Annotated in this window: 108 protein-coding genes, 1 tRNA gene, 1 other RNA gene and 1 pseudogene (2 of these 111 running past the window's edge); 68 read left to right on the top strand and 43 right to left on the bottom strand. The window is 63.5% G+C overall.

What is annotated here, in order from left to right; translation table 11 throughout:
- The 10 genes from ftsA to NKH03_RS10565 all read left to right on the top strand — a co-directional run.
- Positions 1 to 1,129, top strand: partial view of a cell division protein FtsA gene (ftsA, locus tag NKH03_RS10610; RefSeq protein WP_352865317.1) — the 3' portion only. Its footprint begins 179 nt before the window's first position; 1,129 of the gene's 1,308 nt are visible here — the last part of the coding sequence; its start codon lies beyond the left edge, outside the window; the stop codon is at positions 1,127 to 1,129.
- 66 nt (positions 1,130 to 1,195) lie between these two features.
- The gene (gene ftsZ / locus NKH03_RS10605; protein ID WP_352968325.1) at positions 1,196 to 2,872 is read left to right on the top strand and encodes a cell division protein FtsZ; all 1,677 of its coding nucleotides are present in this window, start codon (positions 1,196 to 1,198) and stop codon (positions 2,870 to 2,872) included.
- Positions 2,873 to 3,153: 281 nt separating this feature from the next.
- A complete protein-coding gene (lpxC, locus tag NKH03_RS10600) occupies positions 3,154 to 4,104 on the top strand; it encodes a UDP-3-O-acyl-N-acetylglucosamine deacetylase (RefSeq protein ID WP_352968324.1) in 951 nt (316 codons plus the stop codon).
- Positions 4,105 to 4,366: 262 nt separating this feature from the next.
- Positions 4,367 to 5,236, top strand: coding sequence for an outer membrane protein assembly factor BamD (locus tag NKH03_RS10595; protein ID WP_352968323.1), 870 nt, complete (start codon positions 4,367 to 4,369; stop codon positions 5,234 to 5,236).
- Positions 5,237 to 5,404: 168 nt separating this feature from the next.
- Complete coding sequence (gene recN, locus NKH03_RS10590; protein WP_352968322.1) at positions 5,405 to 7,078, top strand: DNA repair protein RecN; 1,674 nt, start codon at positions 5,405 to 5,407, stop codon at positions 7,076 to 7,078.
- Between the two features lie 168 nt (positions 7,079 to 7,246).
- On the top strand, positions 7,247 to 9,451 hold the full coding sequence (gene ligA, locus NKH03_RS10585) for an NAD-dependent DNA ligase LigA (RefSeq protein WP_352968321.1): 2,205 nt from the start codon (positions 7,247 to 7,249) through the stop codon (positions 9,449 to 9,451).
- Positions 9,448 to 10,152 carry a DUF2461 domain-containing protein gene (locus tag NKH03_RS10580; protein WP_352865306.1) on the top strand — a complete coding sequence of 235 codons (705 nt, stop codon included), beginning with the start codon at positions 9,448 to 9,450 and terminating at the stop codon, positions 10,150 to 10,152. The genes ligA and NKH03_RS10580 overlap by 4 nt, the downstream gene beginning before the upstream one ends.
- Positions 10,153 to 10,491: 339 nt before the next feature.
- Complete coding sequence (locus NKH03_RS10575) at positions 10,492 to 11,220, top strand: AzlC family ABC transporter permease (RefSeq protein ID WP_352865304.1); 729 nt, start codon at positions 10,492 to 10,494, stop codon at positions 11,218 to 11,220.
- Positions 11,217 to 11,513: an AzlD family protein gene (locus NKH03_RS10570; protein ID WP_352865302.1), complete on the top strand. Its 297-nt coding sequence runs from the start codon at positions 11,217 to 11,219 to the stop codon at positions 11,511 to 11,513. Before NKH03_RS10575 ends, NKH03_RS10570 begins: the two co-directional genes overlap by 4 nt.
- 350 nt (positions 11,514 to 11,863) lie before the next feature.
- A complete protein-coding gene (locus NKH03_RS10565) occupies positions 11,864 to 12,760 on the top strand; it encodes a LysR family transcriptional regulator (RefSeq protein WP_352865300.1) in 897 nt (298 codons plus the stop codon).
- On the opposite strand, the gene NKH03_RS10560 is transcribed toward NKH03_RS10565, so the two are convergent.
- The 3 genes from NKH03_RS10560 to NKH03_RS10550 form a co-directional block, all read right to left on the bottom strand.
- Positions 12,750 to 14,594, bottom strand: a complete 1,845-nt coding sequence (locus tag NKH03_RS10560) for an aminopeptidase P family protein (protein WP_352968320.1) — start codon at positions 14,592 to 14,594, stop codon at positions 12,750 to 12,752. The genes NKH03_RS10565 and NKH03_RS10560 overlap by 11 nt on opposite strands.
- Before the next feature lie 132 nt (positions 14,595 to 14,726).
- A complete protein-coding gene (locus NKH03_RS10555; RefSeq protein ID WP_352968319.1) occupies positions 14,727 to 15,599 on the bottom strand; it encodes a 50S ribosomal protein L11 methyltransferase in 873 nt (290 codons plus the stop codon).
- 89 nt (positions 15,600 to 15,688) lie between these two features.
- Positions 15,689 to 16,267 carry an SCO family protein gene (locus tag NKH03_RS10550; protein ID WP_352865294.1) on the bottom strand — a complete coding sequence of 193 codons (579 nt, stop codon included), beginning with the start codon at positions 16,265 to 16,267 and terminating at the stop codon, positions 15,689 to 15,691.
- 219 nt (positions 16,268 to 16,486) lie between these two features.
- Here NKH03_RS10550 and NKH03_RS10545 point away from each other — a divergent pair, with 219 nt between their 5' ends.
- The 3 genes from NKH03_RS10545 (at position 16,487) to NKH03_RS10535 (ending at position 18,428) form a co-directional block, all read left to right on the top strand.
- Entirely contained in the window at positions 16,487 to 17,005 is a 519-nt protein-coding gene (locus tag NKH03_RS10545; protein WP_352879957.1) for a CreA family protein, read from the top strand.
- An 85-nt stretch (positions 17,006 to 17,090) separates the two neighbouring features.
- A complete protein-coding gene (locus NKH03_RS10540) occupies positions 17,091 to 17,732 on the top strand; it encodes a transferase hexapeptide repeat family protein (RefSeq protein WP_352879959.1) in 642 nt (213 codons plus the stop codon).
- Positions 17,733 to 18,002: 270 nt separating this feature from the next.
- Positions 18,003 to 18,428, top strand: coding sequence for a low affinity iron permease family protein (locus NKH03_RS10535; RefSeq protein ID WP_352865287.1), 426 nt, complete (start codon positions 18,003 to 18,005; stop codon positions 18,426 to 18,428).
- A gap of 3 nt (positions 18,429 to 18,431) precedes the next feature.
- Here the strand turns inward: NKH03_RS10535 and NKH03_RS10530 are convergent, their stop codons facing one another.
- Positions 18,432 to 19,298, bottom strand: a complete 867-nt coding sequence (locus tag NKH03_RS10530) for an SDR family NAD(P)-dependent oxidoreductase (protein ID WP_352968318.1) — start codon at positions 19,296 to 19,298, stop codon at positions 18,432 to 18,434.
- A 201-nt stretch (positions 19,299 to 19,499) separates the two neighbouring features.
- On the opposite strand from NKH03_RS10530, the gene NKH03_RS10525 reads away from it, so the two are divergent.
- Positions 19,500 to 19,781, top strand: coding sequence for a hypothetical protein (locus tag NKH03_RS10525; RefSeq protein WP_352633593.1), 282 nt, complete (start codon positions 19,500 to 19,502; stop codon positions 19,779 to 19,781).
- A 76-nt stretch (positions 19,782 to 19,857) separates the two neighbouring features.
- On the opposite strand, the gene NKH03_RS10520 is transcribed toward NKH03_RS10525, so the two are convergent.
- A complete protein-coding gene (locus NKH03_RS10520; RefSeq protein WP_352968317.1) occupies positions 19,858 to 20,286 on the bottom strand; it encodes an SgcJ/EcaC family oxidoreductase in 429 nt (142 codons plus the stop codon).
- Positions 20,287 to 20,380: 94 nt separating this feature from the next.
- Complete coding sequence (locus NKH03_RS10515; protein ID WP_352968316.1) at positions 20,381 to 20,956, bottom strand: TMEM175 family protein; 576 nt, start codon at positions 20,954 to 20,956, stop codon at positions 20,381 to 20,383.
- 192 nt (positions 20,957 to 21,148) lie between these two features.
- Here NKH03_RS10515 and NKH03_RS10510 point away from each other — a divergent pair, with 192 nt between their 5' ends.
- Positions 21,149 to 22,357 carry an MFS transporter gene (locus tag NKH03_RS10510; protein ID WP_352968315.1) on the top strand — a complete coding sequence of 403 codons (1,209 nt, stop codon included), beginning with the start codon at positions 21,149 to 21,151 and terminating at the stop codon, positions 22,355 to 22,357.
- 19 nt (positions 22,358 to 22,376) lie between these two features.
- Here NKH03_RS10510 and NKH03_RS10505 read toward each other — a convergent pair whose 3' ends face one another.
- Positions 22,377 to 23,849: an MATE family efflux transporter gene (locus tag NKH03_RS10505; protein WP_352968314.1), complete on the bottom strand. Its 1,473-nt coding sequence runs from the start codon at positions 23,847 to 23,849 to the stop codon at positions 22,377 to 22,379.
- A 170-nt stretch (positions 23,850 to 24,019) separates the two neighbouring features.
- On the opposite strand from NKH03_RS10505, the gene NKH03_RS10500 reads away from it, so the two are divergent.
- Positions 24,020 to 24,808, top strand: a complete 789-nt coding sequence (locus NKH03_RS10500) for a L,D-transpeptidase (protein ID WP_352968313.1) — start codon at positions 24,020 to 24,022, stop codon at positions 24,806 to 24,808.
- 56 nt (positions 24,809 to 24,864) lie between these two features.
- Here NKH03_RS10500 and NKH03_RS10495 read toward each other — a convergent pair whose 3' ends face one another.
- Entirely contained in the window at positions 24,865 to 26,340 is a 1,476-nt protein-coding gene (locus NKH03_RS10495; protein ID WP_352968312.1) for an esterase-like activity of phytase family protein, read from the bottom strand.
- A gap of 161 nt (positions 26,341 to 26,501) precedes the next feature.
- Between NKH03_RS10495 and NKH03_RS10490 the strand changes: the two are divergent.
- Together NKH03_RS10490 and NKH03_RS10485 are read left to right on the top strand one after the other, a co-directional pair.
- Positions 26,502 to 26,868 (top strand): annotated as a pseudogene (locus NKH03_RS10490) (trimethylamine methyltransferase family protein); the annotation flags it as partial.
- A gap of 171 nt (positions 26,869 to 27,039) precedes the next feature.
- A complete protein-coding gene (locus NKH03_RS10485) occupies positions 27,040 to 27,354 on the top strand; it encodes a ferritin family protein (protein ID WP_352865271.1) in 315 nt (104 codons plus the stop codon).
- Between the two features lie 25 nt (positions 27,355 to 27,379).
- Here NKH03_RS10485 and NKH03_RS10480 read toward each other — a convergent pair whose 3' ends face one another.
- A complete protein-coding gene (locus NKH03_RS10480; RefSeq protein ID WP_352968311.1) occupies positions 27,380 to 28,405 on the bottom strand; it encodes a LacI family DNA-binding transcriptional regulator in 1,026 nt (341 codons plus the stop codon).
- 195 nt (positions 28,406 to 28,600) lie between these two features.
- On the opposite strand from NKH03_RS10480, the gene NKH03_RS10475 reads away from it, so the two are divergent.
- From NKH03_RS10475 to NKH03_RS10455, 5 genes are all read left to right on the top strand, one after another.
- Positions 28,601 to 29,632 carry a Gfo/Idh/MocA family protein gene (locus tag NKH03_RS10475; protein WP_352865267.1) on the top strand — a complete coding sequence of 344 codons (1,032 nt, stop codon included), beginning with the start codon at positions 28,601 to 28,603 and terminating at the stop codon, positions 29,630 to 29,632.
- A complete protein-coding gene (locus tag NKH03_RS10470; protein WP_352865264.1) occupies positions 29,629 to 30,537 on the top strand; it encodes a sugar phosphate isomerase/epimerase family protein in 909 nt (302 codons plus the stop codon). The genes NKH03_RS10475 and NKH03_RS10470 overlap by 4 nt, the downstream gene beginning before the upstream one ends.
- Before the next feature lie 100 nt (positions 30,538 to 30,637).
- Positions 30,638 to 31,651 (top strand): substrate-binding domain-containing protein, encoded by a 1,014-nt coding sequence (locus NKH03_RS10465; protein WP_023757039.1) that lies wholly within the window; start codon positions 30,638 to 30,640, stop codon positions 31,649 to 31,651.
- Positions 31,652 to 31,737: 86 nt separating this feature from the next.
- Positions 31,738 to 32,535, top strand: coding sequence for an ATP-binding cassette domain-containing protein (locus tag NKH03_RS10460; RefSeq protein WP_352968310.1), 798 nt, complete (start codon positions 31,738 to 31,740; stop codon positions 32,533 to 32,535).
- On the top strand, positions 32,532 to 33,581 hold the full coding sequence (locus NKH03_RS10455) for an ABC transporter permease (protein WP_352968309.1): 1,050 nt from the start codon (positions 32,532 to 32,534) through the stop codon (positions 33,579 to 33,581). Before NKH03_RS10460 ends, NKH03_RS10455 begins: the two co-directional genes overlap by 4 nt.
- Positions 33,582 to 33,873: 292 nt before the next feature.
- Here the strand turns inward: NKH03_RS10455 and NKH03_RS10450 are convergent, their stop codons facing one another.
- Positions 33,874 to 36,585 (bottom strand): ATP-dependent helicase, encoded by a 2,712-nt coding sequence (locus tag NKH03_RS10450; RefSeq protein ID WP_352968307.1) that lies wholly within the window; start codon positions 36,583 to 36,585, stop codon positions 33,874 to 33,876.
- A gap of 307 nt (positions 36,586 to 36,892) precedes the next feature.
- On the opposite strand from NKH03_RS10450, the gene NKH03_RS10445 reads away from it, so the two are divergent.
- Positions 36,893 to 39,208, top strand: a complete 2,316-nt coding sequence (locus NKH03_RS10445; protein WP_352968306.1) for a glucose/quinate/shikimate family membrane-bound PQQ-dependent dehydrogenase — start codon at positions 36,893 to 36,895, stop codon at positions 39,206 to 39,208.
- Positions 39,209 to 39,398: 190 nt separating this feature from the next.
- On the opposite strand, the gene NKH03_RS10440 is transcribed toward NKH03_RS10445, so the two are convergent.
- Positions 39,399 to 39,830, bottom strand: coding sequence for a hypothetical protein (locus NKH03_RS10440; protein ID WP_352968305.1), 432 nt, complete (start codon positions 39,828 to 39,830; stop codon positions 39,399 to 39,401).
- 9 nt (positions 39,831 to 39,839) lie between these two features.
- Positions 39,840 to 39,989 carry a hypothetical protein gene (locus NKH03_RS10435; RefSeq protein WP_352968304.1) on the bottom strand — a complete coding sequence of 50 codons (150 nt, stop codon included), beginning with the start codon at positions 39,987 to 39,989 and terminating at the stop codon, positions 39,840 to 39,842.
- Positions 39,990 to 40,221: 232 nt separating this feature from the next.
- On the opposite strand from NKH03_RS10435, the gene NKH03_RS10430 reads away from it, so the two are divergent.
- Positions 40,222 to 41,115 (top strand): dienelactone hydrolase family protein, encoded by an 894-nt coding sequence (locus tag NKH03_RS10430; RefSeq protein WP_352968303.1) that lies wholly within the window; start codon positions 40,222 to 40,224, stop codon positions 41,113 to 41,115.
- A 14-nt stretch (positions 41,116 to 41,129) separates the two neighbouring features.
- Here NKH03_RS10430 and NKH03_RS10425 read toward each other — a convergent pair whose 3' ends face one another.
- A complete protein-coding gene (locus NKH03_RS10425) occupies positions 41,130 to 42,032 on the bottom strand; it encodes an EamA family transporter (protein ID WP_352968302.1) in 903 nt (300 codons plus the stop codon).
- Between the two features lie 89 nt (positions 42,033 to 42,121).
- On the opposite strand from NKH03_RS10425, the gene NKH03_RS10420 reads away from it, so the two are divergent.
- Entirely contained in the window at positions 42,122 to 42,601 is a 480-nt protein-coding gene (locus tag NKH03_RS10420; protein ID WP_352968301.1) for an Lrp/AsnC family transcriptional regulator, read from the top strand.
- A 28-nt stretch (positions 42,602 to 42,629) separates the two neighbouring features.
- Here the strand turns inward: NKH03_RS10420 and NKH03_RS10415 are convergent, their stop codons facing one another.
- Both NKH03_RS10415 and NKH03_RS10410 read right to left on the bottom strand, forming a co-directional pair.
- A complete protein-coding gene (locus tag NKH03_RS10415) occupies positions 42,630 to 42,827 on the bottom strand; it encodes a hypothetical protein (RefSeq protein ID WP_284271956.1) in 198 nt (65 codons plus the stop codon).
- A gap of 240 nt (positions 42,828 to 43,067) precedes the next feature.
- On the bottom strand, positions 43,068 to 43,547 hold the full coding sequence (locus tag NKH03_RS10410; RefSeq protein WP_352879998.1) for a thioesterase family protein: 480 nt from the start codon (positions 43,545 to 43,547) through the stop codon (positions 43,068 to 43,070).
- A 102-nt stretch (positions 43,548 to 43,649) separates the two neighbouring features.
- On the opposite strand from NKH03_RS10410, the gene NKH03_RS10405 reads away from it, so the two are divergent.
- Positions 43,650 to 45,062: an FAD-binding oxidoreductase gene (locus tag NKH03_RS10405; protein WP_352968300.1), complete on the top strand. Its 1,413-nt coding sequence runs from the start codon at positions 43,650 to 43,652 to the stop codon at positions 45,060 to 45,062.
- 168 nt (positions 45,063 to 45,230) lie between these two features.
- Positions 45,231 to 45,599 carry an avidin/streptavidin family protein gene (locus NKH03_RS10400; RefSeq protein ID WP_352968299.1) on the top strand — a complete coding sequence of 123 codons (369 nt, stop codon included), beginning with the start codon at positions 45,231 to 45,233 and terminating at the stop codon, positions 45,597 to 45,599.
- A 143-nt stretch (positions 45,600 to 45,742) separates the two neighbouring features.
- On the opposite strand, the gene NKH03_RS10395 is transcribed toward NKH03_RS10400, so the two are convergent.
- Positions 45,743 to 46,705 (bottom strand): Dyp-type peroxidase, encoded by a 963-nt coding sequence (locus NKH03_RS10395; protein ID WP_352968298.1) that lies wholly within the window; start codon positions 46,703 to 46,705, stop codon positions 45,743 to 45,745.
- Positions 46,706 to 46,835: 130 nt separating this feature from the next.
- Between NKH03_RS10395 and NKH03_RS10390 the strand changes: the two genes are divergently transcribed.
- On the top strand, positions 46,836 to 50,795 hold the full coding sequence (locus NKH03_RS10390) for an AsmA family protein (RefSeq protein ID WP_352968297.1): 3,960 nt from the start codon (positions 46,836 to 46,838) through the stop codon (positions 50,793 to 50,795).
- Between the two features lie 55 nt (positions 50,796 to 50,850).
- Here NKH03_RS10390 and NKH03_RS10385 read toward each other — a convergent pair whose 3' ends face one another.
- From NKH03_RS10385 to NKH03_RS10360, 6 genes are all read right to left on the bottom strand, one after another.
- Positions 50,851 to 51,738, bottom strand: a complete 888-nt coding sequence (locus tag NKH03_RS10385; RefSeq protein ID WP_352968296.1) for a sigma-70 family RNA polymerase sigma factor — start codon at positions 51,736 to 51,738, stop codon at positions 50,851 to 50,853.
- Positions 51,739 to 51,765: 27 nt separating this feature from the next.
- Positions 51,766 to 52,071 carry a hypothetical protein gene (locus tag NKH03_RS10380; protein WP_352968295.1) on the bottom strand — a complete coding sequence of 102 codons (306 nt, stop codon included), beginning with the start codon at positions 52,069 to 52,071 and terminating at the stop codon, positions 51,766 to 51,768.
- A 131-nt stretch (positions 52,072 to 52,202) separates the two neighbouring features.
- The gene (locus tag NKH03_RS10375) at positions 52,203 to 52,427 is read right to left on the bottom strand and encodes a ribbon-helix-helix domain-containing protein (RefSeq protein ID WP_352968294.1); all 225 of its coding nucleotides are present in this window, start codon (positions 52,425 to 52,427) and stop codon (positions 52,203 to 52,205) included.
- Positions 52,428 to 52,437: 10 nt separating this feature from the next.
- Positions 52,438 to 52,635, bottom strand: a complete 198-nt coding sequence (locus NKH03_RS10370; protein WP_352968293.1) for a DUF4169 family protein — start codon at positions 52,633 to 52,635, stop codon at positions 52,438 to 52,440.
- 12 nt (positions 52,636 to 52,647) lie between these two features.
- Positions 52,648 to 53,184: an SspB family protein gene (locus NKH03_RS10365; protein WP_352865602.1), complete on the bottom strand. Its 537-nt coding sequence runs from the start codon at positions 53,182 to 53,184 to the stop codon at positions 52,648 to 52,650.
- Between the two features lie 118 nt (positions 53,185 to 53,302).
- Complete coding sequence (locus tag NKH03_RS10360; RefSeq protein WP_352968292.1) at positions 53,303 to 53,992, bottom strand: TetR/AcrR family transcriptional regulator; 690 nt, start codon at positions 53,990 to 53,992, stop codon at positions 53,303 to 53,305.
- Positions 53,993 to 54,178: 186 nt separating this feature from the next.
- Between NKH03_RS10360 and NKH03_RS10355 the strand changes: the two genes are divergently transcribed.
- Positions 54,179 to 55,384, top strand: coding sequence for a multidrug effflux MFS transporter (locus tag NKH03_RS10355; RefSeq protein WP_352865210.1), 1,206 nt, complete (start codon positions 54,179 to 54,181; stop codon positions 55,382 to 55,384).
- Between the two features lie 57 nt (positions 55,385 to 55,441).
- Here NKH03_RS10355 and NKH03_RS10350 read toward each other — a convergent pair whose 3' ends face one another.
- Together NKH03_RS10350 and ssrA are read right to left on the bottom strand one after the other, a co-directional pair.
- Complete coding sequence (locus NKH03_RS10350; RefSeq protein ID WP_352968291.1) at positions 55,442 to 55,969, bottom strand: AAA family ATPase; 528 nt, start codon at positions 55,967 to 55,969, stop codon at positions 55,442 to 55,444.
- A 146-nt stretch (positions 55,970 to 56,115) separates the two neighbouring features.
- Positions 56,116 to 56,473, bottom strand: a transfer-messenger RNA (tmRNA) gene (gene ssrA / locus NKH03_RS10345).
- A 166-nt stretch (positions 56,474 to 56,639) separates the two neighbouring features.
- Between ssrA and NKH03_RS10340 the strand changes: the two genes are divergently transcribed.
- The 6 genes from NKH03_RS10340 (at position 56,640) to NKH03_RS10315 (ending at position 61,248) form a co-directional block, all read left to right on the top strand.
- Positions 56,640 to 56,951: a DUF2853 family protein gene (locus tag NKH03_RS10340; protein WP_352968290.1), complete on the top strand. Its 312-nt coding sequence runs from the start codon at positions 56,640 to 56,642 to the stop codon at positions 56,949 to 56,951.
- Between the two features lie 245 nt (positions 56,952 to 57,196).
- Positions 57,197 to 57,991 (top strand): thymidylate synthase, encoded by a 795-nt coding sequence (locus tag NKH03_RS10335; protein ID WP_352968333.1) that lies wholly within the window; start codon positions 57,197 to 57,199, stop codon positions 57,989 to 57,991.
- Positions 57,992 to 58,191: 200 nt separating this feature from the next.
- Positions 58,192 to 58,986, top strand: coding sequence for a molybdate ABC transporter substrate-binding protein (gene modA / locus NKH03_RS10330; RefSeq protein WP_352968289.1), 795 nt, complete (start codon positions 58,192 to 58,194; stop codon positions 58,984 to 58,986).
- Between the two features lie 25 nt (positions 58,987 to 59,011).
- Complete coding sequence (gene modB, locus NKH03_RS10325; protein ID WP_352883638.1) at positions 59,012 to 59,716, top strand: molybdate ABC transporter permease subunit; 705 nt, start codon at positions 59,012 to 59,014, stop codon at positions 59,714 to 59,716.
- On the top strand, positions 59,713 to 60,825 hold the full coding sequence (modC, locus tag NKH03_RS10320) for a molybdenum ABC transporter ATP-binding protein (protein WP_352968288.1): 1,113 nt from the start codon (positions 59,713 to 59,715) through the stop codon (positions 60,823 to 60,825). Before modB ends, modC begins: the two co-directional genes overlap by 4 nt.
- Positions 60,826 to 60,906: 81 nt before the next feature.
- Positions 60,907 to 61,248, top strand: a complete 342-nt coding sequence (locus NKH03_RS10315; protein ID WP_352968287.1) for a winged helix-turn-helix domain-containing protein — start codon at positions 60,907 to 60,909, stop codon at positions 61,246 to 61,248.
- Positions 61,249 to 61,272: 24 nt separating this feature from the next.
- On the opposite strand, the gene cobF is transcribed toward NKH03_RS10315, so the two are convergent.
- Positions 61,273 to 62,058 (bottom strand): precorrin-6A synthase (deacetylating), encoded by a 786-nt coding sequence (gene cobF, locus NKH03_RS10310; protein ID WP_352865194.1) that lies wholly within the window; start codon positions 62,056 to 62,058, stop codon positions 61,273 to 61,275.
- Positions 62,059 to 62,209: 151 nt separating this feature from the next.
- Between cobF and NKH03_RS10305 the strand changes: the two genes are divergently transcribed.
- The 6 genes from NKH03_RS10305 to NKH03_RS10280 all read left to right on the top strand — a co-directional run bounded on the left by NKH03_RS10305 (position 62,210) and on the right by NKH03_RS10280 (position 67,886).
- Positions 62,210 to 63,202 carry a DUF4424 domain-containing protein gene (locus NKH03_RS10305; protein WP_352968285.1) on the top strand — a complete coding sequence of 331 codons (993 nt, stop codon included), beginning with the start codon at positions 62,210 to 62,212 and terminating at the stop codon, positions 63,200 to 63,202.
- Positions 63,202 to 63,717 carry a dihydrofolate reductase gene (locus NKH03_RS10300; RefSeq protein ID WP_352968284.1) on the top strand — a complete coding sequence of 172 codons (516 nt, stop codon included), beginning with the start codon at positions 63,202 to 63,204 and terminating at the stop codon, positions 63,715 to 63,717. Before NKH03_RS10305 ends, NKH03_RS10300 begins: the two co-directional genes overlap by 1 nt.
- Before the next feature lie 167 nt (positions 63,718 to 63,884).
- Positions 63,885 to 65,009 (top strand): FtsH protease activity modulator HflK, encoded by a 1,125-nt coding sequence (gene hflK, locus NKH03_RS10295; protein ID WP_352865187.1) that lies wholly within the window; start codon positions 63,885 to 63,887, stop codon positions 65,007 to 65,009.
- Positions 65,009 to 65,983 (top strand): protease modulator HflC, encoded by a 975-nt coding sequence (gene hflC, locus NKH03_RS10290; protein WP_352865185.1) that lies wholly within the window; start codon positions 65,009 to 65,011, stop codon positions 65,981 to 65,983. Before hflK ends, hflC begins: the two co-directional genes overlap by 1 nt.
- Before the next feature lie 6 nt (positions 65,984 to 65,989).
- Positions 65,990 to 66,178, top strand: coding sequence for a DUF2065 domain-containing protein (locus NKH03_RS10285; protein WP_352658533.1), 189 nt, complete (start codon positions 65,990 to 65,992; stop codon positions 66,176 to 66,178).
- Positions 66,179 to 66,368: 190 nt separating this feature from the next.
- The gene (locus tag NKH03_RS10280; protein WP_352968283.1) at positions 66,369 to 67,886 is read left to right on the top strand and encodes a DegQ family serine endoprotease; all 1,518 of its coding nucleotides are present in this window, start codon (positions 66,369 to 66,371) and stop codon (positions 67,884 to 67,886) included.
- Positions 67,887 to 67,932: 46 nt separating this feature from the next.
- On the opposite strand, the gene NKH03_RS10275 is transcribed toward NKH03_RS10280, so the two are convergent.
- Both NKH03_RS10275 and serB read right to left on the bottom strand, forming a co-directional pair.
- Complete coding sequence (locus NKH03_RS10275) at positions 67,933 to 68,505, bottom strand: GNAT family N-acetyltransferase (protein WP_352968282.1); 573 nt, start codon at positions 68,503 to 68,505, stop codon at positions 67,933 to 67,935.
- A complete protein-coding gene (gene serB, locus NKH03_RS10270) occupies positions 68,502 to 69,389 on the bottom strand; it encodes a phosphoserine phosphatase SerB (RefSeq protein WP_352968281.1) in 888 nt (295 codons plus the stop codon). Before serB ends, NKH03_RS10275 begins: the two co-directional genes overlap by 4 nt.
- Between serB and miaA the strand changes: the two genes are divergently transcribed.
- Complete coding sequence (gene miaA / locus NKH03_RS10265) at positions 69,379 to 70,323, top strand: tRNA (adenosine(37)-N6)-dimethylallyltransferase MiaA (protein ID WP_352968280.1); 945 nt, start codon at positions 69,379 to 69,381, stop codon at positions 70,321 to 70,323. The two genes, serB and miaA, sit on opposite strands and share 11 nt — an antisense overlap.
- Positions 70,324 to 70,452: 129 nt before the next feature.
- Entirely contained in the window at positions 70,453 to 71,244 is a 792-nt protein-coding gene (locus NKH03_RS10260; protein ID WP_352968279.1) for a GGDEF domain-containing protein, read from the top strand.
- Between the two features lie 217 nt (positions 71,245 to 71,461).
- On the opposite strand, the gene NKH03_RS10255 is transcribed toward NKH03_RS10260, so the two are convergent.
- Entirely contained in the window at positions 71,462 to 73,294 is a 1,833-nt protein-coding gene (locus NKH03_RS10255) for an ATP-binding protein (RefSeq protein WP_352968278.1), read from the bottom strand.
- Positions 73,295 to 73,449: 155 nt separating this feature from the next.
- Here NKH03_RS10255 and NKH03_RS10250 point away from each other — a divergent pair, with 155 nt between their 5' ends.
- The 3 genes from NKH03_RS10250 to NKH03_RS10240 are packed head-to-tail and all read left to right on the top strand — an operon-like array spanning position 73,450 to position 74,897.
- Positions 73,450 to 74,013 (top strand): helix-turn-helix domain-containing protein, encoded by a 564-nt coding sequence (locus tag NKH03_RS10250; RefSeq protein WP_352883624.1) that lies wholly within the window; start codon positions 73,450 to 73,452, stop codon positions 74,011 to 74,013.
- Positions 74,014 to 74,017: 4 nt separating this feature from the next.
- Positions 74,018 to 74,326: a hypothetical protein gene (locus NKH03_RS10245; protein WP_352968277.1), complete on the top strand. Its 309-nt coding sequence runs from the start codon at positions 74,018 to 74,020 to the stop codon at positions 74,324 to 74,326.
- Between the two features lie 43 nt (positions 74,327 to 74,369).
- On the top strand, positions 74,370 to 74,897 hold the full coding sequence (locus tag NKH03_RS10240) for a GNAT family N-acetyltransferase (protein ID WP_352968276.1): 528 nt from the start codon (positions 74,370 to 74,372) through the stop codon (positions 74,895 to 74,897).
- Between the two features lie 74 nt (positions 74,898 to 74,971).
- Here the strand turns inward: NKH03_RS10240 and NKH03_RS10235 are convergent, their stop codons facing one another.
- Positions 74,972 to 76,774 (bottom strand): NAD(P)-binding domain-containing protein, encoded by a 1,803-nt coding sequence (locus NKH03_RS10235; RefSeq protein ID WP_352968275.1) that lies wholly within the window; start codon positions 76,772 to 76,774, stop codon positions 74,972 to 74,974.
- A gap of 483 nt (positions 76,775 to 77,257) precedes the next feature.
- Here NKH03_RS10235 and NKH03_RS10230 point away from each other — a divergent pair, with 483 nt between their 5' ends.
- The 9 genes from NKH03_RS10230 (at position 77,258) to NKH03_RS10190 (ending at position 88,077) form a co-directional block, all read left to right on the top strand.
- The gene (locus NKH03_RS10230) at positions 77,258 to 79,039 is read left to right on the top strand and encodes an acetolactate synthase 3 large subunit (protein WP_352968274.1); all 1,782 of its coding nucleotides are present in this window, start codon (positions 77,258 to 77,260) and stop codon (positions 79,037 to 79,039) included.
- An 83-nt stretch (positions 79,040 to 79,122) separates the two neighbouring features.
- Complete coding sequence (gene ilvN / locus NKH03_RS10225; RefSeq protein ID WP_352881059.1) at positions 79,123 to 79,695, top strand: acetolactate synthase small subunit; 573 nt, start codon at positions 79,123 to 79,125, stop codon at positions 79,693 to 79,695.
- A gap of 115 nt (positions 79,696 to 79,810) precedes the next feature.
- Positions 79,811 to 80,407, top strand: coding sequence for a LysE family translocator (locus NKH03_RS10220; RefSeq protein ID WP_352968273.1), 597 nt, complete (start codon positions 79,811 to 79,813; stop codon positions 80,405 to 80,407).
- Between the two features lie 250 nt (positions 80,408 to 80,657).
- A complete protein-coding gene (locus NKH03_RS10215; protein ID WP_352968272.1) occupies positions 80,658 to 81,917 on the top strand; it encodes an efflux RND transporter periplasmic adaptor subunit in 1,260 nt (419 codons plus the stop codon).
- Positions 81,914 to 85,075: an efflux RND transporter permease subunit gene (locus NKH03_RS10210; RefSeq protein WP_352968270.1), complete on the top strand. Its 3,162-nt coding sequence runs from the start codon at positions 81,914 to 81,916 to the stop codon at positions 85,073 to 85,075. The genes NKH03_RS10215 and NKH03_RS10210 overlap by 4 nt, the downstream gene beginning before the upstream one ends.
- A gap of 80 nt (positions 85,076 to 85,155) precedes the next feature.
- Positions 85,156 to 85,761: a nitrile hydratase subunit alpha gene (gene nthA / locus NKH03_RS10205; protein WP_352865146.1), complete on the top strand. Its 606-nt coding sequence runs from the start codon at positions 85,156 to 85,158 to the stop codon at positions 85,759 to 85,761.
- The gene (nthB, locus tag NKH03_RS10200) at positions 85,758 to 86,417 is read left to right on the top strand and encodes a nitrile hydratase subunit beta (protein WP_352968269.1); all 660 of its coding nucleotides are present in this window, start codon (positions 85,758 to 85,760) and stop codon (positions 86,415 to 86,417) included. The genes nthA and nthB overlap by 4 nt, the downstream gene beginning before the upstream one ends.
- A complete protein-coding gene (locus tag NKH03_RS10195) occupies positions 86,404 to 86,787 on the top strand; it encodes a nitrile hydratase accessory protein (protein WP_352968268.1) in 384 nt (127 codons plus the stop codon). The genes nthB and NKH03_RS10195 overlap by 14 nt, the downstream gene beginning before the upstream one ends.
- Before the next feature lie 162 nt (positions 86,788 to 86,949).
- Entirely contained in the window at positions 86,950 to 88,077 is a 1,128-nt protein-coding gene (locus NKH03_RS10190; RefSeq protein ID WP_352870914.1) for an ATP-dependent DNA helicase, read from the top strand.
- 13 nt (positions 88,078 to 88,090) lie between these two features.
- On the opposite strand, the gene NKH03_RS10185 is transcribed toward NKH03_RS10190, so the two are convergent.
- Positions 88,091 to 88,495 carry a SpoIIAA family protein gene (locus NKH03_RS10185; RefSeq protein ID WP_352870915.1) on the bottom strand — a complete coding sequence of 135 codons (405 nt, stop codon included), beginning with the start codon at positions 88,493 to 88,495 and terminating at the stop codon, positions 88,091 to 88,093.
- A gap of 114 nt (positions 88,496 to 88,609) precedes the next feature.
- Here NKH03_RS10185 and NKH03_RS10180 point away from each other — a divergent pair, with 114 nt between their 5' ends.
- Positions 88,610 to 89,350 (top strand): pyridoxine 5'-phosphate synthase, encoded by a 741-nt coding sequence (locus NKH03_RS10180; protein ID WP_352968332.1) that lies wholly within the window; start codon positions 88,610 to 88,612, stop codon positions 89,348 to 89,350.
- Between the two features lie 103 nt (positions 89,351 to 89,453).
- Complete coding sequence (locus tag NKH03_RS10175; protein WP_352870917.1) at positions 89,454 to 91,373, top strand: potassium transporter Kup; 1,920 nt, start codon at positions 89,454 to 89,456, stop codon at positions 91,371 to 91,373.
- Positions 91,374 to 91,676: 303 nt separating this feature from the next.
- On the opposite strand, the gene NKH03_RS10170 is transcribed toward NKH03_RS10175, so the two are convergent.
- Complete coding sequence (locus tag NKH03_RS10170) at positions 91,677 to 92,570, bottom strand: SDR family oxidoreductase (RefSeq protein WP_352968267.1); 894 nt, start codon at positions 92,568 to 92,570, stop codon at positions 91,677 to 91,679.
- Between the two features lie 135 nt (positions 92,571 to 92,705).
- Here NKH03_RS10170 and NKH03_RS10165 point away from each other — a divergent pair, with 135 nt between their 5' ends.
- Positions 92,706 to 93,116: a winged helix-turn-helix transcriptional regulator gene (locus NKH03_RS10165; protein ID WP_352968266.1), complete on the top strand. Its 411-nt coding sequence runs from the start codon at positions 92,706 to 92,708 to the stop codon at positions 93,114 to 93,116.
- Positions 93,117 to 93,242: 126 nt separating this feature from the next.
- On the top strand, positions 93,243 to 94,424 hold the full coding sequence (locus tag NKH03_RS10160; RefSeq protein ID WP_352968265.1) for an FAD-dependent oxidoreductase: 1,182 nt from the start codon (positions 93,243 to 93,245) through the stop codon (positions 94,422 to 94,424).
- On the opposite strand, the gene NKH03_RS10155 is transcribed toward NKH03_RS10160, so the two are convergent.
- Complete coding sequence (locus tag NKH03_RS10155) at positions 94,372 to 95,097, bottom strand: glutathione S-transferase family protein (protein ID WP_352968331.1); 726 nt, start codon at positions 95,095 to 95,097, stop codon at positions 94,372 to 94,374. The two genes, NKH03_RS10160 and NKH03_RS10155, sit on opposite strands and share 53 nt — an antisense overlap.
- A gap of 145 nt (positions 95,098 to 95,242) precedes the next feature.
- Here NKH03_RS10155 and NKH03_RS10150 point away from each other — a divergent pair, with 145 nt between their 5' ends.
- A complete protein-coding gene (locus NKH03_RS10150; RefSeq protein ID WP_352870925.1) occupies positions 95,243 to 95,701 on the top strand; it encodes a MarR family winged helix-turn-helix transcriptional regulator in 459 nt (152 codons plus the stop codon).
- A 29-nt stretch (positions 95,702 to 95,730) separates the two neighbouring features.
- On the opposite strand, the gene NKH03_RS10145 is transcribed toward NKH03_RS10150, so the two are convergent.
- Complete coding sequence (locus NKH03_RS10145) at positions 95,731 to 96,165, bottom strand: anthrone oxygenase family protein (RefSeq protein WP_502913500.1); 435 nt, start codon at positions 96,163 to 96,165, stop codon at positions 95,731 to 95,733.
- A 145-nt stretch (positions 96,166 to 96,310) separates the two neighbouring features.
- Here NKH03_RS10145 and NKH03_RS10140 point away from each other — a divergent pair, with 145 nt between their 5' ends.
- Entirely contained in the window at positions 96,311 to 96,967 is a 657-nt protein-coding gene (locus NKH03_RS10140) for a TetR/AcrR family transcriptional regulator (protein ID WP_352968264.1), read from the top strand.
- Between the two features lie 18 nt (positions 96,968 to 96,985).
- Positions 96,986 to 98,005: a ketol-acid reductoisomerase gene (gene ilvC / locus NKH03_RS10135; protein ID WP_023757108.1), complete on the top strand. Its 1,020-nt coding sequence runs from the start codon at positions 96,986 to 96,988 to the stop codon at positions 98,003 to 98,005.
- 100 nt (positions 98,006 to 98,105) lie between these two features.
- On the opposite strand, the gene NKH03_RS10130 is transcribed toward ilvC, so the two are convergent.
- Entirely contained in the window at positions 98,106 to 98,666 is a 561-nt protein-coding gene (locus tag NKH03_RS10130; protein WP_352968263.1) for a BA14K family protein, read from the bottom strand.
- A gap of 190 nt (positions 98,667 to 98,856) precedes the next feature.
- Here NKH03_RS10130 and NKH03_RS10125 point away from each other — a divergent pair, with 190 nt between their 5' ends.
- Both NKH03_RS10125 and NKH03_RS10120 read left to right on the top strand, forming a co-directional pair.
- Positions 98,857 to 99,969, top strand: coding sequence for an endonuclease/exonuclease/phosphatase family protein (locus NKH03_RS10125; RefSeq protein WP_352968262.1), 1,113 nt, complete (start codon positions 98,857 to 98,859; stop codon positions 99,967 to 99,969).
- A 7-nt stretch (positions 99,970 to 99,976) separates the two neighbouring features.
- Positions 99,977 to 100,702: an NUDIX hydrolase gene (locus tag NKH03_RS10120; RefSeq protein ID WP_352968261.1), complete on the top strand. Its 726-nt coding sequence runs from the start codon at positions 99,977 to 99,979 to the stop codon at positions 100,700 to 100,702.
- Between the two features lie 46 nt (positions 100,703 to 100,748).
- Here the strand turns inward: NKH03_RS10120 and NKH03_RS10115 are convergent, their stop codons facing one another.
- The 4 genes from NKH03_RS10115 to NKH03_RS10100 form a co-directional block, all read right to left on the bottom strand.
- A complete protein-coding gene (locus tag NKH03_RS10115) occupies positions 100,749 to 100,991 on the bottom strand; it encodes a hypothetical protein (RefSeq protein WP_352968260.1) in 243 nt (80 codons plus the stop codon).
- A gap of 134 nt (positions 100,992 to 101,125) precedes the next feature.
- Positions 101,126 to 102,343: an ABC transporter permease gene (locus tag NKH03_RS10110; protein ID WP_352968258.1), complete on the bottom strand. Its 1,218-nt coding sequence runs from the start codon at positions 102,341 to 102,343 to the stop codon at positions 101,126 to 101,128.
- Positions 102,344 to 102,345: 2 nt separating this feature from the next.
- Positions 102,346 to 103,053 (bottom strand): ABC transporter ATP-binding protein, encoded by a 708-nt coding sequence (locus tag NKH03_RS10105; protein WP_352968256.1) that lies wholly within the window; start codon positions 103,051 to 103,053, stop codon positions 102,346 to 102,348.
- A gap of 4 nt (positions 103,054 to 103,057) precedes the next feature.
- A complete protein-coding gene (locus tag NKH03_RS10100; RefSeq protein WP_352968255.1) occupies positions 103,058 to 104,350 on the bottom strand; it encodes an efflux RND transporter periplasmic adaptor subunit in 1,293 nt (430 codons plus the stop codon).
- A 101-nt stretch (positions 104,351 to 104,451) separates the two neighbouring features.
- Here NKH03_RS10100 and NKH03_RS10095 point away from each other — a divergent pair, with 101 nt between their 5' ends.
- From NKH03_RS10095 to NKH03_RS10085, 3 genes are all read left to right on the top strand, one after another.
- Positions 104,452 to 105,360 (top strand): PhzF family phenazine biosynthesis protein, encoded by a 909-nt coding sequence (locus NKH03_RS10095; protein ID WP_352881030.1) that lies wholly within the window; start codon positions 104,452 to 104,454, stop codon positions 105,358 to 105,360.
- A gap of 107 nt (positions 105,361 to 105,467) precedes the next feature.
- Positions 105,468 to 105,543: transfer RNA gene (locus NKH03_RS10090), tRNA-Lys, on the top strand.
- Between the two features lie 342 nt (positions 105,544 to 105,885).
- Positions 105,886 to 106,563 (top strand): outer membrane protein, encoded by a 678-nt coding sequence (locus tag NKH03_RS10085; RefSeq protein WP_352968254.1) that lies wholly within the window; start codon positions 105,886 to 105,888, stop codon positions 106,561 to 106,563.
- 50 nt (positions 106,564 to 106,613) lie between these two features.
- On the opposite strand, the gene cobT is transcribed toward NKH03_RS10085, so the two are convergent.
- The 5 genes in view from cobT to cobM are tightly spaced (at most 40 nt apart) and all read right to left on the bottom strand, a layout consistent with a single transcriptional unit that may run on beyond the window.
- Complete coding sequence (gene cobT, locus NKH03_RS10080; RefSeq protein WP_352968253.1) at positions 106,614 to 107,624, bottom strand: nicotinate-nucleotide--dimethylbenzimidazole phosphoribosyltransferase; 1,011 nt, start codon at positions 107,622 to 107,624, stop codon at positions 106,614 to 106,616.
- A 40-nt stretch (positions 107,625 to 107,664) separates the two neighbouring features.
- Positions 107,665 to 108,441, bottom strand: coding sequence for an adenosylcobinamide-GDP ribazoletransferase (cobS, locus tag NKH03_RS10075; RefSeq protein ID WP_352968252.1), 777 nt, complete (start codon positions 108,439 to 108,441; stop codon positions 107,665 to 107,667).
- 3 nt (positions 108,442 to 108,444) lie between these two features.
- Complete coding sequence (locus NKH03_RS10070) at positions 108,445 to 109,758, bottom strand: cobyrinic acid a,c-diamide synthase CobB (RefSeq protein ID WP_352968250.1); 1,314 nt, start codon at positions 109,756 to 109,758, stop codon at positions 108,445 to 108,447.
- On the bottom strand, positions 109,755 to 110,573 hold the full coding sequence (gene cobA / locus NKH03_RS10065; protein WP_352968249.1) for a uroporphyrinogen-III C-methyltransferase: 819 nt from the start codon (positions 110,571 to 110,573) through the stop codon (positions 109,755 to 109,757). Before cobA ends, NKH03_RS10070 begins: the two co-directional genes overlap by 4 nt.
- Positions 110,570 to 110,906: the end of a precorrin-4 C(11)-methyltransferase gene (gene cobM, locus NKH03_RS10060; RefSeq protein ID WP_352881016.1), read on the bottom strand. The gene runs 428 nt beyond the window's last position; 337 of the gene's 765 nt are visible here — the last part of the coding sequence; its start codon lies beyond the right edge, outside the window — the gene reads right to left on this strand; it ends in the stop codon at positions 110,570 to 110,572. Before cobM ends, cobA begins: the two co-directional genes overlap by 4 nt.

Here is a 110,906-nt window from a genome sequence, read left to right as displayed (position 1 = left end):
ATCACAAGGCGTGAAGTCGGGCGTTGTCGTCGATCTCGACCGCGCCGAGCATGCCATCCGCCTTTCCGTCGACGCGGCCGAGCGCATGGCCGGGCTGACCGTCGATTCGCTGATCGTCAACATGACAGCCGGCCGGCTGAAGAGCGAAGCCTTCTCGGCAACCATCAACCTTGGCGGCCACGAGGCCGACGAGGCCGACATCAAGCGCGTTCTCGGCGCCGGCGCCAAGCAGGCGCTGAAGGCCGAGCGCGAGGTGATCCATTCGCTTCCGGTCGGCTTCTCGCTGGATGCCGAACGCGGCGTGCGCGATCCGCGCGGCATGGTCGGCGACGCACTCGGCGTCGACATGCATGTGCTGACCGGCGACGCCGCTCCGATGCGCAACCTGGAGCTTTCCATCAACCGTTCGCATCTGTCGGTCGAGCGCATGGTGGCGACGCCCTATGCCAGCGGGCTGGCGGCCCTGGTCGACGACGAACTGGAAATGGGCGCGGCCTGCATCGACATGGGCGGCGGCACGACGACGATCTCGGTGTTTTCGGAAGGCAAGTTCGTCCATGGCGATGCCATCGCCATCGGCGGCAATCACGTCACGCTTGACATGGCCAAGGGGCTTTCGACCTCGCTCGATGCCGCCGAGCGGCTGAAGGTGATGCATGGCTCGGCGCTGCCGGGCAGTGCCGACGACCGCGACCTGATCTCGATCCAGCCGATCGGCGACGATGGCGACGTGCCTTTGCAGATCCCGCGCTCGGTGATGACGCGTATCGTGCGCGCCCGTATCGACGAGACGCTGGAACTGCTGCGCGACCGGCTGAACAAGTCCGGCTACGGCAATGCGGTGGGCAAGCGTGTCGTTCTGACCGGCGGCGCCAGCCAGCTTGCCGGCCTGCCGGAGGCGGCGCGCCGCATTCTGGGACGCAATGTGCGCATCGGCCGTCCGCTCGGCGTGGCCGGCCTGCCGGAAGCGGCGAAGGGGCCGGCCTTCTCGGCCGCGGTGGGGCTTCTGATCTATCCGCAGATGGCGAGCTTCGAGAGCCATCCGGCGAAAGGAATTTCCGGTCTCAGAATGACCGGAACGGGCGGAAAACTGCATCGCATGAGTCAGTGGTTGAGAGACAGTTTCTAATTGACGGGGACAGCCCCATAGGCGGCCGCGGCGGCGAAGCGGCGTGAAAGGCAAAGGACGGAGACAATGACCATCAATCTGCAAAAGCCGGACATCACCGAGCTAAAGCCACGCATCACCGTGTTCGGTGTCGGCGGCGGCGGCGGCAATGCCGTCAACAACATGATCACCGCCGGTTTGCGCGGTGTCGAGTTCGTGGTGGCCAACACCGACGCGCAGGCGCTGACCATGTCGAAGGCAGGCCGCCTGATCCAGCTTGGCGCGCATGTCACCGAAGGCCTCGGCGCCGGCTCGCAGCCGGAAGTCGGCCGTGCGGCGGCGGAAGAGTGCATCGATGAAATCCTCGATCACTTGACCAACACCCATATGTGCTTCGTCACCGCCGGGATGGGCGGCGGCACCGGTACGGGTGCTGCTCCGGTCGTTGCCCGCGCCGCGCGCGAAAAGGGCATCCTCACCGTCGGCGTCGTCACCAAGCCGTTCCATTTCGAAGGCCAGCGCCGCATGAAGACCGCGGACTTCGGCATCGAGGAACTGCAGAAATGCGTCGATACGCTGATCGTCATCCCCAACCAGAACCTGTTCCGGCTGGCCAATGACAAGACCACCTTCGCCGACGCCTTCGCCATGGCCGACCAGGTGCTCTATTCCGGTGTTGCCTGCATCACCGACCTGATGGTCAAGGAAGGCCTGATCAATCTCGACTTCGCCGACGTCCGTTCCGTCATGCGCGAGATGGGCAAGGCGATGATGGGGACCGGCGAAGCTTCGGGCGAGGGCCGCGCGATGGCCGCCGCTGAGGCGGCGATTGCCAACCCGCTGCTCGACGAGACCTCTATGAAGGGCGCCAAGGGCCTGCTGATCTCGATCACCGGCGGCCGCGACCTGACGCTGTTCGAGGTCGACGAAGCGGCGACCCGTATCCGCGAGGAGGTCGATCAAGACGCCAACATCATCCTGGGCGCCACCTTCGACGAGGAACTCGAAGGCGTCATCCGCGTCTCGGTGGTTGCCACCGGTATCGACAAGTCGGCGGCGGAAATCGCCGCCGCGCCGATCTCGATCCGCACGGCGCCTCCGAAGCCGGCCAGCCGCCCGGCCGTTGCCGCGGTGGAAAGCCGCCCGGCGCCGGTCCAGCAGACCGCCTACGAACCGCGTGCCATCGACCCGGTCGCCGAAGCCATCCATCTGGCTGAAGCCAATGCCGCGGCCATGGCACAGGCGCGCCCGGCTCCGGCCCACGCTGAAGACTTCCGCCCGCAGAGCAAGATCTTCCAGGCGCCTCCAGCACAGCCGATGCCGCAGCCCGTGGTCCAGCAGATGCAGCCGGCTCCGCAGCCGCGCGAGATGCTGCGCGAAGCCCCGCAGCCGGTTGCCATGGCGCCGCAGCGTATGCCGCGCGTCGAGGACTTTCCGCCCGTCGTCAAGGCCGAGGTGGATGCCAAGAGCCGCCCGGCCGACCACGAGAACAACAGCGGACCGATGGGCCTGCTAAAGCGCCTGACCAACGGATTGACCCGCCGCGAAGAAGAGCCTGCGCGGCTGCAGCCGGCGCAGCCGCGCGAACCCAAGCTGCGCCAGGCCGCACCCGAAGTGCGCCGTCTTGCCAGCCAGGACGCGCAGCTCTACGCACCGCGCCGTGGCCAGCTCGACGACCACGGCCGTCTTACACCGCAGGTGAGGGCGACTCAGGAAGACGATCAGCTGGAGATTCCGGCGTTCCTGCGCCGCCAGGCCAACTGACTGGTAAACGGACTGTAACGATTGTTAACAGGCAAGCGAGGAATCGCTTGCCTGTTAACGTTTTAAGTTGTGTGATTTCAATCACTTACAAAGTCGTGCCTGCTTCAGTTCGCGGTTACACGGAGTAAGAAACCGTGATTTGGAGTCTCCCTGACGGGACATTATCTTCGCTGCCTACCATCGTCGGTTTGCCGGGATTTCGGGGGAAGTGACCCTGCCTGCCGATTCACACAAGAGCCGCGCCCTCGGGCTGGAGAAGCGGACCTAGGCATTACGGGCTTATGGGGATTGTCTTGCACGACTATCAGACGACATTGAAGACGCGCGCGTCGCTTACCGGCACCGGCGTCCACAGCGGCAAGGAAGTGTCCATCAGCTTCGTGCCGGCGGATGCCGACACCGGCGTCGTTTTCCAGCTTTTCGACGGTGCAGAGCAGGGCCGCGAGTTCCGCGCCCTGGTCTCGGAAGTCGGCGCCACCGACCTATGCACGATGCTTGGTGATCCCGCTGGCGAACACATCGCCACGGTCGAGCACATCATGGCGGCGCTGTTCGGGCTCGGCATCGACAATGTCGCCATCGAGATCGATGGTTCCGAGGTTCCGATCTTCGACGGCAGCGCCATGGCGTTTGTCGAAGCGATCGACCAGGCCGGCATCGAGACGCTGTCGGTCAAGCGCCGCTATATCAGGGTCATCAAGCCGGTCCGCATCGAGAACGGCGCCTCCTGGGCGGAATTCAGACCCTATGACGGCACTCGTTTCGAGATCGAGATCGACTTCGAAAGCCCGGCTATCGGCCGTCAGCTGTTCGCGTCCGACCTCAATGCCGATATCTTCCGCCGCGACATCGCGCGCGCCCGCACCTTCGGCTTCATGAAGGATGTCGAGCGGCTGTGGGCCGCCGGCTACGCGCTCGGCTCCTCGCTGGAGAATTCGCTGGTGATCGGTGACGACAACCGCGTCATCAACATGGGCGGCCTGCGCTATCCCAACGAATTCGTGCGCCACAAGACGCTGGACGCCATGGGCGACCTGGCGCTGGCCGGCGCACGCTTCATCGGCTGCTTCCGTTCCTATCGCGGCGGTCACAGGATGAATGCCGCGGCTCTGCGCCGGCTGCTGTCCGACCGCACCGCGTTCGAAATCGTCGAGACGACACGTCGCGAGCGCGGCCGCAGCGCCGAGATGAACGCCGTCAACGCACCGCTCTACGCGCCCTGGATGATCTGATTTTTTTCATTTCCAGGGTTCCATGGCGAGCGGCCGGTGTTGCACGAATGCACCACCTGTCGGTGAAATTGCACGGATATTCAAGCTGTGTCCGGCCGCCATAAAAATGCGCGATTGGCCGGAGATAGCGTTGCCGGGCAAGGCGGTAATGGTTTATGGCTGCTGCCGTCGATTAGTGCATGGCGCTCAAAAGTGGGGACCAGTTTTGAGACAACGGCGTGCAGCGGACATTAAAATAGCGCCGAAAGGGCGGAATCCAATCATGTTCTTCAAGCGAGTCGGTCAATTGCAAGCGCCGCGGAGGGCTGTTTTCCTGGCGCTTTCGGTGGTTGTTCCATCGCTCTTCCTGTCGGCCTGCATGTCGTCGGAGAAGGATATCGACCTGTCGACCTATGTCGACCAGACCGAACCGGCCGATGTTCTCTACAATCAGGGCCTTGCCAATCTCAACGCCGGACGCCTGCAAGAGGCGAGCCGCAAGTTCGACGCTGTCGACCGCCAGCATCCCTATTCGGAGTGGGCCCGCAAATCGATGGTGATGGGCGCTTTCGCCGACTATCGCCAGGGCAATTACGACGAGGCGATCGGCTCGGCCAAGCGCTATCTCACGCTCTATCCGTCGACCGATGACGCCGCTTACGCGCAGTACATCATCGGCTTGAGCTATTACCGCCAGATCAAGGACGTGACGCAGGACCAGAAAGAAGCGCGTCAGACCGTTCAGACGATGCAGGATCTGGTGACGCGCTGGCCGACATCGGAATATGTCGACGACGCCAAGGAAAAGATCCGCTTCGCCAATGATCAGCTGGCCGGCAAGGAAATGCAGATCGGCCGCTACTATCTCGAGCGCCGCGAATACATCGCCGCCGTCAAGCGCTTCCGCACCGTGGTGGAGACCTATTCCAACACGCGCCATGTCGAGGAGGCGCTCGCCCGCCTGACCGAAAGCTATTACGCGATGGGCCTGACCTCCGAGGCCCAGACCGCCGCCGCCGTGCTCGGCACCAATTATCCTGACAGCCAGTGGTACAAGGATTCCTACAAGCTCCTGCAGAGCAATGGGCTTGCGCCGCGCGAAAATGCCGGGTCGTGGATATCCAAGGCCGGGAAGATGATCACCGGCGCCTGACCCCAAGCAAACTCGCGGGCTTCGCCAACGCGCCGTCTGCCTGGTTTTCTTTGTTTGTCGGCCCGAAGCGCACGAAGCGCTTTTTCGGATTGATCCGATGCTCAAACAAAAAGATAGTGCGGCGCTGCGGCTGCAAATGGTCGCGTGCCGTTCTAGATTCGGGTTCTGATGCTTTCCAGACTGTCGATCCGCGATATCGTCCTGATCGAGAAGCTGGATATCGACTTCCAGCCGGGTCTTTCGGTGCTGACCGGCGAAACCGGTGCCGGCAAATCCATCCTGCTCGATGCCTTGTCGCTGGCGCTCGGCGCGCGCGGCGACGCATCGCTGGTGCGCCATGGGGCGGCGCAAGGCCAGGTCATCGCGGTCTTCGACGTGCCGCGCAACCATCCGGCACGCACGCTGCTTGCCGACAACGCCATCGAAGATGACGGCGACATCATCCTGCGCCGCTTGCAGACGGCGGACGGGCGCACCCGCGTCTTCGTCAACGATCAGCCTTCGAGCGTGACCTTGATGCGTGATGTCGGCCGTGCACTGGTCGAGATCCATGGCCAGCACGATGAACGCGCTTTGGTCGATCCCGGCGCGCACCGCGAGGTGCTCGACGCTTTCGGCGGTCATCTCGGCGCCGTCCGCTCGACGGCCGAGGCATGGCGGCGCTGGCGCGCCTGCGAGCAGGAGCTGTCGCGACACCGCGCCAAGGTGGCGGCGGCCGCGCGCGAGGCCGACTATTTGCGGGCTGCGGTGGCGGAACTGACGAAGCTCGATCCGCAGCCGGGTGAGGAGACGGACCTTGCCGAATTGCGCGCGTCGATGATGCGGGTGGAGAAGATCGCCTCGGAAATCCATGATGCGCAGGATGTGCTGTCCGGTCCGTCCTCGCCTTTGCCGCAACTGGCGAGCCTGCTGAGGCGGTTGCAGCGCAAGGTGACGGAGGCGCCGGGCTTGCTCGATGAAGTGGTCAAGTCACTGGACGAGGCGATGCTGTCGCTCGACGCGGCGCAATCGGGCGTCGAGGCCGCGCTGCGCGCCACCGAATATGATCCGCAGCGGCTTGAGAAGGCGGAAGAGCGGCTGTTTTCGCTGCGCGCCGCCTCGCGCAAGCATAGCGTCGCCGTCGACGACCTGGCGCAGCTGCGCGACACGATGGTTGCCGATCTTGCCGATCTCGACGCCGGCGAGGAGCGCCTGCACGGGTTGGAAAAGCAGGCCGGAGCGGCGCGCGAGACATACGACATCGCCGCCGCGCAGCTGTCCTCGCTTCGTCATGCGGCGGCGGTCGGCTTGACCAAGGCGGTTATGGCGGAATTGCCGGCACTGAAGCTCGAACGCGCCGCCTTTATCGTGGAAATGAAGAGCGAGGCCGAGAGCCGCATGGAAGAGGGCATCGACCAGATCGAGTTCTGGGTGCGCACCAACCCAGGCACGCGGCCGGGCCCGATGATGAAGGTCGCGTCCGGCGGCGAGCTGTCGCGCTTCCTGCTGGCGCTGAAGGTGGCGCTGGCCGATCGTGGCTCGGCGCCGACGCTGGTCTTCGATGAAATCGACACCGGCGTGGGCGGCGCCGTGGCGGATGCCATCGGCCAGCGGCTGGCGCGATTGTCGAAGCGCGTCCAGGTGCTGTCGGTGACGCACGCGCCACAGGTGGCAGCGCGCGCGGCGACGCATTTCCTGATCTCCAAATCCGGTACCACAGACCGTGTCGCCACCGGCATTGCCGAGATGGACCGGCCGGCGCGGCAGGAGGAGATCGCGCGCATGCTGGCCGGCGCCACCATCACCGACGAGGCCCGCGCCGCCGCCGAGCGGCTGCTGCGTGAGAACACCGGCGCTTCCTGACGGCGCTACTTCTCGATCGGGCTGCTTCTGGTCGGTGAAATTCGGCGTCCGAACAGAGTCAGCATATGGCTCCATCCCGCTGTTTCAGCGGGGTTTTGTCAGAATTCAGCTCCCTTCCATCCGAATCCTGATCTATTGTCCCGGGCCAACAGCAGCCAGGTGCAAATCATGTCCGAAAAACCAGTCGATGCCCTGACCGAAATCGAGGCCGAAGCCGAGCTGAAGCGCCTGGCGGAACAGATCGCCGAGCACGACCGGCGCTACCATACCGAAGACGCGCCTGTTATCACCGACGCCGAGTATGATGCGCTGGCGCGGCGCAATCTCGCCATCGAGGAGCGCTTTCCGGCGCTGGTGCGCGAGGATTCGCCGTCGCGCAGGGTCGGTGCGGCACCTGCGGAAGGCTTTACCAAGGTGCGCCATGCGGTGCCGATGCTCAGCCTTGCCAAGGCCTATACCGACCAGGATGTCATCGATTTCATCGAGCGCGGCCGGCGATTCTTCGACCGCGACAAGGATCTCGATATCGCCTTCACGGCCGAGCCGAAGATCGACGGGCTGTCGGCTTCGCTGCGCTACGAGAAGGGCGTGTTCGTGCAGGGTGCGACGCGCGGCGACGGTGCCGTCGGCGAGGATATCACCGCCAATTTGAGGACCATCGCCGACATTCCTTCGAAGCTGAGAGGCTCGGGCTGGCCCGAAATCATCGAGATCCGCGGCGAGGTCTACATGACCTATGCGGAATTCGAAGCGCTGAAGCAACGCTCGGCGGCGGTCGGCGGCCAGGACTACGTCAATCCCCGCAACACGGCGGCCGGGTCGCTGCGCCAGAAGGATCCGTCCGTCACCGCCAGCCGCAACCTCAAATTCTTCGCCTATGCCTGGGGCTACACGACAGCGGATCCGGCCCCGACCCAGTATGATTCGGTGCAGAAGTTCGCGGAGTGGGGATTCAAGGTCAGTCCTCTGATGGTACGGGCGAAATCGGCCGATGACCTGATCGCGCATTATCACCGGATCGAGGAGCAGCGCTCGGCGCTGGGCTACGACATCGACGGCGTCGTCTACAAGGTCGACCAGCTGGAGCTGCAGCGCAGATGGGGGTTCGTCACCGGCGAGCCGCGCTGGGCCGTCGCGCACAAGTTTCCGGCCGAACAGGCGATGACGACGGTGCTCAAGATCGATATCCAGGTCGGCCGCACGGGCACGCTGGCGCCGGTTGCGCGGCTGGCTCCGGTCACGGTCGGCGGTGTCGTGGTCGAGAACGTGACGCTGCACAATGAGGACTACATCAAGGGCCTGGACAGCACCGGCCAGCCGATCCGCGACGGCATCGACGTGCGCATCGGCGACACGGTCGTGATCCAGCGGGCAGGCGATGTCATTCCGCAGATCGTCAGCGTCGTCATCGACAAGCGGCCGCCCGATGCCGTGCCATACGAGTTCCCGCACACCTGTCCGATCTGCGGCTCGCCGGCGACGCGCGAGATCAACGAGAAGACCGGCAAGGAAGATTCCCGCCGGCGCTGTACCGGCGAACTGATCTGCCCTGCCCAGGCGGTGGAAGGATTGCGCCACTTCGTGTCACGCGGCGCCTTGGACATCGAAGGCCTGGGGGCGGAGAACATAGACACCTTCTTCAATGCGGGATTGATCAAGACCGCCGCCGATATCTTCACGCTCAGGGATCGCCGTCCGGCCGTCACCAGGGCACTGGCCGAGCGCCGCGAGGAGCAGGCGAGGCAGCGCGAGGCCGCATCGGGCAAGACCCGCAAGAATGTGCGCAGCGTCGAGGATCGCAATTACGAAGGGCTCGACAAGCTGTTCGCGGCCATCGATTCGCGCCGCGAACCGGAACTCGACCGTTTCATCTTCGCGCTCGGCATCCGCCATATCGGCGAAACGACGGCCGCGGTGCTCGCCCGGACGTTCTCGACCATCGAGGAGCTGATCCGCGTCGGCAAGGAGACGGCGGCCGCTGCCGATCCGCACTCGGTTTTCCCATCGGTCAACGGCATCGGCGACACGGTGATCGATGCGCTGCGCGATTTCTTCGGCAATCAACGCAATGACGACGTGCTCGACGCGCTGCTCAAGCAGGTCAAGCCGAAGCCCTATATCGTCAACGTCTCTGCCGACAGCGAGGTCGCCGGCAAGACGATCGTGTTCACAGGCTCGCTGGAGAAGATGACACGCTCCGAAGCCAAGGCGATGGCGGAGCGCCTCGGCGCCAAGGTCGCGGGCTCGGTTTCGGCGAAGACCGATCTTGTCGTGGCCGGGCCGGGTGCCGGCTCCAAGCTGAAGCTCGCCAGCGAACACGGCATCGAGGTGATCGACGAGGACGCCTGGCTGGCGCGGATCGGCAAGGCATGACTGGATCGTTCACCGGCTTCGGCGCCAAAGCCATTCCGTTTCTTAAGGCGCTGGATTTCCACCAGAGCCGCGAGTGGTTCCTGGAGAATCGCGACCTCTTCGAAAAGGATTTGCGCGATCCCTTCGGCGATCTCGTCGACACGCTGACGGAGCGCTTCGCGAAGGCAGGCCTCGGCCTGCGCGGCGACCGCAAGAAGTCGCTTTTCCGGATCAATCGCGACGTGCGCTTCGCCAAGGACAAGCGGCCCTACAACCGGCATCTGTCGGCCATCCTGTCGCCCGACGGCACCAAGATGGAGCAGGGGGTGTTCTACGTGCATATCGGGCTCGAGCGCTGCTTCGCCGACATTGCCTGGTGGCAGCCGGAGCCGGCACTGTTGCTGGCGATGCGCAATGCCATCGCGACCTGGCCGGACAGGTTTCGTGCCCTGGTGATGGCGTTGAAGAAGAACCGTCTTGAACTGCAGACGGAAGGCCGCATGAAGCGCACGCCACGCGGCTTCGAGCATATCAGCGATGCAGATCTGGTCGCCGCCATCCGCAACCGGCATTTTGTCGTCCAGCATGTCATCGATCCGGCGGGAATCCATACGGCTGATCTGGTCGACGAACTCGTCGATTTCACCTTGCGTGCCAAGCCGCTGCTCGATTGGGGCAGGGCGATCGAGGGCAAGGTTTCGGAGCATTCGGCCATCCCGTAGCCGTTTCGGATTTCAAGTCCAGGCGCGGGCCGATGCACGGCCTGGTTGCGTTATGAGGGCAGTTATGCTATCCATATAGCCATGGTGCTGATTTGCGCCAACGACCCGCCGCAGAGGCGGGTTTTGCGTTTCGGGCCCTGGCGTCATCCTGCGCAGCCGATGAAGTACAGGCATGTGCGCCTCCAGGGAGCCAACTGAATCAGGGGATCCCGAAGGGCGCGTATCGCGGCCTTGCTCGATCCAAGACATATCAGTTTCGCTGATTTGTTGGCTCAAGCGAATTCGTCTGACTTTTCAACCGCGCACCCCTAAATACCGGCGCGACGTTAGGAATGTGACATGTCGGCTGAGACTTTGACCGCGAATTCCGTGAGCAGCGATTTCTGGCAAGGCGTGCGGCTCTCGATGCCTGTCGTTGTGGCGTCGGCGCCGTTCGCGGTGCTGTTCGGCGCACTCGCCGTCGACAACGGCTTTTCGGTCCTGGAAGCTTTCCTGATGAGCGCGCTGGTCTATGGCGGCGCCAGCCAGATGGTCGGCATCCAGCTGTTCGGCCAGCATGTGGCGCCGTGGCTGGTCGTGCTGTCGATCTTCGCCGTCAATTTTCGTCATGTGCTTTATTCCGCCGGCATTGGCCGGCGCATCGCGCACTGGCCTGTCATCCAGCAGGCGCTCGGCTATTTCATCCTCACCGACCCGCAATTCGCGGTGGCCGAGGCGAGGGCGCAATCCGGCCAGACAGTTGGTTTCGCCTGGTATCTAGGGCTCGGCCTGCCGGTCTATCTGTTCTGGATCGTCGAAAGCGCGCTCGGCGCGGTGTTCGGCAAGCTTATCCCCGACACGCATGCGCTGGGCATCGATTTCCTGCTGCCGATCTATTTTCTTGGTCTTGTGCTGGGCTTCCGCAAGCGGCCGCTGTGGCTGCCGGTGGTCATTGCCAGCGGTGCCGCCTCGATCATCGCCTACAAGACGGTGGGCTCGCCCTGGCATGTCTCGATCGGCGCGATTGCCGGTGTGCTGCTGGCTGTTATCCTGCCACCCCACCACAGCGGCGTGAAGGCACGGCCATGAGCACGACATTCTGGATCATCATCGCCGGTGCGATCGCCACCTATCTCACCCGGGTCGGCGGGCATCTGGTCATCTCCCGTTTCGACACCATCCATCCGCGCGTCGAGGCAGGGCTCAATGCCGTGCCGGCGGCGGTGCTGACGACACTGGTGGCGCCCGAGCTGCTGAACGCCGGACCGGCGGAATGGGCGGCATTGGTCGTCACATCAGTCGTGTCACTGCGCGGAGGGCTGATGGCGATGTTCTTGGCCGGGGCGGCGGCGTTGATCGTTGCCAGGCAGTTCGCCGGCTGACTTTTTGTCCCAGTCAGTCCGCTTACTGACCCAGCGCCGACACGCGTAATGATCGAGGCAATAATTCCTGTCAGGCGCTTCTTGAAAATCGAAGCGATCCACACCGCGCTCAGCCGAATTGCCTCCGATCTCTCCTGATGGGCGCGACGCACAACGTCGGTGTAAAGGGCGTTGCGCTGCATCGGAGTCAATGCGCCAAGATCGATCGGCCGGCGGCCGACAGGTTCAGGTGACATTTCCATCTCCCGTGTTTGACCGCCCGAATCGGCGTCAATAACAGGCGGTTTACGCGCCGTTTATCATCAGATAAAATGAATTATTGAGATCATTTTATTCTCCGGGAGAGATGGATGGATTTGACCGACCTTCGCATCTTTCGCATGGTGGTGCGCGAGGGCGGTATCACCAAGGCGGCGGAAAAGCTGTTTCGCGTGCAGTCCAACGTGACCACTCGCATCCGGCAGCTTGAAGAGGATCTGGGCGTGCGGCTCTTTATCCGCGAAGGCAAGCGGCTGCAGGTTTCGGCCGCCGGCCAAAGGTTGATTGTCTACGCGGACCGGTTGCTGGCGCTTGCCGAGGAAGCGCGAACGGCGGTCCTCGATCCGCGCCCACGCGGTAAGCTGCGGCTTGGCGCTATGGAGAGCACCGCCGCGGCTCGGCTTCCTGGCCTGCTCGCCGAGTACCACGCTCGCTATCCCGAGGTGGAGATCCAACTGCGCACCGGCAACCCGCAGGTTCTCGCGGCCGCCATGCTCGCCGGCGAACTCGACGCCGCGCTCGCGGCCGAGCCGATCGCAGACGCTCCGTTCGAGAAGCAGGCTGCATTTCGCGAGGAGTTGGTCATTGTCTCGGCGGCATCGCGCGGTTCGATCGAGGACCGCAGCGACATGCCCAAAACCATGATAGCCTTCGAGCATGGCTGTCCACATCGCAGGCGGCTGGAAGAATGGTATGCGCGCCGAGGCTTCATGGCCGAGCAAATCGTCGAGCTTGGTTCATATCATGCGATGCTCGGTTGCGTGGCGGCCGGCATGGGCATAGCGCTGATGCCAAAAAGCGTGCTCAAGGGCTTCCCTGAAAGTGGCAGGCTGCAGGAGCATGAACTGCCTTCGGACGAGGACAGTGCCCTGACGGTATTGTTTTGGCGCAAGGGAGCAGGCTCTCCCAATGTCCAGGCTTTGCGGGAGCTGCTTGTGGAGCAAGGCTCCCCAATACCGAGCAAGGTTGCCGCCGCGACTATTGCTTGAGATCGTGCGGCAATGGCGCGGTGGCCTTTCCTAGCCAGGCCAGCGTTTCGCCATCGAGCATCGGCCCAATCTCGGCCAGCACGCGGGCATGGTATGTGTCGAGCCAGTGCAGTTCGTCACGCGTCAGGAGATCGGTGCGCACCAAGCGGGTGTCGATCGGCGCCAGCGTCAATGTCTCGAAGCCGTGCATGGCGATGTCGCCGCCCTCGATCTCCTCCGCCGGCGTCACCAGGATGAGGTTCTCGATGCGGATGCCGTAGGCGCCTTCCTTGTAGTAGCCGGGCTCGTTGGACAGCATCATGCCTTCCAGCAGCTTTTCGGTGCCGGTGCGGGCAATGCGCTGCGGCCCTTCATGCACCGCCAGATACGAGCCGACGCCATGGCCGGTGCCGTGGGCGAAGTCGCAGCCGTGCTTCCATAGCGCCATGCGGGCGACGGCATCGATTTCCGAACCGCGCGTGCCGGCGGGAAAGCGCAGCGTCGAAATGCCGATCATGCCTTTCAGCACCAGTGTGAAGCGCTCGCGCATCTCCTCGGTCGGCTGGCCGATCGGCACGGTGCGCGTGATGTCGGTGGTGCCATCCTGATACTGCGCGCCGGAATCGAGCAGGAACAGTTCGCCGGCCTGCAGCTTGCGGCTGGTGGCGCGCGACACGCGGTAATGCATCATGGCGCCGTTCGGGCCGGCGCCGGAAATGGTGTCGAAGGAGACGTCGCGCAGCGGCATCTGCGTTTCCTCGCCTGTCCGCCGGCGCGACTCCTCCAGCCTGGTGACGACTGATATCTCATCGAGCGAGCCGGGTTCTTGCCGCTCCAGCCAGCACAAGAGCTTCGCCACGGCGGCGCCGTCGCGGCGATGCGCGGCGCGCGAGCCGTTGATCTCGGCCTGGTTCTTGGTGGCGCGCGGGATGCGGGCGGGGTCGACTGCTGCAATCACCGTGCCGCCATTGCTCTCCACCAGCATGCGCAGTCTGTCGGCCGCCAGCACCGGGTCGAGCGCGATTTTCGAGCCGCCCTTGGCGAGGGCCACGATCGCGGCTTCGAATTCACCGGGCTCATGCGGTTCGGCGAGTTGGGTGAGATAAGCCGCGACCTGGCGCGAGAACTTGCGCCTGTCCATGAAAAGCTGGTGCGACCCGTCGGCGGCGAGGATGGCGAAGCCGAGCGCCAGCGGCGTGTGCGGCACGTCGCCGCCACGGATGTTGAAGGCCCAGGCGATGGAGGAGGGGTCGGTGAGCACCGCATGGGTGCCGCCGTCCTTGCCGATCGCGGCTGCCAGCCGCGCCAGCTTGTCCTTGGCGAGCTCGCCGGCAAAGCCGATTGGGTGAAGCTCGACAGGCGCCACCGGCGCGTCGGGCTGATCCTTCCAGATGATGTCGATCGGATTCCTGTCGAGCGGCACCAGCACCGCGCCCGACTTGTCGGCAGAGGCCTGCAGCGCCTTGACCTCGCTGATCGTGTGCAGCCATGGATCAAAGCCGAGCCGCGCGCCCTTGCCGATGTTGTCCTTGAGCCAGACGGCGGGCGGGTTGTCGACCAGGCTTTCGATCGAAAAGACGTCGAGATCGACCTCGCCCCGCACCTGCAGCGTGTAGCGCCCGTCGACAAAGACGAAGGCGCGGTCGCGCAGGACGATGGCGACGCCGGCCGAACCACTGAAGCCGGTCAGCCATTTCAGCCGCGCCGAACGGTCCGCGACATATTCACCCTGATGCTCGTCGGCGCGAGGCACGATGAAGCCATCCAGTTCGTTGGCAGCCAGCCATTGGCGCAGCAGCGCCACGCGGGGTTTGCCGACGGCCGGGTCGCCCGCGGAATCGAAGGTCTGGAACATGGTGGCCTCCTGCAGTCAGCACAACCGTAGCGTACGGTCGCGGAAACCGGAATCGATTTCCGGCAACGGCAAATTGCTACGGCATCAATTGACTGACAACCGCCGGGCCTTGGTCCAAGCTCGTTCTCGGCTTCAATGTTTGAGGTGGATCGTCACCCAGCCTTCGCGGTGCAAGGTCCTGACATGGCGGAAGTTCTGGCCGACATAGGCCGAGACGACGGCGTCGCGCTGGCGCTCGAGGATGCCTGACAGCACGATCGATCCCCCGAGGGCGATGTGATCGGCCATTTGCGGCGCCAGCCGCATGAGCGGCCGTGCCAGTATGTTGGCGACGATCAGATCGAAAGGCGCGCGCTTGCCGAAGATCGGGTGGTGAAAGCCCGGCGCGGTCACTGTTTCCACCAACGCCTTGACGTGGTTGAGCCGCGCATTGGCGGCGGCCACCCGCACCGCCACCGGATCGATATCGGTGGCCAACACGGGAATATGCGCCAGCTTGGCGACGGCAATTGCCAGCACGGCACTACCCGTGCCGAGGTCGAGCGCGTTGCGCGGGCGTTCGCGCCGCACCACTTTTTCCAGCATTTCCAGGCAGCCGGCCGTGGTGCCGTGATGGCCGGTGCCGAAGGCGAGGCCGGCCTCGATCTCGATGGCGAGTTCGCCGCTGTGGCGTTTTCTGCGGTCATGCGCGCCGTGGACGAAGAAACGGCCGGCGCGCACCGGCTTCAGCCCCTCCAGCGAGCGCGCCACCCAGTCGATGTCGGGCAGGCTCTCGCGCTCGATCGGCTTCGACAGGGAAAGCCCTGCAAGGATGTCCTTCAAGCGGGTCTCGACCGCATCGACGTCGTCATCGGCGTAGAGCGACACTTCGTGGATGTCCTTGTCCTCGTCGACCTCCAGCAGGGCGATCGGCAGGCCTTCATCCTCGAAAGCCGCTTCGAGCGCTGCGAAAATGCTGACGGATTCGGTCTTTCCGGTGGTGAAATAGAGGCGCGTCTGGGTCATGAAATGTGTTTCTTTTTGAGCATGATCTCAGGACAAACGGGGTTTCCGTTTGTCCGAGAAAACCGGGTCCCACTTTTCGGGATCAAGCTCTAGCTTTTCGCCGCCAGCCGCTTCAGTTTGGCGACGGCCGTTTCCGAACTTTCGCCATAGGCGATGGTGCCGGCAAAGTCACCCTTGGCGTTGAGCAGCAGCACCGAGGCGGTGTGATCCATCGTGTAGTCGCCGTCGCCGGTGTCGACCTTCTTCCAGTAGATGCCGAACGACTTGGCCATCGCATGGACCTTGTCCGGATCGCCTGTGATGCCGGTGATCCGGTCGGAGAAATTGCTGACATAGGCGTTCATGACATCGGGCGTGTCGCGCTCCGGATCGACCGAGACGAAATAGGCGTGCAGGTTCTTGCCGTCGTCGCCGAGGGTCTTCAGCCAACCGGCCAGCTCGAACAGCGTGGTCGGGCAGACCTCGGGGCAATGGGTGAAGCCGAAGAAGACGACGCTGGGCTGGCCCCTGAAGGCGGCTTCGGTGATCGGTGCGCCCTTCTGGTCGACCAGGGTGAAGGCGGCGCCGAAAGGTTCGCCGCCATAGTGGCCGCGGTACCAGTCGAAGGTCAGCCAGCCGATGCCGGCCGCCATCAGGACGAGAATGCCGACCAGAATAGAACGCATCATCAGTAAGGTCCGTCTTGCAATTTCTTCGGCGTGCCGGCCAAGGCCAGGCAAGCCTTTGGTTCGGCGAACAGTCTTAGCGGTTTGACCGGGTACACGCAAAGGTGCCGCGTTGACGCAACCGGCCATGGCGGATGCGGCGGTTTCATCCGGTGCCGCCGCTTGCAATGCCGTGCTCTTCGCCCCACCTGAGACCGGCAACTCGAACCGCAGGAGGCTAGTTTGCGACGACTGACTGGGCGACGACTGATTGGGCGAAAACTGATCGGCGGCGCGTTGGCCGCGTGCGTTGTCCTTGGCGCTGGTGCCGCCGTAGCCGAGGAAGTCGGCAAGGTCGGCGTCGACTGGCTCGGCAACGACATCATCGTCGAGGCGATCAAGGATCCGAAGGTGGAGGGCGTCACCTGCCACGTCTCCTATTTCGATCGCGGCATCATCGACCGCCTGCACAAGGGCAACTGGTTCGAGGACCCTTCCGATTCCTCGATCTCGTGCCGCCAGACCGGTCCGATCAGCATCGGCGACATCGACATGAGCGAGGGCGGCGAGGAAGTGTTCAAGCAAGGCATCAGCCTGATCTGGAAGAAGCAGGTGGTGAACCGCATCTACGACAAGGCCAACGAGACGCTGATCTATCTCTCGCATTCGCGCCAGGTGCAGAACGGCTCGGCCAAAATGTCGGTCACCACCGTGCCGCTCTACGGCCAGAACGTGGTGTGGAGCAACGGCAAGCCGAAATAGGCGGGTCGAACTCCTTCGCGGAACCGGTATGACGGACGATTGGTCCCGCTTGCGGGACCAATCGCTCTGACGTAAAGCCGCCGGCATGGACCGTTCCGAAGATCTCGTCCCGAAGGACTCCGAGCCCCGCATCCATCCGACCGCGGAACTGAAGGCGTGCAAGCTCGGCCGCTATGCCTCGATCGGTGAGCGGGCGGTGCTGCGCGAGGTCACTGTCGGCGACTTCTCCTATTTCGAACGCCACTGCGAAGCGATCTACACGACGATCGGGAAATTCTGCTCGATCGCCGCCAACAGCCGCATCAATGCACTGGAACATCCCATCGAGCGGCTGACCCAGCATAAGGTCAGCTACCGGCCGAACGAGTATTTTCGCTGGCTGGGCGTCGACGCCGAATTCCGCGCGCGGCGGCAGGCGAAAGCCGTGACCATCGGCCACGATGTCTGGATCGGCCACGGCGCGGTGATCATGCCCGGGATCACCATCGGCAATGGCGCGGTGGTCGGCGCCAATGCGGTGGTGACACAGGACGTGCCGTCCTACACGATTGTCGCAGGCGTGCCCGCCAGACCCCTCAGACCACGCTTCCCGGCCACTGTCGCGGCACGCATCGAGCGTCTCGCCTGGTGGGACTGGCCGGTCGAAAAGCTCGCCAGAGCGGTTCCCGACATGCAGGCAATGCCGATCGAAGCCTTCCTCGATCGCTGGGAAAACGACGTCAGCTGACCTGAAGCGGGCTGCGTTTCCGGACTGAAACCCCTTCCGCCATGCGGGGGTGGCGCAGCGGAAGGGGCTGGAGGTAAACCGCCGTGAAGCGGAAGGAACAGGCACTCTTGCCTGCACCGTTAATGTGACGGTAAACCCATAAAGCGTGTTTTTCGCTCTATTCTCCCCATGCGTGTATTCAATTGTAGCTGACGTATTTGTTTGCGCCGGGAACCTGGGGCGGTCGCCGGTTGTTTCTCATCGCGCCGCGGCATTGAGGAATTTGGATAGATGGAAAAGCTTTTCACCAAGATAGCCAACTGGGTCGCCCATGTAACCGGCCTGCCGCTGACATTTGCCGTCTGCTGCCTGATCGTCGTCGTCTGGGCAGTGACAGGTCCGTTCTTCGGCTTTTCGGATACCTGGCAACTGGTGATCAATACCGGCACAACCATCATCACCTTCCTGATGGTGTTTCTCATCCAGAACACCCAGAACCGCGACGGCGCGGCGATCCAGGCCAAGCTCGACGAACTGATCCGGGTCGGCAAGGGCCAAAACCACTTCATCGGCATCGAACACCTGACCGAATCCGAAGTCGAGGAGATCCGCGAAAAATGCGAGCGTGCGGCGAAGCGGCATGACGAGAATATCGCCGCCATGGCCGCCAAGAAGGCCGTGGCGCAGAAGCGCGGGCCGAAAAAGCACGCGGCCTGAAGATCAGCCTTTCATGAACGCCGCGAAAGGCTCCTTGTAGTCCGGATGCCAGCGCGACAAAGCAGGGCGGTTTTCGATGATGTCGCCGATCGCCCAGGCCATGCGCTTTTCATCCAACGGCCGCGCCGCCTCATTGTCCGGGCACAAGATGTAGAAATCGCCCCTGGTCAGGGATTCCAGCATGAAATCAACGACCTGTCCGCCGGTCCAGGCGCCGGCCGGTTTTTCCGTCGCGCCTTCGGTCAGGCCGGTAAAGGTGAAGCCGGGGATCAGCAGATGGGCTGCGACATGGGCGCCGGGTTCGTTGCGTAGTGCATGCGCCAGGCCTTCGGTGTAGGTCTTCACCGCGGCCTTGGAGACATTGTAGGCGAGGTTGCCGGGCGGCGTGGTGATGCCTTGCTTGGAGCCGGTGTTGACGATCAGGCCCGGCTTGGCCGAGGCCAGCATACGCGGCGCGAAGGCTTCGACGCCATGCACGATGCCCCAGAAATTGATGTCCAGCAGCCGTTTCCAGGCATCGCGGTTTTCCCAGGGCTTTCCGGGATTGTCGCCGACGCCGGCATTGTTCATCAGCAGCGACACATCGCCGAAGGCGCCGAACGCCCTTTCGGCGAGGCGGTCCACCTCATCCGCCTTCGAAACGTCGGCGGCAACGGCAAGCACGGCATCGTCGCCGGCGATCGCGGCGACGGCGCGCGAGGCGTCGTCAAGGCGCGCGCCGCCAATGTCGGCCAGCACGATCTTCATGCCCATCAACGCAAGCCGCTTGGCGGCCGCAAGACCGATGCCGCTGGCGGCGCCGGTGATGACGGCGGCGTTGCCCCGGCCAAGCGCGGGCAGGACGGTCTGGATCTCGGCGTCGGTGGTCATGGGCGATGGTTCCTTCTTTCGATGGCGCCGAACTTAGCGCCCGAACGGGCTTGCGCAAGCCTCTGCTCGCCTTGTCGGGTTGACCAGTCCGGTAGAGGCTGCGCATGTTGCCCTGGCAAAAGGAGACTTTTGCCAGGGCAAAGGGAGACTTTTGCCAGGGCAAAGGGAGACTTTTGCCGGGGCAAAATGGAGATTTCCTAATTGACGGACTGGGTCGCAATTCTGAAGGAACAGACCGCCATCGGCGATCAGATGGGTCGCGAGGTGCCGCAGATGCTGGCCAACCCCGACATCAGCGAAGCGCAGGTGAAGACGCTGTTTTCCGCTTTGGAGAAACAAGCAGAGTTCGTCGAGAAACTGCGCATGGCGCTGGAAAAGTTTGGCCATGATTTCTCGATTATCAAGGCGGCGGAACGGCTGGAGGAGCGCTATGCCGACCTTGCCGCGTCGGTGGCGGAAAAACTGAAAGCGATGCGAAAGTAGGGTGGTTTCTCAGTCCAGGCGCGCCGCTCTGGCGTCATGGCGGCGCGCTTCTTGCCTTTGGCTAGGTTGGCATGAGTTAGCTTTTCGAGCCGGCTGGGGCGATTGCGCCAGGAACAATATCAGTGTTCTGAGCCACCTTGATACGCCATCCCGACGGCCCTTCTTGGGCAATCAGAAGCAATATGCCTTTCCTGAGCCCTGCCGGGGACCCGTCCGGGGCAGATGCTCCCGTTAGGGTCCAAGTGTAATGAACGGAAGCAAGCCCCGGAGCCAATTCCACGACCGACGAGACATCGCCTTCCAATCGGCTATCCCGAAACATGGTGTCATGGGTGGCTCGGTGCGCCGCTTCGATTTCGGATCGGTTCTTCCACCAAACACCTACGACGTTGACGAAATTAGCATCAGGAGCGAACAGAGATGCAAACTCATCCATATCATGCCGGTTCCAAGCGTTCGCAAAAGCGGTAGCGACATGCTCAGGCTTGCTAGTCGTCATGTCCATGACCAACGTCTCCTAGATACTTTCCGCTAAGTCGGAGGCCGGATGCGACAGCGGCAAGGTCAATTTTCAAACCGAGACACTACCGCAATAGCGGCTATTTTTCGAGCACTCGCGCAAAACGCGTATCCGGCACGAGCCATACCGTTGCGACCAGCACATACAGCCCGACGCCGATCCACTGGCTGACGAAGGTCAGCGCGACGGCTGCGATGTAGATAGCCAGCGAGATCTTTCCCTTGCGATCGTTGCCCAGTGCCTTGGCAAAGGCGGTGTCCTTGCCGTGCAGGCGATGCAACGCGGCGGCCAGTATCGCATAGGCGATGGCGCATAGTGCGAGGTCGGCGCCATAGACGGCGACCGGCACTGGCGCAAAGTGGTTCTCGCCCATGAAGGCTGTCGTCACCGGCATCAGCGACAGCCAGAACAGCAGATTGAGGTTCGCCCACAGCACGCGGCCGTCGACGCGCTGCACGGTGTGGAACATGTTGTGCAGGTTGTTCCAGTAGATGCCGACATTGATGAAGGACAGCACGTAGCTAAAGAAGACCGGCCACAATGGCACCAAGGCGGAGACATCCTCGCCATGCGGCACTTTCAGCTCAAGCACCATGATGGTGATGATGATGGCCACGACGCCATCGGTGAACGCCTCGACCCGGTTTTTGCCCATAAATCCTCCCTTCTGCCGGCACAGGTTACGGTACGAAATCCAAAGACGCCATCTCTCGAATTGAGTGCTCAACAACGAGCTTGTCGCTCCGGCAACGCCCACCGTGCCGTCAGGAGGCCTGCCTGCCGGCCGGAACGTCGCGGATGAACGTGCGTTAAGTCGCGATCCCCGAAACCGGTAATGAGGTTGGCCATGGCCATTCGCGATTTGGCGCGTACGCCCAACGAAACTCGCGGCGATGCTCTTGCAATCACGGCCGTCGCCGCGATGATCGCGGTGCTGTTTGCCGGCAGCACCGTGCTGACGCCGCTCTACATCATCTACAAGCAGCAATTCGGCTTTTCACAAATCACGCTGACGCTGGTCTACGCGGTGTATGTCGTCGGCAATCTGGCGGCACTGCTGATGCTGGGCGGCATCTCGGACGTTGTCGGGCGCCGGCCCGCGAGCCTGGCGGCCATGCTTGTCGCCATCGTCAGCGCGCTTGTCTTCCTGTTTGCCGGAAACGTCGCCTCGCTCGACGTCGCCCGCATTCTGAGCGGGCTCGGCATCGGCGTTGGCGCGGGGACCGGAACCGCATGGATTGCCGAGCTTCTTCCCGGTGCGGACAAGTCGCGCGCCAGCGTCATCGCCACCAGCACCAATTTCCTCGGCCTCGGTTTTGGCGCCTTGATCTCAGGACTTCTGGCCGAGTACGAGCCCTGGCCGTTGCGGCTGGTCTTCATCGTCTACCTGGCGGCACTCGCGGTGGTGACGATCCTGGTCTGGCGCACCCGTGAAACGGTGGCGAAGCCACGTGGCCTCAAATATGTTTCCATCCGGCCGCAACTCTCCGTGCCGGAGGATATCCGCGCGCGTTTCGTCGCGCCGGCGGTCACCGGCTTTGGCGCGATGGCGCTGGTCGGCTTTTATGCCGCCGTGGCGCCGAGCATCCTTGCGCAGCAGCTGCATGAGGCCAACCACGCCGTCGCCGGCGCGCTGTTCTTCGAACTGGCGATCGTCACCGCGCTCAGCATCGTGGTTCTGATGCACATGAAGAGCAACAAAGCCATGCTGGCCGCGCTGGCATTGATGATCCCAAGCGTTTTGTTGGTGGTGGCGGCGCAAATGATGGCTTCGCTGGCGTTGATGATCGCGGCGACAGCCTGCTGCGGCGTGGTGGCGGCGCTCGGCTACCGTGGTGGCCTGCAGGTGGTGAACGAGATCGCGCCGCGGGATCGCCGCGCGGAGGTGGTGTCCAGCTTCTTCATCTGCTGCTTTGTCGGCAATGCCTTGCCCGTCATCGGCATCGGCATCGTTTCGACCTATGCCAATTCTATCGCCGCAAGCCTGGCCTTTGCGGGCATGATTATCATATTTGCGGTGGTGGCGCTGGCCTTCGGGCTGAAACACAGGCGTTGAGACGAGGCGCCGCTCGGGCTCAGCCGCTCGGCATTTCGGGCGCCATGTTGGCGCGCTGGCGCGGCACGCCAAGCCCGGTATCCGGTGGTTCGCCTGCGGCCGGCCTGTTCTCGATCATGTGCAAGGTCCGCCAGCCGCCGAAGCGGTAGTAGGCCGCCGCCAGAACCAGCGACGTGATCGAGCCGGCTGGAAAACTCCACCACAGCGCCTCCTCACCGAGCAGGCCGCGCATGAAATAGGCAAAGCCGGTGCGCACGACCAGCACCGAGATCACCAGGATGACCAGCGGCGGCATCACGGCGCCCGTGGCGCGCACCGTGGCAAACAGCACGATGGTGATACCGAACAGGATGAACGACCACGACGCGATGGTGTTGACGTGGATAGCGATGTCGATCGCAGCACTATCGCCGCTCAGGAACAGGCTCAGCACGGGGCGGTCGAAAACGGAAAGCACGGCAACCAGTGCGCCCGTCAGGACAATGTTGAATCCGACCCCGGACGCCGCGATGCGGCCGATCCGATCCCAGCGCCCGGCGCCGACATTCTGCGCCGCCATCGAGGAAACCGCGGCGCCGATGGCGAGCGCCGGCATCTGGATGTAGGTCCATAGCTGCGCGGCGATGCCGTAGGCGGCGGCGACTTGCGAACCGTAGGAATTGACCATGCCCATCACCGTCAGTGCTGCCGCCGAGATGACGATCATCTGCAACCCCATCGGCACGCCCTTGACGACGACGATGCGCAGCAAGGCGGGGTCGGGCCGCAGCAAAGCGAGATTGGCGCCGGCCAGACGCAGCGGATGCTCGCGCATATAGAGCACGATGAGGATGGCGATCACGCTCACCGTCTGGCCGATCAGCGTGGACGTAGCGGAGCCGGCGATGCCGAGTTCGGGAAACGGCCCGATGCCGCGGATGAGCAGCGGGTTGAGGACGATGTCGAGGACGACGGCCAGCGCCATGAAGAAGAAGGGCGTGCGTGAATCGCCGGCACCACGCAGGACGGTCATGACGAAGGACAGAAGGTTCATCATCGGCACGGCGATGAAGATGATGCGCAGGTAGGAGCGGGCCAGCGGCAGGGCGTCGGCCGGCGTGCCCAGCGCGCCCAGGATGGCGTCGACCCAGATCCAGCCGCAGACCGCGAACACCACCGAGACGAGGAAGAAGAAGGTGGCGCTGGTGCCGACTATGCGGCGCGCCTCCGGCAGGTCGCGGGCGCCGACCGACTGGGCCACCAGGATGGTCGCCGCCATGCCGATGCCGAACACCGTGCCGAGGATCAGGAACAGGACGAGGTTGGCGTTGGAGGTGGCGGTCAGCGCCGATTCGCCGAGGAAACGGCCGACCCAGACCGCGTTGATCGACCCGTTGAGCGACTGCAGCACGTTGGAGCCGAGCACCGGCAGTGCGAACAGCAGAAGCGTGCGCGGAATCGGCCCGCTGGTCAGGTCGCCGGTGCGGCGGCGCGAGGGCATTTTTTCGTCCATGGCTGGCAACTCGGCGAAGGTTTGTCTCAAGTCCGGTCCACGATGATCGCCGATTCCACGGGACAGGTCTGCCTTGATCTAATCATGTTCTCAAAACTTCAGGAATGGGATATTGATCCTTGATGCGTGGGGCCGCATTCCTACTAGATCTTGGATAGACCGGGGGGTTCATGTCCGATATTCCGCTGTTTTCCGAGCGCCTGAGCCGGCGCGCGTTTCTCGGTGCATCCGCCTTGGGCGCGGCCTCGATTGCGCTTTCGGCGTGCACCACGACGGACGTGGCGCCGCCGCCGGTGGCGGCACCCCCAAGCGATCCGGCTTTCGGCGATGCCGCAAGCATGTATGCGGCGCGCACCGACGAGGGCTATCAACTGCCTGCAATCCCGGTGGCCAAGCTCGATCCGAAGTTCGTGCGCCAGATCGTGTCCGACCCGACCGGAGAGAAACCCGGCACGATCGTCGTCGATACGTCCGAGCACTTCCTCTATCTGGTGGGCGATGGCGGCAAGGCTATCCGCTACGGCGTCAGCCTCGGCAAGGCCGGTTTCGGATGGACCGGCAGCGCGGTGGTTCAGGCGAGGAAGAAATGGCCGGTCTGGACGCCGCCACCGGAAATGATCCAGCGCCGGCCGGAACTGGCGAAATACAAGGACGGCATGCCGCCCGGCCCGCAGAGCCCGCTCGGCGCCCGCGCGCTGTATCTGTTCCGCGACGGCAAGGACACGATGTACCGGCTGCACGGCACGCCGGAGTGGGATTCCATCGGCAAGAACGCATCGTCGGGCTGTGTGCGCTTCATGAACCAGGACATCATCGACCTCTACAGCCGGGTCAACGGCGTCGCGCCGGTCTTCGTGCGCCCCAATCTGTCGGCCGCCGGCAAGATCACCGCCGTGTCGAACAGGACTGCCGAGCCGATCGATGCCGGCGTGCCAAGGGATGCGGAGATGCTGAACTAAGCCTTCACGATCTGCTCAGGCGGACGCGCTCGGCGCGCCCGCCTGGGCAGTGGTCGTTACTTCTTGGCCAGGCCCGGCAGCGTGATCTGGTAGACCAGGAACATGGTGTCGACATCGGCGCCGTCTTCCGCCTTGTAGGGCGCGCCGACTTGGAAGCCGTCCTGGGTGAGGAAGTCGTTATCGTTGGCGACGAACAGGAAATAGTCGTCGGGCAGCTTCGGATCGAGCACGCTGGCGAGCGACATCGCCTCCCACTTCTCCGACAAATTGTTCTTGTCGTTCGGCGCGCCATTGTGCAGGCCGAAGCGGCCGAGTTCGGCACTGTCGTTGATGTCGATGAACGGCGTCAGCTTGGCCGGCGTCACCGATGGGTCGAGCACGCCCTTGGGCGCCAGCGGCTTGTCGGCGGCATCGAAAGCGCCGCCGGCGATGTCGGTCGCGCTCGAGACGTCGACGACGAAGATCTGGCGGACCAGCGAGGTGTCGCCCTTCAGCCCCTGGCCGTTGCCGCTGTCGCGCGCCAGCATCAGGAAGGTCTTGTCGGAGAGCGCTACGATCTCGCTCTGCGCGGCGATCTTGGTCTTGCCCTTGGCATCCTTGAACACCGGCAGCGGCACGACGTACTCATGCGCCAGCTTGAGATGGCCGAGGTCGGATGCGTCGTAGACCAGCGCACGCGTGTTCTGGCGCGTCGCTGGCGAGTCGCCGCCATCCTGCCGGGGCGCCGATTGCAGCACCGCGATCAGCGACTTGCCGTCGGGCGTCAGCGCCATGCCTTCGAGGCCTTGGTTGTTCTGGCGGCCGGTATCGGGATCCTTCGGATCGGGTTCGGCGGCACCCGGGCCCGGATTGTCCGAGGCGAAGTTCGGCGCGCCGTGGCGCATCGGCACCAGCGCCGCCGGTGGCTGGGTCGCTGACAACAGATGTCCGTCGGCGGAGAACCGGTAGATGTTGGGGCCATATTCGTCGGAGATGAACATCGAGCCGTCGGGCAGCCGCACGATGGCTTCGTTGTCGAGCGCCAGCTTGCCGTTGGCTTCGGGCAGGATCGGCATGTCGCCGCTTGCCGCGCGCACGCCGTTGAGCGGATCGAGGCCGGTGGCATCGGCGCCCTTGTCGTCGGTGAGAAGCATGGTCTCGGCAAGCGTTGCCTTGACGCCCGCCTGCTCCTGGCCGGCGGCGGGTGCGGCACCTGGTTTGACCGGGGCAAACTCGATGCCGATCGTGTTGAGACGCGGCCGGTAGTCGGTGGTGCCGACGACATTGTAGCCTCGGTCCGGAAGCAGCCAGAGCGAACCGTTGTAGCCGCTCGCGTCATGCGTCCAGCCGGCAATGTCGATCGACATGCCTGAGCCCGAGCCGAACGTCTCGCCGAACTTGTCACGCAGAGCGGCCGGGATGCGGCCGACGCCGACCAGTCCCTTGTTGACGAGGCCGCCGATCGTCGCGGTGCTGTCGGCGAGCGCCGGCGTCAAGGCGGTGAACAAGGCCAGCGCGACGCCGAGCGACGCGGTTCGGTGCAGGTGTTTCATGTATAGTCCTCTTTGTGACAGATGTGCCAGAGCGGCCGCGGGACAAAAAGCTGAAAGAGGTGCGACAACGATGATGCCGCGCGCGCCTCCCGAAGCGGGGTCTACGGCGCGAACATGATGCTTGCGTGACAGCGCATGATGCATGCCAGGTTCGTGTTCGCGCGCGCGGCACACCGCAAATCGAGGACGGCTTCGAGATGCTGCGGCTGGCGCGCGGCCTGTCGCAGGAGGAGTTTCTGGCAGGCGCCCATTGTTACACCGTCATCAACACCAACTCGCCGCGCCGACATTCCGATGGCGCAAGGCATCATCGATTTTGCACATGCGGGCCAAGTCTCGGTGATCACTCCGTTCTGCCTGGCGGGCGCCATGGCGCCGATTACCGTTGCCGGGGCGCTGACACTGCAGCATGCCGAACCGCTGGCGGGGCTGACGCTGGCGCAGCTCGTGCGGCCCGGTGCGCCGGTCGTCTACGGCTCCTTCTCCTCCAATGTCGACATGAAGTCGGGTGCACCGGCCTTCGGCACGCGAACCGCGGAGGGCGGAGCGGCGCCGGTGTCGTGAGACAGCGCCGCTACGGGCGTTTGATTTCTTGCTCCTGCCGAATTGCGGCCACGCCGCGGAACCAGCGGCGTCCCAAGACATTCAGGGTTACGGCCGGTGCCTTGTCGCATTTGCCAGCCATTGTGGGAGGACGACATGGGATTCGACCAGTATCACGAACCGCCCGAAGAATTGACGCAGGAGGTGCGGACCTTTGCCCGCATGATCACCTCGCTGATCGAGGAGGCGGAAGCGATCAGCTGGTACGAACAGCGCATGTCGGTGGAAAAAGACGCGCAAGCGCGGGCCATCATGAAGAACGCGCAAGGCGAGGAGTTCAAGCATTTCGGCATGGATCTCGAATTCCTGCTGCGCCAGAAGGAGGACTGGCGGGCGGAACTGAAGGAAATCCTGTTCACCACCGGTGACATCGTCAAGGCCGGCGAGAAGGGCGAGGAGAAGGTGGATTGAGCGTCTTTGCCGGCCTCGCCCACGATCAATCGCTGTCGCGCGCGATCAGCTCCAGCGGCCAGACCTCGCGCATGACCCGCGGACCTTCCGGGCCGGCGAAGGCCGGCATTGACGCCAGCAGCATTTCGGCGAGTCGCTGTCCCATCGGTTCCAGCGCCGGGCGGAAGGCGGTCAGCGCCGGCGAGAAGTAGCGGCAGAGCGGCGTGTCGACGATGACGGTCACGGCCATGTCGTGACCCGGCCTGATGCCCATCTCGGCCAGCGCCTTGCAGCCGCCAAGCGCCATCGCGTCATTATTGAAGATGATGGCGGTTGGCGGGTCTTTCGAGCGCATCACCCGCGGCGTCACCTCGTAGCCGCCGGCCTCGTTGATGAAGCCGGACGCAATCAGCTCGGGGTCGACCTCGATGCCGTGCCGCCGCAGGGCCTTGCGGTAGCCGGCCAGGAACAGGTAGCCGAAGTTGAGATCGAGCGACGGGCGGACGGCGGCGATGCGGCGGTGGCCGCGCGCTACGAGGCGGTCGACCGCATCGGCTCCAGCTTTTTCGAAATCGAGGTCGAGGGAAGGGTAGGACTTGGCTCCGGAGCGGCTGCGCCCGAGCGTGGCGAATGGGAAACCGACCTGGGTGAGATAGTCGATGCGCTCGTCCTCGCGCCGGGTCCAGGCCAGCAGCACGGCATCGGCGCGGCGCGTCTCGACGACACGGCGCAGCCGCTCCTGCTGGTAGTCGCCGGGCGCACCCATGACCACGATCAGGTCGAGCCCGCTTTCGGCGAGCCTGGCCTGCAGCCCGATCAGGAACGGAATGAAGAACGGCTCGCCATATTGCTGGTCGCCTGGATGCGGCTGCAGCATGAAGGCGATCGAATGGGTGGCGCCTTGCCTGAGACTGCGGCCGGACTGGTTCGGCGAGTAGTTGAGCGTCCTGGCTGCCTCGAGCACGCGTTGGCGCGTGTCGGCATTGACGTCGGCGCGGCCGTTGAGCGCGCGCGACACCGTGCCGATCGAAATGTTCAGGTGACGGGCAAGGTCGTGAATGCTGGATGCCAAGTGACAGTTCTCCCCCTTGCTTGGCTAGCACCGGCAGCCGCCCAGGCCAAGGCGACAAGACGATTTTCGCGAGCGGCCAATTGACATTCTACGCCTTCGGGTGTGTTCTCGTAAACGTTTACGGAAAACCGTTTACGGCCTTGCCGTGAATGCCGTGACGATCGGTCTGGAGGGACCGAGAGGGAGGAGTGCTGGATGATCAATGTCGTCTTGGTCGGCTGCGGAGCGATGAGCAAAGCCTGGCTCGATGCCGTGCGGCAGATCAACGGGCTTGCCATTGTCGGCCTTGTCGACCTCGACGCCGACAGGGCGCGGGCGAGGGCGCGCGAATACGACCTCACCAATGCCGTCATCGGCAGCGACCTCGACGCCGTGCTCGGCCAGACCCGGCCTGACGCGGTCTTCGATGTGGTGGTTCCCGCCGCCCGGCGCGAAGTCGCGCTTTCCGCTTTTGCCCATCATTGCCATCTCTTGACGGAAAAACCGCTCGCCGACAGTCCGGAGAATGCGCGGGCCATCGTCGAGGCGGCCCGCCAGGCCGGGCGTGTCCATGCCGTCGTCCAGAACCGTCGCTATGTCGCCAATGTCAGGCGCATCCGGAGATTTCTGGACTCCGGCGCCATCGGCGCGCCGACCAGCATCCACGCCGACTTCTTCGTCGCGCCGCATTTCGGCGGCTTTCGCGAAGAGATGGCGCATGTGCTGCTGCTCGACATGGCGATCCACACATTCGACGCCGCCCGCTACATGGTCGCCGGCGAGCCGGCCGGCGTCTATTGCCAGGAATGGGAGCCGGCCAATTCGTGGTACCGGCAGGGATCGTCGGCCAGCGCCGTCTTCGATCTCGGTGGGGGCAAGGTCTTCACCTATGCCGGTTCCTGGTGCGCCGACGGCTTCCGCACCAGCTGGGAGGGCAGCTGGCGCATCGTCGCCGAGCGCGGCAGCCTGGTCTGGGACGGCCACGACGGGCTGAAGGCAGAAGTGGTGGTGCCGGGCCGCGACGGCCTGATTGACAAGACCCAGCCGATCGAAGTGCCACCGCTCGATCCGGCCGATCGCATCGATGGCCATCTCGGCATTATCAGGGATTTCATCCGCGCCATCGAGACCGGCACCGAGCCGGAGACGCACGGCGCTGATAACATCAAGAGCCTGGCCATGGTTTTTGGCGCGATCGAAAGCGCCGAGACCGGCCGCCGGGTGACGATCGCAGAGGACGCACAATGACGCCAAACCCGCTTCTCGACATCCGGATCGGCACCATGGTGCGGGCCAATCTCGACGACCCGGCGGCCTACATCAAGGCGATCCTGCCGCTCGGCTTCGAGAGCATCCAGCCCTTCTTCTGGCAGACGCTGGGCGGCAAGGACCTGCCGCGGCTCGCCGGCCAGATCCGTGAGGCGATCGGCGATGCCGATGTCGCGGTGTCTTCGCTCGGCGTGTTCGGCAACCCGCTGGAGAGCGGCGATGTCGACCGCGGCGTGCTCCAGGCCTGGGAAACGGTGATCGACAATGCGCATCTGTTCGGCACCTCGATGGTCAGCGGCTTCACTGGGCGCCTGCGTGGCAAGCCGCTGACCGACAGCCTGCCGCGCTTCAAGGAGGTCTGGGGGCCGCTGGCCAGGCGCGCCGCCGACAAGGGCGTGCGCATCGCCTTCGAGAATTGCGCCATGGACGGCAACTGGGCTCTAGGAGACTGGAACATCGCCCACAATCCGGACGCCTGGGAGCTGATGTTCAACGAAGTGCCCGACGACAATCTGGGTCTCGAATGGGAGCCCTGCCACCAGCTCGTCTATTTGATCGATCCGATGCCGCAGATCCGCAAATGGGCGCCGCGCATCTTCCACGTCCACGGCAAGGACGCGACGGTACGCTGGGACGTGATCCGCGAGCATGGCGTGTTCGGTCGGCTGCCTTTCGTGCAGATGCGCACGCCGGGCTTCGGCGACAGCGACTGGACGCGGGTGATCAGCGAATTGCGGCTGGCCGGCTACAAGGGCGCCATCGACATCGAGGGCTGGCACGATCCGGTCTATCGCGGCGATCTGGAAATCACAGGCCAGGCACGGGCCCTGGAATATCTGAAGCAATGCCGGGGAGGCGCCAGCTACCTGCCAAACCCGGTGTGAGAGCAGACCGGCGGGGGGAGCCAGCCGGAAGTCCGCGGCGCACTGCCGAAGCGAATGTTGAAAGCCCTCGGATTGCGAGGACAAAAGGGAGGATAAGTGCATGAGCATCGCGAAGAGAACGACACTTCTGCGCTCGACCGTCGTGGCCGCCGCCACGGCGCTCTGCGCCACAATTTCCACCTTGCCCGCGCAGGCGCTCGACGCCCAATGGTGCAAGGACGTCCATATCCGTTTTTTCGTCGGGGGCGCCGAGGGCGACGCTTTCGGTACCATCGTTTACAATGGCGCCAAGCAGGCGGCGGCCGATCTCGGACCGAAGGTCGACTACATCTTCTCCCAATGGGACGTTGAAAAGATGGTGCAGCAATTGCGAGAGGCGGTCGCGGTCAAGCCCAACGGCATCGCCATGATGGGCCATCCCGGCGACGGCGCGATCATGCCGCTGGCCGAGCAGGCGCACAAGGATGGCATCAAGATGATGTACCAGAACGTGCCGGTGCCGAAGGTGGTGGAAGCGTTCGGCGGCGGCTATGTCGGCGCCCAGCAGGAGCAGCAGGGCCGCGCGCTCGGTGCCGAGGCGTTCAAGCTCGGCAAGCTCAAGGCCGGCGACAAGGCGATCATGATCGGCCCGTTCGAGAACGAGGCCCGTGGCGCGCGCGAGCGCGGCACGGTGGCGGCGCTCAAGGAGGCCGGCGTCGAAGTCATCCAGCTGTCGTCGCCGCCAAGTGGCGAATGGGCGTCCGATCCCAATCTGGCGATTCCGGTGATCACCGCGGCACTGCTCAACAATCCCGACGTCAAGGCGGTCGGTTATCCCGGCGGGCAGATGCTCGGCAATGTTCCCACCTACATGCAGGCGGCGGGACGCAAGGCGGGCGAGATCTTCAACTTCGGCTTCGACACCAGCCCTCAGATCGTCGAGGGTTTCAAGGGCGGCTGGGTGCAGCTGACGGCCGACCAGCAGCCGTTCCTGCAAGGCTATCTGCCGATCCTCAGCCTCTGCCAGCAGGTGGTGCTCGGCCTGGCGCCGATGAATGTCGACACCGGCGCCGGTTTCGTCACGCCCGACAATTACGAGATCGTCGCCGAGCTTGCCAAGCAGGCGCTGCGCTGACCTCCCAAGCCGTCGGCCGGGGTTCAGGCCCGGCCGGCGGAACCGCCGGCGAGAAGCCGGCACGAGACAATCAAGCGAGGACCGCCATGGCCGAACGTCTCATCGAACTGCGCGATATCAGCAAGTCCTATGGCCACGTCTATGCACTGGGCGGGGTCAATCTCAGCGTCGACCGCGGCGAGGTGGTCGGCTTGATCGGCGACAATGGCGCCGGCAAGTCGACGCTGATCAAGATCCTGTCCGGCGTGGTCAAGCCGACCAGCGGCGAGATCCTGGTGCGCGGCAAGCCGGTTACCGGATGGAGCGCGGCACGCTCGCGCGACGCCGGCATCGAGACGGTGTTTCAGGATCGGGCGCTGGCCGTGCAGCAGACCATCGTGCGCAACATCTTCATGGGCCGCGAACTCACCGGCTTCATGGGCTTTCTGAGGGTCAACAAGGAGATCGAGGAGGCGAGCCGGCTGATGCGCGAGATCGGTTTCACCTCGAAAGTGTTCACGCCGCATTCGATCGTCGGCCAGCTGTCCGGCGGCGAGCGCCAGGGCGTGGCGATCGCGCGCGCCATCTACAAGCAGGCGGAGCTGATCGTCCTCGACGAACCGACGACCGCGCTGTCGCTGACCGAGACCGCCAAGGTCTTCCATTTCGTGCGCCAGGTGCGGGCGAGCGGCCGCTCGATCCTGTTCATCGGGCACAACATCCACCATGTCTTCGACATCGCCGATCGCTTCGTCGTGCTGGATCGCGGCAAGGTCGCACTGACGACCGACCGCAGCCAGGTGAAAACGGCGGAAGAACTCATCAATTTCATGGAAGAGGTCGCGCATCCGGGCGGATTGGCCGGACTGCACGATGCAGGCGACGCGGAGCAGAGAGCACGATGAGCAAGACCATGGAGCCCGATCTGCACGAGCCGTCCGCCGGCATCCCCAGCCCCAGTTCCCAGAAGGAGTGGAAGCATCCATCCGACCACTGGATGCGCGGCTTCATTCTCGACAACCGCGCTTCGCTCGGCACGCTCGGCGTGTTCATCGTCATGATGGCGGTGTTCATGATCGCCAACCCGACCGTCTTCACCACCTGGTATCTCTACCGCTCGGTGCTGACGACGCTGCCGGTGGCGCTGTTCGTGGTGGTGCCGCTGGTCTTCGTCGTCACCTGCGGCGAGATCGACCTGTCGTTTCCGGCAACGATGGGTTTTGCCTCCTGGGTCTTCGCGCTGGTCGTGCAGGCCGGCTACGATCCGTTCCTTGGCATCGTCGCGGCGCTGATCACCGGCATGCTGCTCGGCTTCCTGGTAGGCTCGCTGGTGGTCTATGGCGGACTGTCGTCGCTGATCGCGACGCTCGGCATGAATTTCCTGCTGCGCGGCCTGATCCAGATCATCAACGAAGGCAAGTCGATGGCGCTGACCGGCCTCAGCGACAGCTGGGCCTACACGATCTTCTCCAGCCAGCTCCTGGGTATTCCGGTGCAGGTCTTCTGGGCTATCGCCTTCGTCGTGCTGTCGGCGATGCTCTACAACCGCCATCGCTTCGGTGCGCAGGTGAGGGTGGTCGGCGATAACCCCGACAGCGCCCAGCAGATGGGTATCGACGTCAAGCGTGTGCGGGTGAAGGTGTTCGTTTTCGTCGGCATCGGGGCGGCGATCGCCGGCACCTTCTCGGTGATGATCAATTTCACCTGGTGGCCGACCGCCGGCGACGGCTATCTGTTGCCGGTGCTGGCATCGGTGTTCGTCGGCGGCACGCCGACCTGGGGCGGCATCGGCACCGTCGTCGGCGGCGCCATCGGCGCGGTCACCGTGTCGTTCATCCAGACCGGCGTCGTGGCGGCGGGCCTGAGCGGCTTCTATGTGCAGTTCTTCAACGGCCTGATCATCATCCTGTCGCTGCTCGGCCATAAGTGGAACCAGGCAAGGTATCGGTGAAGGGGCTGTTTCGTTGGCGGCCCGCATGCCTTGACGATCGGCGCAGACGCCTATCGCTTCGTCATCCACGGGCGGAGCAAGGAGCGTAGCGACGCAGCGCAGACCCGAGGATCCATGCCGCGACTTAAACGCGTCACCACGGTGCAGAATTCTGCTCCGCTGCACCCTTCGGCCAAGGTCACGGAATGGATCCTCGGGTCTCCGCGACGTCGCTTCGCTCCTGCTCCGCCCGTGGATGACGAAGGTAGGGGGCTTCCGCTAGAGAATGGTAGACAATGGGGCAACCATAAGCTCACACCGCCGCGACGAACCCGTCCAGCACGCGTTTCTGGCCGGCCTTGTCGAAGTCGATGGTGAGCTTGTTGCCTTCGATCGCGGAAATGTTGCCGTTGCCGAATTTCTGGTGGAAGACGCGGTCGCCGACGTTGAAGGCGGATGGCTTGTCGGCGACGGATTTGGCCACCAGTTCGCCATCGATGGTGCGGCCCTTGACCGAGGTGCGGCCGGCGCCGTAGCCGCTGTCCGTCTCGCCATAGCCGATGCGCTCGACCTGATGGCCGGAGCGCGAGCCCCAGTTGCGGTCGGTGGCCTCGGTGCGGTTGGCCTGCGCGCGCTGCCAGCCCGGCGTCGCATAGGTGTTGGAGAAGGCGCCGGATTTTTCGGTGTCGGCGCCGACATTGTCGAAGCGCGAGGCGCCATAGGGGTTCTGCCTTCCCGCGCCCTGACCGCCACGACCGGAAGCAAAAGAGCCGCCGCCGTAGGAATTGCCGTAGCCACCATAGGAGTTGCCGCTTTCGGCGACCTCGACATGGGCTTCCGGCAGTTCGTCGAGAAAGCGCGATGGGATCGTCGACTGCCACAGGCCGTGGATGCGGCGGTTGGAGACGAACCACAGATGCAGGTTCTTCTTGGCGCGGGTCAGGCCGACATAGGCGAGCCGGCGCTCCTCCTCCAGCCCGGAGCGGCCGCCTTCATCGAGCGCGCGCTGGTGAGGGAACAGGCCTTCCTCCCAGCCGGGCAGGAAGACGGTTTCGAATTCGAGGCCCTTGGCCGAATGCAGCGTCATGATGTTGACGGCGTCGAGTTCGGCATTCTGCTCGGCGTCCATGACCAGCGCGACATGCTCGAGGAAGGAGCGCAGCGATTCGTACTCCTCCATCGAACGGATCAGCTCTTTCAGGTTTTCCAGCCGGCCAGGCGCTTCGACCGAGCGGTCGTTCTTCCACATGTCGGTGTAGCCGCTCTCTTCGAGAATGGTCTCGGCGAGTTCGGTGTGCGGCGTGGTTTCCAGTGCCTTCTGCCAGCGCTCGAAGTTGGCCGCGACTTCGCGCAAGGCGGCGCGTGGCTTCGGCTTCAACTCGTCGCTTTCGGCGAGCTTGGCGGCGGCTTCCAGCATCGGCACGCGCAGCGCGCGGGCCGTGTCGTGGATCTGGCGGATGGTGGCTTCGCCCAGGCCGCGCTTGGGCACGTTGACGATGCGCTCGAAGGCGAGGTCGTCGGCGCCTTGTGCTGCGACGCGGAAGAAGGCCAACGCGTCACGGATCTCCATGCGCTCGTAGAAGCGCGGGCCGCCGATAACGCGGTAGTTGAGGCCGAGCGTGACGAAGCGGTCCTCGAACTCGCGCATCTGGAAGGAGGCGCGGACCAGGATCGCCATGTCGTTGAGATTGTGCTTCTGGCGCTGGTAGGTCTCGATGGTCTCGCCGACGGCGCGGGCTTCCTCCTCGGAATCCCAGGCGGCGTGGACATGCACCTTGCCGTCCTCCGGCTCGTTCCGGTCGGTGAACAGCGTCTTGCCGAAGCGGCCCTCATTGTGGGCGATGAGGTGGGAGGCGGCGCCAAGGATGTGCGCGGTCGAGCGGTAGTTGCGCTCCAGCCGGATGATGGTGGCGCCGGGGAAATCCTTGTCGAAGCGCAGGATGTTGTCGATCTCGGCGCCGCGCCAGCCATAGATCGACTGATCGTCGTCGCCGACGCAGCAAATATTAACGGTGGCGGTGCGCGAGTTTCCCTCCCCCTTGAGGGGAGGGTGGCCGGGCGAAGCCCGGTCGGGTGGGGTCCGCGCGGCAGTGCTCGACGCCAAGGTGTTTGATGACTGGGCGGTGCCTTCTGCGGCGACCCCCTCCGCCTGCTTCGCGGGCACCTCCCCCTCAAGGGGGGAGGACTGGGGCCGCTGCGCCAGGAGCCGCAGCCACATGTACTGGGCGGTGTTGGTGTCCTGATACTCGTCGACGAGGATGTATTTGAAGCGCTTGTGGTATTCCTTCAGCACATCCGGATTGGCGCGGAAGATGCGGATCGGGTGGCAGAGAAGATCGCCGAAGTCGCAGGCGTTCAGCGTCTGCAGCCGCGCCTGATAGGCCTTGTAGAGCTCCCGGCCCTTGCCGTTGGCGAAGGCGCGCGCGTCGCCCTCGGCGATGTCGGCCGGGCCTTGCCCCTTGTTCTTCCAGCCGTCGATCATCTGGGCGAACTGCTTGGCCGGCCAGCGCTTGTCGTCGAGTCCCTCGGCCTGGATCAGCTGCTTGATCAGCCGCACGACGTCGTCGGTGTCGAGGATGGTGAAATCGGATCTCAAGCCAGCGAGTTCGGCATGGCGGCGCAGCAGCTTGACGCCGATCGAGTGGAAGGTGCCGAGCCAGGGCATGCCCTCGACATTGCCTTCGCCGATCAGGACGCCGATGCGGATCTTCATCTCGCGGGCGGCTTTGTTGGTGAAGGTCACCGCAAGGATCTGCGACGGGAAGGCTTTGCCGGTGGCGAGGATGTGAGCGATGCGGGTGGTAAGGACACGCGTCTTGCCGGTGCCGGCGCCGGCCAGCACGAGAACCGGGCCTTCGGTGGTTTCCACCGCCAGCCGCTGTTCCGGGTTGAGGCCCTTCAGATAGTCTGGTGCATTGTTGTGGCCGCTGCGGGCAGCCATGGCGCGCGCGGCAATGCCCGACGGGGCCGAGGGCCGCGCATTGGGTTCGTCGAAAAAGGGCATGTCTTCGGAAAAGCCGGACATCGCCCCGAATGTAGTGATTCGGGGGCGAAAGACCAGAAGTGTCTACGTTTTGTTCCGGTAAAGTGCCTGATATCGCCGTTCAGGCCTTGCGGTAACCGAGAGCGACGAAAACCGAACGAGCGCGCCTCGTCGGTCGTCATGGCGCCGAGACTGCTGGAAACCCTGATACAGGCAAGACGGATTGCCACCATGGCGTGTGGCCAACTTGACAGGCGCGGCGGTCAGGAGAAAGTTGTGTCTGGGGCAGGAACGATTGCGTCGGGCTGTCCTTGGCGTCGCAAAGCGCAACAGTCGAAGGAGTATCATCTTGGCTGTCACCATCACCTCCCTCGTCCTCTTGCTCATAGGCCTGGCGCTCGGCGGCGGCGGTATCCGCTTAGCTTCGCTGGGCGGCAGCTGGTATTATATCGTCGCCGGCCTCGCCTTCCTTATCGCCGCCTGGCTGCTCTACCGACGCAGATCGACCGCGCTGTGGCTCTACGCGGCGATCGTGCTCGGAACGCTGGCCTGGGCCGTCTGGGAGACCGGCTTCGACTGGTGGGAACTTGGGCCCCGCGGCGGCATCATCGTGCTTGTGGCGCTATGGCTGCTGACGCCCTGGGCGAGGCGAGGTCTTGTCGGCTCCGACGCGCGCGCGCCGCTCATCCTTGCCGTGCTGGCATCGCTTGCCGTCGCTGGTTATTCGATGACCGCCGATCCCAAGGACATTGCCGGCGAACTCGGCACCGACAAGGTGGTCACCAACGCCAACCTCGGCAACGATGTGCCGGCCGGCGAATGGCACTATTACGGCCGAACGCAGTTCGGCCAGCGCTATTCGCCGCTCGACCAGATCACGCCGGACAATGTCGCCAAGCTGCAGCCCGCCTGGACCTATCGCACCGGCGACGTCAAGGGACCGGACGATGTCGGTGAGACCACCTATCAGGTGACGCCGCTGAAGATCGGCGACACGCTCTACATCTGCACGCCGCACAATTTCGCCATCGCCATCGACACCGCGAGCGGCAAGGAGAAATGGCGCTACGATCCCAAGGTCAAGCTCGACAAGGACCGCCAGCACCAGACCTGCCGCGGCGTGTCCTATTATGCCGATGCGGCCATCGCCGCCGGCCAGCCATGCGCTGCCCGCGTCTACCTGCCGACCTCGGACGCGCGGCTGATCGCGCTCGACGCCGCCAACGGCCAGGTCTGCCCCAGCTTCGCCGAGGCCGGCACGCTGAACCTTCTGACCAACATGCCCTATCCGAAGTCGGGCTATTATTACTCGACCTCGGCGCCGCTGATATCAGGCGGCAAGATCATCGTCGGCGGCGCGGTCAACGACAATTATTCGACCCAGGAGCCGTCCGGCGTCATCCGCGCCTACGACGCTGCCACCGGCAAGCTGCTATGGAACTGGGATTCCGGCAATCCGGACCAGACGACGCCGCTGGCGGCCGACCAGACTTACACCGCCAACTCGCCCAACATGTGGTCGACGCCGAGTGCCGACGAGAAGCTCGGCCTGCTCTATGTGCCGCTCGGCAACCAGACGCCGGATCAACTCGGCGCCGGGCGCAGCGCCAATGTCGAGAAGTTCTCGTCGTCGATCACCGCGCTCGATCTCAACACCGGGCAGTTGCGCTGGGTGCGGCAGACCGTGCACCACGATCTCTGGGACATGGACGTGCCGGCGCAGCCGAGCCTGATCGACATCACCAAGGCCGACGGCACGGTGGTGCCGGCACTGGTCGGGCCGACCAAGCAGGGCGACCTCTATGTGCTCGACCGCCGAACCGGCGAGCCGGTCATCGCGGTCAACGAAGTGCCGGCGCCCGGCGGCGCCATCGAGGGCGACCACACATCGCCGACGCAGCCGGTCTCGGATCTTACCTTCATGCCGAAGCCGCTCACCGGCGCCGACATGTGGGGTCTCACCATGTTCGACCAGTTGGCTTGCCGGATCGAATTCCAGGGCCTGCGCTATGAGGGCCGCTACACACCGCCTTCCGTCCAGGGCTCGCTGATCTATCCCGGCAATTTCGGCACCTTCAACTGGGGTGGCGTCGCCGTCGATCCGGTCCGGCAGGTGCTGTTCGGCATGCCGACCTATCTGGCGTTCAAGTCGCAGCTCATTCCGCGCGATCAGGTACCGCCGCCGGACGAGGGGCGCGGCAGCGAGCAGGGACTGAACCGCAACGAGGGCGCGCCCTATGCGGTGGTGATGGGACCATTCCTGTCGCCACTCGGCATTCCTTGCCAGGCGCCGCCCTGGGGCTATGTCGCGGGCGCCGATCTCAGGACCGGCACCATCGCCTACAAGCACCGCAACGGCACCGTCTACGACATGACGCCGCTGCCGCTGCCGCTGAAGGTCGGCGTGCCCGGCATCGGCGGGCCGATGATCACCGCCGGCGGCGTCGCCTTCCTGGGGGCCGCGGTCGACGACTATCTGCGCGCCTATGACCTGACATCGGGCAAGCAGCTCTGGCAGGCGCGGCTGCCGGCCGGCGGACAATCGACGCCGATGACCTATACGGTCGCCGACGGCCGCCAGTTCGTGGTCATCGTCGCCGGCGGCCACGGTTCGGTGGGCACCAAGCCAGGAGACTATGTGATGGCCTACGCGCTGCCGAAGTAGGGGATTGTTTATGGGAGGTCAGCTTTTGCACGGGCGATCTTTCGGAACATCGCGCCGCCCCTCATCCGGCTGCCGCCACCTTCTCCCCGTATAGTGACGGGGAGAAGGGGCAATTCCTGCGGCGCTGGCGATTGGAGAAATGCTCGGCAGATACAAGGGGCAGCGCTACATGGCGTCAGCAGCGAAACGATCAGCCGAGCCCGAGATGGCTCTTCAGGCTGGGCACCGACCCGAGCACCTTGTTGGTCAGGTCGGGGCCGGCGGCTGTTTCGGCCTGCTGGACCAGCGTTTCGCCGGCCTTCTGGATCTGCGCCAAATCGAGGCCGGATGCCTTGAGCGCCGCGAGGCCGTTGACCAGCGCGCCGGCTTTTTCACCCAAAACGCCGCCAATTGCGCCCTGCAGCGATGACAGGAAGCCGCCCCCGGCCGGAGCGGCGGCCATGACGTCATATTGGTGGGCGAGATCATCAGCGCCGGGGATCTTGGCGAAAAACGCCGAGGCGCTTGTGCCTTCCGCCTCATGTTCGAGCACAGAGAAAATGGTGCCGACGACTTTTTCAGTCGTCGCCTGGTCGAGGCCCGCTTTCCGCGAGACGGTGTTGACGATGTCCTGGACGTTCATGGGCTGACCTCAACCTTGGGTTTTCTTGGATGCAGGCTGGCGCTGGTTACCGCGGACCCTGACCATCGATCGCCTGGCAGAGGCGGCCGAGCGCAGCGCCAGCAGGGCGGCAGCGGCGAGCACCAAAGTGGTTGCAAGGACCGGGGTGAAGAAGGTCATGGGTGTTGTTCCTTCTGGTCAGATCGAGCGCACAGAGGCCGCTACAGGCAGCTATCCCTAATATTATGGCAGCAGCATCAAGATTGTCGAAAATGACCAAAATGTGATTGCAGCGGGTTCTGCCGCATCACGGCTTTCGGGTGAGCACCGTCACCCAACCGTGACTGGACCATGCAAGTCTTGACCCTATCTTGCGCCGCAACGAGACTTTCCGAAGCAGAGGAGCGCATCCATGACGAAAGCCGAAGCCAACACCAAGCCCGCCATCACTCAGGCGATGATCGATGCCTATGACGAATACACGCATCTGACGCTCGATCGCCGCCGCTTCATGGAGCAGTTGACCAGGCTTGCCGGATCGGGCGCGGCGGCGGCGGCGATCGCGCCGCTTCTGGGGGCGAATTCCGCCCAGGCGGCACTCGTCGCCGACAACGATCCGCGGGTGAAGGGTGAGGACATCAGCTATCCCGGCAGCGCTGGCGAGATGAAGGGCTATCTGGTCAAGCCGGCGGATCAGGCGGGCAAGCTCGGCACGGTCATCGTCGTGCATGAGAACAGGGGACTCAATCCGCATATCCGCGACGTAGCGCGACGCGTGGCGCTGGAAGGATTCGTGGCGCTGGCGCCGGATTTTCTGTCGCCGCTCGGCGGCACGCCGGCCGATGAGGACAAAGCGCGCGACATGTTCACCAAGCTCGATTCGGCGCAGACCATCGCCAATGGTGTAGCGACCGTCGCTTTCCTCAAGGGCGACAAGGACGGCAACGGCAAGGTCGGTGCCATCGGCTTCTGCTGGGGTGGCGGCACGGTCAACATGCTTGCCGTCAACGCGCCCGATCTCAATGCCGCCGTCGCTTATTACGGCATGCAGCCGAACGCCGCCGATGTGTCTGACATCAAGGCGGCCTTGCTGCTGCACTATGGCGGACTGGACGAGCGCATCAATGCCGGCATCGATGCCTTCAAGAAGGAACTTGATGCAGCGCATGTCGAATACACGGTCTATGTCTATGAAGGCGCCAACCATGCCTTCAACAACGACACCTCGGCCGCCCGCTACGACAAGAAGGCGGCCGATCTCGCCTGGGGACGCACGATCGCCTTCCTGAAGGAGAAGCTGGCGTAGCTTCCGGCGTTGTTTCAGCGCGCCGGTTTGTGGAAGGCGACGCCGGCGACCACCAGCGCAATGCCGAGGCAATCGGTGAGGCCTGGAATCTGGCGCAGCACGATGACGCCGATCAGCGTCGCGGTGACCGGCAGCAGCGACAGCATCAGCGCGAAGCTGGCGCGCGGCAGCCGCGACATGGCGAGTTGATCGCAGATGTAGGGGATAACCGACGAGCAGATGCCGACGCCGATGGCGGCGAGCAGCAGCGGCGGTGAGAAAAAGGCCGGCAGCGCATCTCTGAAGCCGATCGGCAGCACGATGATGAAAGCGATCGCCATCGCGGCACCAAGGCCGGCGATGCCGCCGCCCGCGCCTGAGCGGGCCACGCGGTGCCCGAGCACGATGTAGCCGACAAACAGCGTGCCGTTGAGGAAGGCCCAGAACAGCCCAAGAGGATCGCTCGACCATTTGACGTCGATGAGCAGCAAGGTGCCGGCGACGGCGATAGCAAGCGCGGCGAGATTGCGCGGGGTCTTGAGGCCGATCACCGCGACACCGATGGTGCCGACGAATTCGATCGCCGCCACCAGCGAGATCGGCAAGCGGTCGAGCGCCAGATAGAACGAACAGTTCATCACCGCCAGACAGGCGCCGAAGGCCAGCAACAGCAGCCGGCTCGAGCGCTCGGCGCGGGATAAGGTTCGCCATGGATGGGTCAATGGTGCGAAGATCAGCGCGGCGGTGGCGATGCGCAGCCAAGCCATGCCAAGCACGCCGACATGCGGGAAGAGCAGCACGGCGAATGCCGGCCCGAGATAGTGGAAGACGGCGCTGACGCCGAACCAGACATGCGGCGGCAGTTTTTCCGTCAGCCTGCCGAGGGTTGAGCCGGCAGCGGCAGGGTCCGCCGCTAGAGCTTGCGTTTGATCATCCATCGGATCAGTATCGCAGGCAAATTTGCCTGTTTATATGGGTGATGATTGGCTCTTCATGCCGTGTTCCTCCCGGAAGCAAGGATTTTTTCATGAAACGCCTTCGGACTGAAAGCGCCGATCTCGATGCCGCAGATATGAAAATCCTGCGCTTGCTGGAAAAGGACGCGCGCATCAGCACGGCGGAGCTTGCGCGCTCGGTCGGCCTGTCGGCGCCGAGCGTGGCCGAGCGCATCAAGCGGTTGCAGGAGAGCGGCGTCATCGAGGCCTATTCGGTCAGGATCAACCCTACAGCACTCGGCCTGCCGCTGTCGGCATGGCTGCGCATCCGTCCGGTACCCGGGCAACTGGCTGTCGTGGCCGAAATCATCCGTGAGCTGCCGGAGATCGCGCAATGCGATCGAGTGACCGGCGAGGACTGTTTCATCGCGCTGGCTCATGTCGGCTCGGTGGCCGACCTTGAACGGGTGATCGATCGGATCATTCCCTATGCGATGACCAACACGGCAATCATCCAGTCATCGCCGGTGGTGGCCCGCTCGCCATTGGCGGCGGTGAAACGCACGGTTTGAGGGCGAAGGAATCATCGGTTCGAGGGTTTTAAGCGTGGCCGCGCTTCAGGCGGGCGCGCTTCAGAATGGTGCGCCAGCGGATCATGTCGAACGGGATCGGTTCGTTGTTGTTGGCAATGTGGAATATCTCGTTGTCGACGTTCTTGAGCGAGCGCCAGAAATCATAGTCGGTGATGCGCGGATCGGCGGCCAGCCTGTCCACCTCGACCTTGATGTCGGTTTTCATGCACTTCCCTCGAACCGGCTTCGCCGCGCCGCCCGCATCGCAACCCTGTGCGGACCGTTTTCAACCGCTCCGCTGAGTCGTTCAACGGCTCAATTGGCTTTGTTCCCGTTAAAACCTCGGTAAGGTTAACGCGGGCGCGGGGCCGCTTCAAGCACCGCTGCCAGCCGATTTGAAGGTTCTGCGATTTTAAATTGTCGGTGTGCTTTGAAGCCCGGAACGGGATGGGTGTCGGCTTCGCCCCTATTTGCGTTTGATGCCGATCGAGCGGCCGGCGCGCTCTGGCATCGGCAGTGCCGAGTGGGCGGCGCGCATGGTTTCGACCTTGGCAAGCACATCGGCGGGGAAAGGCGCTACCTTCGGTCCGGACATGTCGACATGCAGGGAAAGCGATTCGGAGGTGGCGGCGAGCCAACCGTCGACATGGCGGATTTCCTGGTAAACCCGCAGCCGCTTGTCGTCATGGTCTATGAGTTGGAAGGAGACCGTGACCTTGTGCTCGAGATGCAACTCCTGCACGTAGCAAACATGGACTTCGGCCGTATAGATCGTGAGGCGGCGGTCCCTGGCATAGTTCGCCCCCATGCCCATTACGTCGAAGGCGTCGTCCGAGCAGCGGTCGAACAGCACGTTGTAATAGGCCATGTTGAGATGGCCGTTGTAATCGATCCAATCCTTCTCGATGTCCATCGGTCGGGAGACGAAGGGGGCGGAAATGGGCATCGAAACTTCCTTATGCTGGCGCTGGACAGAGCATGGCGGGTAAGACTACGCATCCATAATCGCACAACAAGGGTGGACGCTGGTCCATTCGCGGAGGAATTCATGGCTCTGAGCGACCTCAATCCGGTCGAACGCAACGAGGAAGGCATCGCCGCGGTGCTCGGCATCCTCAAGCAGCGGCTGGGCGAACGCTTCCAGACCGGCGAGGCCATCCGCTCCCAGCACGCGCACACCACCACCTATATTCCGACCCAGGCGCCGGACGGCGTGGCCTTTCCCGAGACGACCGCCGAGGTGCAGGAGATCGTGCGCGCCTGCGCCGCGCACCGCGTGCCGGTCATCGCCTTCGGCGTCGGCTCGTCGCTGGAAGGTCACACCAACGCACCGGGCGGCGGCATATCGATCGACACGTCGCGCATGAACCGCATCCTGGCGGTCAATCCGCAGGATCTCGACTGCACGGTCGAACCCGGCGTCACCCGCGAGGATCTGAACCGGCATCTGCGCGACACCGGCCTGTTCTTTCCGATCGATCCGGGCGCCAATGCCTCACTCGGCGGCATGGCGGCGACGCGGGCGTCCGGCACCAACGCGGTGCGTTACGGCACGATGCGCGAGAACGTGCTGTCGCTGACGGCAGTCATGGCCGACGGCGAAACGGTGACGACCGGCAAGCGCGCGAAAAAGAGTTCGGCCGGGTATGATTTGACGCGACTGCTGATCGGCTCGGAAGGCACGCTCGGCATCATCACCTCGCTGACGCTCAGGCTACAAGGCATTCCGCAAGCGATCTCCGGCGGAGTCTGCCCGTTTCCGAGCGTCGAGGCGGCCTGCAACGCGGTCATCGCGACGATCCAGATGGGCATTCCGGTGGCGCGCATCGAACTGGTCAATGCGCTGCAGATGCGGGCGATGAAGAATTATTCGAAGCTCGACTATCCCGAGAGCCCGTGCCTGTTCGTCGAGTTTCACGGCAGCGATGCCGGGGTTGCCGAGCAGGCCGAGACTTTTGGCATGATCGCCGAGGAGAATGGCGGCGGGCCGTTCCTGTGGACCAGTGTCGCCGAGGAACGGACGAAACTGTGGAAGGCAAGGCACGACGCCTACTGGTCGTCGCTGACGCTGCGGCCGGGCGCCAAGGGCCTGTCGACCGACGTCTGCGTGCCGATTTCGCGCTTTGCCGAGTGCGTCATGGAAACCGAAGCCGACATCGCCGAGATGGGCCTGATCGCACCGATCGTCGGCCATGCCGGTGACGGCAATTTTCACGTGCTGGTGCTGATGGACGTGAACGATCCGAAGGAGATCGCGCTGTCGGAAAAATTCGTCGCGCGGCTCAACATGCGGGCAATCGCCATGGATGGCACCTGCACCGGCGAGCACGGCATCGGCCAGGGCAAGATCGGCTTCCTGCGTCATGAGCTTGGCCACGGCGTCGACATCATGCGCACCATCAAGCAGGCGCTCGATCCCTTGAACATCATGAATCCGGGCAAGATATTGCCGGGAAACTAGGCGAGTCCTCCGACGCAAGGTTCACATACGGCTCATTTCGACCGAGCCACGATTGGAACTGAGATCGGCCGCACTGCGAGGTCTGAAACGGTCCGCCACCTTCGGAACCGATTCATAGCTTTCACGTTGCGGCAACCAACGGAACATCGTCTAGCGGAGCGGTCGCCCATGAACTGGAAAGGCGTCTGGAAGAATCAATACGGGTCCATTGTCGAAATCACCGATGATGCGGACAATCGCATATCGGGATCGTTTCGAACCGCGCTGACGGATAGCGGATTCCATGGCCAGGAAATTCCGATTTTGGGCGTCCACTGCGGTGACTGCATTAGCTTTGCCGGCAGCGGGAAAACGCCAGTCGGCGATGCAATCGTCTCTTATACCGGCCTCCTTCGGGAGGGAAAAATGGAGACGTTGTGGTTTGTCGTCTCGGATGCGGCGATTAAGGCCAGCGGCGAGGGCCAACCTGCGAAAATCGAAAAACTGAATTGGTGGAGTTCGATGTCGACCAGCGCGGACACGTTCCAAAGAAGCTAGTCCCAATGGCCAGCGAAGCCATTTGGCCTCGCACGACGCCGCTCTGGTCATCGCGGTAAGGCCAGCAGCGGGTGTCGACTATGTTCGCATGCGCCCAAAGCGGAAGTAAATCCGGAGCGTTAGCGTGCGGCCGCAAGCTTCTCCTACACGCCCTGAACAAGGGTTTGCAGCATGGGGCGAGTTGGCGCGAAGAATGTCGTGCCGGTGTGCGGCGTCGAGAAATCAAGCAGGCGGTCGTAAGCGCCCGGCGGCTCACCGATGTACATGCGCTGAAGCATCTTCTCGATCACCCAGAGATATCTGGAATAGCCGATAAAGTAGGTGCCGAACTCTTGCTGCCCCGGCCGGCCGAAGGGCATGTTGTCGCGCAGGATGTCGTATTCGTTGCCATCGGCATCCTCGATGGTGGCGAGCGATTTGTGCGACTTGCGCGGCGCGGCGTCATCGTCGATTTCGATGTTGTCGATCTTGGTGCGGCCGATGATCTCTTCCTGAAGGGGTGTCGGGGTCCGTGCCCACGCCTGGAGATCGTGCAGATATTTCTGCACGACGACATAGCTGCCCCCGGCGAATTCGGCGTCTTCATCGCCGACGAGTGCCGACGCCGGCAGATCGAGGCCGGTCGGGTTGGCGGTTCCGTCGACAAAGCCGAGCAGGTCACGTGCATCGAAATAGCGAAAGCCCGAGACTTCATCGACGACGGTCACGCCGTCACCGAGACTGTCGAGCAAAATGCGTTCGAACTCGAAGCACATGTCAGGGCGTTCGGACCGGATATGGAAGAGAAGATCGCCCGCTGTCGATGGCGCCGAATGAACGGGTCCCTTGATCGGCGCGAACGGTTTCAATTCGAGCGGGCGCCGATCGGGAGAGAAACGGTCCCAGAGATCGCGGCCGATGCCCGCTATGCACGACAGTCGCCCGGAGAGGTCGCGGAACCCGACGGTCTTCACCAGGTCATCAAGTTCGCCGAGCACCGAGGCGACCTTGGCGAGCGCGCTCTGTTCGCTGGCGACAGTGACGACAAGAAAGACCGCCGAAAGCGACAGCGGAGCGTCGACGCTCTGCGCATCGATCGGCACCCGGTCCCAGTTCTTCCCAGACATTCGAATCTCCGCTTTGCCGGGATTTGTTTCAGATCACCGGACATCAGGCAACACTGGATGATTTGCCTCTTTATCGACACGCGGATGCGGGTAGAGTGCGGCAGGATTTCAATCAACCCGTTCGGAGCTGATGCTCGCTCGCCTGTTCGTGATCTTCGGTGGCCTTTTTGTGCTTGTGCTGTGTGCGGCGCTGGTGGTGCCGTATTTTGTCGACTGGACCGGCTACCGCGCCGATTTCGAACGCGAGGCGAGCGCCATTCTCGGCCGCAAGGTGACCGTGCGGGGCGACGCCACGGCTAGGCTGTTGCCGTTCCCGTCGGTGACCTTCGCGAATGTCGCCGTCGCCGGTGGCCCCAACGGCCAGCCGGCCATGACCGTCGAGACGTTTTCGATGGATGCGGAACTGGCGCCCTTCCTGCGCGGTGAAGTGCTGATCTTCGACATGCGGCTGGTGCGGCCGAAAGCGACCATCGATATTGCCAATGACGGCACGGTCGACTGGGCGATGCGGCCGTCCTCGCCCTTCGACCTCAACCAGATCTCGATCGAAAAGCTGACAGTGACCGAAGGTCAGGTCGAACTGCGCCATGCCGCCGGCGGCCGCAGCCATCTGATGTCCGAGATAAATTCGACCATTTCGGCCAAGTCGCTGGCCGGCCCGTGGCGCATGGACGGCACGCTGCGGCTGGACGGTCTTCGCACCACGGTCGCGGCGTCCACCGGCAAGGCCGAAGGCACAGGGCAGATGCGGCTTCGGCTGAAGGCCGATCCGGACGCCTATCCGCTGGTCATCGAGACCGACGGCAATGCCGGCATCGTCAATGGGGCTGCCGTCTATTCCGGCCAGTTCAAGATCTCAAATCCGGACAAGAATGGCGCCGACAAGAACAGCGCGGAGCTGCGCGGCACCGATGGCGAGACGAAGGTCAGCGCCGGCAAGCCCGATCCGGGCTTTCGGCTGAACGGCAAGTTTTCGCTCGACCACCAGAAGTTGGGCGTCGACGAATTTCGATTCGAGACCGGGCCGCTCGACAACCCCTACACCGCCGACGGCAAGGCCTCGGTCGATCTCGGGCTAGAGCCCAGCTTTGCCATCGAAGCCAGTGGCGCTCAGGTGCAGCTCGACGAGGCGGTGGGTGCGCAGGCTGGTGCCGGGCTGACATTGGATCAGCGCATTGCGGGGCTGGAGCAGGCATTGCTCGATATGCCGAAGCCGACCATTCCCGGTACCGTCGAGGTCAAGCTGCCAGCGGTGGTGGCCGGCGACACCACGGTGCGCGACGTTCATCTGTCCGCCGAGCCGGTCGATGGGGGCTGGTCGGTGAAATCGCTTGCCGCGACCTTGCCCGGTCGCACCACGCTGGAAGCAGATGGCATGCTCTTGCTCAACGTGGAGGGCCATTTCGGCTTCAACGGCTCGTTGCTGCTCGCCGTGGCGCAACCTTCGGGTTTTGCAGCGTGGCTGTCGAAGGACGTCGACGAGGCGATCCGCCGTTTGCCCGCCGCCGGCTTCAAGGCCAAGGTCGACCTCTCGGAAAAGCGGCAGGCCTTCAGTGATCTCGAACTGATCCTGGGCAAGGCGAAGTTTTCCGGCCGCATCGATGCTAGCCAGCCTGACGATGCCAAGCCGTCGGTGCTGATGCGACTCGAAGGCGGCGAACTCGATGTCGACGGGCTGGCGGCCTTTGCCTCGATCTTCGTCAGCGACAAGGGTGCCAATCGCTTTGCCGACCGCGACCTCGATTTCCAGATCAAGGCCGGTCCGGTCAGCGCCGGCGGGCTGACCGCCGACACGGTCGATACCGCACTGAGGCTGCGCGACGGGCTGCTCGAAATCGACCGGCTGTCGGTGGGCGGGCTGGCCGGCGCCTCGATCAGCGCCACCGGCAGGATCAAGGATTTCCCGGCACGCCCGACCGGCAAGCTCGACGCCTCGGTGGTTGCCGTCGACCTGAAGCCACTGATGGATGTCGCCGCCCAGCATTATCCCGACAGCGCCGTGCTCAAAGGACTGGCAAGCCGTGCCGCCGCCTATCCGGAGCTGTTCCAGGATGCGCGCGTCGACCTGGTGGCGAGTGCGGCGGACAATGGCGACGGCACCTCGGGCCTGGCGGTGAGCGGGCAAGGCAAGGCCGGCGGCTCGGCTTTTTCCGCGTCGCTGTCGGGGAAGGGGGCGGTGGACAAGCTTCTCGAAGCTCCGGTGGCGCTGACCTTCAACGCTAAAAATCCTGACGCCACCGCGCTGCTGGCGCTCTACGGCCTGCCGGCGCTGCCGCTTGGCATGCTGGGCGAGGCAAGCACGGACATCCAGGCCAAGGGCACGCTTGGCGGCGGCCTGGCGACGAGTTTCAGCCTTGCCGGCGATGACTTCAAGGCCGGTTTTGAGGGAACGATCGCCGATACCCCGCAAGGCCTCGCCGCCAAGGGCAAGCTTAGCCTCGACGCCGCCGACATCGAACCATGGCTGATGACATCAGGCATCGGCCTGCCAGGCATGGGTGCCGGCATGTCGACGTCGCTCTCGGCGCAGGGCGACTATGGCAACGGTCTGCTGGTGCTGGACGAACTCAGCGGCGCCATCAACGAAGCGGCGGTGTCCGGCGACGTCGATGTCGACGTCAAGGACGGCGTGCCGCATCTGGCCGGCGCGCTGGCGCTCGACGAACTCGACCTCGATCCGATGGCGGTGACGCTGTTTGGCGATTCCGCCTTTCTTGCCGACAAGGAAGGAACCGATAAGAGTGGGGCGTGGCCGGCCACACCGTTCAGCCAGAAATCCAATCTGCCGTTCACCGCCGATCTCGACCTGACGACGGCAGCGCTTGCCGCCGGCCGGTTCACGACCGCCTATGATGCCGCCTTTTCGCTCAAGCTCGACCAGGAAGGCATCCGCGTTTCGGATCTGAAGGCGAAATTGCTGGGCGGGGCGCTGACCGGCCTGTTCGAGCTGAAGAACAATGACGGCACCGGACTTTTCACCGGCCAGATGAAACTGGCTGGCGCCGATTTGGCGACCATGCTGCCGGATGCCGGCATCAGCGGCAATGGCGATTTCTCGGCGGCGCTGTCAAGCAGCGGCAAATCGGTCGAAGGGATGGTGGCCGCCTTGTCAGGCTCCGGTACGGCGGCGTTGAGGGGCTTGCAGGTCGCCGGTGTCAATCCCGATGCGTTCAGTGCATTCCTCGCCAAGGCGGATGCGATCGGGCGTGACATCGATGCGGCCAAGACCGCCGGCTTTGCGCCTGAAATTGCCGCCGATGGCAGTCTTGCCGCCAAGGACACCGATATCGCCTTCACGGTTGCTGGCGGTATGCTCAGGGCACCGCCGGTCAACCTCGAAAATCCGGCGGCGACCTTGTCCGCCGACATCACGGCCGATCTCAATACCAGCATGATTTCCGCCAAGGGGACGATCGCCTATCGGCCGGGCGATGACGCCCTGGTCGGCTCCGAGCCGACGGTGAATTTCACCGCCGAGGGGCCCTTCGGCGCGGTGAAACGAGAGTTCGACAGCGAGCCGCTGGCGCAGTTCCTGACTCAGCGCGCGCTGGAAAGGGAGCAGCAGCGGGTCGAGGCAATGCAGGCCGAACTGCTCGAAAAGCAGCGGCTGCGGCGCGAGGTACGCTACTACGCGGCGCTGCAGGACGAGCGTGACAAGGCGGCCGAGGAATTGCGCAAGCAGGAGGAAGCAGCGCGGCTGAAGGCCGAAGCTGACGCCAAGGCGAAGGCCGAAGCGGACGCTCAGGCGAAAGCCGAGGCCGACGCCAAAGCTCAGGCCGACGCGGAGGCGAAGGCCAAGGCGGATGCCGACGCCAAAGCCAAGGCGGATGCGGACGCCAAGGCCGCTGTTGAACGGCAGGCCGCCGACGAGGCGGCCAAGGCGCAGGCCGAGCAGGAGCGGCAGAAGATTGAAGAGGCGATGCGTGTGGTCTCGCAGGAAAAGGCAAGGCTCGAGGCCGAACGCAAAGCCGCGCAGCAGCCTCCCAAGGTGGAGCGTGCGCCACTGCCGGAGGCCAACGGCAATCCGCCGCCGGCCAAGCCGAAATCCAATCCGTTCACGATCGACAATCTGCTGAAGTCACTGCAGTAGGCAGTAGGCAGTAGGCAGTAGGCAGTAGGTAAGGCCTTTCCGCCCCAAAATCGTTTCAAAGCACGAACAGTTCGGCACTGTCGGCGGCGTAGCGGGCGTGGCGGAAATCCCGAACGGTCAAGAGTTTACCGTCCTGCCAGGCCAGCAGGATGAAATAGGATGGCCGCGCCGCTGGATCATCGCTGTCACGGACGAGGACTGCCGGCCTGTCTTCGACGAAGCCCGGCACGAAGCGCCAATCCCGCACCTGGGAATAATTGTGGAAATAGGTGCCGACCTCCTGGCGACCATTCAGCCGCGTCCTTGCCACCAATTCCAGCCGCACCTCATCGGCCAGCATGTCGCGCACAGCGTCGAAGTCTCGGGCGTTGAATCGATCGATATAGGCGTCGAGCAACAGACGCTCAGCCGCGCTCAGCTTGGGGAGAGGGCGGTCGTCAGGTTCGTCCGCGAACTGACGCAGCCGGCCGCGGCCGCGATGCAGGGCCGCCTTGATGGCGGGGATGCTGGTGTCGAGCGTGGCGCTGATCTCCTGCAGTGAATAGCCCAGAACGTCCATCATGATGACGCTGCTTCGCTGCGCGAGAGGGAGGCGCATGAAGGTATGGAGGCCGGCCGCCGCGGCCTGACGGTCGACGGTGGGGTTTGCCGGGTCGACGATCATGTCCGGGTCCTCATCGGAAAAAGTCTTTTCACGGGCTCGCCGGCGCAGGAAGTCGAGCGCCGCATTGTGGGCGATGCGGAACAGCCAGCCCTCAGGATTGGCGATCGGGCCGGCATTCGGCAGCGCCTCGAATGCCTTGGCCAGGGCGTCCTGCAGCACGTCCTCACCGTCGATGACCGAGCCCGTCATGCGGGCGCAGTAGCGGTGCAGCTTTGGACGCAGTTCGCCGAACAGGCGGCTGAAGAGTTCGCGTTGTTCGACGTCAATGATGATATTCATGCGCCTGCCATGAGTGCCGTGTTCCACCTACTGGTCGAGCATACGATAACTGCCCACCACGGTCATTTCCTCGCGCTGCGGACGTTCGATCAAGCGATCCCTGATGCCATTCTGAAAGGCCTCGAATGCCGCCAACCCGGTGATGATGTCGGCATGGGCCTCGGTTTCCGTCTCGACCAGATGGACAAAGGTCCCGTCGTCGGAACGCCATGTCATGTAGCGAACGCCTTCCGGCGATTTTTCCCGCAGCTCGTGGAACACGGCCTTGACCAGCCGTTCATTCTCGTCGGCCCGTTCCGGTTTCGTCTTGTAGCGTATCAGGTGGCGTTTCATCGAAGTTGTTCCTCTTGATTGCCCGCGCCCAGCAGGCCGCTCATGTCCGAGACGTTGCGGCGAAGCCAAAGGATTCGGGATGCCCGGGAAAATAATTGCGGGTGCGCCTGCCTGGGAACGCCCTGCCGCAGTTAGACGTCTGCGCTGCGTTTCGCCCAGCCCAGGACATAGAGCCTCAGCGCCGAGGACAGGTTGGTGTCGCGGGGCCGCGTCTCGTCGACCTCGGCGACAAGGGCGGCGAGCGTCAGCTTTCTGGTAGCCGCGATCGCGACGAGGTCGTCATAAAAAGGTTTTTCAAGGGAATAGCTGGTGCGGTGGCCGCGAATGGTCACCGAGCGCTTTTCGACCGCGTTCACGGCAGAGCGCTCATTGTTCGTTTTCGCCGCCGGATGGCTCGCGGCGGTGGCCAGCGACGAATTTTTCGGCCTTGTCGGCGATCAGGTGGTCGCGTTGCTTCTCACCTTTGGAACGGCCGTACAACGCCCGGTTCTGGTCGGCAACGCGCACCTTTTCGCCCCGCGCCTTCTGCTTGCGGGCCTGGCGGAGGTTGATGATTTCGGCCATGGCGAGCTTGGCTTATTTCTTGCGGAAGGCGTCGAGCGAGACCACTTCGGCGCCCTTGGTGGCGGCGTCCGCTGCCGCGGGCTTCTTCTCCGCCTCGGCGGCGGCCTTCTTCTCGGCCTTCGGCTTTTTCTCGGAGACGATGGTCAATGGCTCGGGCGAGGCTTGAGCGGCTGGTTCCTCGGCCGCACCGTCCGTCTTGACGTCGAATTCGAGCTCGAAATTGACCGAGGGATCATAGAAGCCGCGCACGGCCGAGAACGGGATTTCGAGTTTCTCCGGCACATCGGAGAAGGACAGGCCGACCTCGAAGCCGGTGTCGGTCACCTTCAGGTCCCAGTACTGAAACTGGATGACGATGGTCATCTGCTCGGGATAGCGCTCGCGCAGACGCGACGACACGCGCACGCCCGGCGCGCCGGTCAGGAAGGTGATGAAGAAGTGGTGGTTGCCGGGGAGGCCGGTGCGCGCGACTTCGGCCAGGACCTTGCGCATGACGCCGCGCAACGCCTCCTGGGCCAGAATGTCATAGCGGATGTGGTCGTCGGCCATGTGACGGTAGGGTTCCATTGAATCGTCCGCATAGCTGTAATCAAGCTTTAGGGCGGCGTAAACCTGATATAGACCGCCACCGCACCGAGACGAGGACTATTGCCAACGATTTGATCGCTCAGGCGCTGGCGAGCGCGGTCTGCTTTTCAGCCGGTGTCGTGGAGCGGCGCTTGCCAAAGGCGCGCAGGAAGGTGCGCACGCCATTCGTCGCGGATTGCACAACTTCGTCCTCGCTCGGCGAGCCGCCAAGCATGAAGGTCGTCTGCAGTTCGGCATTGACGAGGCCAAGGAACTGGCGTGCCGCCACATCGGGGTCCTCGATCGCGAGGTAACCGCCATAGGCGAGGCGGGCAAAGCGGGCGGCGATCGCCGGCCATGTCCTGCCCGGTCCCTGTTCGCGCCACTCCGCAAACAGTTCGGGATAGCGCTCGCCTTCGGTCTGGATCAGCTTGCGCAGGAATTTTCCGTCGCGGCTGCAGATGCAGTTCTGGTTCAAGCGCACGGCAAAGCCGATCAGATCCGCTTCGAGATCCTTGGGCTGATCGGGGAAGGTGGCGATGGTGGCGAAGATGCCGGCATTGCAGCGCTCGGTCAGATCACGAACCACCGCGACGAACAATTTCTCCTTGTCACCATGATGATTGTAGATGGTCTGGCGCGAGACGCCGGCCTCGGCGGCGATCAGATCGATGTTGGCGCCGGCGAACCCTTCGCGGCAAAACACGGCAGCCGCGGAATCGACGATCGACAAACGCTTGGCCTCATGGCCGCGTGGCGGGAAAGTGTCAGGAGAAACGTGCAGCTTCATAAAAATCTATATAGAGGTGATTGACGAATTAGACAAGACTGTCTAAATTTGTGGACATAACATAAAGAGATTTCGCCCGCTGAGACGAATAAAATTCGCTCTTGGGTGTCGGAATCTCATGGGATGGAACGTCCTAAGGTTAGACGTCGCCCGCGGCGGCAACCAGACTTGAAAGAAGCCTATATCATGAGTCCCAAATTCCTCCGCATAGCGGTCGTGCTCGGCCTGTTGTCCGCCATCGGCCCGTTCGCCATCGACATGTATCTGCCCGCATTGCCGTCGATCGGCGCCGATCTCAACGCCGGCACCGCTTCCGTGCAGATGAGCCTGCTGATCTTCTTCCTGTCGATGGGCTTCGGCCAGATCGTCGTCGGGCCGATCTCGGACATGGTCGGCCGCAAGCTGCCGCTTTATGGCGGCCTTGCGCTGTTCATGGTCGGCGGCATCGGGTCGGCAATGGCGCCGACCATCGAATGGCTGATCGCCTTCCGCTTCCTGCAAGGGCTTGGCGCCAGCGCCGGCATGGCCGTTCCGCGTGCCATCGTTCGCGACCTGCACACCGGCAATGAGGCCGCCAAGCTGATGTCCTTGCTGATGCTGGTGTTTTCGGTGTCGCCGATCCTGGCGCCGCTGACCGGCAGCCAGATCATCGAGAATTTCGGCTGGCGCGCCGTGTTCTGGACGGTGACGGGTGCGGCACTGCTGGCCACCATCCTTTTGGCAACCTCGCTCAAGGAGACGCGGCCGGTGGAAGACCGCGCCGGATCCTCCTTCGGCACCGCGCTGTCGGGCTACCGCTTGCTGATGGGTGATCGCAACTTCCTCGGCCTGACGGCGATCGCCGGCTTCGGCATCGCGAGCTTCTTCGTCTATCTGTCGAGTTCGTCATTCATCCTGATCGATCATTACGGGCTGTCGCCCTCGGTCTACAGCGTATTCTTCTCGATCAATGCGGTTGCCTTCATCGGCATGTCGCAGATGACGGGATTGCTGGCCGAGCGGTTCGGCCTGCGGCGCGTGGTGCGCGTCGCGGTGACCGGCTATGCAACGACGATGGTGGTGCTGTTCGCGGTGATGGCGACCGGCATCGACCGGCTCGACGTGATGGCGGCACTGCTGTTCGTCGGCTACGGCTTCCTCGGTCTGGTCATCCCGACCACTTCGGTGCTGGCCATGGAAGAACATGGCGAGATCGCCGGTACGGCTTCGGCGCTGATGGGCACGCTGCATTTCGCCATCGGCGCACTCGCCATGGGCGTTGCCGGCGTGTTCTTCGACGGCACGCCGCTGCCGATGGTGGCCGGCATCACGCTGTGCGCGGTGATCTCGTTCACGCTGGCCAAGGTCACGCTCGGCCGTTCGCGCGAAACCGTCCAGGCCCCGGCGGAATAAACACTCGCCATCCCAAACAAAAGGCCGGGTTCTCCCCAGGTTTCTCCTCGGCCTTTTTCATATCGATCCTGCCTCGGCGAGCACGAAGCGCAACCGCTCCTCGACCGGTGCCAAAGGTAGCGGGACCAGTTCGTAGCCAAGTTCCGTATAGACGCCGACCAGTGCATGATAGCTGCGTTCGGCCTCATCAGGCGTCTGCCTGCGCTCCTCATCCTGCGCGAAGATCTCCGGCCATGGCGGGGCGGCGAAGACGCGCGGGCTGGAGCGGAAACGTTTCGCTGCGCAACTGACATGCTGGGGCACCGGCAGGCCGCTCAGCCTGAGATAGCCAAGCGTGTCCGGCACGCCGCGATCGAAAAAAACAGGGCGCCCGGTCTGTTCTCGCGCAATTTGATACGAGCGCATCTCCCATGACAGCATCAACTCGGCGAATAGCGTGCGATCATGCCAGGGCAAAGCGGGTCCGCCAATGGCGGACTGGTCGCGGATGATGCCGCGCCCGGCTTCGACGGAGGTGGCGAAGCCGGCCCGGCGCAAGGCCGCGATCAAGATGGTTTTGCCGGAGCCGGGACCTCCGGTCAGCATGAAGAATCGATCGGAATCGCTTCCGCATGTTTTATCCATGGAGAGGCGCGCGAGGTGCCGCGCCTTGGCTGCTGACAGGTCGCACAAGGATTTGCCTGGACTGGGAGCTGCCGTTGCGCGTGACGCATATCGAAGGAGGAGGGAGAAGTGGAGGTTTCTGTTGCCAGGTACCTCCGAACCCCGCCTAGAAGTGCGAACCCCTAGGGCTTGAATTGAAGCTATCGCACCGCTTACGCGGCGAGACGTGCTTCCGCATAGTTGTCATTTGCAACTACAGGTTTAGCCCGATAACGGTGGTACCATGCCGGGCAAAAGTACGATCTTTACACCTTCGTCGATCCTATTTCGCCCCCAGCAAAAGCCGCTGTCGCCGACAGCGGCTTTTGGTGGAGGCGCCGGGTACCGCCCCCGGGTCCGAACGGCTTATTTCATCGCCCATTTATCGCCATAGTCGGTCAAGCCGACAAGATGAATATAGTGACCCATCGCAAGAAATGAAAGGCCGCAATGGCACTTTGTTCCCGTCAAAACCGCATCTCCAAAGGGTTGACTTGGGCGCGGTCTCCACCGAAGCTTTGCCACGGTGAGGAGTAGCCGACCTAAAGGCACAAGTTGCAGCAGCGCCACAGCCTCATCGATCGGATCCGTGGCGCCGACGAGGGGAATTTTGATGGCCGACTATCTTGCAGACGTGAAGAAATACGACGCTGGCGCCAGTGCGGATGCGGTCGAGAAGATCGTAAAGCACCTGGGCATCGCGCTCAGAAACCGTGATTCCTCGCTGGTATCCTGCACCGACCCGAAGGAGCTTGGGCGCGTCAGGGACAACTGGGTCGCCAAGAAACTCGGCATCAGCGACGCGGCGAAGGCCGATGCGGCAATCGAGAAGACTTGCAAGGCAATGGCTGACGACAACACCAAGAGCCGGGTGACTTTTTACTACCTGGTCGCGAAAGATCTGGGCAAGCTCGGCTCCCTCTGAGACCTTTTGATAATTCTACTCTGGCAGCCGACTAGCGCGGTTTTCTGCGCTTCCGGTGCTCACGTACTTTAAGTACGCTCCGCTCCGGTTCTCGAAAACCACGCCATTCGACTCGCCAGAGCGAATTCTGAAAAGGTCTCCACGCACCCGGCCCCGTCCGCCAAGATGGGGATGACTTCAGACAAGCGTGGCGTCAGCGCGCACATGAGCTATTATTGGTGAAATTTCGAATCGAGCCGGAACCGATGCGCCAATATCTCGACCTCCTGCAGCACGTGTTGGACAACGGCGCCGATCGCGGCGACCGCACCGGCACCGGAACACGCTCAGTCTTCGGCTACCAGATGCGTTTCGACCTGGCGCGCGGCTTTCCCGTCACCACCACCAAGAAGCTGCATCTCAAGTCGATCGTCCATGAACTTCTGTGGTTCCTGGCCGGCGACACCAACATCAAATACCTGACCGACCACGGCGTTTCGATCTGGGACGAATGGGCCGACGAGAATGGCGATCTCGGCCCGGTCTACGGCAAGCAATGGCGCTCCTGGCCGGATGGTCATGGTGGCTCGATCGACCAGATTGCAAATATTCTCAATGAGATACGCAAAAATCCTCAATCGCGGCGGCTGATCGTTTCTGCTTGGAACCCCGCCGAGGTCGAGGCGATGGCGCTGCCGCCCTGCCATTGCCTGTTCCAGTTCTACGTTTCGGAAGGCCGACTTTCCTGCCAGCTTTATCAGCGCTCCGCCGATATCTTCCTCGGCGTGCCGTTCAACATCGCTTCCTACGCCTTGCTGACGCTTATGGTGGCGCAGGTAACCGGGCTGAAACCCGGCGACTTCGTTCACACGCTTGGTGACGCGCATCTCTATTCCAACCATTTCGAGCAGGCGCGCGAACAACTGCGGCGCACGCCTAGGGCGCTGCCCACGATGTGGATCAATCCGGAGGTGAAGGACCTCTTCGCCTTCCGCTTCGAGGATTTCCGGCTGGAAAACTACGTCGCCGATGCAAGCATCAAGGCGCCGATCGCCGTCTGAACCCCTGCGCCTTACTCAACCCTGAAATCAGGCGCCGGTCAGTCGATGCCGACCATCACGTCCCAGGCCTTGATCACGGCATCGGCCTGCTTGCCCTGACGCGCGAAGTGGTGGCGCCAGGTCTTCCCTTGTTATATTCATGCGGATATATCGGTGGGCAGGCTTCGAGCCGATCGGTTTCGAACCAGGGAGAGTTTTCCATGACGCGCAAGGGTTTTGGATTGAGGGCGATCGCCATTGGCGGTTTGGCGACGGCGTTGATGGCGGAGGTGCCAGCAGCACACGCGGAAGACAAGGTGGTGGTGTTTGCCGCGGCCAGCCTCAAGGACGCGCTGGATGCGGTGAACAAGGCCTGCGAGGCCGATGTCGGCGAGGCGGCGACCGTCTCCTATGCCGCAAGCTCGGCGCTGGCCAAGCAGATCGAGGGCGGGGCACCAGCCGACGTCTTCATCTCGGCCGACCTCGACTGGATGAAATATCTCTCCGACAAGAAGCTGACCAAGCCGGACACCGAAGTGAAGCTTCTCGGCAACGAGATCGTGCTGGTGGCGCCGAAGGACTCGGCGGTTGAAACCAAGATCGAGAAAGGTTTTGACCTCGCCAAGCTGATTGGCGACGGCAGGCTGGCCATGGGCGACTTCAAGGCGGTGCCGGCCGGCAAATACGGCAAGGCCGCACTCGAATCGCTCGGCGTCTGGGCCTCGGTCGAGGGCAAGGTGGCGCAGGCCGAGAATGTGCGCGCGGCGCTGAAACTGGTTTCGACGGGCGAAGCAGCCCTTGGCATCGTCTACGCCACCGACGCGCATGCCGAAAAAGGCGTCAAGGTGGTCGGCACCTTCCCGGAGGATTCGCATCCGCCGATCATCTATCCGGTTGCCCAGACCGCCGATTCGAAGGACAAGGATACGCCGGCTTTCCTGAAATGCCTGCGGTCGGCAAAGGCCGGCGCACTGTTCAAGGATCAGGGTTTTACCGTGCTCGCGCCGAGCAACTGAGTTCCAAGGGGCTTCATCTCGCACTATGAACTGGCTGCTGGACCTCACTCCCGACGAATGGAATGCGGTCCGGCTGTCGATCAAGGTGGCAACGGTGGCGATGCTCGCCAGCCTGCCGCCGGGCATATTGATCGCGTTGCTGCTTGCCCGGGGACAGTTCTGGGGCAAGACGCTGCTCAACGGACTGGTGCATCTGCCGCTGATCCTGCCGCCCGTGGTGACTGGTTATCTGCTGCTGCTGACCTTCGGCCGGCGTGGCCCGGCCGGCGCGTTCCTGGCCGAGCATTTCGGCATTGTTTTCTCCTTCCGCTGGACGGGTGCGGCGCTGGCTTGCGGCGTCATGGGCTTTCCCCTGATGGTGCGGGCGATCCGCCTGTCGATCGAGGCGGTGGACCGCAAGATGGAGGCGGCGGCGGGAACGCTCGGCGCCAATCCATCCTGGGTCTTCGCAACCATTACTTTGCCGCTGATCCTGCCTGGGCTGATCGCCGGCGCCATACTGTCCTTCGCCAAGGCGATGGGCGAGTTCGGCGCGACCATCACCTTCGTCTCCAACATTCCCAACGAGACGCAGACATTGCCGTCGGCAATCTACACCTTCACGCAGGTGCCGGGTGGCGATGAAGGGGCGCTGCGGCTGACGCTGATTTCCATCGTCATTTCCATGGCAGCACTTGTCGCCTCGGAAGTGTTGGCGCGGCGTCTCGGCCGGCGGATGGACATCGAATGAGCGTTCTCGTCGATATCGGCCATCGGCTGGGCGGTTTTGCCATCGGCGCCCGCTTCGAAAGCGCCGGACGGCTGACAGCCCTGTTCGGACCGTCGGGGTCGGGCAAGACGACGCTGATCAACATGATCGCCGGGCTGATCCGGCCCGACAAGGGGCGCATCGAGGTCGACGGCCGCGTGATGGTCGATACGGATGCTGGCATTTTCGTGCCGAAGCACAAGCGCCGCATCGGCATGGTGTTCCAGGATGCGCGGCTGTTTCCGCATATGAGTGTTGCCGGCAATCTGCGTTACGGCCGCTGGTTCACGCCGCCAGCGGAGCGCTATGCCGATATGGATGCCGTCGTCGACCTGCTCGGCATCGGCCCGCTCATGGATAGGCGACCGGCAAAGCTCTCGGGCGGCGAGAAGCAGCGTGTGGCAATTGGCCGAGCGCTGCTAGCCAGCCCCGGATTGCTGCTCATGGACGAGCCGCTGGCCTCGCTCGATGAGGCGCGCAAGGCCGAGATCCTGCCCTATATCGAGCGGCTGCGCGACGAGACGAAAATCCCGATCGTCTATGTCAGCCATTCCGTCGCCGAGGTGGCACGACTGGCCAGCGACGTGGTGATGCTGGCGCAAGGCCATGTCATCGCCAGCGGTCCGACCGAGGCGGTGATGCAAAGGCTCGACCTGCTGCCGGCGGAGGAACGCGGCGAGGGCGGTGCCGTGCTGGACACCAGGGTGCTGTGTCACGACGAGACTTTCGGCATGACCGTGCTCGGTTCGGCTGCCGGTGAGATCCGTGTACCGCGGCTGGCGATGAAGGCGGGGGCGTCGGTGCGCATCCGTATACGCGCCCGCGATGTGATGATCGCCACCGAACATCCGGCAGGCCTCAGCGCGCTCAACATCCTGCCGGGAACCATTACCGCGATGAGCCCCGGTGAGGGCCCGGCGGTCGAGGTCGGCATCGACTGCAACGGCGCAACCGTGCTTGCCCGCATCACCGAACAGTCGCGGCACACGCTGAAGCTTCATCTCGGCGGCAAGGTTTTCGCGGTGGTCAAGACGGTGAGCTTCGACCGGGCCAACACCAGCGCCGGGCTGCCAGGTGAGGTGGATGGATGATCATCGCTATGTCTTTTTGGAATAGCGGTTTCGCCAAGGAGATTCTAGTATGGGATCAGGCGTGATCGCGGAGGAGCAAAAATGCCGTCGCTGAGCTTGCGGATAAATCTCGATCCCGACGGGCGCATCGGACCGGGCAAGATCGAACTCCTCGAGCAGATCGCCGCCTTCGGCTCGATCTCGGCCGCCGCGCGCGGCATGGAAATGTCCTACAAGCACGCCTGGGACCTCGTCGAGGACATGAACCGGGTGTTCGGCAAGCCACTGGTGGCGGCGCAGACCGGTGGCCGCAAAGGCGGCGGCGCGCAACTGACGGCCGCGGGGCTTGCGGTGGTCAGCCGCTTCCGCGCCATCGAGCGTGCGGCGGCTGCAGCGGCCGCGACGCATATGGAGGAATTGCAGGCGGAGATTGATGCGGGGTGAGGGCAAGGCAGTAGGCAGTAGGGCTTAATCCTCTCTACTGGGCTTGCGCAGCAGGTAGGTGTCCATGATCCAGCCCTTCTGCCGGCGGGCTTCCTCGCGGACTCGTTCGATCTCGGCGCCGACATCACCGAGACGGCCCGAAATGAGAATCTCGTCCGGCGTGCCGAGATAGGCGCCCCAATGGATGACGACATCCTTGTCGTCCAGCGTGTTGAAGGCGCATTTGCCGTCGAGCAGGACGACTGTGCTGTCGGCATTGTCGGCCAAGCCTTCCTGCGTCAGGCGCCGCCCGGTGGTGATCAGCACGGAATCGCCGATCCGGTTCAGCGCCATTTTGTGACTGGCGGCAAGCGACTGGACAGCGGTGATGCCGGGTATGACTTCCAGTTCGAACGCGACATTGCCTCTCAAGCGCACGCGCTCGAGGATGCGCAAGGCGCTGTCATAGAGCGAAGGATCGCCCCAGATCAGAAAGGCGCCGCAGCCATCCCCTGCAATCTCGTCGCGGATCAGGTTCTCGTAGATCGCGGCGATGGCTTCATGCCAGTCATCGACGGTCGAACGATAGGACGGTGCAGGCCCATCTTCTACTGGCAGGTCGCGCACCGGCACGTCGAATTCGACGCGGCGTGACTTCGGGTTGGTGACGAAGCGGTCGCAGATCTGGCGGCGCAGCTCGGCAAGCTCGTCTTTTTTCGTGCCCTTGTCGGGGATGAACAGTACATCAGCCCGGTTCAGGCCTGATATGGCCTGAACCGTCATATGGTCGGGATTGCCGGCGCCGATGCCGATGACGAGAAGCTTGCGCATGGGGCGAACTCCTGCCCGATCGGAACCTGTTAGTCCAGACCGCGCTGGTGCGTGTCCAGACCGCGCTGACACGCCCGCAGGGTCGGAAGGCTTTGAAACGCTGGATTGAAACAGCTAGGGTCATGCAGGCATTCCAGTAGAGGGAGCTTCGATGTTGCGATTTGTTCTGACTGCAGCGCTGGTGCTTTCAGCCGCGCCCGCATTCGCCAATGATTCGATTGCCGAACTTGGCACCGGCGGCCTGATCCTGTCGCGCAGCGATGCCGTGGCAATGCAAAGCGAGGACCTCTTCATCTCGCCGGAAAAAGTGACGGTCGACTACGTCTTCCACAACAACACCGATCGGGATGTCGACGCCATCGTCGCCTTCCCGATGCCCGACATCGAAGGCGATCCTGAAGAGAGGCCGGCGCTTCCCAACGACCAGAGCGACAATTTCCTCGGCTTCGAGGTGACGATCGATGGCGCACCGGCAAAGCCGCGGCTCGAGCAGAAGGTGTTGGCGCTCGGCATCGACATCGGCGCCGATCTGAAGGCGCAGAACGTGCCGTTTTATCCTTTCGGCGACGCGGCGAAGGCGGCGCTGGCCAAGCTGCCTCAAGCGGTTACCGATGACTGGGTCAACCGCGGCATCATCATCGAGGATAACGGCGGCGATGGCACCGAGACGAAGAAGATCTACACGCCGTTCTGGCAATTGCGTTCGACCTATTGGTGGCGCTCAACCTTTCCAGCCAACAAGGACGTCCACGTTTCCCACCGCTACAAGCCGAGCGTCGGGGGCACCTCTTCGGTCAGCTTTTTCTACGACGGCAAGTTCCAAGGGCAGTACGCGACCTACAAGACGCGCTACTGCATGGACGACACATTTGAGAATGCGGTGCGCAAGGCAGCCAAGGACGACCCCGACGGCTATTCAAAATATTATGAAGATCGGATCGCCTATATCCTGGCGGCGGGTTCGATCGGCAAGTTCAAACTGACGGTCGACAAGGGCAATCCGAAAGCCCTGGTCTCGTTCTGCGGCGACAGTGTCAAAAAGGTCGGGCCGACGACATTCGAGATGACGGCGAATGACCCGGAGCACGACATCGACATCCTGCTGCTGGTGCCGTCTGACAGAAATGGGGGGAATGCCAACTGATGCACGTCGCAATCTACGTTGCCATTGCCGAGAACGGCGTGATCGGGCGAGACGGCGGGTTGCCGTGGCGGCTGTCCACCGATCTCAAGCGATTCAAGGCCGATACGATGGGCAAACCCATAATCATGGGCCGCAAGACCTATGAAGGCATCGGCCGGCCGCTGCCTGGCAGGCTGAACATCGTGGTTACCCGCGACAAGGCCTGGCGCGCCGAGGGCGTCGAGGTCGCGCATTCGCTCGAAGCCGCGATCCAGCTGGCAACGGTGCGCGTGCGCTGCATGGCCGGTGTGGACGAAGTCTGCGTTATCGGCGGCGGCGAAATCTATGCCCAGGCGCTGCTGCTGGCCGACCGGCTGCACGTCACCCATGTGCTGGCAGCGGTCGACGGCGATGCGCATTTCCCGCTCATCGATCCGGATTCCTGGCTTGTCGTCACCTCCCAGGACGTTCCAGCCGGAGAAAAGGACAGCCACGCGACGCGCTATACGATTTACGAGCGCCGCGCGAGACATTGAATGCCAAAAAGGGCATTGAAGGAAGACAAAGGGTCGCGACCGGACCAAATCGGACGAACTGGCAGCGCATCGCGTTGAAAGCGCCTCGCGGCGTCCCTATAGAAGAACATACTGGATTTTGCGCCGTAATGCCGGCGTTTGAGGGAATTCCAAGCGAAAGGACATTTATGCCCTGGAACGATAAAAGCGGCGGTGGCGGCGGCCCGTGGGGCGGCGGCGGCAACAATCAGGGACCCTGGGGGCAGGGACCCAAGGGACCGAGCGGCCCACAGGGCTCGCCTCCCGATCTTGAAGACATCATCCGCCGCGGCCAGGACCGGCTGCGGCGCGCTCTGCCGGGTGGCGGTGGCGCAAGCCCAGCCATTTTCGCGCTGATCGCGGCGGCACTTGTGGTGCTGTGGGCGTTCAAGGCGGTTTATACCGTGCAGCCCGACGAGGTCGCGGTCGAACTGCGCTTCGGCAAGCCAAAGACCGAGCTGTCGCAGCCCGGCCTGCATTTCCATTGGTGGCCGCTCGAAACGGTCGAAACGGCCAAGATTTCCGAGCAGCTCGTCGACATCGGCGGCGGCGGCGCGACGAGTGGCAACACGTCCGGGCTGATGCTCACCGGCGACCAGAACATCGTCAACGTCCAGTTCTCGGTGGCCTATCAGGTCTCCGACCCGAGCGCGTATCTGTTCGACGTGTCCGATCCCGACGGCATGCTGCGGCAGGTTGCCGAAAGCGCCATGCGTGAAGCCGTCGGCCGCCGGCCGGCGCAGGACATCTTCCGCGACGATCGCCAGGGCATTGCCGCCTCGGTGCGTGAAATCATCCAGACGACGCTGGACGGCTACAAGGCCGGCCTCAACGTCAACGCCGTCTCGATCGAGGATGCGGCACCGCCACGCGAAGTGGCCGATGCGTTCGACGAGGTGCAACGCGCCGAGCAAGACGAAGACAAGTTCGTCGAGCAGGCCAACCAGTACTCCAACCAGAAGCTCGGCCAGGCGCGCGGCGAGGCCGCACAGGTCCGCGAAGACGCGGCCGCCTACAAGAACCGGGTCGTGCAGGAAGCCGAAGGTGAGGCACAGCGCTTCATCTCGGTCTATGACGAATACGCCAAGGCGCCCGACGTGACACGCAAGCGCCTCTATCTGGAAACCATGGAGAGGGTTCTGAAGGATTCCAACAAGGTCATCGTCGAGCAGGGCAACGGGCAAGGGGTCCTTCCTTATCTGCCGCTGCCGGCATTGCAGCCGAAAACCCCGGCACCGGCCGCCCCTGGTGGCGTCACGGGAGGTAACCAGTGATGGCCAACCGTCTTCCCATCATCGTCGTCGCAGCAGTGGTCATCCTGTTCCTGCTCTATTCGTCGGTCTTCGTGGTCAATGCGCGCCAGCAGGCGCTGGTGCTCAGGTTCGGCGAGATCGTCGACGTCAAGAGCGAGCCCGGCATCTACTTCAAGGCGCCGTTCTCGTTCTTCGACGCGGATACGGTGCAGTTGATCGAGAATCGGGTGCTGCGCTTCGATCTCGACAACATCCGCGTCCAGGTGTCGGGCGGCAAGTTCTATGAGGTCGACGCCTTCATCGCCTATCGCATCTCGGATCCGCGCGTCTTCCGCTCCGCCGTGTCCGGTCAGATCGAACTGGCCGAAGCTCGGCTCAGGACGCGTCTCGACGCTGCCTTGCGCCGCGTCTACGGTCTGCGCGATTTCGAGGCCGCACTCTCCGAACAGCGCGCCGTGATGATGCGCGAGGTCCGCGATCAGCTCAGGCCCGACGCCACCTCGCTCGGCCTGCAGATCGAGGATGTCCGCATTCGCCGCACCGATCTCACCGCCGAGGTTTCGCAACAGACCTACGATCGCATGAAGGCGGAACGCCTGGCGGAGGCCGCGCGGCTGAGGGCACGCGGCAATGAAGCGGCACAGCGCATCACGGCCCGAGCCGATCGCGAAGTGGTCGAGATCGTTGCCGAAGCACAGAAAGAGTCGGAAATCCTGCGCGGCGAGGGCGAAGCCCAGCGCAGTGCCACCTTCGCGGGAGCGTATCAGCGCGATCCAGCCTTCTTCGACTTCTACCGGTCGATGAATGCGTATGGAGCCGCGCTGGACAACACCGGGACGACGATGGTGCTGTCGCCGAGCTCGGAGTTCTTCCGCTTCTTCCGCGATCCCGACGGTAAGGAAGGGCCGGCAAAGCCGACTTCGCCCGCGCCTGCTCCAACCGCTCCGGCGACGGCACCTGCCGCGCCGGCGGCACAACCCAGCACCGGCCAGTAGCGGCCGGTGCAGGATTTTCTCGCCGCCATGGGTCTCGTCCTTGTCATAGAAGGCCTGGTCTATGGCGGCTTTCCCGGCCTTGCCAGGAAGCTTGCCACCGAAGTGCTGTCGCTGCCCGAGAACGCGTTGCGGATTGCCGGGCTGGCGGCGATCGCCATCGGCGTCGGGATCGTCTGGCTGGTGCGAGGCATATGAGGCCGGTGAGCTTCGGTTTTTGGGATACGAGCATCGATCCGGGATACGAGCATCGATCCCGGGGATAACGGATGATTTATCCTCTGCCGATGGTCATAGCCGCAAACGTGCCGTATTTTTTGCCAACATGGCGCGACGCGGCGTTTTCGTCGAAGCGCTTTTCTTTTCAGGAATACCGGGAGGCTTCTCGATGACATCCAATACAATCTTGCGCGCGGCACGGCGGACGTTCATCGCCGGCGCGGCGGCAGTTCTTGTCAGCGCCGTCGCTGTCCCGTCCTCCGTGACGCCGACATTTGCCGCGGATGGGCCGGCTTCCGTCGCCGACCTGGCGCAAGGCCTGCTCGGCGCGGTGGTCAACATCTCGACCTCGCAGACGGTGAAGGGCACCGAAGGTCCGGGCGCCGTGCCGATGCCGCAACTACCCGAGGGGTCGCCCTTCCAGGATTTCTTCGACGATTTCTTCAAGAACCGTGGCGGCGACAAGGACAACGGCGCACAGAAAGTGCAGTCGCTGGGTTCCGGATTCGTCGTCGACGCCGAGCAAGGCATCGTCGTCACCAACAACCACGTGATCGCCGACGCCGACGACATCGAGGTCAATTTTTCCGACGGCGCCACCTTGAAGGCAACGCTGGTCGGTACCGACACCAAGACAGATGTCGCGGTGCTGAAGGTCGATCCGAAAGGACACAAGCTGACGGCGGTGAAGTTCGGCGATTCCACCAAGATGCGTGTCGGCGACTGGGTGATGGCGATCGGCAATCCGTTCGGCCTCGGCGGCACGGTGACGGTCGGTATCGTCTCGGCCCGCAACCGCGATATCAATTCCGGCCCCTATGACGACTTCATCCAGACCGATGCCGCGATCAATCGCGGCAATTCCGGCGGCCCGCTGTTCAACAGCGCTGGTGAGGTCATAGGCATCAACACCGCCATCATTTCGCCCTCTGGAGGCTCGATCGGCATCGGCTTCTCCATTCCCTCGCAGCTCGCCTCGGGCGTCGTCGACCAGTTGCGCCAGTTCGGCGAGACGCGGCGTGGCTGGCTCGGCGTGCGCATCCAGCCGGTCACCGACGACATCGCCGAGAGCCTCGGCATGGCGACCGCCAAGGGCGCGCTGGTCGCCGGCGTCATCAAGGGCGGACCGGTCGACAATGGCACCATCCAGGCCGGCGATGTCATCATCAAGTTCGACGGCAAGGACATCCATGAAATGCGCGACCTGCCGCGCGTCGTCGCCGAAAGCCCGGTCGGCAAGGCGGTCGATGTGCTGATCGTGCGTAAGGGCGTCGAGCAGACCGTGAAAGTGACGCTCGGCCGGCTCGAGGATGGCGAGAAGCTCACCAGCGGCGAGGAGGGTGGCAATACCGACCAGGACAAGGGTGACAAGGCCCCGGCCGTTTCCACGGCTTCGGTGCTCGGCATGACGGTCGGCGAACTGAATGAGGAGACGCGCAAGAAATTCAGCATTGCGGCCGATGTTTCCGGCGTCGTCATCACCGACGTCACCAAGGATTCTGCTGCCGCCGAGCGCGGCATCCAGCCAGGCGAGGTGATCACCGAGATCGCGCAGGAATCGGTCGCCACGCCCAAGGACGTCATGGACCGGATCGGCGCCTTGAAGGAACAGGGACGCAAGAATGCGCTGCTGATGCTGGCGTCGAAGACCGGCGAGCTCAGGTTCGTGACGATCCGGATGGACTGAAGCCCGGAAGATCCGGCAGAATTCTCATCTTGAGTGGACAGGGCGGCTAGGGGCCGCCCTTTTTTCTTTGTTCCCAGTTGGCGCGGGAGAGCCTGTAGAGGACATGCCGCTTGAGCGCCGGGTGACTGTCCGGGACGTCGGGATGGTCGAAGTCGCTGGCCGGGTCGGCACTCATGCCGAGGCGTTCCATCACGGCGATGGAGCGCCTGTTGTCGGCGACGGCGAAGGAGATAATCTCGCCGAGGCCAAGCCTTTCGAAACCGTAGGCAAGCCATGCCTCGGCCGCTTCGGTGACATAGCCCTTGCCCCAGAATTCAGTGGCCAGTCGCCAACCGATCTCGAAGGTGCCAGCCGGAAGGAATGGCAAATGATCTGTGTCGAAGAGGCCGATGAAGCCGATGCATTCTCCAGTGACGACAATCTCGGCGGCGGTGAAACCGTAGCCATCCCTGGCGATCGAGGTCCGGAACTCGTCCATCTTGGCATCCGCGGCGGCCCGATCGCGGCGGAACGGAAAGAATTCCATCACCTGTTCATCGGAATTGATCCGGTGAAACAGCGCGCGGTCGCGATCCTCCCAGTTGCGCAGGATCAGGCGCTCGGTACGCATTGGTTTCATTGCACAAACTCTTCCTGCCTGTAGCCTTGCGCATAGAGCAGCGCGGTCAGGTCGCCATGGTCGATGCGGACCTTTGCCTGTGCCGCCACCGTCGGCTTGGCATGCAGCGCGACACCGGTGCCGGCCAGGCGAATCATGTCGAGATCGTTGGCGCCGTCGCCGACGGCGATGGCGTCGGCGGGCGTCAGGCCGAGGCGCGCTGAAATTTCGAGCAGCGCGTCGGCCTTGGCGGCACGGCCGAGGATCGGCTCGCCGACCAGTCCGGTGAAGCGGCCATCCTGTTCGAGCAGGCGATTGGCGCGATTCTCCTGGAAGCCGAGCATGGCCGCGATGCGCGTCGTGAAGACCTCGAATCCGCCAGACACGAGTGCCGTCCAGGCGCCGTTGGCGCGCATGGTCTGAACCAGCGCGCGAGCGCCCGAGGCCAGGGTCAGGCGATTGGCGACGATGCGATCGACCACGGCCGCATCGAGTCCCTTCAGCAACGCCACCCGCTCGCGCAAGGCCGGTTCGAAGGCGATCTCGCCATTCATCGATCGCGCGGTAATTATGGCAACCCGATCCTTGAGGCCGATCTCGTCGGCCAGTTCGTCGATGCATTCCTGGTCGATCATGGTCGAATCCATATCGGCGATCAGGATCTTCTTGCGCCGGGTTTCCGCCTGCTGGACGATCACGTCGACCGCCTCGGTGGCGAGTACCGTGCGCAAGACGGCACTCGCATCGGCGGCGTCGGCTGCCTCAGGCAAGACAAGATCGCAGGCAATCCCTTCGGTCAGCCAGACAACAGCGCTTGCGCCGGCCGACCGTGACGCCATATTCGCAAGCGACAGCGACAAAGCGCGGTCGGCGGGATGGGATACAAGCGTGGCGATGAGCGGCATGGAACATTCCGGCGGACAGGCGGGCGAGGGCCGCGTGAAGAACGCGATCCTGATAGCCGGGCCGACCGCCAGCGGCAAGTCGGCGCTGGCGCTCGATCTGGCCGAGCGCAAGGGCGGCGTGATCGTCAACGCTGATGCCATGCAGGGCTATTCGGTGCTCGATGTGCTGACCGCCCGGCCGGAGGCGGCCGACCTCGCCCGCGCACCACATTTCCTCTACGGCCATGTCCACCCGGCCGTAGCCTATTCCACCGGCGCATGGCTGCGCGACGTGATGAAGCTGATCGACGACGGTGCGCTCTCCGAACGGCCCGTAATTTTTGTCGGCGGCACCGGGCTCTATTTTCGCGCGCTTGCCGAGGGCATTTCGGAAATGCCCGACATTCCGCAGCGGGTCCGGGACCGTTGGCGCTACGAACTGAAGGAGCAGGGCGCCGTCAAGCTGCACAGCCTGCTGCTGCGCGAGGATTCGGCGGCCGCCATGATGCTCAAGCCAACCGACAGCCAGCGCATCGTGCGGGCATTGGAGGTGCTCGACGCGTCGGGCCGTTCGATTCGGGAATGGCAGGCAGAACGCGGCCGGCCGCTCATCGACAGGGAGACCGCGCGTTTCTTGGTGATCGAGCCGGATCGGGCGGCGCTGGTCGGCCGCATCGAAAAACGCTTCGACCAGATGCTGGACAAGGGCGCGCTGGACGAGGTCAAGCTTCTATCGGCGCTTGGCCTCGATCCCGAATTGCCGGCGATGAAGGCGATCGGCGTTCGCGAACTGCAGGCCGCGGTCGCCGGAGAGATTGGCTTTCCCGAGGCGATCGAACGCGCCAAGATCGCGACCAGGCAATATGCCAAGCGGCAGACGACCTGGTTCAGGCATCAGCTGGGGCCGGAATGGCAAAGGGTGCGCCCCGGTGATGATGTGGAAACCACGACCTGATTGCTTATTTCCATTGCAACCTGAAAAGTTTACTTGCAAAGAAAGGTTCTCGTTGCGGTTGTCCAAATTAACCCTCCGTAAGCCCGCCCATGCCATAAGGTCAGTGGGCACTTTTCCAACGGGGAGCAGATGCGTTTTCACAAGGCGGAATCAGCATTTTTCGTCTTTATATTCGTGATCCTGGCCGCCGGCCTGGTGACGCTGCATGCTTATGGACTTCTGCAATCCTTCGCCAACGAGCTGCATACGGCTTCGGGTCTGGACAAGGTCATCTATCTCAACAAGCTTTTGTTCGCGACCGGCGTGCTATTGGCTACCGCGCTGTTCTTCGGCATTTTCTTCATCTATCCGCTGATCCGAAAACAGGCGACGGAAGAAGGCAAGCTGCGCGCCATGACGGTCTCGCTCAGCGCGCGCTCGGAAACACTCGAGCATGCGGCGCTGACCGACGGCCTGACCGGCATGCAGAACCGGCGCTATTTCGATGATGCGCTGAAGGAGTATCTCGAGGAGTTCAGGCGCATCGAAAAGCCGGTCGGGCTGATGATCCTCGATCTCGACCATTTCAAACAGGTCAACGATACCCATGGCCACGACGTCGGCGACGAGGTGCTCAAGGCCGTCGCGAACTGCCTCAAGGATATGACACGCTACCACGATGTGGTGGCGCGATTAGGCGGCGAGGAGTTCGCGGTGGTCACGCCCAACATGGACGCCGACCTTCTGGGCAAGTTTGCCGAGCGCATCCGCAAGGCGATCGCCAACATGTCGGTGCTGTCAGGCAATGTCCGCCTCAAGATCACCACCAGCGTCGGGCTTGCCGTCTGGGATAGCAAGGAGACAGCGGAGGATTTCTATCGCCGCGCCGACCGCCAGCTCTACGAGGCGAAGAGGCAAGGCCGCAACCGCGTCTGCGCCTAAAATCCCGTCGCTGAATTCGTGAGGCTGGCCGTCTGCCGCCATTTTCTGCGCTTCCGATGCTCTCGGACTCAAACGTCCGCTCCGCTCCGGTTCTCGAAAACAGCACCAGCCGACTCAGCCTGACGAATTCCCTGACGGGATTTACCCAAGCGGTCCGGGCAGAGCGCAAGCTTGGCGCGGTTTCTCAATCAGCGGGCAGATCAACCAGGCCGCAAACTCAATCGTTTTGCGGGCGCAGGCCGAAGGTTGCGGGCTTGAGGCCGTAGCGCATGTCGAAGTCGTCGTCCGATGGCGCGCGCGCGGCGGGGGGCTTGCGGTAGTCGGGGTCGCCGGCCTGGCGGCCTGAATCGACGACTTCGGCGAAGGCCATCGACTGCTGCGTTGATTTCGGCACGTTGCGCAGTCGTTCGACGATCGCCACCAGATCGACATCGTCGGCTGACTTCGAAGAGGCGGCCTCTGCGCGCTTGGCCGTGCCGGGAAGCAGGTGGCTCGGCAGTTTTTCGAACTTGAGCCGCATTGTCGCCGCCACGCCTTCGCCGAAGGCGATGGCTTCGCGCTGGCCCATGGAGGACAGGAAGGCAAGCGTCGAGGCGGAAGAGTCGGCAATCGCCGAGCGGATGATCGCCTGGTCCTGCTCATTGGCAAGCCGCATGGCGAAGAAGGTCGAGCATTGCGACAGGATGGTCGGGTCGAGCTCGCCCGGGCGCTGGGTGACCACGCCGAGATAGCAGCCATACTTGCGGCCTTCCTTGGCAATGCGCGACAGCGCATGCCTGGTAGGCGCGAAGCCGAGGCGCGGATCGGCCGGCATATAGCGGTGCGCTTCTTCGCACAAAAACAGAAGCTGCAGCTTGCCTTCACTCCACAGAGCGAGGTCGAAGGCCAGGCGCGCCAGCACCGAACAGACGGAATTGACCACTTCGGACGGCATGCCGGCCATCTCGAAGCAGGTCACCGGGCGGCCATGATGCGGCACGCGGAAGATGTTGCCGATCGTTTCGTGGATGGTGTCCTCGATCAGGCGCGAGTTGAACATGAAGCGGTAGCGCGGGTCGGCCGCCGCCGATTCGATGCGCGTCTTCAGCGATCTGAGCGTCGGGCGATCGGTCTTGCTTTCGAGCATGCCCATGCGCTCGTCGATCTGCTTGAGGAGGTCGGCGATGCGGTAAGGAACCGGCGTATCGGCGGTCAGCGCATCGCCGCCGCGCCTGATATAGGCGCCGGAATTGGGATTGCGGTAAAGGTTCTTGGCGGCCGGAATGAGGTCGCGCAAGGCATCGATTTCTTCCGGCTCGGTCTCGCGGCCCCGGAACAGCACTTCGGCGAATTCCTCCAGCGTGAACATCCAGAACGGAAGATCCAAGGTTTTGGAATCGACCCTGACGCAGTATTCGGGCAGCGACGCCGCGAACTCGTTGTGCGGGTCGAGGATCAGGATGCGCAGGTCGGGTCTTGCCGCGATCGACTTGCGCAGCAGCAGCGAAACGGCGGTGGATTTGCCGACACCGGTGGTGCCGACAATGGCGAAGTGACGCGCCAGCGTATCGTCGATGGCGATATTGGCGGCGATCGCTTCGTCCTGCGCGAGCGTTCCGATGGCGATCGAATGACGCCCGGCGAGGTCATAGACCGCCTGCAGGTCACGGGTGCGGATGCGGTGCGCAACGGCGCCGATATGCGGATAGGCGGTGATGCCGCGGTCGAAGACCGGTTTGGCGCCCGGCTCTGCTCCGTCACGCACTTCGCCGATCAGCTCGATGCTGACCTCGATCGCGTTCTGGCCCTCATTGCTCCAGGCACGATCCGACTTGCCGATCCCGTAGACCAAGCCGACGGTTCGCGTGGATCCGAGATTGATGGAAATCATCTTGCCGACCGTCCACAGGCCGGTCACCGCGCCGTCGACATCATTCGCATAGGCACCGATGGTCGCGCGTGCGCCGTCGCATTGCACGACATTGCCCAGGATGCGCCTGTCGTTCTGCTCGGCGTCGCGGCGCTCCTGCGATGTCGGTTCTCCAACGGAGGTTTCGCGTTCGACATACATGGACAGGCCAATCCCCATTTCCCCTGGAGCAGCGATCCTACAGGAATGGGGTTAAGGCCCGATGAGGTCGGATGGTGTAGAGAGGATTAAGGGGTCCGTGAAAATTGTCGCGAGACGGCTCTTTTCCGGTGTCGATATTTCGCTATAATAGACATATGGATGATATAGCGAACGATATTTCCTCGACGATCGGTCGAAGGATACACGCCGAAAGGATCATGCGGGACTGGTCCTTGGCCGAACTCGCGGAGCGTTCAGGCGTCTCGAAGGCGATGCTAAGCACGATCGAGCGCGGCAAGACCAGTCCGACGGCGGCCCTTCTCGTTCGCATCGCGGCGGCCTTCGGCCTGACCCTGTCGACCTTGATAGCGCGCGCGGAGTTGCATGGCGGCGGGCTGCTGCGCGAGGCCGATCAGCCGGTGTGGCGCGATCCCGATACCGGCTATGTGAGACGGCACCTTTCGCCGGCGTCCGACGTGCCGCTCGAGCTGATCAGGGTGCAGCTGCCGGCGAACGCCAAAGTCAGCTTTCCGGCCGCCTCCTACGCCTTCATCAAGCAGCAGATATGGCTGATTTCCGGGCGACTCGAATTCATCGAAGGCGAGGTGGTGCACAGGCTCGAACCCGGCGATTGCCTGGCGCTCGGCGCGCCGTCGGACTGCACCTTCCACGCCCTGGAGCTCGGCGCCGACTATCTCGTCGCGCTGGTCAGGGGCTGACATCATGGCGAGAAGACCCAAGCGCTCCCACAATGGGGGGCCGCCTCTTAATGAGTATAAGGGGCCGCCATGGGGCAAGGGCGATCCCTACATCTTCCTTGCCTGGCAGGCCGCCCATGCCAAGGCGTGGAAGGCGCCGAGCCGCGACGTCATGCTGCTGCGCATGGACAAGGCCGAGCGGCTGGGCCTGACCTATGAGGAGTACACGCTCGAGATTCTGGAGCGCGGGCGGCATCTCAGGGCGGAAGACACCGAACGCATCAGCGCCATCAAGGCGGCGCGAAAGCGACGCCGCGTACGCCATCTGGACTGATGGCAATGCCCGCGTCTATCGCAAATCACAGGACATCCTGCACATGAACTTGATCGAGATCGGAACCCTGACCCCGTCTGCTCAGACGCAGGACATGCTGGCCGAATTGCTGGTCGCAACGGTGGCGTCCGGCGGATCTGTCAGCTTCATGCATCCGCTGGCGCCGCAGACGGCAAGGGCATTCTGGGAGAAATCGCTGGCCGCGGCGGAAAGAGGGGAAAGAGCGGTGCTTGGCGCCTGGGACGGCGAGGTCCTGGTCGGCACCGTGACCTTGCTGCTCGACTTCCCGCCCAACCAGCCGCACCGGGCCGAGATCGCCAAGTTGATGACGCGGGTCGATTGCCGGGGCAGAGGTGTGGGAACGCGCCTGATGCGGTCCGCCGAGAGCCTCGCCGTCGAGAAGGGGCGGACGCTGCTGGTCCTGGATACCGCCGCTGACGAGGGCGCTTCAGGCCTCTACGAAAAGCTCGGCTTCACGCTGACCGGCGAGATACCGGACTATGCCCTGAAGCCGCATGGCGGGCTGACGGGTACGCTCATCTACTGGAAGCGTATCGGGCCAATCTCGTAAGGTCATCCAATCGGGGAAGGAGGCAGGGTGCAAGCCGTGCCTCCTTCATGCTGCTCGGCCGGAATGGCGATCGACTATCCCTTATGGTGGACCTGCTGCAGGCCGTAGACCGGCGTCGCGATGCCTTCGTGCCGTGCCTTCAATTGCAGCGACAGGAACTGCGAATAGTGGCGTGACTGGTGCAGATTGCCGCCATGGAACCACAGCGCCTCCTGTTGCGTCGGCTTCCACATGTTGCGCAACTCGCCTTCCCAAGGACCGGGATCCTTGGTGGTGTTCGAGCCGAGGCCCCAGCATTTGCCAACCTTGTCGGCGACATCCCTGGAGATCAGATCGGCGGCCCAGCCATTCATCGATCCGTAGCCGGTGGCATAGACGATGAGGTCCGCGGGCAGTTCCGACCCGTCGCTGAGCAGAACCGAATGCTGCTTGATCTCTTCGACGTCGACGCCGCTCTTCAGCTTGATCGAACCATCGATGATCAGCTGTGAGGCGCCGACATCGATATAATAGCCAGAGCCGCGCCTCAGGTACTTCATGAACAGGCCGGACTCATCGTCGCCCCAGTCAAGCATGAAACCGGCGTTTTCCAATCCCTTGTAGAACGCCGCGTCGCGTTTCTTCATCTCGGCATAGGCCGGGATCTGGAACTCGTGCAGGATCTTGTAGGGCAGCGAAGCAAAGATCAGGTCGGCCTTGGCCGTGGTGATGCCGTTCTGGACCGCCTGCTCCGAATAGAGCGAACCCAGTCCGATTTCCATCAGCGTGTCGGATCTGGAGATGTGGGTACTCGAGCGCTGCACCATGGTGACGTCGGCGCCGGCTTCCCAAAGTGCCGCGGCGATGTCATGGGCGGAATTGTTGGATCCGATGACAACGGCCTTCTTGCCGACATAAGCGTCGGGTCCGAGGTGCTGCGAGGAGTGATGCTGATCGCCCTTGAAGTCTTCCATGCCCTTGAATTTCGGCATGTTGGCCTTACCGGATTGTCCAGTGGCCAGCACCAGTTGCTTGGGTTTCAGGACGATGTCCTTGCCGTCGCGCCGGACGACGACGGTCCATTCCTTGTTCTTGTCGTCATAGGAAGCGCTTTTTGCCTCGGTCGAGGACCAGTAATTCAGCTCCAGCACCTTGGTGTACATTTCCAGCCAGTCGCCGATCTTGTCCTTGGGCGAGAAGACCGGCCAGTTCCTGGGGAAGTCGATATAGGGCAGATGGTCGTACCAGACCGGGTCATGCAGGCAGAGCGACTTGTAGCGCTTGCGCCAGCTGTCGCCGGCCCGCTCGTTCTTCTCGATGATGATGGTCGGCACGCCCAGTTGCCGCAGCCGCGCGCCGAGCGCGATGCCGCCCTGGCCGCCGCCGATGATGACCGTGTAGGGCTGCGTCTTGAAGCCGAGTTCGGCGGCTTCCTTCTCGCGTTCTTCCTTCCATGTCGGACGGTTCTTGCCCGAGCCGTGTTTGGCGCCCATCGGCCGCGCGAAACCCGCCGGCTCCTCGTGGCCTTTCAATTCGACCATGGTGGTCAGCAGCGTCCAGATCTTGCCGTCCTTCAGCCTGACATGACCGAAACCGCGTGCCACCTCCGTCTCGAAGCTGATCCAGCCCTCGATCAACCCGCCGCTCTTGGTCGCATCCTCGCCCTTGGCGATGGCAAAGTGTGACGGCCTGGTTTTCGACAACTGGCTTTTCAGCATGTCGCGAACCTGGTCGCGGCCTTCCATGGTCTTGATGTTCCAGGTGAAGGTGACGAGGTCGCGCCAATAGCAATCCTCCTGAAAGCAATCGACCGCTTTCTCGATGTCATTGGCGGCCAGGGCGGCGCCGAATTGGTCGAGCAGGTCGGACAGTTTCTTGCTAGGGGCCTTGTCGAGCATCAGGTTTCCTCCCGTGAAATCCAGATCGTCATGGTGGCTCCGCCGGACGTGCCGGCCGGACGATCAAGTATCGGCAAAGATAGCGGCCCTCGTCACGCCCCACCATAGTTTTCAGCGGTTTCAACGGCTTATCCGAAGCCGCGATTTCCAAAATACGTTGCGGCGGCGGCTGAACACAGCTCATGCCTCAGAAACGGCGGCAGCAAAGACAGTACCCACGCTCCGTCGTGGCACCGAGCCATGGAACGCCTTCATTGCCGGCGCGATTTTTCCCGTTGACAGGCCGTCTTTCCCGCCCTTAGTGTCCGCCACCATGAAAACGGCACTCATTCTCGTAGGAAAGCGCGTGGGCAAGGCGGTGTAACCGCCGGGCGAAAACCCCCCATGCGCAGACACAGGCTCCCTCGGGGGCCTTTTTTATTGCCTGAAACACGACTAAACGACCAGCAATCGCCAGATGGCGGACAGTACGGGACCAGACCGATGAGCAACGGACAGAACGAACGGCGCGAGATGACGGGCGCCGAAATGGTGGTGCAGGCGCTGAAGGACAATGGCGTCAAGCATGTCTTCGGCTATCCGGGCGGCGCCGTCCTTCCGATCTATGACGAGATCTTCCAGCAGGACGAGGTCGAGCACATCCTGGTGCGCCACGAACAGGGCGCCGGCCATGCGGCGGAAGGCTATGCGCGCTCGACCGGCAAGGCCGGCGTCATGCTGGTGACCTCCGGCCCCGGCGCCACCAATGCGGTGACGCCGCTGCAGGACGCGCTGATGGATTCGATCCCGCTGGTGTGCCTGACCGGGCAGGTGCCGACCTCGCTGATCGGCTCCGACGCTTTTCAAGAATGCGATACGGTCGGCATCACGCGTCCCTGCACCAAGCACAACTGGCTGGTGAAGGACGTCAACGAGCTTGCCGCGACCATCCACGAGGCCTTCCATGTCGCGACCACCGGCCGTCCCGGTCCGGTCGTCGTCGACATCCCGAAGGATGTGCAGTTCGCCAAGGGATTCTACGTCCCGCCGCAGATCGCGCCGCGCACCAGCTACCAGCCCAAGGTCCAGGGCGACCTGGAAAAGATCAAGGCGGCGGTCGAGCTGATGGCCGGCGCCAGGAAGCCGATAATCTATAGCGGCGGCGGCGTCATCAATTCCGGCCCGGAAGCAAGCCACCTGCTGCGCGAGCTGGTCGATCTCACCGGTTTCCCGATCACCTCGACGCTGATGGGCCTCGGCGCCTATCCGGCATCGGGCAAGAACTGGATGGGCATGCTGGGCATGCACGGCACCTATGAAGCCAATATGGCCATGCATGATTGCGACGTGATGATCTGCATCGGCGCGCGTTTCGACGACCGCATCACCGGGCGGCTGACCGCGTTTTCGCCGAACTCGAAGAAGATCCACATCGACATCGATCCGTCGTCGATCAACAAGAACGTCCACACCGAGGTGCCGATCATCGGCGATGTCGGCCGGGTGCTGGAGGATATGGTACGCCTGTGGCGGGCGAGCGCCAAAGCCGACAAGAAGGCGCTCTATCCCTGGTGGGAGCAGATCGCCAAATGGCGCGCGCGCGACTCGCTGGCCTACAAGATGAACAACGACGTCATCATGCCGCAATACGCCATCGAGCGGCTCTACGAACTGACCAAGGGCATGGACACCTACATCACGACCGAGGTCGGCCAGCACCAGATGTGGGCGGCGCAGCACTATCACTTCGAAAAGCCGAACCGCTGGATGACGTCGGGCGGGCTGGGCACGATGGGTTACGGCCTGCCGGCGGCACTCGGCGTCCAGATCGCGCATCCCGACGCGCTGGTCATCGACATCGCCGGCGATGCCTCGGTGCAGATGACGATGCAGGAGATGAGCGCCGCCGTGCAGCACGACGCACCGATCAAGATCTTCATCCTGAACAACCAGTATATGGGCATGGTGCGGCAGTGGCAGCAGCTGCTGCACGGCAATCGGCTGTCGCATTCCTATACCGAGGCGATGCCGGACTTCGTCAAGCTGGCGGAGGCCTATGGCGGCCATGGCATTCGCTGCGAGAAGCCGGACGAGTTGGACGACGCCATCAAGGAGATGATCTCGGTCAGGAAACCGGTGCTGTTCGATTGCCGGGTCGCGACGCTCGCCAACTGCTTCCCGATGATCCCGTCGGGCAAGGCGCACAACGAGATGCTGCTGCCCGACGAGGCGACCGACGAGGCGGTGGCCAACGCCATCGACGCCAGGGGCAGGGAACTGGTGTAGCCGTCAGAACGGGGCAGGGCTGTCGCGAGAAGCCGTGCGCAAACAGAGAGTTAGATCAAGAGTTTGAAATCGAGATTCATGTCATGAACGCACAGCTACAGCCGACCGGTTCCGCTTATTTCATCGCCAAGGAAACCGAAAAGCCGGAAAACCACACGCTTTCCGTGCTGGTCGACAACGAGCCGGGCGTGCTTGCCCGGGTCATCGGCCTGTTTTCCGGGCGCGGCTACAACATCGAGAGCCTGACCGTCTCCGAGACCGAACATGAAAAGCACCTGTCACGCATCACCATCGTGACGCGCGGCACGCCGCATGTGCTGGAGCAGATCAAGCATCAGCTCGAGCGCATCGTGCCGGTGCACCGCGTCGTCGACCTGACCGTGCGTTCGCACGAATCCGGCCAGGAGCGGCCGCTGGAGCGGGAACTGGCGCTGGTCAAGGTGGGCGGCACCGGCGAGGCCCGCGTCGAGGCACTGCGGCTGGCCGACGCCTTTCGCGCCAGCGTCATCGACGCCAACACCGAGCATTTCATCTTCGAGATCACCGGCAAGGGCTCCAAGATCGACCAGTTCATCGCCATCATGAAGCCGCTCGGCCTGGTCGAAATCTGCCGCACCGGCGTGGCGGCGTTGAATCGCGGCCCACAGGCGATGTAAGTCCGCCGCACCGACAGTCTTGGCGGGGCGCGCCTGGTCCGGCCACGAGCCGGCCGCTGGCCTTTGCGCGGACCTCACGAAGCGACAATAATGCTGACATATCTGGGAGGATATCATGTCGCTTGACGCATTCCTTGCCCTGCTTGTCTACGCTTTCGTGACCTCGATCACGCCGGGGCCGAACAACCTCACGCTTCTGGCATCGGGTGTGAATTTCGGCCTCGTCAGATCGGTTCCACACATGCTGGGCATCAGCATCGGTTTCCTGGTGCTGCTGGTTGCCGTGGGTCTTGGCCTGGGTGCGGTGCTTACGGCTTTCCCGGCGCTGCACACCGGATTGAAGATCGCCGGCGGTGCCTATCTGCTCTATCTCGCCTGGAAGATCGCCATGTCGCGCTCACTCAGCGGCAAGGGCGAGGTGAAGGCACAGCCGATGCGCTTCATCGATGCGGCGGCATTCCAGTGGGTCAATCCGAAGGCATGGGTGATGGCGATCACCGCCATGGCCGTCTACGCCAATCCGGAGCGTCCGTTCCTGTCGGTGGTGTTGATCTCGATAGCCTTCACTGTCGTCAATCTGCCGAGCGTTTCGGTATGGGCGGGGTTCGGCACCGCACTGCGCGGTTTCCTGTCGGACCCGGTGCGGCTGAAATGGTTCAACATCGCCATGGGCGTGCTGCTGGCGGCGACGCTTTGGCCGATGCTGAGATAGGTCGTGGGGCGCACCATCTGATCGTCGCGAAACGGGATCCCGACTCTCGGCGGACCGTCCAGATTGGGAGCCAAGCCGTGTTGCACATCCATTGTGCAGTGCACATTAAATCTTCGTAATGCCGTGTTTTGGCCCTTTTCCAACAAAGGCGTGTCCTATGTATTCGGCGTAATCGCGGCAACGGCCGTGATTTGCGTTAGAATAAGAACCATCGGACCACGGCGCGTTGGGTGGAGAGGGCCTTTTGACCATGCGTGGAAAAGCCGTTCTTTCGTTGCTTGCCCTCGCCTGCCTGGCAGCGGCCTGGCTCTATCTTTCGCCTGATGCGCTGGGCAGGGTTCGACAGCTCGTCGGCGCAAGGCAGGTGGCCGCGCCGTCGGACAAACCGGCCGCGGGTTTGGACAAGAAAGCCGCTGGCGCGTCGCGCTCCGTATCCATCCTCTCAGCCGTCGCCTCGACCGCCGATTTCCCGATCCGGCGCTATGCGATCGGTTTTGTCTCCTCTCCGGCCGTCGTCAGCATCAATGCGCGGGTCTCCAGCCAGATCGTCTCGATCGATGTCAAGGACGGGCAGATGGTCAGGGTTGGCGACGTTCTGATTTCGCTCGATGACCGGGCGCTGAGGGCGCAACTGGCCAAGGACCAGGCGGCGCTCGCCAAGGACCAGGCGATGCTCGCCAGCTCGCGGTCGGATCTCCAGCGCGCCAAGGACCTGGTCGCCAAGCAGGCTGGCACGCAGCAAACCTACGACCAGGCCGTCGCCGCGGAGAAGGCTGCCGCGGCGACTGTCGATGCCGACAAGGCGACGATCGACGCCGACAATGTCCAGCTTGGCTTTGCCACGATCACGGCGCCGATTGCCGGCAGGCTGGGTGCGGTCAATGTCGCCGTCGGCGACCTCGTCACCACCAGCAATGGCAACAGCAGCACGGCCACTCCGCTGGTGACTATCACCCAGATGGACCCGCTGCAGGTCAACTTCAATCTGCCGGAAAGCAACCTGGCGCTGCTGCACAAGGCGCTCGCCAACCCGCGGCAAGGGGCAGTGACGCTGACCAAGGACGGCGACCCGACGCCGATCGGCAAGGGCACGCTCGATTTCGTCGACTCCAGCGTCGACACCGCGTCGGGCACGATCGCCACGCGGGCAAGCATTCCGAATGCCGATCTTTCGTTGTGGCCGGGCCAGTATGTGAATGTCGTGCTCGACGCCGGCATCATGCCGCGGATGACCTCCGTTCCCACGGTAGCGGTCCAGCCCAGCCAGAAGGGGCCGTTCGTCTATGTGGTCAAGCCGGACAACACCGTCGAGATGCGCCCGGTGCAGGTGGCGCTGACCGACGGCGAGAACAGCGCCATCAGCCAAGGGCTGAAAAGCGGTGAGAAAGTTGTCACCGAAGGCCAGACAAAGCTGAAGGACGGCGCCGCCGTGCATGAAGGCAAGGCCGCGGCGGGTGCTGCCGCGCCCAAGGTGGCCGAGGCAGCCAACGCCGGCGAGGCGGCTCGATGATCTCCGAATTTTGCATACGCAGGCCTGTCGCCACCCTTCTGATGTCATTCGCGCTGGTGCTGGGCGGACTGTTCGCTTACAAATTCCTGCCGGTGGCCGCACTGCCCAGCGCCGAATTCCCGGTGGTCAATGTCTCGGCCTCGCTGCCCGGCGCCTCGCCGGAGACCATGGCGACCTCGGTGGCGACGCCACTGATCAAGCAGTTCGCCACCATTGCCGGCATCGATTCGATCTCGACAACCAACTCGCTTGGCCAGACCTCGATCGCCATCCAGTTCGTGCTCAACCGGGACATCGACGCCGCCGCCGCGGATGTACAGGCGGCGATCGCGCGCACGCAAAGATCGCTGCCGCCGCAGATGACGGCGCCGCCGAGCTATCGCAAGGTCAATCCGGCCGACGCGCCCATTCTTTTGATGTCGCTGGTCAGCGACACGGTTCCGCTGACCGATCTCGATGCTTTCGCGGAAAACGTCATCTCGCCGTCGCTGTCGACCATCGACGGGGTGGCGCAGGTCTCGATCTTCGGCCAGCAGAAATACGCGGTGCGCATCCAGATCGACCCGACCGCGCTTGCCGCGCGCGGCATCTCGATCGATCAGTTGCAGGCGGCGATCGCGTCCGCCAACAGCAACACGCCGCTTGGTGTGCTCCAGAACGACAAGCAGCAGCTCACGATCACCGCCAACACGCAGCTCAATGACGCGGCCGGCTTCTCCAACATCATCATCGCCACCAAAAACGGTCACCCGGTGCGGCTGGGCGAGGTGACCCGCGTCGTCGATTCGGTGCAGACGACCACGACCGCAAGTTGGTACGATGGTACCCGCGCGATCATCATGGCGGTGCAGCGCCAGCCCGACGCCAACACGGTCGACGTCGTCGACAAGGTCAAGGCGATGCTGCCGTCCTTCCAGGACCAGATGCCGGCCGCTGCCTCGATCAAGCTGCTCAACGATCGCTCGACCTCGATCCGCCAGGCCGTCGACGATGTGCAGTTCACGCTGCTGTTGACCATCGCGCTGGTGGTGATGGTGATCTTCGTGTTCCTGCGCCGGGTGACGGCGACGATCATTCCGGCCGTGGCGGTGCCGATCTCGCTGATCGCCACGCTCGGCGCGATGTTCCTGTTCGGCTTTTCCATCGACAACATATCGCTGATGGGCCTGACGCTCGCCGTCGGCCTCGTCGTCGACGACGCCATCGTGATGCTGGAAAACATCTTCCGCCACATGGAGGAGGATGGGCTGTCGGCCTTCGATGCGTCGCTGAAGGGCGCGCGCGAAATTGGCTTCACCATCATCTCGATCTCGATCTCGCTGGTGGCCGTGTTCATCCCGGTGCTGCTGATGGGCGGCGTTATCGGCCGCATCTTCAACGAGTTCGCTGTCGTGGTGACGGTCGCCATCCTGGCGTCGATGTTCGTATCGCTGACGCTGACGCCGATGCTGTGCTCGCGCCTGCTGTCGGTCAGCAAGACGGACCGCGCCAAGCATGACCCTGGCCATAAACGGGACCTCGTTACACGCGGCTACGACCGGGTCTTGAGTTTCTGCCTGCGGCACACCTTCCTGGTGTTCCTCGTATTCATGGGAACCGCGGCAGCCTCGGTGTGGCTGATCGAGGTCTCGCCGAAGGGCTTCTTCCCGCAGGAGGATATCGGCCAGATATCGGTGACCACCATCGCGCGCCAGGACATCTCGTTCGACGCCATGTCCAAGCTGCAAGGGCAGGTCGCCAGCGTCTTCTCGCATTCGCCCTATGTCGACCATGTGGCGTGGTCGGCGGGCAGCGGCAACAATGCACTCAACCAAGGGCAGCTCTTCGTCCAACTCAAGGGCAAGGACCAGCGTCCCGATATCGACAAGGTGCTTTCGGATCTGCGCAAGCAACTGGCAGGCGTGGCGGGTATCGAGACCTACATGCAGCCGGTGCAGAACCTGAGGCTGGGCTCACGGTCGTCGGCCAGCGCCTACCAACTCGTGGTTCAAGGGCTCGATACCGGAATGACCGACACCTGGGCGCAGAAACTGAATGACGCGATGGCGGCCGACCATACGAACTTCACCGATGTCACCAGCGACCTGCAGAACAATGCGCTGCAGGCGACGCTGGTGGTGGATCGCGACAAGGCGGCGCAGCTCGGCATCGATACCGACACGCTGCGCTCCGCCCTTTATGGCGGTTTCGGCACAGACCAGGTTTCGACAATCTTCGGTTCGGCCGACAGCTACGAAGTCATCACGGAGCTCGATCCCAAGATCGAATGGTCGCCCGAGCGGATGCTCGCCATCCAGATGAGGACGGCGAGCGGCAGTCTGGTTCCGCTCGGCGCCTTCGCCCGGGTCGAGCGCACGGCAGGCGCCCTGACGGTCAACCAGCTCGGCCAGCTTCCGGCGGTGACGATCTCCTACAATTTGCCGCGGGGCGTCGCGCTGGGTGACAGCGTGACCCGCATCAACGCGCTCAAAGAGCAGATCGGCATGCCGACGGCTATCTCGACCACCTTCGCCGGCACGGCCAAGACCTTCCAGGATTCGCTGGCCAACCAGGGTCTTCTGGTCGGCGGCGCGATCCTGACCATCTATATCGTGCTCGGCATCCTCTATGAGAGCTTCATCCACCCGCTCACGATCCTCACCGGCCTGCCGTCGGCTGTGCTCGGGGCGGTCGTTGCCCTTCGCTTTGCCGGCATGGATCTGTCTGTCATCGCGGTGATCGGCATCCTGATGCTGATCGGCATCGTCAAGAAGAACGGCATCATGATGGTCGATGTCGCGCTCGAACTGCGACGAGAAGGCATGTCGGCCAAGGAATCGATCCACAAGGCCTGCCTGATGCGTTTCCGGCCGATCATGATGACGACGCTGGCGGCGCTGATGGGCACGTTCCCGATCGCGCTCGGCGCCGGCGCCAGCGCCGAATTGCGCCAGCCGCTCGGCGTTGCCGTTGTCGGCGGTCTGCTTGCGTCGCAGGCACTGACGCTGTTCGTGACCCCGGTGATCTATGTCTACATGGAGAATTTCTCGGGCTGGCTAGTCGGGCTTTGGTCGAAGCGCAAGGGCGAGCCGAGCGCGGTCGAAGACGTCGACCAGCCCTCGCTGTTCAAGGCCAGGGAAGAAATGCTGCCCGAACCGCAGCGGGCAGCCGCCGAATGATGTAACAGGGCCAGCGCCATGTGCCGCTGGCCCAAGGCGTTGCGCTTGCGGCGGCATCACCGGAAACGTAATTTGGCGCCATGTCACACGATCATGACCACGACAACGAACTGGACCCGTTTGCCGCCCGCGTGCGTGCGCTGGAGACCATCCTCACCCGCAAGGGGCTGATCGATCCGGCGGCGATCGACGTCATCGTCGATACTTACGAGACGAAAATCGGGCCGCGCAACGGTGCCAGGGTGGTGGCGAAGGCCTGGGCCGACGCGGAGTTTGCCGACTGGCTGAAACGCGATGCGACCGCGGCGATCGGATCGCTCGGCTATACCGGCCGGCAGGGCGAGCATATGCAGGCGGTGTTCAACACCGAGGAGACGCACAACCTCGTCGTCTGCACGCTGTGCTCCTGCTATCCGTGGTCGGTGCTCGGCCTGCCGCCGGTCTGGTACAAGGCCCCGCCCTATCGGTCGCGCGCCGTCATCGATCCGCGCGGGGTGCTGGAGGAATTCGGGCTGACGCTGCCGGCGGACAAGAAGATCCGCGTCTGGGATTCGACCGCGGAACTGCGCTATCTCGTCGTGCCGATGCGGCCGGAGGGCACCGAGGGCTGGAGCGAGGAGCGGCTAGCGGAACTGGTGAGCCGCGATGCGATGATCGGCACCGGCCTGGCGAGGCAGCCGGCATGAACGGGCCGCACGATCTCGGCGGACAGATGGGGTTCGGCCCGGTCGCGCCGGAAAAGGACGAACCGTATTTTCATGCCGCCTGGGAAAGGCGAGCGCTCGGCGTGACGCTGACTGCCGGCGCGATGGGAGCGTGGAACATCGACGAAAGCCGGCATGCGCGGGAATCGCTGCATCCCGCCGATTATTATGCCTCCAGCTACTACGAGATCTGGATCAAGGCGCTGGAGATCCTGCTCAAGCGCCATGGCTTCGTCACGGAGCGCGATCTCGAGGCAGGCACGGCGGTCGATCCGGCAGCGGTGCCGAAGCGGGTATTGAAGGCTGAAAGCGTGCCTGATGTGCTGGCCAAGGGCGGTCCCTGCGACCGGCCGGTGGCGCAGCCGGCGCGGTTCAAGGCCGGCGACCTCGTGCGGACCAAGAACTTCAACCCGACCGGCCACACGCGGCTGCCGCGCTACGCACGCGGCAGGCAGTGTACAATCGAGGCGGTGCGCGACGGGTTCGCGTTTCCCGACAGCAACGCGCATGGGCACGGTGAAAACCCGCAATGGGTCTACACCGTGGTTTTCGAAGGGGCGGAAATCTGGGGCGAGGGGGCCGACCCGACGCTGAGCGTTTCGATCGACGCCTGGGAGAGCTATCTTGAGCCGGCGTGAGGGCCTCGTCGCCGATCTGCCACCGGGCGTCGATGCTCCGGTCTTTGCCGAGCCATGGCAGGCCGAAGCCTTCGCCATGACGGTAGCGTTGCACGACAAGGGCCTGTTTTCGTGGAGTGAATGGGCGCAGGCGCTGTCGGCGCAGGTGAAGAAGCCAGGTGCCGCGGCTGATGGCCATGACTATTACGAACATTGGCTGGCGGCACTCGAAAGCCTGCTTGTCTCGAAAGGGCTGGCCGCCAAGGCGGATGTCGACGCAATGGCTGAGGCCTGGGAACGCGCAGCGCACGCCACCCCGCACGGCAAGCCGATCCTGCTGGAGAACGATCCCAGTCCGACCCGACAGGGTCGTGGCGGCCCGAGCCGATAGGTCGGCAACCCGCCCTAAGGACGTCGAGCGAGATCGTGCGTTCTCTTTACGTTCTGATTTGCCCCTGATAGCCTAGCCTGTCGGCGGCACTGAGGCGCCCGACCCGTCGATGGTGGTGATGGCTGTCTTGTCTTTCCCTTGCGAATCCGGTCTCTCGCGCTGATGGAATTCTCTCCCCAACAGGACGAGGCGCTGCAAGCGGTTGCCCGCTGGCTCAAGACCGGCAAGCCGCAGCTGTTCCGGCTGTTCGGCTATGCCGGCACCGGCAAGACGACGCTGGCGCGCTATTTCGCCGAACATGTCGACGGCCAGGTGCAGTTCGCCGCCTTCACCGGAAAGGCGGCACAGGTTCTGCGCTCCAAGGGCGCGGTCAATGCGCGCACCATCCATTCGCTGATCTACAGGCCGAAGGGCGAGGAGTCGGTGTCGGACGAGGTCACCGGCAAGACGTCGATGTCGCCGACCTTTTCGCTCAACCGGCAGAGCCCGATCACGCGGGCGAAACTGGTCGTCATCGACGAATGTTCGATGGTCGACGAGCAGCTTGGCCGCGACCTGATGAGCTTCGGCACGCCAATCCTGGTGCTCGGCGACCCCGGCCAGTTGCCGCCGATCTCGGGGGGCGGCTTCTTCACCGACCACGAGCCGGATTTCCTGCTTACTGAAATCCATAGGCAGGCGCGCGACAATCCGATCCTGCGGCTGGCGCTCGATGTGCGCGAGGGCCGTGAATTCATGCGTGGCGACTACGGTACGGCGCAGGTGATCGGCAAGGAAGACGTCACCCAGGAACTGGTGCTGAAGGCCGACCAGGTCTTGGTCGGAACCAACCGCACGCGGCGCCGCTACAATCAGCGGCTGCGCGAACTCAAAGGCTTCAATGCCGACTATCCGCAGGCCGGCGACAAGCTGGTATGCCTGCGCAACGATCCTGCCAAGGGCCTGCTCAACGGCTCGCTGTGGAAGGTGATGACCTCATCGCGCGAGACGGTGAAGCCCGGTATCAACCTGCTGGTCTCGCCGGAAGAGGACGATCCGGACCGCGGCGTCGCCAAGATCAAGCTGCTCAAGGCGGCGTTCGAGGATCCCGACGCCGATATTCCGTGGCAGCAGAAGAAGCGCTTCGACGATTTCGACTATGGTTACGCGCTGACCGTGCACAAGGCACAGGGCTCGCAGTGGAACGAGATCGTGCTGTTCGATGAAAGCTGGGCCTTCAAGGAAACCCGCCAGCGCTGGCTCTACACGGCAATCACGCGGGCGGCAGAGCGGCTGACGATCGTCAGGTAGAGGCAATCGGACGCTATCGCTCCCCGACAGGCTGCGCAGCAAGCCATTGCCAGGCGGCGGCTTCGTCTTCCGCCTTGAAGTGTCTGAATTCGATAGGCGGTGAGGGTGGCAGGAAGCGTTTTGCGTCCGCTATCCAGTCCGGTTCGCCTATCGCCGCGCAACGGCCGACATGTTCCAATGCATGAATGGCGCCCTGCTTCAGGGTCTCGTCCGCGATATCGGCCCAGTCGACGCCCTCGTGGTCGATGAGGCGCACCAGTACGTCGATGCGCTGGTGGAGGGCATAGGCAGCCTCCAGCAACCCGAAAAGGTTTTCGCCATCGGCCGCGGAAACGTGCCCGACGACGTCGATGGCGAAAAGGTCATCACGGTTGGTCTCGACACGGCGAATCGCCGGCACGGCATCGAGAAAATTCATGGGTGCGTCCTTTCCCGGACTCATTCTTCAGTTCTTGGAACACCCGAAACCCCCTGTCTGTTCCCGTCAAAGGCATTATAGGTGGCGCATCGAATGATTTCCGAGGCCATCGCCATGCCCGCAAAACTCTCCGTCAATCTCAATGCCATCGCCATGCTGCGCAACCGGCGCGACCTGCCGTGGCCCAGCGTCACCGGCCTCGGCCGCATTGCGCTCGCGGCCGGGGCGCACGGACTGACGGTGCATCCGCGCCCCGACGAGCGGCACACAAGACACTCCGACCTGCCCGAGATCCGGTCGCTGATCGACGACGAGTTTCCGCGCGCGGAATTCAACATCGAGGGCTATCCGACCGAGGAGTTCCTGGCACTTGTGGAAAAGCATCAGCCCGAACAGGTGACGCTGGTGCCGGACGATCCGGCCCAGGCAACCTCCGACCACGGCTGGAACTTCGCGGCACAGGCCGCGTTCCTCACTCCGATCGTCAAACGCCTGAAGAAGGGAGGCTTTCGCGTGTCGCTGTTTGCCGATCCGGACCCCGATTGCGTGGCCGCCGCGCGCGATACCGGGGCCGACCGCATCGAGCTCTATACGGGTCCGTATGGAAGCTATCATTCGGATTCCGCCAAAGCAGCCAAGGAATTGGAAAGGTTGGGAAAAACCGCCGATGCCGCGCTTGCCGCCGGGCTTCAGGTCAATGCCGGGCATGACCTGGTGGTCAGCAATCTGCCTGCGCTTGCCAAGCGCATTCCGGCATTGGCCGAAGTGTCGATCGGACATGGGTTGACAGCCGACGCATTGGAGTATGGCATGGCCGGCACGGTGGGGCGATTTCTCAAGGCCTGCGGGTGGTAGCGATGGCAGACTCGCGCGACAGAGATGGCAGCCATTACCCAACGGCACTTGATATTGCATCGCAGCAAGCGTAGAGCACCGCGCGCTTATCGGAGTGTCGTCCATGGCCCTTACCAATGCTGGTACTGAGGCAGAATCTGTCGAACAATCGAGCCATCCAGAGGTCGAACAGCACAGCACCAAGATTCTGATGCTGGGCGCGCTCGGTGTCGTCTATGGTGATATCGGCACCAGCCCGATCTACGCCTTTCGCGAAGCATTGCACGCCTCGTCCGGCGGCGATGTCGCCGAACGTGGCGACATCCTTGGCGTGTTGTCGCTGATCATCTGGTCGCTCACGATCACGGTTACAGTAAAATATATCATGTTCGTGCTGCGCGCCGACAACCGCGGCGAGGGCGGCGTGCTGTCGCTGATGGCGCTGGCGCGCGGCAGCTTCCCGACGCGCTCGGCGATCATTCTCGCCATCGGCATTGTCGGGGCCTCGCTGTTTTTCGGCGATGCCGTCATCACGCCGGCCATCTCGGTGCTGTCGGCGGTCGAGGGCATGAATGTCGTCACGCCTGCTTTCCAACCTTATGTGGTACCGCTGACATTGGTCATTCTGGCCATACTGTTCGCGGTGCAGCGGTTCGGCACGGGTGGTGTCGGCTTGGTGTTTGGCCCGGTGACCGCCGTGTGGTTCCTGGCCATTGGCCTTTCCGGTCTCAATCACATCGTCGCCGATCCGGAAATCCTGTGGGCAATCAGTCCGCACTATATCGCCGCCTTCCTGATCAATTCGCCCGACGTCGCTTTCGTCACCGTCGGCGCCGTCTTCCTTGCGGTCACCGGTGCCGAGGCGCTCTATGCCGATCTCGGTCATTTCGGCCGCAAGCCGATCGTGCTGGCTTGGCTGGCGATCGTGTTTCCTTGCCTGCTGCTCAACTATGCCGGGCAGGGCGCATTCGTGTTGGCCAATGGCGGAGTCGTCGGCCATCCATTCTTCGAGATGAACGGAGGCTGGACGCTGATCCCGATGGTCGTGCTGGCGACCGCCGCGACCGTCATCGCCAGCCAAGCGGTCATATCAGGCGCTTTCTCGCTGACCCGGCAGGCGGTGCAGCTCAACATGTTGCCGCGCCTCGAAATCCTGCACACGTCGGAGAGACAGTCCGGCCAGATCTACATGCCGCGCGTCAACCTCTTGTTGGCGTTGGTGGTGATGATGCTGGTCGTCGGCTTCGGCGAGTCCAGCAGGCTGGCCTCGGCCTATGGCATCTCGGTGACCGGCAACATGCTGGTGACGACGACCCTGCTCTTCGTCATCATGACACGCATCTGGAAATGGAACCTCTGGCCGGCAATCGCGCTGACGGCGCTGTTCATGTTCATCGATATAGGCTTCTTTGCCTCCAACATCGTCAAGGTATTCGAGGGTGGTTGGGCCTCGTTGGCGGTGGCCTTCGCTATAATCATGGCCATGTGGACCTGGGTGCGCGGCAGTCGCTACCTGTTCGACAAGACCCGCCGCAACGAGATCCCGCTCGATTTCCTCGCCGGCAATTTGTTGAAGAAAAAGCCGCAGCTGGTCTCCGGCACCGCCGTGTTCCTGACCAGCGATCCGCTCAGCGCGCCAACCGCGCTGATGCACAGCCTGAAGCACTACAAGGTGCTGCATGAGCAGAACGTCATTCTTTCGGTGGTGACGGCGCCGCAGCCAGTGGTGCCTGACAGCGACCGGGTCAAGATGGAGACGGTCAACGAGCTGTTCATGCGGGTGACGCTGACCTTCGGCTACATGGAGCAGCCCAACATCCCGCGCGCGCTGGCGATCTGCCGCAAGCAAGGCTGGAAGTTCGACATCATGACGACCTCGTTCTTCCTGTCGCGGCGTTCGCTCAAGGCCTCGCCCAATTCCGGAATGCCTGTGTGGCAGGATCGGTTGTTCATCGGCCTGGCGCGCACGGCGGCCGATGCGACCGAGTATTTCCAGATCCCGACCGGTCGTGTGGTGGAGATCGGTACACAGGTGGCGATCTGACCGGCTCGGAATAAAAGCGGCTCTGCCGCGATCCTTCGCGCCCCCCTCTGTCCTGCCGGACATCCCCCACGAGGGCAGGGCTATCGCATATGGATTCTTGCGAAGAAGACCCCACCCTAACCCTCCCCACAAGGGGGAGGGAACGCTGCCGCGTGCCTTTAATTCTTCTTTGGCGCCGAAAAGACAGGCGATTCGCCTAGGTCAGCACCAACGGAAGTCTCCCTCCCCCTTGTGGGGAGGGGTTAGGGGTGGGGGTCCGTGCCGCGCAGGCATCTCAGGACTATGCCCGGCGAAAACGCCGCCTCAGCCGGCCAATGCGGTTTTGTTCGCCTCGAGAAATTGCTTCAACGTCTTTGGCGTTCTGCCGGAAAGTTTCTCGATCGCGTCGGTCACCATGGCGATGCGGCCGGAGCGCGTGTTGGCGTCGAAGGACACGACGACGTCAGCGAAATCCTCGGGGACACCGGCCGCCTTCACGCCTTCGGTCAAGGCTTCATCCGGAACCTGCACGACATCGAGCGGCTTGCCGGTGACCTCGCTCACCAGGGCGGCGATTTCGGCCGTGGTGTAGGCGTGCGGGCCGGTCAACGTGTAGGTCTTGCTTTCGTTTGAGGCGCCAGCGAGGCCGGCGGCGATCGCCGCGGCCATGTCATCGCGTGCGCCGTGCGCAATGCGGCCTTCGCCGGCGGACGTATACCAGTGTCCCGAGGCGATCGCGTGCGGCAGTGCCATGAACAGATTCTCCTGGTACCAGCCGTTGCGGAAGATCGTGTAGGGGATGCCGCTCGCCTTGATCGCCTGCTCGGTGCTGTAGTGATCGTTGGCGAACAGCACGGGCGAAACTGGCTCGGGATTGGGCATCGAAGTGTAGAGCAGATGCGAAATGCCGGCGTTCTTGGCCGCGGCGACTGCATTTTCGTGCTGCTTCAGGCGTTTGCCGCTTTTGAGATCGAGATCGCCGGTCGAAATGATCAGCACCTTGTCGGCGCCCTTGAATGCGGTTTCCAGCGAAGCCGCGTCGTTGAAATCGGCGGCCCTGACGACAACGCCGCGTGCCGCCAAATCGGCCACGTTTTCTGGATTGCGTGTTGTGGCGATGATCTTTGCCGGCGGAACTTTGTGCGTGTCCAGGAGATAGTGGATGACGCCGCGGCCAAGCTGGCCGGAGGCGCCGGTGACGAGAAGGGTTTCGGTCATGGGGGATCCTGACGTTGCGCCGCAAGGGCGGATCGAGTGGTAGTCTCGGAAAGAGACCAGCACTAAAATAGGAATTGACCCACCGCCGTAAAGAAGGCAGTTTTTCGGGAGGTAGGCACAGGCAGGGAACCACCCATGGACGGCAAGGTCATCAATCTGAAATCGAAGATGGAGATCTATAAGGCGATGAGCGGGGACGGCAATTTCGCCAATTGTCCGGTCCGCGATGTCATCCAGGGCGTCAGCGGCAAATGGAGATCGCTGCTGATGATGGCGCTGGCTGAAAGACCCTATCGCTTCGGCGAGTTGAGGCGCCTGGTGCCCGATATTTCGCAACGCATGCTGACCCAGACGCTGCACGATTTGCAGCGCGATGGCTATGTCCATCGTGAGGTGTTCCCGACCAAACCACCGAGTGTTGAATACAGCCTGACCGATCTCGGGCGCTCGATGTTCGGCGCCTTTCATCAATTGATTCTGTGGGCCGAACTCAACCACGATGCGGTGCGGATAGCGCGCGCCGATTTTGATGCCGCCCAGGCGTAAGCCTCTGGACGGCGCCGCGGCTTGATTTCGCCCGGCGGCTGAAGGATTGTCCTCGCCAATCAGGCTTGGGGCATCGACATTTCCTACGATATCGCAATTGTCGGCGCCGGACCGGCGGGGCTGGCCATGGCGCTCTATCTCAAGCGCGCCGGGCATCGGGTCGTCGTCTTCGAGCGCTTCGACGAACCGAAGCCGGTCGGCTCCGGACTGATCCTGCAACCGACCGGGCTGACGGTCTTGGCCGATCTTGGCCTGCTCGATGACATACTGGCGCTGGGCAGTCGCATCGACCGCCTGCATGGTGCCGACGCTAACACAGGTCGTACCGTGCTCGATGTACGCTATGATGCGCAACGAGGCCATCGTTTTGGGTTGGCGGTACACCGGGCGGCCCTATTCGGCGTGCTCTTTCGCGCCACGCAGCGCGAAGCGATCGCGATCGAGACCGGCGTCGAGATCGAGTCTCTGGAGGCAGGCGAACGGGCGACGCTGATCCGTGGCAACGGACGAAGAGCGGGGCCTTTCGATCTGGTCGTCGACGCCAGCGGTTCGCGCTCGAAACTGCGACGCGCAAGCGCTCCAGGCGAGCCACGACCACTTACCTATGGCGCGTTCTGGGCCTCGCTCGGTTGGCGCGGCGAAGGTTTTGACGAGCATGCGCTGCTGCAACGCTACGACAAAGCGAGCGTGATGATCGGCGTGCTGCCGATCGGCCGGCCGGAGCCGGGCGCTGAAAAGATGGTGGCATTCTTCTGGAGCCTCAAGCCGGCCGATGCCGAGCGGGTGCGGGCAGTGGGTCTCGACGCCTGGAAGGAGAGGCTGGTCGCGCTGTGGCCCGAATGCGAGGCGTTCACCAGCCAGGTCGAGGATTTCGACCAGCTCTCGCTGGCGCGCTATGGCCACCACACGATGAAATGGCCGGCCGGCCGGCGGCTGGCCATCATCGGCGATGCGGCACACTCGACCAGCCCGCAGCTCGGGCAAGGGGCCAATATGGCACTGCTCGACGCGGCGGCGCTCAGCCATGCGCTGGCGAGGACGGCGAGTGTCGAGGCAGCGCTTGAAGCCTATGCGAAGGCGCGCCGCTGGCATGTACGGATCTTCCAGGCGCTGTCGCTGGCGTTCACGCCGTTCTACCAGTCGGATTCCGTGACGCTTCCCTTTATCCGCGACAGGCTGGTGGCGACGGTGGCAAAAATTCCGCCGGCACCGCAGTTCCTCGCCTCGATGGTGGCAGGCACGGTAATCGATCCGTTCAGGCGGATCGGGCTTGCAGAGGCGAAATGGCCGGATCGCTTCGGTGGATGAGGCTCGAAAGGTATGATCCCTTCGCCCGCAGGAAGGCATGCAGGCCTTGCGGGTAGCCCGGCGCCACGGCGTGCTTGATCGACGGGCGTTCACTCAACGCCTGGCGCCAGGCGCGGACGAGCGGTTTACCGTCAAGGATGCCGAAATCACCGATCCGGTCGAAGGCGTCCAGATAGCGGAAGACCGGACCGTAAACGGCGTCGACCAGCGAAAAGCGCTCGCCGGCGAACCACGGTCCGCCAGTCTCGTCCGCCAGCTCGGTTTCGAGACGATCGAACATGGCTGACAGCGCGCTGGATTCGGCAAGGAAGCCGGCCTCGGTCGAGGCTGAATAGAACCGGCCGATGGCGTTGAGCGTGGCCGAGCCGAACTCGATCCAGGCACGGTGCCGGGCGCGGGTATAGGGGTCGGTGGGGTGGAGGGGATTGGCCTGCGTCTCTTCGAGGAGTTCGAGGATGACCGCGGATTCGAAGATCACCGTTTCCTCGCCATTTCGCTGCACGCGCAGCAACGGCACCTTGCCGAGCGGTGAAATCGCCTTGAACCAGTCCGGCTTGTTGGCCAGGTCGATATCGATGCGCTCGAACGGCATCCCCTTTTCAGCCAGTGAAATCGCGGCGCGCTGAACATAGGGGCAGAGATGGTGGCTGACGAGAATGAGCTTGTCGGTCATTTTACTCGCCCCAATGCCGGCGAGTTTGCGGATTTCGTGTTTCATTGGATTGGCTTTCCATAATTTAATGCAGTTGCATCTATGTAGATGCAAACGCATCGATCGTCAAGCTTGATGCAATTGCATCTATTGGCTATGCTGGGCCATGACCGAGACAGCCATGCCTTCGCCCGAAGCCATCAAGGCCTGGGCCCGCCTGATGCGCGTTTCGCGCCAGCTGGTGGAAAGCGCTGAAGAGGCGTTAAAGGCCGCCGGCCTGCCGCCGCTTGCCTGGTATGACGTGCTGCATGAGATCGCCGAGGCGGGCGAGGGCGGGCTGCGGCCGTTTCAGCTGATCGAGCGCACTCTATTCGCGCAATACAACATATCGCGGCTGCTGGCGCGGCTCGAGGCCGATGGGCTGGTGGAGAAGCTGCCGGTGGCCGATGACGGCCGTGGCCAGACCATCCGCATCACCACCAAAGGCCGCGAGACGCGCCGTCGAATGTGGGCTGTCTACGGACTGTCGATCGCCGAACTGGTCGGCGCCAAGCTCTCGGGAGATGAGTTGACCATGGTCTCGGCACTGCTTGGCCGACTGCGCCATCCGCCCATCGCGGACTGATGCCACGGCGCCGAGCCGGCTCGGCGAGGTCAAGCCGGATGGCTGCCCCAGAGAAACGCCAGCGTCGACAAAACACCGAGCACCGTGCGAACCAGATGCAGATTGCCCCATTTGATGATCAGGGGCCTGGCTTGCGGATTGACGGCGCCTGCATCCATCGCCTCCAGCACCCTGTTGGTCGGCATCATCGCGATCAGCGTCCACGGCCAGGGCAGGATGATCAACACCGCGCCAACCAGGAAGGCGAGACCGCCGGTCTGCCACCAGGCAATCAGGCCAAGAACGCAGGCGAAAATGGCAATCGACGCCTGCATGGCGGCGCCGCGTTTGTAGGAAGGCTGCCATTCCTGCAGCAGTGCCTTGTCGTCGAGACGAAGCCGCGCCGGCTGTTCCGCGACGCCGACGTAAATCGCGGCGCCGGAGAATACGGCGGCAACCGTCAAGGCGAGCAATCCGATCAGCATCTTCTTTCCCCGCGCAAGCCGCCGCCGTCCAGAAAGAAAATAGGGCTTGCAAGGCCCAAAACAATACGCCATAGATCAGGCGAACCGTAACGTACGGTACGGCTTGCCGAAATAACCGGCCGGCCTTACCTGCCGAGAGAAGAGCGTGTTGCACATCGTACCCGAGATCGACACCAGCCAAGCGCTGACAGAGCGGCAGAAGGCCGTGCTCGACGCGGCGTTGCGGCTGCTGGTCGAGGAGGGCGATCAGCTGACCATGACCGCCGTGGCGCGCCGTGCGAGCTGTTCCAAGGAAACGCTCTACAAATGGTTCGGCGATCGTGATGGGCTGCTGACGGCGACAGTGCAATGGCAGGCCTCGAAGGTGCGGGTGGCGCAGGTCGATGGCAAGGGGCTCGATCTGGCCTCGCTGACGGCAAGCCTGGAACGCTTTGCTTCCGACTGGCTGAAAGTGATTTCGAGCGATACCTCGATCGCGCTCAACCGGGTGGCGGTTGGCCATGCGGGGTCGGGCAAGGACGATCTCGGCGCTGTCGTGCTGGAGAATGGACGTTTCGCGCTGGCCAAGCGGTTGAAGCCTGTCCTTGAGGCGGGTCGCCAAGCCGGGCTGCTCGACTTTGCGGATGCCGAGACGGCGTTCCGCACCTTTTTCGGGCTGGTCGCCCGCGATGTGCAGATCCGTCTGCTGCTCGGCGACCGGCTGGAATTGACTGAGGCGGCGATCGGCGGCGATGCCGCGCGGGCGACGCAGCAGTTTCTCGCTCTTTTCGGAGCAAAAACCGGCCGTAAGGCTGATTCATAAAACGGGAAGGAAGACAAAATGCGCGTCTATTACGATCGTGATGCCGATCTCAATCTGATCAAGGGCAAGAAGGTCGCCATCATCGGCTATGGCAGCCAGGGCAGGGCGCATGCGCTCAACCTCAAGGATTCCGGCGCCAAGGAGATCGCCATCGGCCTGAAAGCCGGCTCGGCGACCGCCAAGAAGGTCGAGGCCGATGGGCTCAAGGTGATGAGCGTGGCGGACGCCGCCAAATGGGCCGACCTGATGATGATGGCAACGCCCGACGAACTGCAGGCCGACATCTACAAGAACGAGATCGCGCCGAACATCCGCGATGGTGCGGCGATCGCTTTCGCTCACGGCCTCAACGTGCATTTCGGCCTCATCGAGCCGAAGTCGACGGTCGACGTCGTCATGATCGCGCCCAAGGGCCCCGGCCACACGGTGCGCGGCGAATACCAGAAGGGCGGCGGCGTGCCGTGCCTGGTCGCGGTCAACCAGGACGCCTCGGGCAATGCGCTCGATCTCGCTTTGTCCTACGCCTGCGGCGTCGGCGGTGGCCGTTCGGGCATCATCGAGACCAATTTCCGCGAGGAATGCGAGACCGATCTGTTCGGCGAGCAGGTCGTGCTGTGCGGCGGTCTGGTCGAGCTGATCCGCGCCGGTTTCGAGACGCTGGTGGAAGCTGGTTATGCGCCTGAGATGGCCTATTTCGAGTGCCTGCACGAGGTCAAGCTGATCGTCGACCTGATCTACGAAGGCGGCATCGCCAACATGAACTACTCGATCTCGAACACCGCCGAATGGGGCGAATACGTCTCGGGTCCGCGCATCATCACCGCCGAGACCAAGGCCGAGATGAAGCGCGTGCTGAAGGATATCCAGACCGGCAAGTTCACCTCGGAGTGGATGCAGGAATACCGCGCCGGCATGTCGCGCTTCAAGGGCATCCGCCGTATGAACGACAGCCACCAGATCGAGGAAGTCGGCGCCAAGCTGCGCGCGATGATGCCCTGGATTTCGAAGAACAAGCTGGTCGACAAGGCGAAAAACTGAGCGAAATCAGAAACATTCCAAGACAGACAGCGTTTACAGCTGAATCGGAAACGGCGCCTCGTGGCGCCGTTTCCTTATTCTGTCGGTAAGTGGCTGCAGATCAGCTATAGGGCGACCAGCACTGCTGGCGCGGGCCGTTATAAGGCTGGAACGTGTTGTCCCAGGCGCGATACGACCGGTAACGGTTGTAGCACCATTGGACATGGGCGCTCGAAAGCCGTCCTGCGCGGTAATAGCGGCGCGGCGCCGGCCTGTCATAGTAGTTGTAGTTGTTGTACATGCTGCCGAGGCTGAGCCCCAGCCCTAGGCCCAGGAGCGCGGCCGCTCCATCATCGTAATAGCGGCCGCCGCGATAATGATGGCGACCGTGACGCCAACGCCAGTCATCTCCGCCATTCCAGTTGCCGCGGCGCCAGTTGTCATGGTTCCAGTAGCGACGGCCGTCATGGCGGCGCCACCTCCAATTGTCACCGTAGAACTGACGGTCATTACCGCCCGCCCATTCGTCGCGGATCGGGGTGACCGTCGGCGCCGCCGTGCTGGTGGGAATCGACAATGTCGGCTGCATGATCGGGCCGGCAGCGGACGGTGCCGTGATGCCGGAGACGATACCGAGCGCTATTAGCCCGGATTTTACCGTGGACGAAAAGAGCGAATTCATTGCACTCTCCAAGGGGTACAGGCCCTACGCCAAGCCGAGGAATGGGCCTAATGTGGACGTTTGCATCTGAACGGCGGATGAACGGAAAGGTTCCGTCAACCATGGCGCGAAGGCGCCTAGGACCCAACCGGTCTCCGCTGGCGGTCCTGCGATCTTGTTTTCCGCGGCACTTGCGGGCAAAGGTCATGGCATGTCACTGCGCCTTGCCACCTTCAACGTCGAGAACCTGATGAACAGGTTCGATTTTTCCGGCTACCGCAACCAGCTCAACGAGGATCGCACGCTGGCGCTGTTCGATATCCAGAGCGAGGTGGAATACAAGATGCTGGAGCAGGCCCGCGCCATCGCACAGTCCGACGATACGCGCCAGCTGACGGCGCTGGCGATCGCCGCCACCCGCGCCGACATCGTCTGCATGCAGGAAGTCGACAACATCGAGGCGCTGAAGGCGTTCGAACACGGCTACCTGTTCAAGATGGTGGGGCAAGGCTACCGGCAGAAATACACCACATCGGGCAATGATACGCGCGGCATCGACGTTGCCGTGATGATGCGCAACGAAACCGCGCAGGGCCAGCCGATCGAATTCGTGCGCATGACCAGCCACGCCTATGTCACCTACGAACAGTTCGGGCTGCACACGCCGGAACTGGCGGCACTCGGCAACCAGGCCAATGAGCGCATCTTCCGGCGCGATTGCCTGGAAATCGACATCACGGTGGGCAGCGTGCCGCTGACGCTTTACCTCGTGCATTTCAAATCGATGGGCTCGCCGCGCAATGGGCTCGACGGGCGCGAGGCGACCATGCCGATCCGCATCGCCGAGGCGCAGGCCGTGCGGCGGATCATCGAGGAGCGTTTCGGCAAGGACCACGCCGCCGACAAACGCTGGGCGATCTGCGGCGACATGAACGATTACCGCCAGCGCGTGACGGTCGCCGGCGATGCGATCGACGGCTACCGCTTCGAGGTGGTCGACGAGACCCTATCCTGCATCAACGTGCTGACGGCCGGCGGTTTCTGCGAAAACCTCGTCGAGCGGCGGCCCGAGATAGATCGCTGGAGTTTTTATCACACGCGCGGACCAGAAGAGCGGCATCTGTGCCAACTCGACTATATCCTGTTGTCGAAGGGGCTCGCTGCCAGCAACGCGACGGCCGTTCCCGACATCATCCGCAACGGCCAGCCCTGGCGCACGATTTTCCCGCCCGGCCAGGAGGTCGACCGCTTTCCGCGCGCCGGCTGGGATCGGCCGAAGGCGTCGGACCATTGTCCGGTGGCCATCACCCTGGACATCGTTTGATACGCCCATGAGTTTCGACCTGCCGCGCAATGTCATCCTGCCCGTCGATGCCGTCGACGTCAGGCTCGATCCCCGTCCGCATCCCTTCGCCTGGGACAATTCAGAGGCCATCGCCGAGAATTGGCAGCGCGAAGTCGCCGCCAATCCGGCGCTGTTCGATGGCATGGTGGTGCTGCTGTCGCAACTCGCGTACCGCGACAACCGTCTCGTCGGCCGCTGCCATGCGGTCAATTACTCGACTTTCCTGCTGTGGCGAAAACGGCGTGAGAATTCGGGCGCCGAGCATGCCTATGCCCATGCCATGCTGGTGGCCGGCGACAATGCGCTGGTGGCGATCCGCATGGGACCGCACACGGTCAACGCAGGCAGCGTCTATTTCGCCGCCGGCTCGTTCGAGCCGATCGACTTTCGCGATGGTCTGGTCGATGTCGATTTCAACATGATCCGCGAGGTGCGCGAGGAAACCGGGCTCGACCTGTCGGGTGCCGAACGCGGCAAGCGCTACCACGCCCTGTCGACCAATAGCGGCACGGTGATCTTCCGGCGTTATCACGCGACAGCGCCCGCCGACGAGATCGCCCGGCGCATCTCGGCTTTCGTCGCCACCGAAACCGATCCGGAGATCGAGGGCCCGGTGATCATCCGCCATGCCGCCGACCTGCCGGTCGGGCTGTCGCCGCATATGAAGCCGCTGATCGAGTGGCATTTTGCGGGCAAGGACTCTCTGTTTTGACGCAATTCCGGACGGAAAACCGCTTCACACTTTTCCTGGAATTGCTCTAACCGCGCGTCTTGTTCTGCGCGTCCTTGCGATCGTTGCGAGCAGCGACGTGGAACAGGATAAAGCCGATGCCCAGCAAGCCGCCCATCGCCATTCCCATGGTCTGGCCGACGACTGCCTGAAAATCCGATGTGACGCGATCGGGATTGGCAAGGCCGTAGCGGGCGAGATACCACCAGATGCCCGCCAGAAAGGCCTCGATGATGACCATCGCCAGGATCAGCCGCGCCTTCTTGCTCATCCGCTATTCCTCCGCCCAAGGCGAGTGCCCTAGCATCGCGAACGGTGCGGCGACAGTGGCGGAGCAAGGTGGAGCTGTCGAAGACTGTGCAAAAGCCGGTCGGAGCGCTGGGAGCGTTTCCGACTGCGTTGCCCCTATTCGTGCCTAAGCGCGTCGATCGGGTCGAGCCTGGCGCCACGCAGCGCCGGGAAGAAACCGAAGACCATGCCGATCAGCGCGGAGAAGCCGACGGCGAGCAGGATGACCGCCGGGCTTGGCGCGAAGGGGATGGTCAGCGTCACCGCGGCGAGGCCGGCCAGCGCCAGGCCGATCAGGATGCCGATGATGCCGCCGAGCAGCGACAGCACCGTCGCCTCGACTAGGAACTGAATCAGGATGTGCTTTTCATGCGCGCCGATGGCGAGCCTGATGCCGATCTCGCGCGTGCGCTCGGTGACCGACACCAGCATGATGTTCATGATGCCGATGCCGCCGACCAGCAGGCTGACGCCGGCGACCGCGCCCAGCATGCCGGTCATGGTGGTGGTGGCGCTGGCCATGGCGTCGGCGATCTGGGTCATGTCGCGGATGGCGAAATCGCTCTCGCGCTCGGGCGTGATGCGGCGTGCATCGCGCAAGATGTCCTCGACGCGCGGCTGCAACTCGCTGGTCGGCGTGCGGTCGTCGGCGGCGATGTAGATGTTGTCGATGTCGCGGTTGCCGGCGATGCGGCGCTGGTAGGCATGCAGCGGCATCAAGACGACATTGTCCTGGTCCTGGCCGAAGCCTGTATAGCCCTTGGGCTCGAGCAGGCCGATGATCTTGCAGGAGGTGCGGTTGACGCGGATGATCTCGCCTTCGGGATCGCCGGCGCCGAAGAATTGCTGGCGCACCGTCTCGCCGATCAGGCACACGCCGGTGCCCGAGCGGGTTTCGGAATCGCTGAACGGGCGGCCCGACACCAGTTTCCAGTCGCGCGCATCGAGATAGGCGCTGTCGGTTCCGGTGACGCCCGAGGTCAGGCTCTCGGTGCCGAAGATGACGCGGACCTGCTTTTGCGAGGCCGGCGAAATGGCGCGAGCGCCGGTCAGGTGCGCAACGAGCGCCGCCAGGTCCTTTTCGGCCAGCGGACGCGCCACCTGATCGAGCCCTCCCGGACCGCCGGGACCGGCCGGGCGGCCGGAACGGACGACCAGCAGATTGCTGCCGAGCTTGGAGATGTCGGCCTTGACCTTTTCGGTGGTGCCCGAGCCGATGGTGAGCATGGCGATGACGGCTGCAACGCCGATGACGATGCCGAGCAATGTCAGGAACGAGCGCAGCACGTTGCGGCGGATCGAGCGGAGCGAGAGGCGGACGGTTTCCCAGATCATGGCTACGCCGTCTCCAGCTTTATTGTATCGGAGGCGACGTGGCCGTCGAGGAAGCGAATGGTGCGCTCGGCATAAGCGGCGACGTCGGCTTCATGCGTGACCATGGCGATGGTCAGCCCAAGCTCGGTGTTCAGCCGGGTCAGCAACTCCATGATCTCGTGCGTGCGGGCGGTGTCGAGATTGCCGGTCGGCTCGTCGGCGACGAGTAAGGTTGGGCGGGTAACGATGGCGCGCGCGATCGCCACGCGCTGCTGCTGGCCGCCGGAGAGTTCCGCCGGGGTGTGGTGTTCGCGGCCGACAAGGCCGACCTCCGCCAACGTCTGCATGGCAAGGTCGCGGCGCTGGCGGGCGGCAACGCCGCGGTAGATCAGCGGCAGTTCGACATTTTCGGCCGCCGTGGTGCGGGCCAGCAGATTGTAGCCCTGGAAGACGAAGCCGACATAGAGGTTGCGCAGCATGGCGCGGCGGTTGCGGTCGAGACGCCCGGCATCGATGCCCATGAAGGAATAGGTTCCGGCGGTCGGCGTGTCGAGGCAGCCGATAATGTTCATCGCCGTCGACTTGCCGGAGCCGGACGGCCCCATGATGGCGACGAATTCACTGCTGCGGATGGCAAGGTCGACGCCGGCCAGCGCATGAACCTTGGCTTCGCCCTGGCCGTAGCTCTTCCAGACCTTGTCGAAGGTGATGAGCGTCGCGCTCGGGGCCACGGTATCAGCTCCGCTGCTGCGACGCTGTGATAACCTGAGCGCCTTCGTCCAGGCCGGAGGTGATCTCGGTCAGTTCGCCGTCGGTGGAACCGATCTTGACGTTGACCGGGTGCGGACGCCCATTCTCCAGCACACAGAGCGTGCGCGAGCCATCGGTGGGCGCCGTCGCGGCCTGGCGCTGGCGGTTGCCGCCGGGGCGACCCATGCGGCCGGTGAACAGATCGCTCAGGCTCCACGCGCGGGTGGCAGGCGCCGTGGGCCGATAACGAAAGGCCGTGGCCGGCACGGTGAGCACGCCCTTGGCCTGTTTGGTGACGACCGAAACGGTGGCGGTCATGCCGGGCCGCAGCAACAGCTCGTTGTTGTCGACCTCGAGCCGCGCATTGTAGGTGACGACGCCGTCGGTGGTGACCGAGGCATAGGAGATGTCGCGGATCTCGGCATCGAACGGCCGCTCCGGGAAAGCATCGACGCTGAAGCGGGCATGCTGGCCTGTCTTGACCGCGCCGATGTCGGCCTCGTCGACCGCCGCCACCAGTTCCATGTTTCTGAGATCGGCGGCGATGATGAACAGCACCGGCGCCTGCAGCGAGGAAGCGACCGTCTGGCCGGGGTCGACCGAGCGCGTCAGCACGATGCCGTCTATCGGCGCATAGATGGTGCTGTTGGCAAGGTCGGTCTGCTGCGATTTCAGATCGGCATTGGCGATGGCGAGGTTGGCCTGGGCGCTGTCGAGCGCCGCCTTGGAGCGGTCGCGGGTCGCGGTCGCCGCCTCGAGCGACTGGTCGGTCGCCATGCCGCGCTTGGTCAAAGCCGCCGCGCGGACAGGCGCCTTTTCGTTCTCGGTCAGCGTTACCGTGGCGTCCTCAACATTGGCCGCCGCTGCCTTAGCGGAGGCTTCGGCGCGCTCGATCTGAACTTGCAGCTTGGTCGTGTCGAGCGCTGCCAGCACATCGCCCTTCTTGACCTGCTGGTTCTCCTCGACGGACACCGAGCGGATAATGCCGGAGAGCTGGCTGGAAATGTCGACCTGGGTGAGCGGCTGCAGCGTGCCGGTCGCCGACACCGCGACGGTGAGGTCGGCCCTGGCGGCAGGCACGGTGGTATAGTCAGTCCTGGCCGGCGAGCCGGCATACCACTGATAGACGCCAAGCCCGGCGGCGAGCACGATCAGCGCCAGCAGTGCATAGAGCCAGCCGCGCCGGCGCGACTTGCGCAGACCCGTCTTGTCGAGCCCGAGCGCCGTCTCGATGGCGGAATCCGATTCCGTCTTTGGCAGATTGACAATCTGGTCCACGCTGGACCCCTATAATGGGCAATGTCTCTATCTGTGCACAGATCAGGCTTGACGTTTCAAATATCAAATTAAATTTCGCCCATGTTGGGATTGAGGCAGGAATGAAAACCCGGAATTACTTGCTTTATGATGTGTTTACGACCGAGCGACTGGCCGGCAATCCTTTGGCCGTCGTGCTGGACAGCAAGGGATTGGATACCGCCGCGATGCAGGCCATCGCGCGCGAATTCAACCTGTCGGAATCGGTGTTCGTGCTGCCGCCGGACAATCCCAAGCATAAAAACCGCATCCGCATTTTCACGCCCGACTATGAAATGCCGTTCGCCGGCCACCCGACGGTGGGTTCGGCGATCGCGCTGGCCGAGCTGGCGGAGGAGGGCGGCGCCGGCATCTTCGTGCTGGAGGAAAACATCGGCCCGGTGCGTTGTGCCGTCAGCAAGCATGATGGAGCGACGTTCGCCGAGTTCGACCTGGCGAAGCTGCCGGAGCCGCTGAAGCTCGAGGCCGATCCGGAGGCTATCGGTGCGGCTCTTGGCCTGACGCCGCACGAAATCGGCTTCGAGAATCATCGCGTCGCGTTCTGGTCGGCGGGCGTGCCCTATGTGACCATTCCGGTCGCCAATCTCGAAGTGGCGGGCCGCATCCGTCTGGACAACCAGGCCTGGTCGGAACTGGCGCCACGCAAGAGCGAGTGGGCCTTCGCCAGTCCCTATGTCTATTGCCGCGAGACGGTGAACCACGAAAGCGCCTTCCATGTGCGCATGATCGTGCCCGGCACGCCTTCCTACGAGGATCCGGCAACCGGCTCGGCGGCAGCGGCTTTTGCCGGCGCCATCATGCATTTCGACGCGCCGACCGACGGCATTTGGCAGCTGTGGATCGAACAGGGGCTGGAGATGGGCAGGCCATCGCGAATTCGCCTCGAACTAACCGTGGAAGGCGGAAAACTGGCCTCGGCGCGCATCGGCGGTAATGCGGTCAAGGTCGCCGAAGGCAAGCTGTTCGTCTGACCATGTGCGGCACTTAAGCGATTTGTCGGGAAATGATTCCGGCAGGGCTGGACAGGACCGATGGTGGCGGCTATATGCCCGCCAACGCCGGTTTTTGCCGGCCGAGTGGGTGCGTAGCTCAGTTGGTAGAGCAGCTGACTCTTAATCAGCGGGTCCACAGTTCAATCCTGTGCGCACCCACCAAATTCTTCAAAGACTTGGTGGAAAGACCCTGGAATGCGAGATGCGTTTGACCGTGTCTCGGGCATGGCGCGGGCTTGCCGAGGCTGGCCTTGAACGTGACCTTCATGACGATCGGGCGGTCACAGGTATCTGCGATCCTGCGCTGCCTATGAGCGGCCCCTGGGCTGCGCTGCCTATGCGCGGTCCCTGGCGTTGACATTGGTGACCTTGGCTGCCGGCGAAGGTCTCGATGGACGATCATACTTATGTCGAGCAGATCGTTTCTTTCGAGTGTTGCAAAAAAATCACAGCTGGTATGCGCGCATCGTGGTAAAAAAGGGCGTTAACAAGGGGGATTGGTGCATGCGCGCTTTCATTTTTGTCGGCTCTGTATTCGTCACGGCTTTGATGGCCGGAACGGCACTTGCCGCCGATACAATGGTCGAGTTGCCGGTCGCATCGAATTACAACTGGACGGGCGGCTACGTAGGCGCGCAAATCGGCGGCGGATGGAGCAAAGTCGATCAGCCATGGGGCTTTTCAGAGGCCAGTCCGGACATCTTCGACCAGGACGATGCGGACGGCAGCGGTGTCCTTGGCGGCGTGCACGCAGGCTACAATTGGCAATCCGGTTCCTTCGTGTTCGGTGGCGAGGCAGATATCAACGCGACGAGCATTGATGGCGACGATGGCGGAAGCGGTGGGGACATCAATGGCTTTGAGGCGCAATGGATCGGTTCCGTCCGCGCTAGGGCAGGCGTCTCATTTGACCGAATGCTGATTTACGGCACGGGCGGCTACGCATACCTGCATGGAAAAGCGGACACTCGCGATCCGGGTCGAGAGGAAAGTCACTCGGCTTCATTCAACGGATGGACGGTCGGCGCCGGCGCTGAATACGCTATTACCGACAAGATCACGGTTCGCGGCGAATATCGGTACGCGGACTTCGGCTCGAAGACCATCGTCTTCAACAACTATGTTGAAGACATTAGCCCGACCCTGCAAACCGTTACGATAGGTTTTTCATACCGGTTCTGATCGCCCGAGGCGGCAAAACGTTCCCGGAGCAGGTGCGGCGAAATCCGCGCCTACTTCTCCGACACCCCAGCCTCGGCAAAACTCGCCATCCTTACATGGCACTCCAGCGCGGAGCGGACGATGTTGACGGCGAGGCAGGCGCCGGAGCCTTCGCCGAGCCGCATGCCGAGATCGAGCAGCGGCGGCAGGTTGAGGGCTTCGAGCAGGCGGCGATGGCCGGACTCAGCCGAGACATGCGCGGCGATCGTGTGGGCGAGGCCGGTCGGATGCAGCCTGGCCAGCGGGGCTGCGGCGGCGGTGCAGACGAAGCCGTCGAGCAGCACGGGTATGTGAAGATGGCGGGCGGCCAGCGTCGCGCCGAAGATGGCGGCCAGTTCACGGCCACCGAGTGCGGCAGCGACAGCAAGCGGATCGGCAAGGGCGGCGGCGTGACGCTTCAGACCGGCTTCGATGGCGACCACCTTGCGCTTCAGGCCGGCGTCGTCGACGCCGGTGCCGCGTCCGGTCCATTTTTCCGCGCCACCGCCGAACAGCGCCGCTGAAATAGCGGCGGCCGGCGTGGTGTTGCCGATGCCCATTTCGCCGAAGCAGACGAGGTCGAGGTCTTTCGTCACCGCGTCGTAGCCGGTCGACACGGCGGCGAGGAAGGCTTTCTCATCCATCGCCGGCGTTTGGGTGAAGTCGCCGGTCGGATGGTCGAGATCGAGCGGAATGACGTCGAGTTCGGCGCCAGCCATGCGGGCAAGCTGGTTGATGGCGGCACCGCCACCGGCGAAGTTCGCCACCATCTGCACGGTGACCTCGGATGGATAAGCCGACACGCCTTGCGCGGTGACGCCATGGTTGCCGGCGAAGACGAAGACTTTTACGCGGTCGAGCTTCGGCATGTCGCGGCCCTGCCAGCGCGCCAGCCATGCAGCGATGGTCTCCAGCCGGCCGAGGCTGCCTTGCGGCTTAGTCAGCGTGTCCTGGCGACGGGCGACCGCATTGGCGGCAGTATCGCTGCCAGCCGGCAGGTCGAGGCAAGCGGCGCGCAATTCATCGAGTGATTTGAAGGGCATGGGGGCAAAGTCTCCAAAAGGAAATCAGGTCAAAGGGGAATCAGGAAAGGGCTACTGAAGCGACGAGAAGCACCGCGATTTCGCCCGCCTGCTGCAAGGCGCCGATGGTGTCGCCGGTCTGGCCACCGATCTGGTTGAGGCAAAGAGCGCGGAACGCGGCAAACAGCAGGCCGAGCAGGATGAGCGCGAAGACGGCGCCGCCCAGCCCGAGCAGGAGGAGCGGGATCGCGCCGAGCACGGCGCTGGCTGTTGCCGTTTCGGCAAAGATGGTGCCGGCGTCGGCCGACAGGCCGTCGATCCGTGCCGGCGGCAAGAGATGCATGAAGGCGCCAAGCATGCCGCGCGAGGCAGCATGTGCGGCCACAAGGGCGAAGAGCGCCTGTGTGGGGTCGACGAATTCCGACAGCGCGCTCCAGCGGATGAGCAGCGACAGGGCCAGCGCCGCCGCACCGTAGGCGCCGATGCGGCTGTCGCGCATGATATCCAGTTTTTTGCCGCGCGATTTGCCGCCGCCAAAGCCGTCGGCAACATCCGACAGCCCGTCTTCATGCAGGCAGCCGGTGGTGAGCAGGGTAGCCGCAAGGGCAAGGGCGGCCGCCGGACCCATGGCAAGGCCAAACCGTTCCGCCGTGGCAAAGACGATTGCGCCGATCAGGCCGACGACGAGGCCGGCGACCGGAGCCGCCCAGATCGCCGCGGCAAGGCCGCGGCCGCGAAAATCGAACACGGGCAGCGGCAGGCGGGTGAAGAAGACCAGGCAAAGCGCGGTGTCGTCGAGGACCTGCCGCGGTGAAAGAGCCAAGTTCTTGAACTTCATCCGCTAGCCCCTCGCAATGGCGTGGAAAAAGGTGCCGCTGACATGGCCGCGCCGATAGCCCGAGGCGCCGATCGGATTGCCCTGGCCGTCGGCGAGGTCGGCCAGCGGCTCGTCGTTGCCGGTGGCGGTCATCTGCGCATAGTGGAATTCGTGGCCACGGATCAGCGCGCCAGCCAGGCCCAGCGGGCAGTCGGCGCGCAGTCGAGCCTCGCGATAGCCCAGGTTCATCTTGCGCTTGGCGAAGCTGGTGGAGTGACCGAGCAGGCCGAGCATCTTGTGCGTTTCGCCAGACGCGTCCTCCAGCGCCTCGCCAAGCACCATGAAGCCGCCGCACTCGCCATGGATCGGCTTCGTCGCAGCGAAACGCTCCATACCGGTGCGAAAAGTCGCGGCGGCGGCGAGCCGGCCGGCGTGAAGCTCGGGATAGCCACCGGGCAGCCAGCAGACATCGCAATCCTCGTCGGGTGCCTCGTCGGCGAGCGGCGAGAACGGGACAATTTCGGCACCAGCCTTGCGCCAGTAGGCGGCGACATGCGGATAGAGGAAGGTGAAGGCGGCATCCTCGGCCAACGCGATGCGCTGACCGGGCGGCACAAGCGCGTCGTCGAAGCCGCCGGGCGCCGGGGTGAGGGGTGTCGCCAGGGCCATGATGGCATCGAGGTCGAGCGACCTTTCCGCCATGTCGGCCAGCCGGTCGAGATGCGCCATCAGGTCGTCATATTCGCCGGCCTGGACGAGACCGAGATGGCGCTCGGGCAGGTTGAGCGAGGGATCACGCAGGATGGCGCCGACGACGGGCAGGCCGATCGCCTCGATGGCGTCGCCGGACAGCCGGCGGTGACGCTCGCTGCCCAGCCGGTTGAGCACGACGCCGGCCATGCGCACGTCCGGATCATAGGTGGCAAAGCCCTTGGCGACGGCTGCCGCAGTGGTCGACTGGCCGGAGACGTCGAGCACCAGCAGCACCGGCAGGCCGTAGAGCCGCGCCAGGTCGGCCGCCGAACCGCTGCGCCCCGGCGAAGCCGGAATGCCATCGAACAGGCCCATGGCGCTTTCAAGGATGACGAAATCGGTGTCGTCCGCTGCCTGCGCCGCCAGCGCGTTGAGCAGTGACGGCGGCATCGCCCAGCTGTCGAGATTGACACCGGAAAGCCCCGTGGCTGCGGTGTGGAAGCCGGGGTCGATATAGTCGGGACCGGATTTGGCGCCCCGCACTTTCAGCCCGCGCCGGGTGAGCGCGCGCAGGATGCCGATGGTGACGCTGGTCTTGCCCGAGCCGGAGCGCGGCGCGCCGATGATGATCGCGCGAGCGGTCATGCTTCGCCTGCCAGCGCCGCGCGCATGGCGACGATGCCGCCGACGACGATCAGTGCCGGCGAGGCAAGGCCTGCGGCGGCCGCTTCCTCGGCAATGGTGGCGAGCGTGGCGACGACAGTCCGCTCCCGCGGCGTCGTCGCGGCGACGATCACCGCCGCCGGGGTCGACGGCGCCAGCCCGCCGTCCAGCAGTGCCGCGGCGATCAGGGGCAGATTGGCCATGCCCATATAGACGACGACAGGCTGGCCTGTGCGGGCGATTGCCGCCCAGTCGAGATCGTCATCGGTGCCGGCGGCGTGGCCGGTGGCCAGGATCACAGCCTTGTTGATGCCGCGCATGGTGGCCGGGATGCCGGTCGCGGCCAGCGCGCTGAGCCCCGATGTCAGGCCGGGCAGGACGCGGAACGGGATAGCTTCCCGCGCGAGGGCGAGAGCCTCTTCGCCGCCACGGCCGAAAATATAGGGGTCGCCGCCCTTCAGCCTGACGACGCGGCGGCCGCCGCGCGCCAGCCGCACCAAAAGGGCGGTGATGTCGTCCTGTTTCATCGACGGTCTGCCGCCGCGCTTGCCGGCAAAGAAGAGTTCGGCGTTTTCGGCAACGGCGACGACATCCGATGACACCAGCGCGTCGTAGACAACCGCATCCGCCTCGGCCAACGCTGCCAGCACTTCCAGCGTCAGGCAGCCGGGGTCGCCGGGGCCGGCGCCGGCCAGCCAGACATGGCCTGGCTCGAGCCGGCGCGGCTTGAAATTCAGCCGGGACAAAGCTTTTTCGAGCGTGGCGTTATCGCCGAAAATTTTAGTGCTGCCGCTCACAATCCGTCCCGTCCGCGAAAACGCCGCTGATAGTGGGCGTCGTACAATGAACTCTCGCCAAAGCCCTCCGCCGCCAGCGAGCGGCCGACGAAGATGATGGCCGTGCGCTCCATCGGGTCGGCGGCCAGCAGCGCCTCGATGGTCGCCAGCGTGCCGGTCAGCACGCGTTCGTCCGGCCAGGAGGCGCGGAAGACGATCGCCACCGGGCAATCGCCGCCATAGTGTGGGGTCAGCTCGGCGACGACGCGGTCGATGGCGTGGATGGCAAGATGAATGGCGAGCGTGGCGCCGGTGCGGCCGAAGCCGGCCAGCGTTTCGCCGGGCGGCATTTTT

Origin of the sequence: Mesorhizobium sp. M1406, from assembly GCF_040317555.1 — a bacterium.
Lineage (GTDB): Bacteria > Pseudomonadota > Alphaproteobacteria > Rhizobiales > Rhizobiaceae > Mesorhizobium.
Note: the sequence above shows the minus strand (reverse complement) of the source record. Positions and strands in the feature narration are given on the sequence as shown.

What these genes read in the sequence shown, in the direction of transcription:
- ftsZ (WP_352968325.1), top strand. Translation starts at nt 1,196, where the DNA reads ATGACCATCAATCTGCAAAAGCCGGACATCACCGAGCTAAAGCCACGC.
- lpxC (WP_352968324.1), top strand. Translation starts at nt 3,154, where the DNA reads ATGGGGATTGTCTTGCACGACTATCAGACGACATTGAAGACGCGCGCG.
- NKH03_RS10595 (WP_352968323.1), top strand. Translation starts at nt 4,367, where the DNA reads ATGTTCTTCAAGCGAGTCGGTCAATTGCAAGCGCCGCGGAGGGCTGTT.
- recN (WP_352968322.1), top strand. Translation starts at nt 5,405, where the DNA reads ATGCTTTCCAGACTGTCGATCCGCGATATCGTCCTGATCGAGAAGCTG.
- ligA (WP_352968321.1), top strand. Translation starts at nt 7,247, where the DNA reads ATGTCCGAAAAACCAGTCGATGCCCTGACCGAAATCGAGGCCGAAGCC.
- NKH03_RS10580 (WP_352865306.1), top strand. Translation starts at nt 9,448, where the DNA reads ATGACTGGATCGTTCACCGGCTTCGGCGCCAAAGCCATTCCGTTTCTT.
- NKH03_RS10575 (WP_352865304.1), top strand. Translation starts at nt 10,492, where the DNA reads ATGTCGGCTGAGACTTTGACCGCGAATTCCGTGAGCAGCGATTTCTGG.
- NKH03_RS10570 (WP_352865302.1), top strand. Translation starts at nt 11,217, where the DNA reads ATGAGCACGACATTCTGGATCATCATCGCCGGTGCGATCGCCACCTAT.
- NKH03_RS10565 (WP_352865300.1), top strand. Translation starts at nt 11,864, where the DNA reads ATGGATTTGACCGACCTTCGCATCTTTCGCATGGTGGTGCGCGAGGGC.
- NKH03_RS10560 (WP_352968320.1), bottom strand. Translation starts at nt 14,594, where the DNA reads ATGTTCCAGACCTTCGATTCCGCGGGCGACCCGGCCGTCGGCAAACCC.
- NKH03_RS10555 (WP_352968319.1), bottom strand. Translation starts at nt 15,599, where the DNA reads ATGACCCAGACGCGCCTCTATTTCACCACCGGAAAGACCGAATCCGTC.
- NKH03_RS10550 (WP_352865294.1), bottom strand. Translation starts at nt 16,267, where the DNA reads ATGATGCGTTCTATTCTGGTCGGCATTCTCGTCCTGATGGCGGCCGGC.
- NKH03_RS10540 (WP_352879959.1), top strand. Translation starts at nt 17,091, where the DNA reads ATGGACCGTTCCGAAGATCTCGTCCCGAAGGACTCCGAGCCCCGCATC.
- NKH03_RS10535 (WP_352865287.1), top strand. Translation starts at nt 18,003, where the DNA reads ATGGAAAAGCTTTTCACCAAGATAGCCAACTGGGTCGCCCATGTAACC.
- NKH03_RS10530 (WP_352968318.1), bottom strand. Translation starts at nt 19,298, where the DNA reads ATGACCACCGACGCCGAGATCCAGACCGTCCTGCCCGCGCTTGGCCGG.
- NKH03_RS10520 (WP_352968317.1), bottom strand. Translation starts at nt 20,286, where the DNA reads ATGGACATGACGACTAGCAAGCCTGAGCATGTCGCTACCGCTTTTGCG.
- NKH03_RS10515 (WP_352968316.1), bottom strand. Translation starts at nt 20,956, where the DNA reads ATGGGCAAAAACCGGGTCGAGGCGTTCACCGATGGCGTCGTGGCCATC.
- NKH03_RS10510 (WP_352968315.1), top strand. Translation starts at nt 21,149, where the DNA reads ATGGCCATTCGCGATTTGGCGCGTACGCCCAACGAAACTCGCGGCGAT.
- NKH03_RS10505 (WP_352968314.1), bottom strand. Translation starts at nt 23,849, where the DNA reads ATGGACGAAAAAATGCCCTCGCGCCGCCGCACCGGCGACCTGACCAGC.
- NKH03_RS10500 (WP_352968313.1), top strand. Translation starts at nt 24,020, where the DNA reads ATGTCCGATATTCCGCTGTTTTCCGAGCGCCTGAGCCGGCGCGCGTTT.
- NKH03_RS10495 (WP_352968312.1), bottom strand. Translation starts at nt 26,340, where the DNA reads ATGAAACACCTGCACCGAACCGCGTCGCTCGGCGTCGCGCTGGCCTTG.
- NKH03_RS10485 (WP_352865271.1), top strand. Translation starts at nt 27,040, where the DNA reads ATGGGATTCGACCAGTATCACGAACCGCCCGAAGAATTGACGCAGGAG.
- NKH03_RS10475 (WP_352865267.1), top strand. Translation starts at nt 28,601, where the DNA reads ATGATCAATGTCGTCTTGGTCGGCTGCGGAGCGATGAGCAAAGCCTGG.
- NKH03_RS10470 (WP_352865264.1), top strand. Translation starts at nt 29,629, where the DNA reads ATGACGCCAAACCCGCTTCTCGACATCCGGATCGGCACCATGGTGCGG.
- NKH03_RS10465 (WP_023757039.1), top strand. Translation starts at nt 30,638, where the DNA reads ATGAGCATCGCGAAGAGAACGACACTTCTGCGCTCGACCGTCGTGGCC.
- NKH03_RS10460 (WP_352968310.1), top strand. Translation starts at nt 31,738, where the DNA reads ATGGCCGAACGTCTCATCGAACTGCGCGATATCAGCAAGTCCTATGGC.
- NKH03_RS10455 (WP_352968309.1), top strand. Translation starts at nt 32,532, where the DNA reads ATGAGCAAGACCATGGAGCCCGATCTGCACGAGCCGTCCGCCGGCATC.
- NKH03_RS10450 (WP_352968307.1), bottom strand. Translation starts at nt 36,585, where the DNA reads ATGTCCGGCTTTTCCGAAGACATGCCCTTTTTCGACGAACCCAATGCG.
- NKH03_RS10440 (WP_352968305.1), bottom strand. Translation starts at nt 39,830, where the DNA reads ATGAACGTCCAGGACATCGTCAACACCGTCTCGCGGAAAGCGGGCCTC.
- NKH03_RS10435 (WP_352968304.1), bottom strand. Translation starts at nt 39,989, where the DNA reads ATGACCTTCTTCACCCCGGTCCTTGCAACCACTTTGGTGCTCGCCGCT.
- NKH03_RS10430 (WP_352968303.1), top strand. Translation starts at nt 40,222, where the DNA reads ATGACGAAAGCCGAAGCCAACACCAAGCCCGCCATCACTCAGGCGATG.
- NKH03_RS10425 (WP_352968302.1), bottom strand. Translation starts at nt 42,032, where the DNA reads ATGGATGATCAAACGCAAGCTCTAGCGGCGGACCCTGCCGCTGCCGGC.
- NKH03_RS10420 (WP_352968301.1), top strand. Translation starts at nt 42,122, where the DNA reads ATGAAACGCCTTCGGACTGAAAGCGCCGATCTCGATGCCGCAGATATG.
- NKH03_RS10415 (WP_284271956.1), bottom strand. Translation starts at nt 42,827, where the DNA reads ATGAAAACCGACATCAAGGTCGAGGTGGACAGGCTGGCCGCCGATCCG.
- NKH03_RS10410 (WP_352879998.1), bottom strand. Translation starts at nt 43,547, where the DNA reads ATGCCCATTTCCGCCCCCTTCGTCTCCCGACCGATGGACATCGAGAAG.
- NKH03_RS10405 (WP_352968300.1), top strand. Translation starts at nt 43,650, where the DNA reads ATGGCTCTGAGCGACCTCAATCCGGTCGAACGCAACGAGGAAGGCATC.
- NKH03_RS10400 (WP_352968299.1), top strand. Translation starts at nt 45,231, where the DNA reads ATGAACTGGAAAGGCGTCTGGAAGAATCAATACGGGTCCATTGTCGAA.
- NKH03_RS10395 (WP_352968298.1), bottom strand. Translation starts at nt 46,705, where the DNA reads ATGTCTGGGAAGAACTGGGACCGGGTGCCGATCGATGCGCAGAGCGTC.
- NKH03_RS10390 (WP_352968297.1), top strand. Translation starts at nt 46,836, where the DNA reads ATGCTCGCTCGCCTGTTCGTGATCTTCGGTGGCCTTTTTGTGCTTGTG.
- NKH03_RS10385 (WP_352968296.1), bottom strand. Translation starts at nt 51,738, where the DNA reads ATGAATATCATCATTGACGTCGAACAACGCGAACTCTTCAGCCGCCTG.
- NKH03_RS10380 (WP_352968295.1), bottom strand. Translation starts at nt 52,071, where the DNA reads ATGAAACGCCACCTGATACGCTACAAGACGAAACCGGAACGGGCCGAC.
- NKH03_RS10370 (WP_352968293.1), bottom strand. Translation starts at nt 52,635, where the DNA reads ATGGCCGAAATCATCAACCTCCGCCAGGCCCGCAAGCAGAAGGCGCGG.
- NKH03_RS10365 (WP_352865602.1), bottom strand. Translation starts at nt 53,184, where the DNA reads ATGGCCGACGACCACATCCGCTATGACATTCTGGCCCAGGAGGCGTTG.
- NKH03_RS10360 (WP_352968292.1), bottom strand. Translation starts at nt 53,992, where the DNA reads ATGAAGCTGCACGTTTCTCCTGACACTTTCCCGCCACGCGGCCATGAG.
- NKH03_RS10355 (WP_352865210.1), top strand. Translation starts at nt 54,179, where the DNA reads ATGAGTCCCAAATTCCTCCGCATAGCGGTCGTGCTCGGCCTGTTGTCC.
- NKH03_RS10350 (WP_352968291.1), bottom strand. Translation starts at nt 55,969, where the DNA reads ATGCTGACCGGAGGTCCCGGCTCCGGCAAAACCATCTTGATCGCGGCC.
- NKH03_RS10340 (WP_352968290.1), top strand. Translation starts at nt 56,640, where the DNA reads ATGGCCGACTATCTTGCAGACGTGAAGAAATACGACGCTGGCGCCAGT.
- NKH03_RS10335 (WP_352968333.1), top strand. Translation starts at nt 57,197, where the DNA reads ATGCGCCAATATCTCGACCTCCTGCAGCACGTGTTGGACAACGGCGCC.
- modA (WP_352968289.1), top strand. Translation starts at nt 58,192, where the DNA reads ATGACGCGCAAGGGTTTTGGATTGAGGGCGATCGCCATTGGCGGTTTG.
- modB (WP_352883638.1), top strand. Translation starts at nt 59,012, where the DNA reads ATGAACTGGCTGCTGGACCTCACTCCCGACGAATGGAATGCGGTCCGG.
- modC (WP_352968288.1), top strand. Translation starts at nt 59,713, where the DNA reads ATGAGCGTTCTCGTCGATATCGGCCATCGGCTGGGCGGTTTTGCCATC.
- NKH03_RS10315 (WP_352968287.1), top strand. Translation starts at nt 60,907, where the DNA reads ATGCCGTCGCTGAGCTTGCGGATAAATCTCGATCCCGACGGGCGCATC.
- cobF (WP_352865194.1), bottom strand. Translation starts at nt 62,058, where the DNA reads ATGCGCAAGCTTCTCGTCATCGGCATCGGCGCCGGCAATCCCGACCAT.
- NKH03_RS10305 (WP_352968285.1), top strand. Translation starts at nt 62,210, where the DNA reads ATGTTGCGATTTGTTCTGACTGCAGCGCTGGTGCTTTCAGCCGCGCCC.
- NKH03_RS10300 (WP_352968284.1), top strand. Translation starts at nt 63,202, where the DNA reads ATGCACGTCGCAATCTACGTTGCCATTGCCGAGAACGGCGTGATCGGG.
- hflK (WP_352865187.1), top strand. Translation starts at nt 63,885, where the DNA reads ATGCCCTGGAACGATAAAAGCGGCGGTGGCGGCGGCCCGTGGGGCGGC.
- hflC (WP_352865185.1), top strand. Translation starts at nt 65,009, where the DNA reads ATGGCCAACCGTCTTCCCATCATCGTCGTCGCAGCAGTGGTCATCCTG.
- NKH03_RS10280 (WP_352968283.1), top strand. Translation starts at nt 66,369, where the DNA reads ATGACATCCAATACAATCTTGCGCGCGGCACGGCGGACGTTCATCGCC.
- NKH03_RS10275 (WP_352968282.1), bottom strand. Translation starts at nt 68,505, where the DNA reads ATGAAACCAATGCGTACCGAGCGCCTGATCCTGCGCAACTGGGAGGAT.
- miaA (WP_352968280.1), top strand. Translation starts at nt 69,379, where the DNA reads ATGAGCGGCATGGAACATTCCGGCGGACAGGCGGGCGAGGGCCGCGTG.
- serB (WP_352968281.1), bottom strand. Translation starts at nt 69,389, where the DNA reads ATGCCGCTCATCGCCACGCTTGTATCCCATCCCGCCGACCGCGCTTTG.
- NKH03_RS10260 (WP_352968279.1), top strand. Translation starts at nt 70,453, where the DNA reads ATGCGTTTTCACAAGGCGGAATCAGCATTTTTCGTCTTTATATTCGTG.
- NKH03_RS10255 (WP_352968278.1), bottom strand. Translation starts at nt 73,294, where the DNA reads ATGTATGTCGAACGCGAAACCTCCGTTGGAGAACCGACATCGCAGGAG.
- NKH03_RS10250 (WP_352883624.1), top strand. Translation starts at nt 73,450, where the DNA reads ATGGATGATATAGCGAACGATATTTCCTCGACGATCGGTCGAAGGATA.
- NKH03_RS10245 (WP_352968277.1), top strand. Translation starts at nt 74,018, where the DNA reads ATGGCGAGAAGACCCAAGCGCTCCCACAATGGGGGGCCGCCTCTTAAT.
- NKH03_RS10240 (WP_352968276.1), top strand. Translation starts at nt 74,370, where the DNA reads ATGAACTTGATCGAGATCGGAACCCTGACCCCGTCTGCTCAGACGCAG.
- NKH03_RS10235 (WP_352968275.1), bottom strand. Translation starts at nt 76,774, where the DNA reads ATGCTCGACAAGGCCCCTAGCAAGAAACTGTCCGACCTGCTCGACCAA.
- NKH03_RS10230 (WP_352968274.1), top strand. Translation starts at nt 77,258, where the DNA reads ATGAGCAACGGACAGAACGAACGGCGCGAGATGACGGGCGCCGAAATG.
- ilvN (WP_352881059.1), top strand. Translation starts at nt 79,123, where the DNA reads ATGAACGCACAGCTACAGCCGACCGGTTCCGCTTATTTCATCGCCAAG.
- NKH03_RS10220 (WP_352968273.1), top strand. Translation starts at nt 79,811, where the DNA reads ATGTCGCTTGACGCATTCCTTGCCCTGCTTGTCTACGCTTTCGTGACC.
- NKH03_RS10215 (WP_352968272.1), top strand. Translation starts at nt 80,658, where the DNA reads ATGCGTGGAAAAGCCGTTCTTTCGTTGCTTGCCCTCGCCTGCCTGGCA.
- NKH03_RS10210 (WP_352968270.1), top strand. Translation starts at nt 81,914, where the DNA reads ATGATCTCCGAATTTTGCATACGCAGGCCTGTCGCCACCCTTCTGATG.
- nthA (WP_352865146.1), top strand. Translation starts at nt 85,156, where the DNA reads ATGTCACACGATCATGACCACGACAACGAACTGGACCCGTTTGCCGCC.
- nthB (WP_352968269.1), top strand. Translation starts at nt 85,758, where the DNA reads ATGAACGGGCCGCACGATCTCGGCGGACAGATGGGGTTCGGCCCGGTC.
- NKH03_RS10190 (WP_352870914.1), top strand. Translation starts at nt 86,950, where the DNA reads ATGGAATTCTCTCCCCAACAGGACGAGGCGCTGCAAGCGGTTGCCCGC.
- NKH03_RS10185 (WP_352870915.1), bottom strand. Translation starts at nt 88,495, where the DNA reads ATGAATTTTCTCGATGCCGTGCCGGCGATTCGCCGTGTCGAGACCAAC.
- NKH03_RS10180 (WP_352968332.1), top strand. Translation starts at nt 88,610, where the DNA reads ATGCCCGCAAAACTCTCCGTCAATCTCAATGCCATCGCCATGCTGCGC.
- NKH03_RS10175 (WP_352870917.1), top strand. Translation starts at nt 89,454, where the DNA reads ATGGCCCTTACCAATGCTGGTACTGAGGCAGAATCTGTCGAACAATCG.
- NKH03_RS10170 (WP_352968267.1), bottom strand. Translation starts at nt 92,570, where the DNA reads ATGACCGAAACCCTTCTCGTCACCGGCGCCTCCGGCCAGCTTGGCCGC.
- NKH03_RS10165 (WP_352968266.1), top strand. Translation starts at nt 92,706, where the DNA reads ATGGACGGCAAGGTCATCAATCTGAAATCGAAGATGGAGATCTATAAG.
- NKH03_RS10160 (WP_352968265.1), top strand. Translation starts at nt 93,243, where the DNA reads ATGGCGCTCTATCTCAAGCGCGCCGGGCATCGGGTCGTCGTCTTCGAG.
- NKH03_RS10155 (WP_352968331.1), bottom strand. Translation starts at nt 95,097, where the DNA reads ATGACCGACAAGCTCATTCTCGTCAGCCACCATCTCTGCCCCTATGTT.
- NKH03_RS10150 (WP_352870925.1), top strand. Translation starts at nt 95,243, where the DNA reads ATGACCGAGACAGCCATGCCTTCGCCCGAAGCCATCAAGGCCTGGGCC.
- NKH03_RS10145 (WP_502913500.1), bottom strand. Translation starts at nt 96,165, where the DNA reads ATGCTGATCGGATTGCTCGCCTTGACGGTTGCCGCCGTATTCTCCGGC.
- ilvC (WP_023757108.1), top strand. Translation starts at nt 96,986, where the DNA reads ATGCGCGTCTATTACGATCGTGATGCCGATCTCAATCTGATCAAGGGC.
- NKH03_RS10130 (WP_352968263.1), bottom strand. Translation starts at nt 98,666, where the DNA reads ATGAATTCGCTCTTTTCGTCCACGGTAAAATCCGGGCTAATAGCGCTC.
- NKH03_RS10125 (WP_352968262.1), top strand. Translation starts at nt 98,857, where the DNA reads ATGTCACTGCGCCTTGCCACCTTCAACGTCGAGAACCTGATGAACAGG.
- NKH03_RS10120 (WP_352968261.1), top strand. Translation starts at nt 99,977, where the DNA reads ATGAGTTTCGACCTGCCGCGCAATGTCATCCTGCCCGTCGATGCCGTC.
- NKH03_RS10115 (WP_352968260.1), bottom strand. Translation starts at nt 100,991, where the DNA reads ATGAGCAAGAAGGCGCGGCTGATCCTGGCGATGGTCATCATCGAGGCC.
- NKH03_RS10110 (WP_352968258.1), bottom strand. Translation starts at nt 102,343, where the DNA reads ATGATCTGGGAAACCGTCCGCCTCTCGCTCCGCTCGATCCGCCGCAAC.
- NKH03_RS10095 (WP_352881030.1), top strand. Translation starts at nt 104,452, where the DNA reads ATGAAAACCCGGAATTACTTGCTTTATGATGTGTTTACGACCGAGCGA.
- NKH03_RS10085 (WP_352968254.1), top strand. Translation starts at nt 105,886, where the DNA reads ATGCGCGCTTTCATTTTTGTCGGCTCTGTATTCGTCACGGCTTTGATG.
- cobT (WP_352968253.1), bottom strand. Translation starts at nt 107,624, where the DNA reads ATGCCCTTCAAATCACTCGATGAATTGCGCGCCGCTTGCCTCGACCTG.
- cobS (WP_352968252.1), bottom strand. Translation starts at nt 108,441, where the DNA reads ATGAAGTTCAAGAACTTGGCTCTTTCACCGCGGCAGGTCCTCGACGAC.
- NKH03_RS10070 (WP_352968250.1), bottom strand. Translation starts at nt 109,758, where the DNA reads ATGACCGCTCGCGCGATCATCATCGGCGCGCCGCGCTCCGGCTCGGGC.